Annotated in this window: 125 protein-coding genes, 4 tRNA genes and 2 pseudogenes (1 of these 131 cut by a window edge); 74 read left to right on the top strand and 57 right to left on the bottom strand. The window is 54.4% G+C overall.

The annotated features are described in order from the left end of the window. From ACOTWU_RS13730 to ACOTWU_RS13790, 13 genes are all read right to left on the bottom strand, one after another. Positions 1 to 647 (bottom strand): hypothetical protein (locus ACOTWU_RS13730; RefSeq protein ID WP_421625768.1); only part of this gene is annotated, 647 nt, incomplete at its 3' end. Then, positions 644 to 811 (bottom strand): hypothetical protein, encoded by a 168-nt coding sequence (locus tag ACOTWU_RS13735; RefSeq protein ID WP_164474822.1) that lies wholly within the window; start codon positions 809 to 811, stop codon positions 644 to 646. The genes ACOTWU_RS13735 and ACOTWU_RS13730, both read right to left, overlap by 4 nt. Next, positions 808 to 1,236: a regulator gene (locus tag ACOTWU_RS13740; RefSeq protein WP_315433142.1), complete on the bottom strand. Its 429-nt coding sequence runs from the start codon at positions 1,234 to 1,236 to the stop codon at positions 808 to 810. The genes ACOTWU_RS13735 and ACOTWU_RS13740 overlap by 4 nt, the downstream gene beginning before the upstream one ends. Then, entirely contained in the window at positions 1,233 to 1,913 is a 681-nt protein-coding gene (locus ACOTWU_RS13745) for a lambda exonuclease family protein (RefSeq protein WP_219274397.1), read from the bottom strand. The genes ACOTWU_RS13740 and ACOTWU_RS13745 overlap by 4 nt, the downstream gene beginning before the upstream one ends. Further along, on the bottom strand, positions 1,910 to 2,116 hold the full coding sequence (locus tag ACOTWU_RS13750) for a helix-turn-helix domain-containing protein (RefSeq protein WP_315433139.1): 207 nt from the start codon (positions 2,114 to 2,116) through the stop codon (positions 1,910 to 1,912). Before ACOTWU_RS13750 ends, ACOTWU_RS13745 begins: the two co-directional genes overlap by 4 nt. Beyond that, positions 2,113 to 2,958, bottom strand: a complete 846-nt coding sequence (bet, locus tag ACOTWU_RS13755) for a phage recombination protein Bet (protein WP_315433136.1) — start codon at positions 2,956 to 2,958, stop codon at positions 2,113 to 2,115. Before bet ends, ACOTWU_RS13750 begins: the two co-directional genes overlap by 4 nt. Before the next feature lie 18 nt (positions 2,959 to 2,976). Continuing rightward, positions 2,977 to 3,261, bottom strand: a complete 285-nt coding sequence (gene gamL / locus ACOTWU_RS13760; RefSeq protein WP_315433134.1) for a host nuclease inhibitor GamL — start codon at positions 3,259 to 3,261, stop codon at positions 2,977 to 2,979. Between the two features lie 78 nt (positions 3,262 to 3,339). Further along, complete coding sequence (locus ACOTWU_RS13765) at positions 3,340 to 3,546, bottom strand: cell division protein FtsZ (RefSeq protein WP_001752704.1); 207 nt, start codon at positions 3,544 to 3,546, stop codon at positions 3,340 to 3,342. Beyond that, positions 3,543 to 3,701 carry a hypothetical protein gene (locus ACOTWU_RS13770; protein ID WP_047727208.1) on the bottom strand — a complete coding sequence of 53 codons (159 nt, stop codon included), beginning with the start codon at positions 3,699 to 3,701 and terminating at the stop codon, positions 3,543 to 3,545. Before ACOTWU_RS13770 ends, ACOTWU_RS13765 begins: the two co-directional genes overlap by 4 nt. Beyond that, the gene (locus ACOTWU_RS13775; protein WP_230203951.1) at positions 3,698 to 3,973 is read right to left on the bottom strand and encodes an antitoxin; all 276 of its coding nucleotides are present in this window, start codon (positions 3,971 to 3,973) and stop codon (positions 3,698 to 3,700) included. Before ACOTWU_RS13775 ends, ACOTWU_RS13770 begins: the two co-directional genes overlap by 4 nt. A 140-nt stretch (positions 3,974 to 4,113) precedes the next feature. After that, positions 4,114 to 4,506 (bottom strand): hypothetical protein, encoded by a 393-nt coding sequence (locus ACOTWU_RS13780; protein ID WP_230203950.1) that lies wholly within the window; start codon positions 4,504 to 4,506, stop codon positions 4,114 to 4,116. Between the two features lie 877 nt (positions 4,507 to 5,383). Next, positions 5,384 to 6,073: a hypothetical protein gene (locus ACOTWU_RS13785; RefSeq protein WP_421625769.1), complete on the bottom strand. Its 690-nt coding sequence runs from the start codon at positions 6,071 to 6,073 to the stop codon at positions 5,384 to 5,386. Between the two features lie 14 nt (positions 6,074 to 6,087). Beyond that, positions 6,088 to 6,792, bottom strand: coding sequence for an XRE family transcriptional regulator (locus tag ACOTWU_RS13790; protein WP_421625770.1), 705 nt, complete (start codon positions 6,790 to 6,792; stop codon positions 6,088 to 6,090). A gap of 110 nt (positions 6,793 to 6,902) precedes the next feature. On the opposite strand from ACOTWU_RS13790, the gene ACOTWU_RS13795 reads away from it, so the two are divergent. The 50 genes from ACOTWU_RS13795 to ACOTWU_RS14040 all read left to right on the top strand — a co-directional run bounded on the left by ACOTWU_RS13795 (position 6,903) and on the right by ACOTWU_RS14040 (position 39,343). Then, positions 6,903 to 7,130: a transcriptional regulator gene (locus tag ACOTWU_RS13795; protein WP_016042179.1), complete on the top strand. Its 228-nt coding sequence runs from the start codon at positions 6,903 to 6,905 to the stop codon at positions 7,128 to 7,130. A gap of 29 nt (positions 7,131 to 7,159) precedes the next feature. Further along, positions 7,160 to 7,729, top strand: a complete 570-nt coding sequence (locus ACOTWU_RS13800) for a hypothetical protein (protein ID WP_421625771.1) — start codon at positions 7,160 to 7,162, stop codon at positions 7,727 to 7,729. An 88-nt stretch (positions 7,730 to 7,817) separates the two neighbouring features. Next, the gene (locus tag ACOTWU_RS13805) at positions 7,818 to 7,985 is read left to right on the top strand and encodes a hypothetical protein (RefSeq protein WP_312634418.1); all 168 of its coding nucleotides are present in this window, start codon (positions 7,818 to 7,820) and stop codon (positions 7,983 to 7,985) included. Then, a complete protein-coding gene (locus ACOTWU_RS13810; protein ID WP_421625772.1) occupies positions 7,972 to 9,057 on the top strand; it encodes a replication protein in 1,086 nt (361 codons plus the stop codon). The genes ACOTWU_RS13805 and ACOTWU_RS13810 overlap by 14 nt, the downstream gene beginning before the upstream one ends. After that, the gene (locus ACOTWU_RS13815; RefSeq protein ID WP_421625773.1) at positions 9,054 to 10,427 is read left to right on the top strand and encodes a replicative DNA helicase; all 1,374 of its coding nucleotides are present in this window, start codon (positions 9,054 to 9,056) and stop codon (positions 10,425 to 10,427) included. The genes ACOTWU_RS13810 and ACOTWU_RS13815 overlap by 4 nt, the downstream gene beginning before the upstream one ends. A gap of 4 nt (positions 10,428 to 10,431) precedes the next feature. After that, positions 10,432 to 10,731 (top strand): protein ren, encoded by a 300-nt coding sequence (locus tag ACOTWU_RS13820; RefSeq protein WP_421625783.1) that lies wholly within the window; start codon positions 10,432 to 10,434, stop codon positions 10,729 to 10,731. Then, positions 10,728 to 10,976, top strand: coding sequence for a hypothetical protein (locus tag ACOTWU_RS13825; protein ID WP_045344947.1), 249 nt, complete (start codon positions 10,728 to 10,730; stop codon positions 10,974 to 10,976). Before ACOTWU_RS13820 ends, ACOTWU_RS13825 begins: the two co-directional genes overlap by 4 nt. Then, positions 10,973 to 11,317 (top strand): hypothetical protein, encoded by a 345-nt coding sequence (locus ACOTWU_RS13830; RefSeq protein WP_276194735.1) that lies wholly within the window; start codon positions 10,973 to 10,975, stop codon positions 11,315 to 11,317. The genes ACOTWU_RS13825 and ACOTWU_RS13830 overlap by 4 nt, the downstream gene beginning before the upstream one ends. Then, positions 11,314 to 11,517, top strand: coding sequence for a hypothetical protein (locus tag ACOTWU_RS13835; protein WP_045344904.1), 204 nt, complete (start codon positions 11,314 to 11,316; stop codon positions 11,515 to 11,517). The genes ACOTWU_RS13830 and ACOTWU_RS13835 overlap by 4 nt, the downstream gene beginning before the upstream one ends. Then, a complete protein-coding gene (locus ACOTWU_RS13840; protein ID WP_421625774.1) occupies positions 11,514 to 12,308 on the top strand; it encodes a hypothetical protein in 795 nt (264 codons plus the stop codon). Before ACOTWU_RS13835 ends, ACOTWU_RS13840 begins: the two co-directional genes overlap by 4 nt. Beyond that, a complete protein-coding gene (locus ACOTWU_RS13845) occupies positions 12,305 to 12,487 on the top strand; it encodes a hypothetical protein (RefSeq protein ID WP_045325435.1) in 183 nt (60 codons plus the stop codon). Before ACOTWU_RS13840 ends, ACOTWU_RS13845 begins: the two co-directional genes overlap by 4 nt. 145 nt (positions 12,488 to 12,632) lie before the next feature. Further along, positions 12,633 to 12,914, top strand: a complete 282-nt coding sequence (locus tag ACOTWU_RS13850; protein WP_315433110.1) for a hypothetical protein — start codon at positions 12,633 to 12,635, stop codon at positions 12,912 to 12,914. Between the two features lie 210 nt (positions 12,915 to 13,124). Next, the gene (locus ACOTWU_RS13855; protein ID WP_047357441.1) at positions 13,125 to 13,580 is read left to right on the top strand and encodes a YbcN family protein; all 456 of its coding nucleotides are present in this window, start codon (positions 13,125 to 13,127) and stop codon (positions 13,578 to 13,580) included. Continuing rightward, entirely contained in the window at positions 13,580 to 13,750 is a 171-nt protein-coding gene (locus ACOTWU_RS13860; RefSeq protein ID WP_315433106.1) for a NinE family protein, read from the top strand. Before ACOTWU_RS13855 ends, ACOTWU_RS13860 begins: the two co-directional genes overlap by 1 nt. After that, positions 13,743 to 14,375 carry a recombination protein NinG gene (locus ACOTWU_RS13865; protein WP_110921172.1) on the top strand — a complete coding sequence of 211 codons (633 nt, stop codon included), beginning with the start codon at positions 13,743 to 13,745 and terminating at the stop codon, positions 14,373 to 14,375. Before ACOTWU_RS13860 ends, ACOTWU_RS13865 begins: the two co-directional genes overlap by 8 nt. Then, positions 14,372 to 14,755 (top strand): hypothetical protein, encoded by a 384-nt coding sequence (locus ACOTWU_RS13870; RefSeq protein ID WP_315433102.1) that lies wholly within the window; start codon positions 14,372 to 14,374, stop codon positions 14,753 to 14,755. Before ACOTWU_RS13865 ends, ACOTWU_RS13870 begins: the two co-directional genes overlap by 4 nt. Further along, entirely contained in the window at positions 14,752 to 14,868 is a 117-nt protein-coding gene (locus ACOTWU_RS13875; RefSeq protein ID WP_315433100.1) for a hypothetical protein, read from the top strand. The genes ACOTWU_RS13870 and ACOTWU_RS13875 overlap by 4 nt, the downstream gene beginning before the upstream one ends. Beyond that, positions 14,865 to 15,554 (top strand): bacteriophage antitermination protein Q, encoded by a 690-nt coding sequence (locus ACOTWU_RS13880; protein WP_126499324.1) that lies wholly within the window; start codon positions 14,865 to 14,867, stop codon positions 15,552 to 15,554. The genes ACOTWU_RS13875 and ACOTWU_RS13880 overlap by 4 nt, the downstream gene beginning before the upstream one ends. Before the next feature lie 98 nt (positions 15,555 to 15,652). Beyond that, positions 15,653 to 15,727: transfer RNA gene (locus ACOTWU_RS13885), tRNA-Asn, on the top strand. A gap of 5 nt (positions 15,728 to 15,732) precedes the next feature. Next, positions 15,733 to 15,807 (top strand) — tRNA-Gly (locus ACOTWU_RS13890). A gap of 5 nt (positions 15,808 to 15,812) precedes the next feature. Then, a tRNA-Thr gene (locus tag ACOTWU_RS13895) sits at positions 15,813 to 15,887 on the top strand. Positions 15,888 to 15,889: 2 nt separating this feature from the next. Beyond that, positions 15,890 to 15,965: transfer RNA gene (locus tag ACOTWU_RS13900), tRNA-Arg, on the top strand. A gap of 176 nt (positions 15,966 to 16,141) precedes the next feature. Next, the gene (locus ACOTWU_RS13905) at positions 16,142 to 16,462 is read left to right on the top strand and encodes a hypothetical protein (RefSeq protein ID WP_032141950.1); all 321 of its coding nucleotides are present in this window, start codon (positions 16,142 to 16,144) and stop codon (positions 16,460 to 16,462) included. 55 nt (positions 16,463 to 16,517) lie between these two features. Next, positions 16,518 to 16,970: a lysozyme gene (locus ACOTWU_RS13910; protein ID WP_223866363.1), complete on the top strand. Its 453-nt coding sequence runs from the start codon at positions 16,518 to 16,520 to the stop codon at positions 16,968 to 16,970. Continuing rightward, positions 16,967 to 17,344, top strand: coding sequence for a DUF2570 domain-containing protein (locus tag ACOTWU_RS13915; RefSeq protein ID WP_421625775.1), 378 nt, complete (start codon positions 16,967 to 16,969; stop codon positions 17,342 to 17,344). The genes ACOTWU_RS13910 and ACOTWU_RS13915 overlap by 4 nt, the downstream gene beginning before the upstream one ends. Then, positions 17,328 to 17,522: an Rz1-like lysis system protein LysC gene (gene lysC / locus ACOTWU_RS13920; RefSeq protein WP_421625784.1), complete on the top strand. Its 195-nt coding sequence runs from the start codon at positions 17,328 to 17,330 to the stop codon at positions 17,520 to 17,522. The genes ACOTWU_RS13915 and lysC overlap by 17 nt, the downstream gene beginning before the upstream one ends. Positions 17,523 to 17,734: 212 nt before the next feature. After that, entirely contained in the window at positions 17,735 to 17,944 is a 210-nt protein-coding gene (locus ACOTWU_RS13925) for a hypothetical protein (protein WP_246893563.1), read from the top strand. Beyond that, a complete protein-coding gene (locus ACOTWU_RS13930) occupies positions 17,941 to 18,147 on the top strand; it encodes a hypothetical protein (protein ID WP_246893562.1) in 207 nt (68 codons plus the stop codon). The genes ACOTWU_RS13925 and ACOTWU_RS13930 overlap by 4 nt, the downstream gene beginning before the upstream one ends. A 3-nt stretch (positions 18,148 to 18,150) precedes the next feature. Next, a complete protein-coding gene (locus ACOTWU_RS13935; RefSeq protein ID WP_045363909.1) occupies positions 18,151 to 18,801 on the top strand; it encodes a hypothetical protein in 651 nt (216 codons plus the stop codon). Further along, on the top strand, positions 18,798 to 20,360 hold the full coding sequence (locus ACOTWU_RS13940; protein ID WP_246893561.1) for a terminase: 1,563 nt from the start codon (positions 18,798 to 18,800) through the stop codon (positions 20,358 to 20,360). The genes ACOTWU_RS13935 and ACOTWU_RS13940 overlap by 4 nt, the downstream gene beginning before the upstream one ends. Positions 20,361 to 20,388: 28 nt before the next feature. Beyond that, complete coding sequence (locus ACOTWU_RS13945; protein ID WP_246893578.1) at positions 20,389 to 21,846, top strand: DUF1073 domain-containing protein; 1,458 nt, start codon at positions 20,389 to 20,391, stop codon at positions 21,844 to 21,846. Next, on the top strand, positions 21,773 to 22,780 hold the full coding sequence (locus ACOTWU_RS13950) for a phage minor head protein (protein ID WP_241515563.1): 1,008 nt from the start codon (positions 21,773 to 21,775) through the stop codon (positions 22,778 to 22,780). The genes ACOTWU_RS13945 and ACOTWU_RS13950 overlap by 74 nt, the downstream gene beginning before the upstream one ends. Then, positions 22,777 to 22,977, top strand: coding sequence for a hypothetical protein (locus ACOTWU_RS13955; RefSeq protein WP_241515562.1), 201 nt, complete (start codon positions 22,777 to 22,779; stop codon positions 22,975 to 22,977). The genes ACOTWU_RS13950 and ACOTWU_RS13955 overlap by 4 nt, the downstream gene beginning before the upstream one ends. Positions 22,978 to 22,989: 12 nt before the next feature. After that, positions 22,990 to 24,375, top strand: a complete 1,386-nt coding sequence (locus ACOTWU_RS13960) for a DUF2213 domain-containing protein (protein ID WP_193143508.1) — start codon at positions 22,990 to 22,992, stop codon at positions 24,373 to 24,375. A gap of 3 nt (positions 24,376 to 24,378) precedes the next feature. Then, positions 24,379 to 24,813, top strand: coding sequence for a hypothetical protein (locus tag ACOTWU_RS13965; RefSeq protein WP_032648633.1), 435 nt, complete (start codon positions 24,379 to 24,381; stop codon positions 24,811 to 24,813). A gap of 9 nt (positions 24,814 to 24,822) precedes the next feature. Continuing rightward, positions 24,823 to 25,920 carry a major capsid protein gene (locus tag ACOTWU_RS13970; protein WP_014884000.1) on the top strand — a complete coding sequence of 366 codons (1,098 nt, stop codon included), beginning with the start codon at positions 24,823 to 24,825 and terminating at the stop codon, positions 25,918 to 25,920. 9 nt (positions 25,921 to 25,929) lie between these two features. Further along, on the top strand, positions 25,930 to 26,295 hold the full coding sequence (locus tag ACOTWU_RS13975) for a hypothetical protein (RefSeq protein ID WP_246893559.1): 366 nt from the start codon (positions 25,930 to 25,932) through the stop codon (positions 26,293 to 26,295). Positions 26,296 to 26,297: 2 nt separating this feature from the next. Then, entirely contained in the window at positions 26,298 to 26,678 is a 381-nt protein-coding gene (locus ACOTWU_RS13980; RefSeq protein WP_006808952.1) for a DUF7370 family protein, read from the top strand. Next, a complete protein-coding gene (locus ACOTWU_RS13985) occupies positions 26,678 to 26,851 on the top strand; it encodes a hypothetical protein (RefSeq protein WP_023300380.1) in 174 nt (57 codons plus the stop codon). Before ACOTWU_RS13980 ends, ACOTWU_RS13985 begins: the two co-directional genes overlap by 1 nt. Further along, positions 26,851 to 27,207, top strand: a complete 357-nt coding sequence (locus ACOTWU_RS13990; RefSeq protein WP_016245422.1) for a hypothetical protein — start codon at positions 26,851 to 26,853, stop codon at positions 27,205 to 27,207. Before ACOTWU_RS13985 ends, ACOTWU_RS13990 begins: the two co-directional genes overlap by 1 nt. 2 nt (positions 27,208 to 27,209) lie before the next feature. Further along, entirely contained in the window at positions 27,210 to 27,578 is a 369-nt protein-coding gene (locus ACOTWU_RS13995) for an HK97 gp10 family phage protein (RefSeq protein ID WP_421625776.1), read from the top strand. Further along, positions 27,575 to 27,958 carry a phage tail termination protein gene (locus tag ACOTWU_RS14000; protein WP_047746632.1) on the top strand — a complete coding sequence of 128 codons (384 nt, stop codon included), beginning with the start codon at positions 27,575 to 27,577 and terminating at the stop codon, positions 27,956 to 27,958. Before ACOTWU_RS13995 ends, ACOTWU_RS14000 begins: the two co-directional genes overlap by 4 nt. 64 nt (positions 27,959 to 28,022) lie before the next feature. Further along, a complete protein-coding gene (locus ACOTWU_RS14005; protein ID WP_063438425.1) occupies positions 28,023 to 28,766 on the top strand; it encodes an Ig-like domain-containing protein in 744 nt (247 codons plus the stop codon). Positions 28,767 to 28,823: 57 nt separating this feature from the next. Beyond that, positions 28,824 to 29,501 (top strand): DUF6246 family protein, encoded by a 678-nt coding sequence (locus tag ACOTWU_RS14010; RefSeq protein WP_421625777.1) that lies wholly within the window; start codon positions 28,824 to 28,826, stop codon positions 29,499 to 29,501. Between the two features lie 61 nt (positions 29,502 to 29,562). After that, entirely contained in the window at positions 29,563 to 33,012 is a 3,450-nt protein-coding gene (locus ACOTWU_RS14015; RefSeq protein ID WP_421625778.1) for a tape measure protein, read from the top strand. After that, positions 33,012 to 33,509, top strand: coding sequence for a hypothetical protein (locus ACOTWU_RS14020; protein WP_032669794.1), 498 nt, complete (start codon positions 33,012 to 33,014; stop codon positions 33,507 to 33,509). Before ACOTWU_RS14015 ends, ACOTWU_RS14020 begins: the two co-directional genes overlap by 1 nt. Beyond that, the gene (locus tag ACOTWU_RS14025) at positions 33,509 to 33,979 is read left to right on the top strand and encodes a hypothetical protein (protein WP_421625779.1); all 471 of its coding nucleotides are present in this window, start codon (positions 33,509 to 33,511) and stop codon (positions 33,977 to 33,979) included. Before ACOTWU_RS14020 ends, ACOTWU_RS14025 begins: the two co-directional genes overlap by 1 nt. Continuing rightward, positions 33,942 to 34,358: an NlpC/P60 family protein gene (locus ACOTWU_RS14030; RefSeq protein ID WP_126499340.1), complete on the top strand. Its 417-nt coding sequence runs from the start codon at positions 33,942 to 33,944 to the stop codon at positions 34,356 to 34,358. The genes ACOTWU_RS14025 and ACOTWU_RS14030 overlap by 38 nt, the downstream gene beginning before the upstream one ends. Then, positions 34,345 to 36,822, top strand: coding sequence for a host specificity factor TipJ family phage tail protein (locus tag ACOTWU_RS14035; protein WP_421625780.1), 2,478 nt, complete (start codon positions 34,345 to 34,347; stop codon positions 36,820 to 36,822). The genes ACOTWU_RS14030 and ACOTWU_RS14035 overlap by 14 nt, the downstream gene beginning before the upstream one ends. A 58-nt stretch (positions 36,823 to 36,880) precedes the next feature. Then, positions 36,881 to 39,343 (top strand): hypothetical protein, encoded by a 2,463-nt coding sequence (locus ACOTWU_RS14040; protein WP_246893551.1) that lies wholly within the window; start codon positions 36,881 to 36,883, stop codon positions 39,341 to 39,343. 560 nt (positions 39,344 to 39,903) lie between these two features. On the opposite strand, the gene ACOTWU_RS14045 is transcribed toward ACOTWU_RS14040, so the two are convergent. Further along, a complete protein-coding gene (locus tag ACOTWU_RS14045; RefSeq protein WP_246893550.1) occupies positions 39,904 to 41,319 on the bottom strand; it encodes a hypothetical protein in 1,416 nt (471 codons plus the stop codon). 198 nt (positions 41,320 to 41,517) lie between these two features. Here ACOTWU_RS14045 and ACOTWU_RS14050 point away from each other — a divergent pair, with 198 nt between their 5' ends. Both ACOTWU_RS14050 and ACOTWU_RS14055 read left to right on the top strand, forming a co-directional pair. Continuing rightward, positions 41,518 to 41,757: a hypothetical protein gene (locus tag ACOTWU_RS14050; protein WP_246893549.1), complete on the top strand. Its 240-nt coding sequence runs from the start codon at positions 41,518 to 41,520 to the stop codon at positions 41,755 to 41,757. After that, positions 41,757 to 42,074, top strand: a complete 318-nt coding sequence (locus tag ACOTWU_RS14055; protein WP_126499293.1) for a hypothetical protein — start codon at positions 41,757 to 41,759, stop codon at positions 42,072 to 42,074. The genes ACOTWU_RS14050 and ACOTWU_RS14055 overlap by 1 nt, the downstream gene beginning before the upstream one ends. Before the next feature lie 139 nt (positions 42,075 to 42,213). Here ACOTWU_RS14055 and ACOTWU_RS14060 read toward each other — a convergent pair. After that, positions 42,214 to 42,408: pseudogene (locus ACOTWU_RS14060) on the bottom strand (PTS sugar transporter subunit IIBC); the annotation flags it as partial. 179 nt (positions 42,409 to 42,587) lie between these two features. Between ACOTWU_RS14060 and ACOTWU_RS14065 the strand changes: the two are divergent. Next, positions 42,588 to 43,616, top strand: coding sequence for a Mal regulon transcriptional regulator MalI (locus ACOTWU_RS14065; RefSeq protein WP_040117574.1), 1,029 nt, complete (start codon positions 42,588 to 42,590; stop codon positions 43,614 to 43,616). 101 nt (positions 43,617 to 43,717) lie between these two features. Here the strand turns inward: ACOTWU_RS14065 and ACOTWU_RS14070 are convergent, their stop codons facing one another. Together ACOTWU_RS14070 and manA are read right to left on the bottom strand one after the other, a co-directional pair. Then, positions 43,718 to 45,244 carry a YdgA family protein gene (locus ACOTWU_RS14070; protein ID WP_039270897.1) on the bottom strand — a complete coding sequence of 509 codons (1,527 nt, stop codon included), beginning with the start codon at positions 45,242 to 45,244 and terminating at the stop codon, positions 43,718 to 43,720. 99 nt (positions 45,245 to 45,343) lie between these two features. Beyond that, a complete protein-coding gene (gene manA, locus ACOTWU_RS14075; protein ID WP_003857564.1) occupies positions 45,344 to 46,519 on the bottom strand; it encodes a mannose-6-phosphate isomerase in 1,176 nt (391 codons plus the stop codon). Between the two features lie 199 nt (positions 46,520 to 46,718). Here manA and fumA point away from each other — a divergent pair, with 199 nt between their 5' ends. After that, positions 46,719 to 48,365: a class I fumarate hydratase FumA gene (fumA, locus tag ACOTWU_RS14080; RefSeq protein ID WP_015570656.1), complete on the top strand. Its 1,647-nt coding sequence runs from the start codon at positions 46,719 to 46,721 to the stop codon at positions 48,363 to 48,365. Positions 48,366 to 48,547: 182 nt separating this feature from the next. Next, positions 48,548 to 49,942, top strand: a complete 1,395-nt coding sequence (gene fumC, locus ACOTWU_RS14085) for a class II fumarate hydratase (RefSeq protein ID WP_017693543.1) — start codon at positions 48,548 to 48,550, stop codon at positions 49,940 to 49,942. Here fumC and tus read toward each other — a convergent pair whose 3' ends face one another. The 3 genes and pseudogenes from tus to ACOTWU_RS14100 form a co-directional block, all read right to left on the bottom strand. Beyond that, positions 49,943 to 50,872, bottom strand: a complete 930-nt coding sequence (gene tus / locus ACOTWU_RS14090; protein ID WP_040117576.1) for a DNA replication terminus site-binding protein — start codon at positions 50,870 to 50,872, stop codon at positions 49,943 to 49,945. A 74-nt stretch (positions 50,873 to 50,946) separates the two neighbouring features. After that, complete coding sequence (gene rstB, locus ACOTWU_RS14095; RefSeq protein WP_017693541.1) at positions 50,947 to 52,245, bottom strand: two-component system sensor histidine kinase RstB; 1,299 nt, start codon at positions 52,243 to 52,245, stop codon at positions 50,947 to 50,949. Positions 52,246 to 52,526: 281 nt separating this feature from the next. After that, a pseudogene (locus ACOTWU_RS14100) lies at positions 52,527 to 52,753 on the bottom strand (hypothetical protein). Between the two features lie 151 nt (positions 52,754 to 52,904). On the opposite strand from ACOTWU_RS14100, the gene ACOTWU_RS14105 reads away from it, so the two are divergent. Beyond that, positions 52,905 to 53,069, top strand: a complete 165-nt coding sequence (locus tag ACOTWU_RS14105; protein ID WP_213083756.1) for a YnfU family zinc-binding protein — start codon at positions 52,905 to 52,907, stop codon at positions 53,067 to 53,069. Between the two features lie 161 nt (positions 53,070 to 53,230). On the opposite strand, the gene ACOTWU_RS14110 is transcribed toward ACOTWU_RS14105, so the two are convergent. From ACOTWU_RS14110 to rstA, 3 genes are all read right to left on the bottom strand, one after another. Further along, a complete protein-coding gene (locus ACOTWU_RS14110; protein WP_017384577.1) occupies positions 53,231 to 53,449 on the bottom strand; it encodes a cold shock domain-containing protein in 219 nt (72 codons plus the stop codon). A gap of 387 nt (positions 53,450 to 53,836) precedes the next feature. Beyond that, positions 53,837 to 54,256, bottom strand: a complete 420-nt coding sequence (iraM, locus tag ACOTWU_RS14115) for an anti-adapter protein IraM (protein WP_015570651.1) — start codon at positions 54,254 to 54,256, stop codon at positions 53,837 to 53,839. 390 nt (positions 54,257 to 54,646) lie between these two features. Then, positions 54,647 to 55,363 (bottom strand): two-component system response regulator RstA, encoded by a 717-nt coding sequence (gene rstA, locus ACOTWU_RS14120; RefSeq protein WP_015570649.1) that lies wholly within the window; start codon positions 55,361 to 55,363, stop codon positions 54,647 to 54,649. Positions 55,364 to 55,490: 127 nt separating this feature from the next. Between rstA and ACOTWU_RS14125 the strand changes: the two genes are divergently transcribed. Further along, positions 55,491 to 55,826: a GlpM family protein gene (locus ACOTWU_RS14125; RefSeq protein ID WP_017384576.1), complete on the top strand. Its 336-nt coding sequence runs from the start codon at positions 55,491 to 55,493 to the stop codon at positions 55,824 to 55,826. On the opposite strand, the gene folM is transcribed toward ACOTWU_RS14125, so the two are convergent. The 3 genes from folM to ydgH all read right to left on the bottom strand — a co-directional run bounded on the left by folM (position 55,823) and on the right by ydgH (position 59,097). After that, on the bottom strand, positions 55,823 to 56,545 hold the full coding sequence (gene folM / locus ACOTWU_RS14130) for a dihydromonapterin reductase (RefSeq protein WP_003857550.1): 723 nt from the start codon (positions 56,543 to 56,545) through the stop codon (positions 55,823 to 55,825). The two genes, ACOTWU_RS14125 and folM, sit on opposite strands and share 4 nt — an antisense overlap. 39 nt (positions 56,546 to 56,584) lie before the next feature. Further along, positions 56,585 to 57,967 (bottom strand): amino acid permease, encoded by a 1,383-nt coding sequence (locus tag ACOTWU_RS14135; RefSeq protein ID WP_003857548.1) that lies wholly within the window; start codon positions 57,965 to 57,967, stop codon positions 56,585 to 56,587. A gap of 185 nt (positions 57,968 to 58,152) precedes the next feature. Continuing rightward, positions 58,153 to 59,097: a DUF1471 family protein YdgH gene (gene ydgH, locus ACOTWU_RS14140; protein WP_000769339.1), complete on the bottom strand. Its 945-nt coding sequence runs from the start codon at positions 59,095 to 59,097 to the stop codon at positions 58,153 to 58,155. A gap of 535 nt (positions 59,098 to 59,632) precedes the next feature. On the opposite strand from ydgH, the gene pntA reads away from it, so the two are divergent. From pntA to ACOTWU_RS14155, 3 genes are all read left to right on the top strand, one after another. Beyond that, positions 59,633 to 61,162 carry a Re/Si-specific NAD(P)(+) transhydrogenase subunit alpha gene (gene pntA / locus ACOTWU_RS14145; protein WP_032648158.1) on the top strand — a complete coding sequence of 510 codons (1,530 nt, stop codon included), beginning with the start codon at positions 59,633 to 59,635 and terminating at the stop codon, positions 61,160 to 61,162. 10 nt (positions 61,163 to 61,172) lie between these two features. Then, entirely contained in the window at positions 61,173 to 62,561 is a 1,389-nt protein-coding gene (pntB, locus tag ACOTWU_RS14150; RefSeq protein WP_015570645.1) for a Re/Si-specific NAD(P)(+) transhydrogenase subunit beta, read from the top strand. Positions 62,562 to 62,667: 106 nt separating this feature from the next. Beyond that, positions 62,668 to 63,777 (top strand): mechanosensitive ion channel family protein, encoded by a 1,110-nt coding sequence (locus ACOTWU_RS14155; protein ID WP_126499292.1) that lies wholly within the window; start codon positions 62,668 to 62,670, stop codon positions 63,775 to 63,777. 40 nt (positions 63,778 to 63,817) lie between these two features. Here the strand turns inward: ACOTWU_RS14155 and uspE are convergent, their stop codons facing one another. The 6 genes from uspE to ACOTWU_RS14185 form a co-directional block, all read right to left on the bottom strand. Beyond that, a complete protein-coding gene (gene uspE, locus ACOTWU_RS14160) occupies positions 63,818 to 64,768 on the bottom strand; it encodes a universal stress protein UspE (protein ID WP_006808916.1) in 951 nt (316 codons plus the stop codon). Between the two features lie 137 nt (positions 64,769 to 64,905). After that, positions 64,906 to 65,658, bottom strand: a complete 753-nt coding sequence (fnr, locus tag ACOTWU_RS14165; protein WP_000611906.1) for a fumarate/nitrate reduction transcriptional regulator Fnr — start codon at positions 65,656 to 65,658, stop codon at positions 64,906 to 64,908. A gap of 183 nt (positions 65,659 to 65,841) precedes the next feature. Then, positions 65,842 to 66,357, bottom strand: coding sequence for a methylated-DNA--[protein]-cysteine S-methyltransferase (gene ogt / locus ACOTWU_RS14170; RefSeq protein WP_015570643.1), 516 nt, complete (start codon positions 66,355 to 66,357; stop codon positions 65,842 to 65,844). A 9-nt stretch (positions 66,358 to 66,366) separates the two neighbouring features. Beyond that, on the bottom strand, positions 66,367 to 67,893 hold the full coding sequence (gene abgT / locus ACOTWU_RS14175; RefSeq protein ID WP_023296513.1) for a p-aminobenzoyl-glutamate transporter: 1,527 nt from the start codon (positions 67,891 to 67,893) through the stop codon (positions 66,367 to 66,369). A 44-nt stretch (positions 67,894 to 67,937) separates the two neighbouring features. Next, positions 67,938 to 69,383 carry an amidohydrolase gene (locus ACOTWU_RS14180; RefSeq protein ID WP_252049301.1) on the bottom strand — a complete coding sequence of 482 codons (1,446 nt, stop codon included), beginning with the start codon at positions 69,381 to 69,383 and terminating at the stop codon, positions 67,938 to 67,940. Then, positions 69,383 to 70,693: a M20 family metallo-hydrolase gene (locus ACOTWU_RS14185; protein ID WP_058700322.1), complete on the bottom strand. Its 1,311-nt coding sequence runs from the start codon at positions 70,691 to 70,693 to the stop codon at positions 69,383 to 69,385. The genes ACOTWU_RS14180 and ACOTWU_RS14185 overlap by 1 nt, the downstream gene beginning before the upstream one ends. Before the next feature lie 175 nt (positions 70,694 to 70,868). On the opposite strand from ACOTWU_RS14185, the gene ACOTWU_RS14190 reads away from it, so the two are divergent. Both ACOTWU_RS14190 and smrA read left to right on the top strand, forming a co-directional pair. After that, complete coding sequence (locus ACOTWU_RS14190) at positions 70,869 to 71,774, top strand: LysR family transcriptional regulator (protein ID WP_003857524.1); 906 nt, start codon at positions 70,869 to 70,871, stop codon at positions 71,772 to 71,774. A gap of 350 nt (positions 71,775 to 72,124) precedes the next feature. Further along, entirely contained in the window at positions 72,125 to 72,688 is a 564-nt protein-coding gene (gene smrA, locus ACOTWU_RS14195; protein WP_032653382.1) for a DNA endonuclease SmrA, read from the top strand. Between the two features lie 32 nt (positions 72,689 to 72,720). On the opposite strand, the gene tcp is transcribed toward smrA, so the two are convergent. Then, positions 72,721 to 74,382 carry a methyl-accepting chemotaxis citrate transducer gene (gene tcp / locus ACOTWU_RS14200; RefSeq protein WP_017384568.1) on the bottom strand — a complete coding sequence of 554 codons (1,662 nt, stop codon included), beginning with the start codon at positions 74,380 to 74,382 and terminating at the stop codon, positions 72,721 to 72,723. A 145-nt stretch (positions 74,383 to 74,527) separates the two neighbouring features. On the opposite strand from tcp, the gene ACOTWU_RS14205 reads away from it, so the two are divergent. Further along, a complete protein-coding gene (locus tag ACOTWU_RS14205) occupies positions 74,528 to 75,394 on the top strand; it encodes an aldo/keto reductase family oxidoreductase (RefSeq protein ID WP_032653385.1) in 867 nt (288 codons plus the stop codon). Positions 75,395 to 75,440: 46 nt separating this feature from the next. Here the strand turns inward: ACOTWU_RS14205 and ACOTWU_RS14210 are convergent, their stop codons facing one another. After that, the gene (locus ACOTWU_RS14210) at positions 75,441 to 75,641 is read right to left on the bottom strand and encodes a hypothetical protein (protein WP_003857516.1); all 201 of its coding nucleotides are present in this window, start codon (positions 75,639 to 75,641) and stop codon (positions 75,441 to 75,443) included. A 325-nt stretch (positions 75,642 to 75,966) separates the two neighbouring features. Between ACOTWU_RS14210 and ACOTWU_RS14215 the strand changes: the two genes are divergently transcribed. Both ACOTWU_RS14215 and ACOTWU_RS14220 read left to right on the top strand, forming a co-directional pair. Beyond that, positions 75,967 to 76,386, top strand: a complete 420-nt coding sequence (locus tag ACOTWU_RS14215; RefSeq protein WP_003857514.1) for a translesion error-prone DNA polymerase V autoproteolytic subunit — start codon at positions 75,967 to 75,969, stop codon at positions 76,384 to 76,386. Positions 76,387 to 76,732: 346 nt separating this feature from the next. Next, entirely contained in the window at positions 76,733 to 79,162 is a 2,430-nt protein-coding gene (locus tag ACOTWU_RS14220) for a glucose/quinate/shikimate family membrane-bound PQQ-dependent dehydrogenase (protein ID WP_032648171.1), read from the top strand. A gap of 86 nt (positions 79,163 to 79,248) precedes the next feature. On the opposite strand, the gene pqqF is transcribed toward ACOTWU_RS14220, so the two are convergent. From pqqF to ACOTWU_RS14260, 8 genes are all read right to left on the bottom strand, one after another. Continuing rightward, the gene (gene pqqF, locus ACOTWU_RS14225) at positions 79,249 to 81,525 is read right to left on the bottom strand and encodes a pyrroloquinoline quinone biosynthesis protein PqqF (protein ID WP_421625781.1); all 2,277 of its coding nucleotides are present in this window, start codon (positions 81,523 to 81,525) and stop codon (positions 79,249 to 79,251) included. Positions 81,526 to 81,530: 5 nt separating this feature from the next. Further along, positions 81,531 to 82,673 carry a pyrroloquinoline quinone biosynthesis protein PqqE gene (gene pqqE / locus ACOTWU_RS14230; RefSeq protein WP_022651046.1) on the bottom strand — a complete coding sequence of 381 codons (1,143 nt, stop codon included), beginning with the start codon at positions 82,671 to 82,673 and terminating at the stop codon, positions 81,531 to 81,533. Then, positions 82,660 to 82,938 (bottom strand): pyrroloquinoline quinone biosynthesis peptide chaperone PqqD, encoded by a 279-nt coding sequence (gene pqqD / locus ACOTWU_RS14235; protein ID WP_003857508.1) that lies wholly within the window; start codon positions 82,936 to 82,938, stop codon positions 82,660 to 82,662. Before pqqD ends, pqqE begins: the two co-directional genes overlap by 14 nt. Before the next feature lie 2 nt (positions 82,939 to 82,940). Next, positions 82,941 to 83,696, bottom strand: a complete 756-nt coding sequence (gene pqqC / locus ACOTWU_RS14240; protein ID WP_003857506.1) for a pyrroloquinoline-quinone synthase PqqC — start codon at positions 83,694 to 83,696, stop codon at positions 82,941 to 82,943. A gap of 2 nt (positions 83,697 to 83,698) precedes the next feature. Further along, positions 83,699 to 84,616 carry a pyrroloquinoline quinone biosynthesis protein PqqB gene (gene pqqB, locus ACOTWU_RS14245; protein WP_003857504.1) on the bottom strand — a complete coding sequence of 306 codons (918 nt, stop codon included), beginning with the start codon at positions 84,614 to 84,616 and terminating at the stop codon, positions 83,699 to 83,701. Between the two features lie 55 nt (positions 84,617 to 84,671). After that, the gene (gene pqqA / locus ACOTWU_RS14250) at positions 84,672 to 84,743 is read right to left on the bottom strand and encodes a pyrroloquinoline quinone precursor peptide PqqA (protein ID WP_002905689.1); all 72 of its coding nucleotides are present in this window, start codon (positions 84,741 to 84,743) and stop codon (positions 84,672 to 84,674) included. Positions 84,744 to 84,881: 138 nt separating this feature from the next. Then, complete coding sequence (locus ACOTWU_RS14255; RefSeq protein ID WP_040117583.1) at positions 84,882 to 85,901, bottom strand: dipeptidase; 1,020 nt, start codon at positions 85,899 to 85,901, stop codon at positions 84,882 to 84,884. Positions 85,902 to 86,005: 104 nt separating this feature from the next. Further along, positions 86,006 to 87,271: a Y-family DNA polymerase gene (locus tag ACOTWU_RS14260; protein WP_032609083.1), complete on the bottom strand. Its 1,266-nt coding sequence runs from the start codon at positions 87,269 to 87,271 to the stop codon at positions 86,006 to 86,008. A 317-nt stretch (positions 87,272 to 87,588) separates the two neighbouring features. Between ACOTWU_RS14260 and ACOTWU_RS14265 the strand changes: the two genes are divergently transcribed. Beyond that, positions 87,589 to 88,035 carry a hypothetical protein gene (locus ACOTWU_RS14265; protein ID WP_015570635.1) on the top strand — a complete coding sequence of 149 codons (447 nt, stop codon included), beginning with the start codon at positions 87,589 to 87,591 and terminating at the stop codon, positions 88,033 to 88,035. A 67-nt stretch (positions 88,036 to 88,102) separates the two neighbouring features. On the opposite strand, the gene yajD is transcribed toward ACOTWU_RS14265, so the two are convergent. Further along, positions 88,103 to 88,450 carry an HNH nuclease YajD gene (gene yajD, locus ACOTWU_RS14270; protein ID WP_006808895.1) on the bottom strand — a complete coding sequence of 116 codons (348 nt, stop codon included), beginning with the start codon at positions 88,448 to 88,450 and terminating at the stop codon, positions 88,103 to 88,105. A 207-nt stretch (positions 88,451 to 88,657) separates the two neighbouring features. Here yajD and ACOTWU_RS14275 point away from each other — a divergent pair, with 207 nt between their 5' ends. Both ACOTWU_RS14275 and ACOTWU_RS14280 read left to right on the top strand, forming a co-directional pair. Next, a complete protein-coding gene (locus ACOTWU_RS14275; RefSeq protein WP_017384559.1) occupies positions 88,658 to 89,692 on the top strand; it encodes an LLM class flavin-dependent oxidoreductase in 1,035 nt (344 codons plus the stop codon). Next, positions 89,685 to 90,632, top strand: a complete 948-nt coding sequence (locus ACOTWU_RS14280; RefSeq protein WP_017384558.1) for a zinc-dependent alcohol dehydrogenase family protein — start codon at positions 89,685 to 89,687, stop codon at positions 90,630 to 90,632. The genes ACOTWU_RS14275 and ACOTWU_RS14280 overlap by 8 nt, the downstream gene beginning before the upstream one ends. On the opposite strand, the gene ACOTWU_RS14285 is transcribed toward ACOTWU_RS14280, so the two are convergent. Continuing rightward, positions 90,629 to 91,669, bottom strand: a complete 1,041-nt coding sequence (locus tag ACOTWU_RS14285) for an AI-2E family transporter (RefSeq protein WP_252049299.1) — start codon at positions 91,667 to 91,669, stop codon at positions 90,629 to 90,631. The two genes, ACOTWU_RS14280 and ACOTWU_RS14285, sit on opposite strands and share 4 nt — an antisense overlap. 132 nt (positions 91,670 to 91,801) lie before the next feature. Here ACOTWU_RS14285 and ACOTWU_RS14290 point away from each other — a divergent pair, with 132 nt between their 5' ends. From ACOTWU_RS14290 to mdtI, 3 genes are all read left to right on the top strand, one after another. Further along, a complete protein-coding gene (locus ACOTWU_RS14290; RefSeq protein ID WP_006808891.1) occupies positions 91,802 to 91,972 on the top strand; it encodes a hypothetical protein in 171 nt (56 codons plus the stop codon). Between the two features lie 118 nt (positions 91,973 to 92,090). Continuing rightward, complete coding sequence (gene mdtJ, locus ACOTWU_RS14295; RefSeq protein WP_047735010.1) at positions 92,091 to 92,453, top strand: multidrug/spermidine efflux SMR transporter subunit MdtJ; 363 nt, start codon at positions 92,091 to 92,093, stop codon at positions 92,451 to 92,453. Then, positions 92,440 to 92,769: a multidrug/spermidine efflux SMR transporter subunit MdtI gene (mdtI, locus tag ACOTWU_RS14300; RefSeq protein WP_003857463.1), complete on the top strand. Its 330-nt coding sequence runs from the start codon at positions 92,440 to 92,442 to the stop codon at positions 92,767 to 92,769. The genes mdtJ and mdtI overlap by 14 nt, the downstream gene beginning before the upstream one ends. Before the next feature lie 5 nt (positions 92,770 to 92,774). Here mdtI and ACOTWU_RS14305 read toward each other — a convergent pair whose 3' ends face one another. From ACOTWU_RS14305 to ACOTWU_RS14325, 5 genes are all read right to left on the bottom strand, one after another. Continuing rightward, the gene (locus tag ACOTWU_RS14305; RefSeq protein WP_003857461.1) at positions 92,775 to 93,596 is read right to left on the bottom strand and encodes a trypsin-like serine peptidase; all 822 of its coding nucleotides are present in this window, start codon (positions 93,594 to 93,596) and stop codon (positions 92,775 to 92,777) included. Positions 93,597 to 93,698: 102 nt separating this feature from the next. Continuing rightward, entirely contained in the window at positions 93,699 to 93,782 is an 84-nt protein-coding gene (locus tag ACOTWU_RS14310) for a hypothetical protein (RefSeq protein ID WP_057979992.1), read from the bottom strand. Positions 93,783 to 93,874: 92 nt separating this feature from the next. Further along, positions 93,875 to 94,180, bottom strand: coding sequence for an acid resistance repetitive basic protein Asr (gene asr, locus ACOTWU_RS14315; protein ID WP_003857459.1), 306 nt, complete (start codon positions 94,178 to 94,180; stop codon positions 93,875 to 93,877). A gap of 149 nt (positions 94,181 to 94,329) precedes the next feature. Then, positions 94,330 to 95,814, bottom strand: a complete 1,485-nt coding sequence (locus tag ACOTWU_RS14320) for a carboxypeptidase M32 (RefSeq protein WP_015570631.1) — start codon at positions 95,812 to 95,814, stop codon at positions 94,330 to 94,332. Positions 95,815 to 95,888: 74 nt separating this feature from the next. Beyond that, positions 95,889 to 97,142: an MFS transporter gene (locus tag ACOTWU_RS14325; protein ID WP_017384556.1), complete on the bottom strand. Its 1,254-nt coding sequence runs from the start codon at positions 97,140 to 97,142 to the stop codon at positions 95,889 to 95,891. A 121-nt stretch (positions 97,143 to 97,263) separates the two neighbouring features. On the opposite strand from ACOTWU_RS14325, the gene ACOTWU_RS14330 reads away from it, so the two are divergent. The 3 genes from ACOTWU_RS14330 (at position 97,264) to bioD (ending at position 100,336) form a co-directional block, all read left to right on the top strand. After that, positions 97,264 to 98,169, top strand: a complete 906-nt coding sequence (locus ACOTWU_RS14330; protein WP_032653407.1) for a LysR family transcriptional regulator — start codon at positions 97,264 to 97,266, stop codon at positions 98,167 to 98,169. Positions 98,170 to 98,290: 121 nt separating this feature from the next. Further along, positions 98,291 to 99,511 (top strand): sugar metabolism global transcriptional regulator Mlc, encoded by a 1,221-nt coding sequence (gene mlc / locus ACOTWU_RS14335; RefSeq protein WP_003857451.1) that lies wholly within the window; start codon positions 98,291 to 98,293, stop codon positions 99,509 to 99,511. A gap of 129 nt (positions 99,512 to 99,640) precedes the next feature. Next, entirely contained in the window at positions 99,641 to 100,336 is a 696-nt protein-coding gene (gene bioD, locus ACOTWU_RS14340) for a dethiobiotin synthase (protein WP_015570628.1), read from the top strand. Here bioD and clcB read toward each other — a convergent pair. The 8 genes from clcB to ACOTWU_RS14380 form a co-directional block, all read right to left on the bottom strand. After that, positions 100,271 to 101,581, bottom strand: coding sequence for a voltage-gated ClC-type chloride channel ClcB (gene clcB / locus ACOTWU_RS14345; RefSeq protein ID WP_126499290.1), 1,311 nt, complete (start codon positions 101,579 to 101,581; stop codon positions 100,271 to 100,273). The two genes, bioD and clcB, sit on opposite strands and share 66 nt — an antisense overlap. A gap of 105 nt (positions 101,582 to 101,686) precedes the next feature. Next, positions 101,687 to 102,835, bottom strand: a complete 1,149-nt coding sequence (gene osmV, locus ACOTWU_RS14350; RefSeq protein WP_023296526.1) for an osmoprotectant ABC transporter ATP-binding protein OsmV — start codon at positions 102,833 to 102,835, stop codon at positions 101,687 to 101,689. Then, a complete protein-coding gene (gene osmW, locus ACOTWU_RS14355; RefSeq protein ID WP_006808875.1) occupies positions 102,835 to 103,482 on the bottom strand; it encodes an osmoprotectant ABC transporter permease OsmW in 648 nt (215 codons plus the stop codon). The genes osmV and osmW overlap by 1 nt, the downstream gene beginning before the upstream one ends. 8 nt (positions 103,483 to 103,490) lie before the next feature. Beyond that, positions 103,491 to 104,390 (bottom strand): osmoprotectant ABC transporter substrate-binding protein OsmX, encoded by a 900-nt coding sequence (gene osmX / locus ACOTWU_RS14360; RefSeq protein WP_045334124.1) that lies wholly within the window; start codon positions 104,388 to 104,390, stop codon positions 103,491 to 103,493. An 18-nt stretch (positions 104,391 to 104,408) separates the two neighbouring features. Next, positions 104,409 to 105,119, bottom strand: a complete 711-nt coding sequence (gene osmY, locus ACOTWU_RS14365) for an osmoprotectant ABC transporter permease OsmY (protein WP_003857442.1) — start codon at positions 105,117 to 105,119, stop codon at positions 104,409 to 104,411. Positions 105,120 to 105,369: 250 nt separating this feature from the next. After that, positions 105,370 to 106,119, bottom strand: coding sequence for a YoaK family protein (locus ACOTWU_RS14370; protein ID WP_017384553.1), 750 nt, complete (start codon positions 106,117 to 106,119; stop codon positions 105,370 to 105,372). Positions 106,120 to 106,265: 146 nt separating this feature from the next. Continuing rightward, complete coding sequence (locus tag ACOTWU_RS14375) at positions 106,266 to 107,450, bottom strand: MFS transporter (protein ID WP_023303653.1); 1,185 nt, start codon at positions 107,448 to 107,450, stop codon at positions 106,266 to 106,268. A 57-nt stretch (positions 107,451 to 107,507) separates the two neighbouring features. Beyond that, positions 107,508 to 108,079, bottom strand: partial view of an alpha/beta hydrolase gene (locus ACOTWU_RS14380; protein ID WP_126499289.1) — the 3' portion only. It continues 556 nt past the right edge of the window; 572 of the gene's 1,128 nt are visible here — the last part of the coding sequence; the start codon falls outside the window, past its right edge — the gene reads right to left on this strand; the stop codon is at positions 107,508 to 107,510.

Consider the following 108,079-nt stretch of genomic DNA (forward strand, 5'->3'; position numbering starts at 1 on the left):
CGTGTTTCTTTGCTTGCCGGCGCGTAGGCTGATTTATCCCACGCTTTGTCGATGCCGATGTTTCGCGCCACATTAGTACTGTCGGCTGACGACAGTGGGATGTGTCGGAATATATCGGCGTTCAGCATGCGCAGGCCGTGAAGCTTTGTTATCGGATACCCGTTTATGTCGACAACGTGACGGATGAGATCGCGTAACTTTGCCCGACATGAGCGCGGGCGCTTTGCGTCGTATTCACCCATGCTACCGATGCATACGCGCGGAAATTCCCGACACAGGCGGAAGAAACGTTCATCGGGCTCGTTCATGTGCCACACAGGAGCGCCGACTACTTTGCCGTGCGGCCACTCGGCGATTAACGCGTCGTTCTCTTCACTGGTCCCGCCGATCACGTCAGGGATAACTGCAAAAGCAAAGCGAGGGTGATTCATCCAACGACCTACAAACGCGTAGTAGTCATTCCAGTTAACAACGCGCTTTTTCGTCCAGAAGCTGAATGCGCCGTTATCCAGCGCGAAAGACTGGGTGACTTCGCTGGCCAGGGCTAATTGGCCGGGGTTGGCGAAGGAAATGAAAGCGTGCCTGCCTTTCCATGCCTTCAGGGCGCATATGTCCGGCGTAATCGGTCCGCCGTGAAAATGGATCATGCACCCTCCCGCTCCGGATCGTTAACATCCCAGCCATTACGCTCATTATTGGTTTGCAGCCGCTTATCTCCGACCTCTTCAATGCTGCGGCCGGTAATCTCTGCGACTTCAGCGTTTGAGTGTCGCCACAGCAGCGCCAGCTCTTCGAGAGACCACGCTTTCATAGCACTGACTCCATTTCGTCGATGTAGAGGCCCTGAGCAATGAGGCGGCGACGCCGGGAGGCACGTTCAATGCACTCCTGCCGTCGGCCTTCCCGTGACTGCTCTATGGCGCGCCGGGTGAACAGCCGCGATTTACCCTGCGGCGTAACAACCTTCGGCTTCGTAACGAGGTCGAAAGCGCGGTCGCAGATGCCGTCATCGTTGAGCCATTTCTTCGACTCAACGATCTGCGCTATCTGTCCGGAGCCGCGGGTGATGCCGTTGGCGACCCGGTTAAACTCAATCAGCGTTACGCCAAACTTCTCAGCGATTTCGCTACCGGTTACCGGGCGGCCGCGCGTCTGAATCATCCAGATAACGCGTTCGCGGAGGCCGGAGAATTGCCCGGTTCGCCCGGGCCTGCGGTAAAAGGGTGTGCGTTTCATTTCCACTGCTCCCCGAACGTGAAGCCGATTTCCGCCAGCGCTTCGTCCATCTTCTCGATGAACTCCGGCACCATTTCATTGAAATCGGTCATATATTGCGGATCCCGCTCAACGACGACGTGGTGAATACCTTCGCGTTTCATGCGCGGGTCGTAGTTGGCAAAGAACCAGGCTTCTTTCCCGGTCACCCACATGCTGTACTGCACCTGGGCCATATACGCAGACTTGATGGCTTCGAAACCGCCAAGGCGGAACTTCATGAAGTCGCGAGAGGTGAAAGGGCATTTAAGCTCAAGGCCGAACCCGTTACTGCACAGGCCGTCAGGGGAGCACGCGGTGCGCATGCTCTCGTCACGGAACAGGATCGGCGACTCCGTGACTTTCACGTCGGTGGTGAACTCGAAAAGGGTGCGTGCGTCTTCCTCGTACTGCTTGCCCCAGGCCAGCGCCTTGGCGTTAACCTCTGGCGCCACGCCGGTGCATACCTCGGCGAGTAGAGTGTGGAAGTAGGACATCTTCATGTCAGTCCATTTCTTTCCCGATCTTGGCTTGGCGATGACGTTGTGCACTTCAGAGGCGGTGATAACGCCGAGGCGCAGCCTGTGCCACGCCTCATCGCCCTGTTGGATATTGGTTACGTCGATGCCAGTCCGGGCAAGGATAATTTCTGGTGTCATAGTTTTACCCTGTATACGTTCTGCTTATTTGAACGGGTGCCATCGTGAAACCATATCGCGCACCTGGTGACTTCTATCCATTTGCGCCGCTCAAGCTCGGCGATGAACCATGACACGCGAGACTTTGAGATGCCTAAAATCTTTGCTATGTCGCGAATGCTGTGTTTTCCGCTTCGCAACAGTGAAAGGAGGGAGGGTGTCATGCTGCCGCCTTAGCTTTTTTCTGAAGGAAGTTGAACCCTTTCTGTGCCTCTTCTTCAGTGAGGTCTGACGCCTCAAGAATTGGCCGTTTGAAGATGTCGCTGCACACAGGGAGGAAGTCTTGCTCCCAGTCTTTATCCAAGGCTGTTAAGAGATCGGTGATCGCCTGAAGCGTTTCTTCGCTTGCTGCTGGTGGAAGTGCTTCAGTGGTGCTGCGGGGCGTGACGTCACGGATATCAACGTCCAGTGATTTGCCTTCCATTTCTTCGGCGGTAGGCTGCTGTCCAATCTCAGGCCATGCCTTACGCAACGCCTGGGCTTCTGCGCATTTAGCCAGCTGGCCGTATGGGCGCTTTTTCCACATCGCGTTCGGCGCCGTGGTGTCGCGTCCGCCGGTGGCGTAGTTTTCAATCCAGTATTCTTTGGCGCTGAACTCGACGATCTCTCCGCTAGGCATGCGCTTGTAGACGGTGTATTTGCACCACTGAGGGAATGTGACCTCGACACCAGAAAGCGTCTGCGTCGTGTCTGGACCGAACTCTGGTTCGCGGGCACCGGCATAATCACCTGAGCGGTCCGCCTGAATGCGGTAAAGCCCGATGCCCGGCATGACCACGTCGCGCCAGTCGCCTTTACCTGTTTTCGAGTCTTTGACGTACATCGGAACGAGGTGGACAGGTTTGAGCAACGGATCCAGCTGGCGTGCGCGGCAGTAGTCAAGCGCCATCATTACCGATTCGTCTTTGGCGCCAGGGTAGATGCTATTCTTCAGCGCGCTCCAGGTGGAGACGTCGACGCCTATCTCCTGAAGTGACGTCGCTGTGATTGTTAATTCGTTTGCCATCGTTAATCCCCTCAAAAATTAAAACGGGCAGCCGGTACGGTGTTCCCAGTCGTATTCCGCCTGGGCGTAAGCAACTGCCGAAATGAAATCGTTGTAGGCCTCGCCAGCTTTATCGCTGCGAAGTCCTTCGTATGGGCTGGAGTCAATCGGGATCGTGAAGTGGAAGAGGCCGGACGGTTCTTTTGGCATCATGTCGATGATTTTCTGCGTCCTGTCGTCGATCCACTTCTCCTTCTCGTCGGTGAGTTGCTGCTCAACCCAGTGCCGATCTTCGATTCGGTCGTAAGTGAGGTATGCGTTCATGGCTGAACTCCTGAAATTTGGATGTGCAGATCCAGCCCGCATTGAGCCAGGCCGATCGGTTGAATAGGGTGGTTGGTATCAGTGAACCATCGGCTCGCCGCGCTCATTCAGCAGCACAACGACGGAATCACTTTTGATGATGGTTTTTTCGAAGATGTTGAAGGCGTATAGGCCTTTCTCAACGTTCGCAGAGGCGCGATAAGTTTTGCCGTGGTGTTGCAGCATTGTTCCCGGTAAAACCTCGCTACGTGGCACTGATGCGGTGCCATAGTGCATTCCAATCATACCTTCACCTCAACCTGTTTCAGGAGGCCAGCGATATGCATCTGCCAGCGGTTCAGTGTCAGCTTGTCGCGCGGTGCCGATACCGACGTCAGTTGCCACTCGTTATCGTTGAGCTTTTTGGCGGTGTACTGCTTTCCGTTGTGGGTGACTGTCATGATGCCTCCAAGCCAATGGCATCAGAGATAATCTGGAGTTTCTCATCTGAAACACCTTTCCCGTTACCAACTGGCTTTTCCATCCAGTCGAGCGACACTAGTCGGCCGTCGTCGATAACACCGATATTGAAATCATCACAACCTGCTACTTCAAATCCGTGAGAAATTGCTACTTCCCGCTTATCAAATATTTCCAAATCTGAGGAATAACCAATGCCGTAACCGTGGTCGTTTGACCATGCGTGCTGCTGGATAACGATAAATTTTTGCATAATCACTCCGCCCGTAAGCTGGGCTGCTGAACGTTAAACAAGACTTCTGCGCTAATGGGCGGTGGATGGCCGCCAGTTGTCATAACTAAGCCGCCTCGGTGAAGCGACTGAGGTATGAAAAAACCCGCCGTGGCGGGTCTTCAGAAATAGTCTTTATGGTCGTGCATCGCTCGCTGGAGGATCACCTTTGCATCTTCAAAGCTGGCAGATTCAAAAGCCTCTCTTATGGCCTTAGCCAGGCAAGTCGCATCGCTTTCATAGTCATCAGCTCTGCTTTCCCAGTTTGATGCCTCTTCTTCAGCCTCATAAAGGCGATCGCCATACTCGCACTCGAGTTCCTGGCGCACTTCATCACGAAGCTTCTCCATGATGATTTCGGAGGCTTCTTCAATCGGCATTGTTTCCAGAATCGTCTCTGGCTGATGAGTGCCGTATTTCAGTGAGATGTCAGTAGCAAACATGCAACCTCCAAAAAAATGCCCGCGCGCTGGCGGGCCAAGAAGACTTTTCCAATCCAACCAGAACAGGATCATCGTCTCCTGTGCGGTTGAGATGGCAGTATTACCATCACCAAGCATCGGCGCCCGGTGCTTGAGGTTGGCTCTGTAGTTACCCGCTGATGCGGGAGAAATGCTTTGGTCGGTGTGGTGGACTGGCACTGAGTCGCCACTCTCACTTACTTCCTGAGCGCCCTGTTTCTGTATTGGCAAACAACAATCTGCCCAGCCGGTTTTCAGGTCTTATCACACTGCTAGCGTTGCACCTCGCTTGAGGACACCGCCACCACACCCCAAAACATTCCACGGTGTACCCCGGCGTAATCCGGGGCTGAATGTTGGTTTTCAGTCGTCACTGTTACCTGTTACATAACTCCTCCGATACGGTGCGCCGCGTCGAAAAGGGTGGCAGCGGCTAGCCATTTGAACGTGATGCCCAATCGGGCGTGAAAGATTCTGTGATTCAGCCCAGCCCACTCACTTCGAATGGACTGGAATAAATCTGTTTGCGCTTCGCACCTCTCATCCCGCCAGTGTTGCCCGTTCCCACGCCTTTATCGCTCTCGCGAGGGGGTAGCCTTCTCACCGACCGGTTCGCCGCCGGTGATACGCCGCATTTTGTGCGTTGGGGTCTAAACAGGATTACTGAGTGCTGTTCCGACTTTGTATGTTGTTAAAAAGCAGGCGACTTGCTGTCCGCCGCTGGCTAACTTCGCTCAGCTGTCGATGTTTCGTTTCGATGGATTAAAGATAACCTTAGTTATGAGTGATAGCAATAACCTAATTTATAATCATCATCACATAAGTTATAATGCACTGATAACTAAATGAATTTATTTTTGTAAAAAATGTGGAGGGGGGATTTCTGACAATAAAAAACCCCGCATTGCGGGGCTTTCAATCAAGGCGGGGTTTAGAAATAACCGTTGTCTTTGCAGACGGAGAACGTAGACAGGGTCTCGGCATCATCTCCGCCCATACCTATAAAGCCAGCGTGAGGTTTACCATTATTGATAAGCATGACCATGAAAGGTGTGTTTCCAGCATATCCGCCGTATGAGTTTTTGGAGTTAACCAGGCCGCAGTATGCGCCTTTCCCGTTGCTCACAAATTTAGAGTGCTTGAATCTGGCGCTTTCTGGATCTTTCAACTGGTCTTTGACCGCTGCCTCAACAGCATTTATCTCCTGCTTCGTGAGAGACCTATATTTCCAGTCAGTTGCCGGTTTGTCGTTATCTGAATTGTTCGGCGATGGACTAACATCAATGCAGTTGGCCCATTGCTCAGTAATTCGAGCAATTCGGTCAGAGATAGCGAAATCAGTTTTAGAAAGGCTTGCCGCGAACACTTTTGTCTTGTCGTCAAGAAAAAGCATTCCATTTTTTTGTTTACTGATTATTGGTGAAATGATCACACCACCATTTGGACGAGTGGCTTTAAAGGATTTTCCATCAAATTCGACAGTGCCTTTTCCGCCAGGAGTCATTGGAGCATTAGCTCCATTACTGATGTCCGACTTAGCGTAATCGCAGCTCAGGGTGCTAGAGCCGATTGCGTTCGTAGTTAAAGCCAGTAAAGATAATGCTATTAGTTCTAATTTCATCCCTTCCCTCTTGATTACCAGATAGTCGATGTCCAGAACATGCGACCAATAATCTCTACGCTCTCGATATCCGCTTCTTCATCAGGGTACTCTTCACTGTTGAAGCTGCGAATCACGATGCGGGTAGGACTCACACGATAAATGGATTTTAGCCTTTTCCATCCGTCCTGGCTTATTGCATAAACCTTGCCATCAACGATTTTTTTGTCGTTCGTGTTGATAGCGACCGTCGTCCCTTCAGGGATCATGGGCTCCATGCTATTTCCTGATGCCGGGAAGCACAGCACGCTATCTTTCTGGGCTCCCACCTTACGAAGGGTAGACTTCGCAAAACGAAGTTTGAATCCGTTATAGTCATCTTCCAAGCAGGAACCATCACCACACGCAAGTTCTATGTCTTTCAGATATGGCACTTCGACCTCGTCATCTGGCAGATCTGTTTTGCTATCCCAAGCGTCAACTTTACCCCATTCTGATTCTGGTGGGATAGCGGAGTCCTTGCGTCCTTCGTCCTGCATTGAGCCTACGCCCGAACTGAGCCATTCCGGACGCACGTTCAATGCATGAGCAAGCTCAACCATCTTACGGCTGCCTGTGGTTTTTCCTGATGTCATTTTCTGAATTGCAGGTTGAGATATGCCGACTTTCTCAGCCAGCTGCCCTTGGGATATGCCTGCGGCTCTCATAGCCGCGTTAAGTCGATCTGCGAATGTTTTCATAGCGCCAATATATAACTCAGGTTATGCAGAGTAAAATAACAAAGGTTATGGACAAAGGTCATAACTTGGGTTATCTTTTCATTAATCCAGTAATCGGATAGGTAAAATCCATGAACAAAGTTATTCAACGAGCTTTAGAAATCGTTGGCAGCCAGAAGCGACTCGCAGATATTTGCGGCGTTAGCCAGCCAGCGGTTCACAAGTGGCTTAACGGTGGTTCCGTATCTCCGGAAAAAGTAACAGCCATCGTAAACGCTACTGGTGGCGAGATTAAGGCACACGAAATTCGACCTGATCTTCCCGACCTGTTTCCACACCCAGAGAACCATGCCGCTTAACGGCGGCCCTAACCACGAAAGGGAAAGCAATGCATTCACTTGCGTATCAACAGAGTACCGGACTTGAACAACGTCCGTTGATTTCGATTTATCAAAGCGTTCCGCGCAATAACAGTAAGCTGACCAGGATCCGCGAAGCTGTTCGCGCCTGGCAGAAGGCAACGCCCGGACAGGCTCAGGTACACATTTCGCAGCTGGTAGCAAAGGAGTGGCTGGCGCGCGGCGGTCGTGGATTGCTGCTGGCCGGTTCTGAGCACAACACCAAGCAGAACTTCTTCCGGATGATTAACGACCCGGGCCCTAAGAACGATAAAGGCCTGGTGCTGCTGATCCCCGTCATTGTTGATGTGATGGCTCGGGATAACGAGCAGGTGGCCCGTCAGTTCGGTCTGGTGAAAGGCAAGACGAAAGAGGAGTTGATTGCGGAGGCCATGAAAGAGTGCACTGAAGCGCATCAGGCGAAGTTACTTGGTCAGCCGATACAACGCCTTGAGAAAGAGGTGAGAGAAGCTGCTGAAGCACTGCTGCGCTTCCTGCCAACTGAATCAATCGCTGCGGTGGTGACAAGTCTGGCCGCTATGTCGCCGGGAGTTATGTGATGGGTACTACCAAAAAAGCGAAAGCCCTTGAAGCGGTCACTTCAAAGGCCCTTATCACACTGTGTTACGCCAAGTAACGGGAGTAAGTATGTCAAAAAATCGCAAAAAGTACCAGGAAAAAGAGGAACGTCGCCATCCAGATTCACCAGATGGCCTGGTTGTCGCTGCCTCAAAAAACCGGGCGTTCGCTGAGCGCTTCGTTGGCATGGCAAGACTGGCACTGATTCAGGCAGGGGTGAAGCATGGGCGTCGTTAAGCATTTAGCAGACTACAGGCCGCCGATGGAGGTCGTGGAGCATCGTGTGGCGCAACTGGAAGATGGGTTCACTCGCGTTGCGAATGAGCTTCTTGATGCCGTTATGGCTTCAGGTTTGAGCGAAACTGAGATGTGCATTGTGCTGGCAGTCTGGCGCAAGACATACGGCTTCAATAAAAAAATGGATTGGGTCAGCAACGAGCAATTGGAGCAGATGGTTGGTAAGCACCACACGCATTGCTCTACTGCCAAAAACCTGCTGATCGGCAAGAAGGTATTCATTCAGGAAGGCCGCAAAGTGGGCATGAATACCAATGTTTCCGAGTGGAAAACGAAGGTTAACGGATTCTGCAAAACATTAGCTAAACCTGCTAAGAAAACCTTAGCGGAAGTTGCTAACAGAACTAAGCAGAAGATGCTAACCACAAAAGACAATAATCAAAATACAGAAAGACAAGATCCCCCTAAATCCCCCAAGGGGGAAAACTCACTCGCTCAGGAAGTGATGGATTACTTCAACGAGCTAACGGGTAGTCGTTGTGCTGCGCTGGCACCTTTTGAGAAAGCTCTCTCCACAGTGAAGAGCAAAGACCAGTGCTACACCGCCGAAGAGCTGAAGCTGGTTATCCGCTGGGCCCATGTGAACTGGGGTCACAGCTTCAAGCCAGAGAACCTGTGCCGTATGACCCGCTTTGATGGATACCTGTCAGACGCCCTGATATGGGCGGATGGCCAGGGAAGCAATCCGGCAGCCTGTCCGCACGAAGAGATCATCAAACTCTGGAATGAAAAATTCCCTTCGAAGGCCGTTTCGCTGCATGAGTGGAACCGCCGCCGTCCGGCCTATCGAGACCTGGAAGCTGTGTGGAACGGCAAAACCACCCAGGGCAACTGGCGAGAACTGAAGCACATGGGAATGGCCTTCGAGCTGATTAGCAAGTCTTCCCTGTTCGGCACCAGAGGCGATCAGCCATGGCTGACTCTCGACTGGATACTGAATCCGAAGAACTGGGGATCTGTCTACGAGCAGGCCATCAACGAGCACCGTGAGCGCAAGGGAGTGAAAGCATGAGCCGTTTTATTGATTTATACGTTGAGCAGGCCGTCATCGGCGGAATAATGCTTGCAGCAGGGCGCGCAGATGGCGTGGACATGGCTACCGATGCGATTGAGGGCCTGACTGAGGACCACTTCACAGCAACGCCCCATAAAGTGGCTCTGCGGTCCTATAAGCGACTCAACGAATCCGGTTCGAAGATAGACCTGCTTACGCTGACCAGCGATCTTGAGCAGCTCGGGGTGCTTGAGAGTGCGGGTGGTTTCGCTTACCTGGCTGAATGCAGCAAAAACACTCCGTCTTTCGCAAACCTGGCAGCCTACTGCGAAAAGCTTCGGGAAATGTACCTTGGTCGCCGTATGACCCTGGCGTTACAGGTAGGGATCCAAAAATTGTCCGAACCATCCAGTGATGGTATCGCTGACATCATCGGCAACATTCAGGCTGATATCTCCAGCATTGAGCACAGTGCTGACTATGGCACCGAGCACATCACTACCGGTATCGACATGTCGTTAGAGACCATCCAGTCGATTATTAGCGGCGATATCTGGAAGCACAAAACCGAGTTGGGCATGGCGACCATTGACAGCGCATTCGGCGGGTTCAACAACACCGATTTCATCGTTGTCGGCGGGCGCCCTGGCATGGGGAAAACCATGTTCAGCACCACCGTGACCGAGACAGTCGGCCTGAAAAACAAAAAGCCTGTGCTTTTCTTCAGTCTGGAAATGCCAGTTGATCAGATCTCGGAGCGTGTCGCGTTCCACCGGGCCCGGGTGAGCAAAGAGGATTTACTCAGCAAGCAAAGCGGCGTGATGGACGGGGCCTGGGGAAAGGTCGGCCATTGCATGAAGGATTTCATCGACTCTCCGATCTACATCAATGACAAGCCATCCCTAAGCGTTCACCAGGTGCGTGCGGAAGCGCGGCGTATGAGTAAGAAGCTGGGCGGACTGGGCGTGGTAATCGTCGATTATCTCCAGAAGATGCGCATGTCTGACCCTGAGAACATGAACCGCAGCGTAGGGGAGATCGCCACCGGCCTGAAGAACCTGGCGAAAGAGTTGCGTTGCCCGGTCATCGCACTGGCTCAGCTTAACCGTAAGGTCGAAGAACGTGCTAATAAGCGCCCGGTCGCAGCTGACCTCCGCGAGTCCGGTGTTATCGAGCAGGAAGCCGATGTGATTTTCATGATCTACCGGGATGAGAAATACAACCCGAACACCGAACTGAAAGGCATCACCGAAATCATCTGTGTGAAGTCCCGCCATGCGCCGGGGGCAGAAAAAACCTACCACTTCAGCAGCCGCTACTCCGGCCTGGACCCGGTAGATTTCACCTACAGCGGCCAGATGCAACAGGAGGCTGACTATGAGTGCTAAGACAATGAAAGGCAAGCAGGCAATTCTGCATTATCTCGAAACGCACCGGACCTTCACTGCGAAGGATGTGGCCACAGATTGCGGCATGACAATCAACTGCATCACGAAGAACGCTATCGACCTGGAGCGGGCCCGCAAGATTGTCCGGGTGAACAAGGTCTGGCGAACGGTGACTTATCGCCTGGCGACGCCAGAAGAACAGGATGGCACCGCGCGCAGCTGCACCAACGGAATATTTCAGGAGTGCCGGAACAGTCAGGCGATGAAGCGAGTATTGATGGTTTGGGGGAGGGTAGGGGTATGAGCGAATGGAGTGATTATCGCTTGATGGTTAGGACCATGGCGAAGGGTAACGGTGTAACGCTCATCAGCATCGCCAAGCACTGCGGCGTATCGCACAGGAAGCTCAATCAAATTCTGCAAGCCGGGCCATCCAAAGAACAGGAAGAACTCATAGCCGAAGCTCTGGGCTGCGCAGGGTGTGACCTTGCGGAAATCCACAGGCAAATGGGCGAGTTATCAGACAAGTACGGGAGAGCATCAGCATGAAACCAACATACGAAGAGCTGGAAGCAAAATGCGCGGCGCTGGCTGCGGAGAATGCGGGGCTGAAGTCAGCGATTGAAAAGCATGCTGACAGTTACATCATGTGCGGATATTGCCGAACTGAGCGCGATGGCAAGAACGACGATGTTTGTGAAGTACTTGATTCAACCCCAGCAACCGACGCTTTCCTGGCTGAAGTGCGGGCCAGTGCGGTTGATGAAGCTTGCCTGAAAATTAGCAACGCAATTGTTAATTGCTATCAGGACGAACTTGTCGGTCTTGATGAAGCGGCAACTATCTGCGGTGACTTCGCATCAGAGGTTCGCAAAGGAGTGCAGTCATGACTCGCATCCGTAACTTTGGCTGGAATCGACTCAAACTGGCAACTCTGTCTTACGAAGAGATAAGCGCTCTCGAAGAGCAGGTGAAGCAGGAGCACGCCTGTAGCGATGGCATCCACATGTACGACAAAGCAGGTCGTGACAAGCTCGATGCTCTGAGTTGGGCCGTATACAACAAGCAGAAGCGGGAGGCCGCCCAATGAGAAACATCGACAAACATGCCGTGCAAGCAGTTGCCGATTTGAAAGCTGGTTACACCCTCGGTCACGCTGATGTGGCAATCCTGAACGAGCTGGCGAGTATCGCGCTGGCATCGCTTGAAGCGGAGGCTGTTGGCGAGGTCGTCCTGGGCGAATATGACGATTGCGGATGCCACCCGGATGCAAGGGTAGCGTGCATAGCCGCTGATGGTCAGGCTGACTGGGAGAATTTCAAAGATGGCACTCGGTTATACACCGCCCCGCCAGCACCGGTATCTGTGCCCGCTGCGATGGAAATGGATGATGACTTTGACAGCGCGTTTGAACATGGAAAAGCTGTCGGCTGGAACGCCTATCGCGCCGCCATGCTTCAGGGTGCAGATGGTACCCTCACCAATGAAGGTACCATACCAGTAACGCAATTTAAGCCGGTAGCAGACCTGTACGGCTTAACCTCACCAACTGGCGGTGAAACATCTTTCACTTTCGACGCTGTTGAAGCTCGCGATTTTATTGATGGCGGGTGGTCATGTCAGGAGTACGTAGAGCTTGGACGCTTTCAAGAAGCCATGCTTCAGAATGGTAACTCTCCAGCGCAATCCGATTGCTGTCCGGAGCAAAACTACATCGCTCCGGCGCAGGACGGCAACTCTCCGGTGATTCCGGATGGTTGGGTGCTGGTGCCAGAAGAACCCACCCATGAAATGCTTGAGGCTGGTGATGAACAATTCGGAACTTACGATGTGTATCGCCGGATGATAGCAGCATCACCGCAGCATGAGGTGAAGCCGTGAACCGAAAATTCTGGCTGCTGTATCTTTTGATTGTCGCATCAGTCTGCGTCTTTGTAGCTGGCTTTGAATTTAACCTCATTGCATTTTCTGTTGTGGGGCTATTCGGAATATTCATTTCCGGGATTGTAATTGGCGACCACGGAGGAAGGTTAGGATATTTCGGGGGTGATGATGCCTAACCCATTCGACGCAGAAAGGCTGTAAGAAAAAATAGCAAACTATTTTAACTCATTGATATATACACATGTTTTACAATTTAACTGCTTCATTTCCTCTTTCTTGGTGGTACATTCATTTGGCGATGTAAAACCAACAGGAGGCGTTATGAGTATCGATCAACTTTGCATGAAACAAGAGTGTTGGGCATTGGAGATGCTTGGTAGGGTTGGCGCTTTAACACAGTGCCCTCATCATGAGGGCACTTATGTTGATGAGGGCATAGAAGAGTCCGACATCTACAAATACGCTGCTGGAGCTTATAAAAAAAGCAACGGCGGCCATCCATTCGAAAGCTTTAAAGAAATGACTGATGCTGTTAAAAGCGCATATGAAGAGCACGGTGGGAATGATGTATGCTCGCTTTGCTGTAAGTACGCGGAAGATTGAATTCGTGGACTCAAATGAGGCCATTCACTTACGTTGATTTTATGGAATCAACCGTCCATAATCATGTCATCGGAGCCTGAACAACTCCGGTGACTTCTGCGCATTTAAGGGGACTTAAATGCGACCACAATCTGAACTCCTCACCTTTTCACAGATGCAGAAATGCACCTGCGATTTTCTGCATTCTGCGGTTTCCGTTAAGGAGGCCGTATGACTCTGCCAGTAGACGGAATCAAACTCCATCGCGGCAACTTCGCGGCCATTGGCCAGCAGATTCAGCCATTGCTGGATGCAGGGCAATGTTTCCGCCTTCAGGTCAAGCCGTGGCGCGAGAAGCGCAGCCTGTCTCAAAACGCACTCTTTCATCTTTGGATGGGAGAAATCAGCGAATACCTCATCAAATCCGGGCGTACCGACGCAACGCCGGAATGGGTTAAGCGCAACCTCAAAAAGACGTACCTCGGATGCGAAGAAGTCACCTATACCGACTTCATTACCGGTGCGAAAGAAACCTCATGGGAGCCTCGACACACCTCCCTCCTCGACACTGGAGAGATGCATATCTTCATGTGCAAGGTCGAAGCCTGGTGCGCCCAGTTCGGCCTGGCGCTGACTATCCCCAGCGGCTGCGAATTCCAGCAGCTGCGCGATAAGCAGGAGGCCTGATGTCTACTCCGCTTTCCCGCGTTATCACCAACGAAATCTTCCGCGTTCCGGCGCGCCGCAAGCGTAAGCCAGCGGTTAAGCCGTCCGACATCCCGACTTTCAAGGACTACACCGCCCGTCCGGTCGATGAGAAATGGCTGCGTCTCGCGGCAAGGAGGAAACGTGCGTAAGCCTTCCCGCCGTAAGTGCAAAGTATGCGGTGAATACTTCGTGCCGAAATTCAACGACATCCGGATCCGCTGGTGCTGCCCTGAACACGGCGCAATCCTCGCTATGGAAGAGCGCGAAAAGGAGAAGGTGAAAGCCGCGGCCAAGCGCATCAAGGAGCGCAAAGAGAAAGAGCGCGCGGAACGCCGGGATCTGAAGGCGAGAAAGGTGGCGCTAAAAACGAAACCGCAGTGGAGAGCTGAAGCACAGGCGGCTTTCAACCGGTACGTCCGTCTGAGGGATGCCGGTAAGCCGTGCATCAGCTGCGGCAGGCTGCCTGAGCAGAAGTTTGGCGGAACCATGGACTGCGGCCACTACCGCACCCGCGGTGCAGCAGCGCACCTGGCTTTTAACCTACACAATACCGCAGCCCAGTGTGTCTATTGCAATCGGGATCGTGACGGCGCGCAAAAGGCATTCGAACAGGGCCTTATTGAGCGCATCGGTGCCGGAAAAGTTGAGGCGATAAACAACGATAATTCCGTCCGCCGGTTCGACATCCCATACCTGCAGCGAATCAAATCCATTTTCACTCGTAAAGCCCGCGCGCTGGAAAAACGCCGCGCCCGCCGACAGGAGGCAGCATGAGCACAGAAACTGAAATTGAACTGGGCAAGATTGTCGCGTTCCCGACGAAGAATAACGACCTACAGGACGGGCTGGTTATTCAGCGCGAAGGGCAGAAGGTTATGTGCCTGCACTCTACTGTTTGGGTGAATGAAAAAGACCGGACTTTACGCTGCCGGAAGTGCGAAACGCTAATCGATCCATTCGACTACCTGATGACACTTTGCGACCGGGAGTCTCGCTACTGGGAAAGCGTAAAGTATCTTCGCCGCGAGGAAAAGCAACGCCGCCAGAACATCGAAAAGCTCATTCAGATTGAGAAGAACGCCAAGTCCCGCATACGCCGCGCCGGGGATAAGTCACCACTTCCTCTCTGGCAGAACGAGAGGGTGGACGAATGACACGTGACCAGATTATCCGGTATCAGGCAGAAAGCGTTAAGCGCGCCAGCATGCCGCCAGTAGCAAAGCACAGCCAGACCAAAACCATCCAGCCACATAAGGAAGCCGCATGAACAGTCAGCAACTGGAATACGTACGTCAGCAGCTCATTGTGGCGACCGCAGACCTCAGCGGGGCGACGAAAGGGCAGCTGGTAGCTTTCGCCGAAAATGCGCAGTTCACCGCGACGGCGCGCAGCCGGGGCCGAAAAAAGGTATTCGACAAGGATAAGCAGCGCATGGTCAACCCTGATGGCCCGGCGATGAGCGGCAGTCAGTCCCGCGCTAAGGGCTCATCTATTGCGCTGGTCAGCCCGGTAGAGTTCGGTACCGCGTCATGGCGCCGCGCTGTCCTGTCACTGGAAGAGCATCAAAAAGCATGGCTGCTCTGGAACTATAGCGAGAACATCCGATTCGAATATCAGGTGGCGATAACCCAGTGGGCCTGGACAGAGTTCCGGGAGCAACTCGGCGCGAAGAAGGTGGCGGGCAAGACTATGGAGCGCCTGAAGAAGCTTATCTGGCTGGCGGCGCAGGACGTTAAGGCGGAACTGGCTGGGCGCGACACTTACGAATACCAGGCGCTGGCGTCGCTGGTTGGCGTAACGCCAAAGAACTGGTCAGAGACGTTTACGGACCGCTGGGTTGAGATGCGCCGCATCTTCCTGCGCCTGGATGGCGGGGCTTTATTGCAGGTTACGCGATCACGTTCACAACAAAAGGCGACAAATTTAAACTCAAGTCTTGCAAAACTGGATTGAAACGCATATATTTCATGTAAATCTGATATCGTCGCCATAGCTTCGTAGGTCGACAAAGAATTACAAGCCTCGCCATTGTGCGGGGCTTTTTCGTTTCAGGGTCAGAAGCACAGCGGTTGTGCGTTCGGCTGTTAACCGAATGGTCGAAGGTTCGAATCCTTCCTGTCCCGCCAATTCTGCATCTGTCGTAGTTTGGGAATTACGTCTGGCTTCCAACCAGAAGATGCGGGTTCGATCCCCGCCAGATGCTCCAAATTTGCCGGTCTAGTTCAGTGCCAGAACGGCAGCCTTGTAAGCTGCGCGTCAGAGGTTCGATTCCTTTGCCCGGCACCAATTCGCCTGTAGCTCAGAGGAAAGAGCAACCGCCTTCTAAGCGGTTGGTCGCTGGTTCGAATCCAGCCAGGCGAGCCAAACCCAGCCAGGGTATTTTCGGCCAGAGAGCCGACATTGCCTTACCCTCATCTTCCTGGCTTGTCGCCAGGTTTTTTATTCAGGCCGCAGACAATCAATTCCAGATGCCACGTAGCTATCGTGTCTGACGGCCTTTTCCCAACTACGACACAGCACCCCGGGCCCGGAGGTGTGGAATGCAACGTATGAACCCAACAAATGGACACGATCTGCCGTACTGGTGGTCGGCGGCCTTGGGTCTGTTCTCTTTGCTTAGCCTACAGGATTACGTGTTTATTATCGGCGCGCTGGTATCGGCGTTCTTCACGATAAAAACCTATTACGCAAAACGGAAAGAAGAGCGTGAGCGTATGGCTGAGGAAAGGAAACGAACCCAGCTGCTGGAAAACTACTTATCTGATGTAGGTAAAAAACCTCACTCCGATCGTCCGGCTGCCGCCGAGGTGGTTACGGAGGCAATGCGGAGAATTTCCGGTGGCACAGTTGAAACTGAGTAAGAAGAGCGGTGCGGCGGGCATTGTCTGCTCCGTCGGAACGATCATCGCCATTGTGATGAATGCGGGACACGTCAGAACAAACGAGCGCGGGCTGGAGTTAATCGGCAACGCTGAATCTTGCCGACGTGATCCATATGTCTGCCCGGCCGGTGTGCTGACTGACGGTATGGGGAACACGCATGGCGTGAAGCTTGGCACCGTTAAGTCTGACCAGCAGATCGCAGCCGAATGGGAGCGCAACATCCTTGATGCTGAGTCCTGCGTTAACCGTTACGGGAATGGCAGAAAGCTATCTGACGATACTTTCTCAGCAGCTGTATCGGTAACGTTTCGTGCTGGCTGTGGGAACATGCGCACCTCCACGATGTTCTCTCTTCTCAGAAGTGGAGACATCACGGCGGCATGCAACCAGTTCCCTCGCTGGGTATGGGGAGGCGGCAAGGTTCTGCCTGGTCTGGTAACTCGAGCAGGGAAAGAAAAGGCGCTCTGCCTGGAAGGTGTTAAATGAGCCGGTTAACAGCAATCATCTGTGCTTTCGTTATCTGTCTGCTGGTCTCCATGGCCTGGACGATTAACCATTACCGCGACAACGCCATCACCTACAAAGACCAGCGCGATAAGGCGACGGTCCGGGCAGACACATCAGAGGCGATCACCAGCAACGTGATCACTACGATGAACCTCATCCGTGAAATTTCACAGGCTACCCAGAATGCAAAGAACGAACTGGCTCAAAAGGGCGAGACGCGCATTGTCTACATCAGGCAGGTGCTTGAAGGAGATCCGTGCGCTAACCAGCCTGTTCCTTCTGCCGCTGCTGACAGCCTGCGGGAATACGCAGACAGTTTACGTGCCAGCCCCAGTGGTGCCGATAAGCACTGATCTGACCGCAGACACGCCGATCCCCGGAATGGTAGTTCCGTTCACGTGGCAGGCAAGTCTGGAGTTAAACGCTCAGCTCTATACAGCGCTGGGGCAGTGCAATCTGGATAAGGCAGGGATTAGAAGTATTGAAGAACGCCGTAGTGCTTTGCAATCAACAGGCAAATTAGAGAAATGATCGCATTGATACTGCCTGCGTAGGCTTTTGCGAGTTCTATAAATTGGGTTCGTGACATGTTACCTCCTATAGAAAAACGAGGCAGGCGAATCCTGCTTCTATAGTGGTCTCTAATTATTTTGCTGCGGATCCTCACCCTCATAAGTGGTCTTTAATGCAGAAATCACTTTGTCCAACGCGTTGGACTTCACAAGCGGATAAAGAGGCTCTCAATGTCCGACATCTACCAAATCACGTTAACCACCCAAACAGGCGAAACCTTCACGGGCAAGATGTCACGACGTCAGCCTGAGTTAGTTAACGGCTTTGTGCCGCTGGCGACGGAGACTGGTGAGTGGCTTTACTTCGCTCCTGCCGATGTGAAGCGAGTGGAGTTCACGCCAGTACCGGCAGAGGGCGAAATCGAGGAAAGTGCATCATGACAACGATAATAGGGCCTATCACTTTAACTATTGATATGAGAGAGCAAATTGCGCGCTCTCGCGAAGTGCTTGAAGAATTGCAGCGTCGAGTGAGTGAGCTTAGCCCTCGAATTTCAGAGGAGGACGCGCTGCGCATTCTGCTCCTCGATATGACCTTTGATTATCTGAAGTCCAAGAGCAAGGCAGAACAAACAACGGAGTAACGAATGAGCAAACCGGACTGGGAGGCCATCGAAACGGCGTACCGGGCCGGAGTGATGTCCCTCCGAGAAATAGCTTCACAGCACGGTATCAGCGAAGGCGCTATCCGTAAGCGTGCCAAGCGTGACGACTGGTCGCGTGACCTCAATGCGAAGATTCAGCAAAAGGCTGACGATCTGGTACGCAAACAGGAGGTACGCAAACAGGTACGCAACGAAAGCACTTTGACCGAGCGCGTACTGATAGAGGCGACTGCCGAGGTGATTGCCACGGTACGCATGGAGCACCGGGGAGACATCCGCCGGGCTCGTGAACTGACCAACACGCTATTCGATGAACTTGGTGCGCAGTGCGCAGATGTAAGCGCGCTCGAGCGGTTGGGCGACATCATGTTTGACCCCGACGATAAAGGGCGGGACCGGCTCAATGAAATTTATCAGAAAGTGATCAGCCTGCCTTCCCGCGTAAAATCCATGAAAGACCTGAGCGACAGCTTGAAGACGCTGATTGGCCTCGAGCGTGAGGCGTACAGCATCGAGAATAAGGCTGAAACGAAAGAGGTCACCCATAACGTCATGCTGGTGCCAACCAGTGACAACGTGGATGACTGGGAGGCGGCAGCGCAGAAACAACAGGACGGGGTGCTCGGTGGATGAATTACAAAGCTGTATGGAAGCCACTGCCTGGATCTCAGTCCCTGGCGCTGAGTTGCCCGTGTAACGAAATCCTGTTCGAGGGCACTCGCGGACCGGGGAAGACAGCTGCGCAGTTAGCCAGGTTCCGGCGCAATGTCGGCGTGGGCTATGGCTCGTTCTGGCGCGGCGTCATCTTCGACACCGAATATAAGAACCTTGCCGACATTATCACTCAGTCGAAGCGTATGTTTCGCCTGTTCAACGACGGTGCACGGTATCTGTCATCTGCGAGCGAATTGCGATGGGTATGGCCCACAGGCGAGGAGCTTCTCTTCCGCTTCGGCAAAGAGGCGGACGACTACTGGGATTTTCACGGGCAGGAATTCCCGTTCATTGGCTTTAACGAGCTGACGAAACAGCAGTCTCCAGAGTTCTACGAAATGATGTTCTCCTGCCGCCGCTCATCGTTCAGGCCGGAAAACTACCCGCTGGAGAATGGCAAGTTACTGAGGCCGATCCCGCTGGAAACGTTCAGCACTACCAACCCGTTTGGCATAGGGCATACCTGGGTAAAGAAACGCTTCATTGAGCCAGCACCGCGCGGAACCGTACAGCGCGACCGGCAAATGGTATTCAACCCTCAGACTGAGCGAGAAGAGGAAATCACGCTGACCCGCGTGGCCATCCACGGATCGTTTAAAGAGAATCCGTACCTCGACCCGCAGTACATCGCGACCCTGATGTCCATCAAAGACCCTAACCGACGTAAAGCGTGGGTAGAGGGCTCATGGGATGTGACCAGTGGCGGCCGCTTTGACCACCTGTGGAATGAATCTCTGCACGTCATTAAGCCGTTCCACATCCCGGACAGCTGGACAGTTGACCGCTCCCATGACTGGGGTGAGTCGAAGCCGTTCTCTAATCTGTGGTGGGCTCAGGCTGATGGCACTGCCGCCGAGCTGCCTGATGGTCGGCAGTTCTGCCCGCCGGCAGGGACGTTAATCCTGATCGGAGAATGGTATGGCTGCCCGCCTGATGAGCTGAACAAAGGCCTGAATATGTCATCCACCAACGTCGCGAAAGGCGTGGCGTGGATTGACAAGCGGCTGGTGGGCGAAGATGTCGACGAGCCGGAAGAGATACAGATCGACGGAGTCACGCAGGGCCAGCTAAACATTGTTCCAGGAATATGCTCGGAAGTTATTCCGGGCCCGGCTGACAGCGCCATTTTCAATACTGGTGACGATGAGTTATCGATCGGTCAGAAAATGGAAAATCAGGGTGTCGAATGGCTTGAGGCCAATAAGAAGCCTGGCTCGCGAGTAAACGGGGCCTCGGTATTCGCTGACATGCTTGAGGCTGTAGTTGAAGGTAAGAAGCTGGAATCTGGCATCCCTGAGAAGCCTGCCTTTTACGTTTTCGAGCATTGTCGTGGCTGGATTAGCCGCATACCCGTGCTGGTTCGCGACAGCAAAAACCCGGACGACGTAGATACCCAGCAGGAAGACCACGACTGGGATGCAACCCGTTACCGCGTGCTGCACTCTCCTCGCCGTTCAGGGGCGATATTCTTCACATAAGGACAACTCAGTGAGTAACGATACAGAAATGCAAGTCCTCGCTGGGCTGATTGTGAATAGCCTCAACGAGGTATCGCGATCTCGACAGCTTTATGCGGCCGACTTCAATAAATCAGGCAACACCAAGCGACATCATCTGTGGTGTGAATTTGGCTATCCTGAGCGCCTCGACTTTGACCACTTCTACAACATGTATGAGCGTAATGGAGCCGCGTTCGGCGCTGTTCATAAGCTACTGGATGCATGTTGGTCTGATAATCCTGTAATCGTGGATGGTGACGAGACGAAGAAGTCCAAAAAATCGACGCCATGGGAAAAGAAAGTCACCAAGCTCATGAAGAAATACTGGGCGAAGGTGAAGGACGCGGATAGACGTAACCTTGTCGGTCACTACTCAGCTCTCATTCTTCAGTTTGCCGATAGCCGTAATTGGGATGAGCCAGTTAATCGTGAAGTGATGCGTAACTCACGCGAACGCGGCTTAGTGAAGATGATTCCTGCATGGGAGTCGCAGGTTAAGCCGGGTGAATTAGAGCAGGATCAGAAGTCCCCTGATTACGCCATGCCGAAGTTTTATTATTTCCAGGAACAACCCGTGGGGGACAACGGCAGTATTGTTGGTCCCATGCGCTCCATCAAAATTCATCCTGAGCGCATCATCATTTTCTGCGAGGGCTCAGAAGATGAATCCTCACTGGCTGGAATCCCTTTCTTGCGTGCAGGCTATAACGACCTGCTGGATATGGCTAAAACCTCCGGCGGCAGCGCTGAGGGGTTCCTGAAAAACGCCAGCAGGCAGCTCGGCATTAACATGTCGAAAGACACCAAGATTGACAAAATCATGGAGGATGCCAAGAAAGCTGGTTATTCAGGGCTGGCTGAGGCTTTAAACGCTGCTATCCAGAAACTTAACTCTGGTACAGATTCGGCCCTGGTGACGCAGGACGGAGAGGCTAAAGTGCTTTCCGTTGCCGCTGCCGATCCGAGTCCAACGTGGACAGTGTCAGCTAACCAGTTTTCATCTTCAGTTCAGATGCCATTCACCATCTTGTTTGGTCAGCAGACGGGAAGGCTTGCTTCAGATCAGGACAAAAACGACTTTGCCAAGCGCTGTAATGGTCGCCGCAACGGGTTCCAGACTGACCGGGCAAGTGCAGTTATAGAACGGCTTTGGACTGTGGAGGTTATCGAGCCACCTAAATCTGGCGAAATCACGTTAACCTGGTCCGATCTACTCGCTCCAAGTGAGAAAGAGAAGATTGCCAACATGAAGGAAATGGCTGCGGTGGCGAAGGATACCCAGCAAGCCTACGGCACACCGGCTGTTGATGAGAACGAGGTCAGGGAAGCGGGAGAACTTGAGCCGCGTGAAGATGTTAAGCCGCCTGACCCCAAAAAAAAGGTAACGACCGATGATCCTCTTTCCGATGACACCGGAGCAAAAGACGAAAGTCGGGACACCGGTAGTTCCGCGCAGCAAGGTTGACCCGACCCGATCGGCAAGGCAGGTAACCGCGATGTTCCGGGATATCGAGGAACGATATCTCGGCATCAAGCGCGCGCTGAAGGCTCTGTTTGACCAGCGCCTGACTGGGCGAGAGCGAGAGGTAAACAGCCATAACTGGCGCTTCCTGTGCCACGACCACGGCGCTGACATGCGGCTCTACCAGGTCAACGCCGGCAAGTTCATCTACGACATGTCAGCGCAGGAACTGGCAGACCTACTTGAGGCGGTGCAGGGCATTCTCGACGATTACCTGCTGGATGGCGGAGAGCAAAATCTATGGGCGATGGATTATGTCGTCGCAGAAGCGCAGCGTGGCACGCTGGAGGCGTTCAATAACCTCTCGCAGCAGTCACAGGTGTACGCCAGTCAGACGACGCTACAGCAGCTTTTAAGCAGTCCCGGTTATCTGAACCAGATATCTGCGGCCAGGCTGACAACGTTCAGTGACTGGAAGGTCATCAGCGACACTGCCCGCGGAGACCTGACCAACATCATCACCGATGCAGTAGCGCGCGGCGTGAATCCTCGCGAGACAGCCAGCGTAATCAGTAAGCGCCTCGATGTGTCGATGTCGAAGGCCAAAACCATCGCTCAGACTGAGCAGGTCGGCGCGCTGCGGCAGGCGCAGTGGAATGAGACTGACTGGGCCGCTGACCGGCTAGGGCTTAATACCGGCCTTCTGTGGCTGTCGGCGCTCAAGCCAACTACGCGCACCTGGCACGCCAGCCGTCACGGCAAGGTCTACACCACCGAAGAGGTGCGGGATTTCTACGCTGAAAACGGCAACCGGTACAACTGCTATTGCAGCCAGATACCTGTGCTGCTCAACGACGACGGCAGCATATTCAACGAGGGGCTTGCGGATAAGCTGAAAAAAGAGCGCAAACAATGGACTACTAAGGAGGCTGCGTGAGCAACCCTATTCCGAGAGAAGCGCCGAGAGATATCAACCATGGCCGCCTGTTCACTGAATCGCAAATCAGAGCCGCTTTCGTGAAGTGGTGCGATGAATATAAGCACAACCCTGATGCTTATCAGGGTGGCGACTCCACCGACGGAGAAGCTTGTGCTGATTACCTGATTCAGGTGATGACCGAAAACTCCCACTAACGAGGACCCAGCATGAAACGCAACCGCGTTAACGTGCTGACCGTCGTCAACTCCGCTTCAAACATCACCACTGAAACCATCGACGGCAAGCCACATATCGTGGTTCGCGGCATCACGCCTGTCGTGGACGATATCGTGATGAACCGGAAGTTGTACCCGGCAGCAGAAATCGAAAAGGCCTACAACACGCTTGAACGTAACCCGATGCCGCTGGGCCACCCAAAAGTGGACGGCAAGCATGTATCGGCGCGCGATGTCAGGGCGGTGAACGAATACCACGTCGGCGCCTGGCTACAGAACGTCAGCCACAAAGACGGGAAGGTTACGGGCGACATGTACGTTAACCGCCAGTACGCCGAGTCGAGCGACAAGGGCAAGCGCCTGATCAACCGCCTGGATGAGATGCTGGCCGGCACCAACTCTGACCCGATCCACATCTCCACAGGCCTGCTCTATTCAGGTATCGCCGCCAACGGCGAATCGAAGGGCAAGAAGTACAACGAGATCGCCACAAACATGATGTTTGACCATGTTGCTGTGCTGCTCGATGAGCCTGGCGCCGGTACGCCGGAGGAGGGCGTGGGCATCTTCGTTAACTCAGAAGGTGATGAGCAGCAGATCGAAGTTGCCCGCCTGGCTGACGGAATCGACTGCACCCGCGATGGCCTGATCAACAAAACCAAATTCTTCTTTACCAATGCCTCCAACTTTTCCTTCGACGACATCCAGCGAGCAATCAGTGAAAAGCTGCGAGAGGGTCGATCTGATGACAACTGGCTTTGGCCAGAGTCGGTATGGCCTGACACCTTCGTATACCGGGATGATTCCCGTTATTTCAAACAGAAGTACATCATCGACGATGACGGCAAGGCCCAATTCGTCGGCGAACCTGTAGAAGTCGTGCGCAAACAACCTGAGTACGAGATTAAAACCAACGGAGAGAACGATCCGATGAAAGAACTGATTATCAATGCGCTGCAAGCCGCTGGTAAGCCGACCGAAGGCAAGTCCGACGCCGAGCTGATGGACGCATACAACCAGATGAAGGCCGACGAAGCCGCCGCCAAGAAAAATGGCGACGAAGAAATCGATCCGGAAACCGGCAAGCCCAAGAAAAAAGAGCAGGCCACCAATAACGAAGAGATGCCAGCCTGGGCCAAGGTGCTTACCGAGCAGGTAACAGCCCTGAACAGCCAGATCAACGCCAGCGCTGAAACAGAGAAGGGCAATATGCGCTCCGCGGTTAAAGCCAAGTTTGGCATGACCGATCTTGCGGTGAACGCGCTGGACGGCGAGCCGCTGAAAGAGCTGTTTGCTCAGTGCCAGACCTCAACCGGCCTGAATGGTGCATTCCGTCAGGCTACCAACAACCAGTCAGTCAGCGAAATGCCGGAGTAAAAAATGGCTAAAGACGGAAAGCATATCATCCACGCCGGCGGCGTGTTCCCTAATCCGCTGCTTAACCGTGAAGGCGCGGCCGCGGCATCTACTCCGCCGGGTACCATTGGCTTCTTCAGTGCAGCGGACAAGTTCACTGCCTCTGTAGATGGCAATGAGGCTGCAATTCTGTATGTGGCCAACAAAGACTATCTGCGCTGCCTGTCAGTGGACGACGCTATCCCTGCTGGCGAGCTTGTCGTAGGTATTCAGCCTCTGCCGGGCATGTTCCTCAACGTTCGTGCCGCAGCCGGCACCTACACCAAGGGACAGGCGCTCTCTATTGCAAATGGTCGAGTCAAGGTGGCTGCTGGCGATGAGTCAGTGCGCTGCTACGTCGAGGAAGACAAATCATACACAGCGGCGGCAGGCGATCTGCTTCGTGTCGTAATCAAATAAGGAGCGGATATGTTTGTATTCTCCAAGTCTATCGGTGAAAAGACCGGTAACCTCGCGGTAAATCAGGCGCAATGGCGTGCACTCGAAATTGAGCGAAACGCCAGTGCTCAGGCAGCAGCAGATTTTCTGGCGCGGACTCAGTTCCGTGGCGATGCAGAAAATGCTCCTTATCTCGATGCGGTGAATGCAGTTGACGATATTCGTCGCCTGTATCGCGCTTTCGACACGACTGTTCTTCAGCAGTTCGAGCCGAATACCGAGTTCACTCTGCTGAACGATCTGATGCCGCTTTCTCGCTCCGTTCGAATCGAACAGTCTCGTTACGACTACGCTCGTACCGGTGGCCGCGGCTGGGCTCACACTTCCATGTCCGGACAGGTCGGCGCGGCACTCGATGCTCGTAGCTATTCCTTCGATGGCACCATGGTGCCTATCCACGACTCGGGCTTTAAGTTCGAATGGCGTGATCCAATCTTCAACAGCCCGCAGGCATTGCAGTCGCAGGCTGATGCGCAGCGTGGTTCGGTTGAAGACGTTCAGCGTCGTTACGTTGACTACATCTTCAACGGCTTCCGCGACAAAGCTGGCAACTTCGCAGTGTTTGACGGTCTGACCTGGAAAGGGTTGCGTGACGATGAGCGCGTAGCGCAGATCGACCTTGGCGCTTCAGGCCTGAACATCGATTTTACCTCTGGCACAGCAACGTCTCAGGACATCCGCGCTGGCGCAATCGCACTGCGTGATCAGATGCGCCGCGTGAACAACCAGTATGCAGAGCAGACCTGGTACGTATCCGGTGAAATCATCTCCAACCTGGAACGCTATTTCTCCGACAACTTCCAGTCCGGAACGATCATGGATGAAATCCTGAAACTGACCGGTGTAGCGGCGATTAAAGAAGACAGCCAACTCACAGGTAACGAAATCGTCATCGTTCCACTGAGTGCAGGCGTCATCGCTCCAATCGTCGGCCAAGCTATCGGTACCGTCGCATCTCCGCGTCCGGAGTACAACAGCGACTACATCTGGCGCACCTGGGGTGCAATGGGGTTGATGGTCAAGCAGGACATCAACAACAAATACTCCGTAATTCACGCATCAAGCTAAGGATAAATCATGGCACTGGTAGAAATCGTGGCAAGTAACCTGCACGCCGGTGCCAACCTCCGCAAACTGGAGGTTGGTTCCGTGGTAGAGGTAGACGATGAAACGGCAAAGCGCTGGATCAGCACTGGCAAGGCGAAGGACACTGACAAGAAGAAAGGCGAAAAGTTGGTGTTTGAAGTGGCAACGCCGTCAGCACCCACAGGTGATTTGTCTGACCTGCAAAAGAAACTCTCCGACGCACTGGAGCAGAACCAAAAGCTAATCGCCGATGGTGAAGCTAAAGACAAGGCTCATGCCGACGCGCTGGCAGCAGAAACAAAACGCGCTGACGAAGCCGAAGCAGCACTGGCGGAAGCAATCAAGAAGGCGAAATAACCATGGCTGACCCAATCACAGCGGCAGACGTGCAGGCGTTCCTCGGTGAATTGGGTTACTCCATCCCGGGCGCGCTGCTGGAGCCGATTCTCTGCGTGGTCAACAAGATCATCCCGTGCCTCGATGGAGCGGGGTATGACGAGTGCACCGCGAAGTTGATCCTGATGTACGCAGCAGCGCTGATGGCTACGTCTTCCGGTGCGCGCCGCATCAAATCGCAGGGTGCACCGTCTGGTGCGTCCCGCTCGTTTGAATATGGCGACGACAGCATTACCTGGCTGCGCGACTCGCTTGCCCGGCTTGATACCAGCGGCTGCACCGGCGAGTTGCCTATCAGCGCCGGTAACAGCGTCGGCCTGTTCATGGTGGTCGGAGGCTGCTGATGACGTACAAATCAGTCAAGCACGGGCTGCCGCGTTCTTTCACCCGCGTATGGGTGATGACCGACACCGGGCGGGAGACTACCGGCTACGTGAAATCGGACGGCGAGTGGCATATCAACTGTGAGCGCATCCGGGCGACCGGCGCGAAGGTGCTGCGCTGGAAGGAGGGCTGATGTCGTCTACTGCTTCATGGTCATACAACAAGCCATGCACGATATGGCGCAAGGGAGCGGGCGGTAATGACGAGTGGGGCGATCCTGTCGACCCATACGAACCGCCTGAAACCATCATGTGCGACTACATCGGCGGCCTGTCTGCAAAGCTCGGCTCCATCGGTAAAGAGGTTGTCGTAAAAAACACCTTCTTTACTGCGTATGCGTTAGCTGATGAGGGCGATTACATCCTGATTGGCGTCAGCACAGAAACAGACCCGGTCGTGGCAGGTGCCGATGAGGTTCGCCATGTAACGCGCTGGAACGATACTCTCGACGGCCTGGAAGATGACTGGGCGATAATTACGGGAGTGTAGCCATGGGCATCAAAGTGCGCGGCTCGGCACGTGTTGAGAGAAATATAAACCGCATCATCAACGACATTCAGGGCCGGAAAATCATTCGAGCGCTCCAGTCTGCGATGATTCTTGGGGCGGCTAGATCGGCACTTTACACGCCGATCGATACCTCAGCACTTTTAAATAGCCAGTTTCGCGAAATCGTAACTGACGGAGCTGTAATAACAGGCAGGGTTGGTTACTCGACCAACTATGCCGTTTATGTTCATGACCCAGCCAACCCGCAGAGGTTCCGTCGCTCAACTGCTAAAAAGGAATTCCTCACTCTTGGGTTTGAAGAGGAGCGATCTGCCATCGATGATGTTGTGCGTAAGGAGCTTTCGCTATGACGCCTATGATGCACGAGCGGGTGCGTAACATGTTCGTCGACGCCGGGCTAACGACCGGCTTCACGGTCCAGCAGTTGATGTACGACGACCCGAAGGACTTGGCTAAAGCCATAATCGTCTTCAGACCAAACGGTGGGTCAAATATCCGTACTGACCTCGGATCTGAGTATCACGTCCTGGTTGATGTCGTAGGCGCGAAGGACAAGCGCAAAGACGCGCTCAACGCCGTGCAGCGCATCGTCGATTACGTACAGGCCAACCCCATGGCTGACGAGTGCGTCGGCTACATCCAGAACATGGGCGCAATCCCCGCGCCGGTGCTCACAGAAGAAGGGCGAATAGTCTTCCGACTCCAGTTCGCCTGCACTTACGGCGAATAGCCATCCCAACCCAATAACCCGCTCTGGCGGGTTTTCTTTTTTATACGTCAAAGAGGAGTTTCACATGGCTAATTGCCAGAACTCGAACGAGCGCCTGTTCGGCGGTGCGGTCGTGCTGGAAGTCGCCGATGGCTGCCCGGATGTTAAACCACTCGAATCTGAGTGGAAGGCGCTGGCTGCTGGTACGTCGAAAGGCTTCGACTTCAACCCGAACTCGGTAACCTCTGATGCGGATGACGGCGGCGGCTATGTCGAGACCATCATCACCAACAGTGACTTCACCCTGAGCTTTGAAGGTGAGGTGCGCAAGAAGGACAAGCTGGATCAGTACGGTGTAGGCAAGTTCATCAAGTATTTTGCTGACGAGCTGAAGGCCAAGCGCCAGCCTGGGATGTGGGTGCGCATGGACTACGGCCCGGTCGAATTCATCGGCTACATGAACATCACGGCGCTGAGCTCTGACGGCGGTACCAACGACATCGTCACGTTCTCTACCGAGTTCAAAGTCGGTGACGCGAGCACCATCGAAGTGAACGAAATCACTGCGGTTGCTGTGACTGGCGTGACGGTAACCCCGACAACCAGCACCGGCACGGCAGGTGGTACCAGCACCTTCACGGTGAATATCGCACCAACCGGCGCAACCAACAAAGACTTCACTGTAGCGACTACCGATGCGACCAAAGCAACGGCCACCGCCTCCGGCAACACCGTTACTGTGACGCGTGTCGCCACAGGCAGCGCGCAGATCATCATCAACACCGAAGACGGAAACTTTGTGGCCGTGCATACGGTTACCGTTACCTAACGGACATTCCAAAGGGCGGCGTGCTGCCCTTGATAATGACCGTTTACTGGAAGGCCTATGACCGCTTTAACCGATATTGGCGAACTCTCCATCAGCGACAGCCGCGAAGGCGGGAAAGATTACCTGCTACGGCCTTCATTCGAGGCTATGACGAGGATCGGCACTCCGGAAGCGATTGTGCAGGCGTACGCCACCATACACGGCAATGATGTCGCTCAGCTAATTGAGGTTTGCGCTGGCACGCTGGGAGGATTTCCTGAATGGCTATCTCCATCATTCAACCGCGCTACTGAGAAGCTTTTATCAACGTGCATGTTGGTGCTTCAGGCGTGCTGCGAGGAAGACCTGACGCCTATGATCGGCGAATGGAAGGGATGGCGGCATTGCGTCGTATACCGACCGGGACAGATGCCGAAGAACGACATCATCGTGCTGGCGCAGCACCTTATGCAGCATGGTGTCGTCGGCAAAGCTAAGGTCCGCCAGCTGCAGCGCCACGAAACAGGTGCGAGAACAAACGAATTTAAAGCCTTCGACTACATCAGCGCGGCGCGTACTCATTTTGGCATGATCCGCGAAGAAGCCTCTCAATTAACGATGACCGAATTTCAGATGCTTCTGTCGGCAAAATACCCAGAGCAGAAAGGCTTCACTCGCGATGAGTACGATGCGATCGCCGATGATTACATGGCGAAGAAAGCGAAGCGATTAGCCCTGGCGGAACGGGCCAAGTAAAAAAGAACACACCAAAACAACCCCTCTACGGCGGGGTTTTTTATTGCCCGGAGATTAGATTATGGCTGGTACTGTCAGCGCTGGAACGATTGTTTATGAAGTTGACATGGACACCGCCGGGATCCTTCAGGGACGCCGGGATATCGATGCCGCGTTAAATGGTCTTAACGGTAGCATGGGTCGTCTTGAGGCGGGGTTAAACCGCACTGAACGATCCCTGTCTTCGATTGAAGGCACTATGTCCAGCTTAACTGGCGTCGCGAAAGCGCTCATTGCCGCTCTTTCTGTCCAGCAGGTCGGCGCATACGCCCAGGCATGGCAGGACCTGAGTAATAAACTGGCAAACGCCGTCAGGGATTCCGTACCGCCTTTTGAGACCATGGCTGATGTCACAGAGCGTGTTTTTGACATCTCTCAAAAGACTCGTTCAGGTCTCGATGCCACGGCCACTCTCTATGCACGTCTCGAGCGATCAACACGGAGTTATGGTGTCAGTGTTGAGGACATTACCAGGTTGACAACCATTATTAACCAGGGCTTCGTGGTCTCAGGGTCAACAGCCGAGGAGGCAAGCAACGCAATCATTCAGCTTGCTCAGGGGCTGGCGTCCGGAGCTTTAAGAGGTGATGAATTTAACTCTGTGAACGAGCAGGGCAACCGGCTCATGATTGCTCTTGCTGACTCGATGAATGTCAGCATTGGGGCGCTCAGAAACATGGCTGCAGAGGGCAAGTTAACCACTGATGTGATCGTGAATGGGTTGCTTTCTCAGGGCGATAAAATTGGACAGGAGTTCGCTAAAACTACTGCCACGATCAGCCAGTCTCTTGAAATTGCCAACAACAACATCACGAAGTTCTTTGGCGAGAATGCCACTGTAAAAACTGGCGTCAAAATATTCAGTGATTCAGTCATTTCTCTCAGTGAAAACCTGGACGTTCTCAGCACTACGCTCACGATTGTTGCCGGCGTAATGGGTGCGCGGTATGTCGGTGCGCTGACCATGGCTACCTCATCGAAAATCGCTGATATCGCAGCATCCCGTCAGCAGGCTGTTGCAGAGAGTCAGGCGGCACAAGCAGCTTTGGTTGCTGCTAATTCTGCTCAGCGTAAGGCTCTGGCTGATAAAGAGGCTGCTCTTTCGTCTCTCGCGCTGGCCCAGGCTGAATATAACGTGGCAAAAGGTAGCGCTGCAGAGATGCTGGCAATGGATGCTCTTGTGGCCGCAAAAACTCGTGCTACTACCGCATCTCTTGCTCTTGCCGAGGCTGAAACTGCCCAGGCTGCAGCATCTGCCCGCGCAGCGACCGCTGCTCGTGCAGCGTCAATTGGTATCGGAATGGCCCGTGGTGCACTTGCTCTTATAGGTGGTCCAGCTGGTGCGGCTATGCTTGCAGCCGGAGCGATCTTCTATTTCTGGCAGAAAGCTCAACAGGCAAAAGAGGAGGCTATCGCCTTCGCCGATGGTCTGGATAAGCTCAACGCCGCCATGAATGCAATGTCGAACACGCAGCTGCGTGGGGCTATTGCAGATGCCAATAATTCTATTCGAGCTCAGAAAGAGGATGTAGCAGATCTGCAGAGTGAAGTTGACTCGCTGAGAGACAGATATCAGAACTTTACCCCGGCAGCGCAGGAAGTTGCTGAATCTATGGGGCAAGGTGCGGATTTCGCCCGTCAACAGGCGGAGGTGTCTGATGAACTGGCTCGCAAGACGCGAGATCTTGAGGCCGCAAAGGATAAATTATCCCGGACAGAAGAAACCGCGTCTGAGGCGACTCGCACACTCACGAACAACATGCTTACGGCGATGGGCGTTCATGATCAACTCATCGAAAAATCCTGGTCTCTTGAGCAAGTTCAGGGTGCGGTAGCGAAAGCCTTTGGGGAGACGGCTGATGAAATAAACCGAGCCAATCAGGCCGGAAAAAGCTTCGACCCCAAAGCGCTGCAGATATCTCCCGCGACCAAGGAGGGCGATAAAGTTATCGCTACTCTGGAAGAGCAGAATGAATTACTTAAAATTCAGGACGAGAGAGAGCGGGCGATAGCCAAAGCCAGGATGCAGGCTGCCAAGGTCACTGACAATCAGAATCAAATCTCTGCAGCTGGCAGGCTGGCTGCTGAAAATTATGATTTAGAGAAGTCAGAAGAAGCCAGAAAAAAATCTCAACAAGAGAGTGAGCAGCAGGGGAAAAAATCAGCGTCTTCTGCTGAGTCGGTTGCTCAGAAGCTGGCTAACCTGAAAAAACAATCGGAGCTGGCGGCTGGTTCAACAAATGAACTCAGTAGAGAACAGGCTATCCTTGCCGCCCAGCAATCTCTTGGTGCTGCAGCAACTCAAAAAGACATTGAGTTGGCTGGGAAGTATGCTGCAGCAAAATGGGATACGGCCACCGCACTGAAAGCGCAGGCCGCAGCCGAGAAACTCCTGCCAGAAGCGCGCGAAAACGCAAGCTATAAGCAGGATGTTCAGGATCTGAATACCGCTCTGGCTGCTAAGAAAATCAGTCAGGAGCAGTTCAATCAGACATCTGAGAGACTGGAGGCAACTCACCAGGCAAACCTCGCAAAAATCCGCGCGCAGCAGGCGGTGACGCCACAGCAAGAGGCAGTTGCACAGGTTGATCCAGTGCAGCAATTAGCTAATCAGCACGCACAGCAACTGGCCCTTATCCAACAGTTCGAGCAGCAGGGGTTATTAGCTCACCAGAATGCATTAGCCCTTAAAAATGCTGCCGATACGCAGTATGAGCAGCAAAGAACTGCTGCACAATGGGAGCTTCTTAGCCAGCAGAGCCTGGGGTACAGCATGCTGACAAGTGCAGTAGATGCGTTTTCAGGTAATGCATCTAATGCGTTAACCGGGCTGATCACCGGAACGATGTCAGCGCAGGATGCTATGCGTTCGCTCGGGAATACGATGCTGAACAGCGTGGTAAATGCGCTAGTCCAGGTTGGAGTAGAGGCCCTCAAAAACTTCATTATCGGGCAGACGTTGGGCGCAGCTTCTACCGCTGCTTCTGTCGGTATGGCGACCACGACGGCGGCTGCATGGGCTCCTGCCGCAGCGCTAGCCAGCCTGGCATCCTTTGGCGCTAACTCAGCACCTGCGATGGCTGGTATTGCATCTACCGTTGGGCTTGCTCAGGGGCTGGCTTTGGCTGGGGCCAGATACAATGGCGGACCTGTGTCAGCGGGAAGCATGTATCAGGTCGGTGAGCGAGGGAAGCCGGAGATTTACCAGGCCAGTACCGGTAAGCAGTACATGATACCGGGCGACAACGGCAGGGTTATCAGCAACAAGGAAATGACTGCCGGAGGCGGTGGCGGGGTAATTTTGAATATCAACAATTACTCTTCAGCGTCGGTCGATGCACAGGCTACGCAGGGCAGTGACGGCACCTGGACTATCGATGCATTCATCGCTGACATGAATAATGGTGGACCAGCAAGCCAGGCTATTACCAGCAATTTGAACGTTAAGCGCACGCCAAGGGGGCAGGGCTGATGCCAATTATCGACTATCCCGACTGGCTGCCGCTGGCGCAGAAGGCCAGCAAAAACATGACACTCGATACCGGGTTCCAGACCGATCAGCCAGCGGTCGGCCCGGCTATCTTTGAGAACCAGACCGACGACCTGAAAGTGACCTGGTCACTGACGTGGATATTCACCCTGGCTGAAGAGCGAGCTTTCCAGCAGTGGCTACGAAGCCCGAATTATCTCAACCGTGGACTGAACTGGTTCCGGATGAATATCAATCTGGGCGGAAGCGGTCTGCAACTCCAGGAGCTTCACTTCACGCAGATGCCGGTGCAAACCAGTATCGACGGCGGGGTGGTGACCTGGACGGGAACCGTTATTGCCAACCATCTGTACAACGCTGACGACGAGTTTGACGACGTAATTGTTGAGCTGCCTCCGCCGTGGCCTTCAGTGCTTGATATCGTGGTGACTGGCTATCCGGACGGTCGCGATCCGGAATCTTTACCGAGAGTGCCGTGATGCCTACCTTCAGAGCTTATAAGCAGCAGCGCCCGACGCGCGGACTGTACGACACCATCACGTTCTACCATCCATCCTTTGGCTACGTCCGCCTGGTCGATAAGCAGTTCTTCCCGAAGACGCTCGGCGGCCAGACGTACACGCCAGCGCGCTTTGAAATCGAAGAGAGCCAGCAGAGCGGCACGCCGGTAATCGACGCGACGGTGAAATTAGGGCGGCTGTCGTCTGACATCAAAACGCTGATGAAGCAGTGGAAGGGGGCGGCGCGGCTAACAGCTATTACGGCCACGCGGCAGATATTCGACAGCGGCGATGTGTCGGTGCCGATAAAGTCGTGGCGGCTCTACGTTAAGACGGTGGACATCGACGCAGACTCCGCCTCGGTAACCCTGTCTGTCACAAATCCGCTGAACAACAACATTGGAAGGCTCTATGACCCAACGGAATATACCGGCCTGCAATACCTCTGATTTTGTTAGCAAGGTGATCGGCGTGCCCTGGGCTAACCGGGCCTGCTCGCTCGAGAAAGTCGATTGCTGGGGGCTGGTGGTCCTGTATTACCGTCACGTCCTCGGCATTGAGCTGCACCAGACGCCGGACTACGAAGCCGGGGCAGACTTCTTCACCTGCTATCAGGGCGACGTTGTTTTCTGGTGCCAGGCAGATAAGCCGGTCGAGGGCGGGATATTCGTCGGGTACCGCGGCACGCAACCGGCACACGTTGGCCTGGTACTGAACCGGCAGGCGCTGCACTCGCGTGGAGAGAACGGAAGCGTGCGCATGGACTCGTTGCTGGTCATTCAGCGGGCATTCACCAAAGTGGAGTACTTTTCGTATGGCGCTGGTTGAGATATCGAACTTCCCAGGAACGCCTAAGCTGCGTTGCAGGGTGCCAAGCGGCACCCTTTTTTATGACTGGCTGGCGGCCAATGACGCTACTTTCCACCGCGACCTGCTGATCGTCCGCAATGGTGTGAAGCTGGGCGACGATGACGAACTGGCTTTTGAGCTGGGTGAGCTGGACCACATCCAGATATTCGACCAGCCGAAGGGCATTGTCGGCGACATCCTCAGTCCGATCTTCAAAGTGGTTGGTCAGGTGTTTTCTTTCCTGGCGCCGAAGCCAGCTATTGCAAACAACGGCGGTAATACCGTCGACTCACCGAACAATAGTCTGACCGGTCAGACAAACACCGCGCGCGTATATAAGGCCAAGCCGGATATCTATGGCCAGATTCGTTCGTTCCCGGATCTGATTCAAGAATCAGTATTCGAATACGTGCACCAGACGTCCACCGACGGCGGCCTGAAGTACGTTACAGAGTGGATGTGTATCGGGATCGGCAAATACGATTATGAGTCAGTGCGCTACTCAGAATCCAGCCTGGGCTCTCTGGCCGGTGCCGAATTCCAGTTCTTCCAGCCTGGCGAAGTTATCCCGCAGATCGTTGAGGGGTACGGATTCGATGACGTCGACGGTCAGGAAGTTCCCGGTCAGAACGAAGCCAGCGACTTCCCGATCGAAACAGCAACGGCAAACACGGTTGTCTGCGGAACGTATTCCGGCGGCCAGATAGCGATGAAAATCGTTAAGCAGGCTGAGTTCGACTATTTCATGGGGCTGGTTCTGCCGCACGCGGTTACCTTCACCATCAACGTGACGTACAGCACCGCCTCCGGCAACGTTACTACCGATGCTACATTCTCCGGCACGCTGATTTCCGCCGTTGAAACAAACGACGGCGCGGTTGTTAACCCGGTGCGCTGGTACACGTTCACGATGAACCAGCTGGAGGGTCCGCAGGACATCCCGGCGAATGCCACGATCAACACAACGAAATTCATCCTCAACGATAACGAGGCGCTGGTGGTTGGGCCGTTCTTTTCCCCGGTCGAGTCAACGCAGCTGTGGCTGCATACACAGTCCAGCCTCGGTGGTAAGAAGGAGACAAACTGGAAGGTTGTCATCTGGAAAATCGACGACGACTACAACCAGGTGCCGGGAACGCAGCAGACGTTTACGTACCGGCAGACGACGCCGCACCAGTCGACCAGCGAAGTGTTTTACCGAACCGACAAGATCACTCCGACCGGGGGGTTCGGGAAATACGCGGTCAGCTTCCAGCGCACGGACAACTCAGGCGACGCTTCATTGCTGAAGGTCGAAGAAATCCATAGCATCAACATCAGGACAAACGTCGTTCATCCGACCGACACGCTGGTACGTGTAAAAGTCCGGGCGACCGAGAATGCCCTAGGAAGCCGCGAGCGCAAATATAACGCGCTGGTGACGCGCCATACCATTACATACGACCTGGACACGCAGGCGGTGGATTACACGCTGCGGCCGTCGCGCTCGTTCGCTGATGCGGTGGCGCATACCTGGCTGATTATGGGCGAGCAGCCGGTCAGCAGCATCGACCTGTACGGTCTATACTCTATTGCTGAAAGCCTGCCTGACGAGCGCCTGGGATACTTCGACTACACGTTTGACGACGAGAACGACTCACTGGGCGACCGCGTGCAGGCGATCTGCAATGCTGCGTCGGTTGTGGCGTACTGGGATGACGGAGTACTGACGTTTACCCGCGATCAGAAGGTTGACTACCCGGCGGCCGTATTCAACCGGGCGAACATGAAGACTGACGAGTACAAAATGACGTACGAAGCCACTCTTCCCGGCGGTTATGACGGCGTCCAAGTGTCCTATGTTCACCCCACAACGAACAACAAGACGTACATCAACTACCGCGTGCTGAATGGCGCCATCGTCGAGCAGGAAGCGGAAAACCCGAACAAGCTGGAGATAGTCGGCTTCCGTAACGAGTATCAGTCCCGGGAGCGCGCATTACGCGAAACCAAACGCCTGATCTACTCGCGCGTGAAGATGAACGCCAAAGTGTTTGAGGACGGAATTATCCAGGTTGGCAGCGTCATTCAGATGCCTGATATCTACGACAGCAACCAGCAGCAGGGTTACATCACCGGCCGCGCCGGGAATAACTTTGATACCAGCGAGCCGATCGCGTTTACCGGTTCAATGTACGTTCTGGTGACCGACAGTCTGGGTAACCCGACGCTGCGCTATCCGGCGACGGCCCGTAGCGACACGAAGTACGGATTCACCGCGGCTATCCCTAACATTCACCTCAACATATGGAACGGTGACACTGTGCAGCTCCCGTCGCGCTATCTCATTGCGACGGTGGAGGAACTGGACAGTCAGCTATGGACGGTCAACAGCATCAAACCGAACACAGATAACACGGTATCTCTGACCGTCGCAGAATACAGCGACGCTATCTATCAATAAGAACCGTCCCCGACCAACCAGACCTGGCCACCGCGCCGGGTTTTTTTATGGAATAAATATGGCTACTACACCTACCAACCTGCCTGTACCAAGCGAATCACCGCGCGACCTGAAGTTTAACGCCGGGAAAATTGACGAGTTCGTGTCGTCTCTGGCTCTGCAATACATCGACCGATTTGGACAGGCGCATTACACCATTGAAGGCCTGCGCTGGTTGGCTCAACAGGCCATCGCTCAATATGGCTGGATTCCTGTTGGCACATTCCAGGCTGGCGCAACCCTAACGCTTCCAAACCAGATTTTGAAAGACACAACTGACGGCGAATATTACCGCTGGGATGGCTCATTGCCGAAAACGGTGCCTGCTGGCTCTACTCCGGCATCCTCAGGCGGTGTGGGGGTAGGCGCATGGATCGGTATAGGTGATGCGACCCTTAGGGCCATGCTTGCGTCAAGCTCAGGCTCATCAATGATCGGTCATAATGCCGGAACTGTAAGTCAGTATCTGAACTCAGTAACTGATTATGTAATGATAACTGAAGTTACTAATAACTTAACAGTTAACAGCAGAGATGCCGTGTACGCGCAAGTCAAAAAGGTTTATATCCCAGAAGGTGTGTCAGTGAGATGCAACTTACTACCTACTGACGACGTTAGAAAATTTGTAGGTAAAGGGAAATTACTGACCCGTGACCAGTGGGGTAATGAGCATATATTTGATGTCGCATTATCTACCGATGGAGCGAAGTTTTCCGCCTCTGAATTAATTAATCAGGGCTTAATCAACTACCCAGCAGAATTTAGCATTGGAGCAGTGGGGGATTCAATCACTGATGGGGCATGGGGAAAACAGGGTTATACATCTAACCCTAATACTGGGTCTCCTGACTTCAACCTCAATTCAACAAACTACGACCACAGTGCTGGAACTAATGGTGGGTCGCGTTCATGGTTTGCTCACATGACCTATATTCTTAATCTGATCGTGAGTCGTCGCGGTGACGTGCCGATTTTTAAAGCCTATAACGCTTCTTTAAGCGGGATGAAGTTGTCGGACGGCTGGGCTTATCGTAACTTTGACTATGGTTTCTTCCAGAATTCCGCCTATAAAAATTCCGCTCCAAAGATATGTATCATGTCTATGGGCTGGAACGACTATGATGTCACCAACTTCGATGACTATTTAGATAAAATGGACGCATTTATCAGAAAAGCAACAGGATATGGGTCTGCTGTTGTTCTTGTTACGGTTAACCGTAACGACAGAACCCGCGCCACAATCGAAAGCTCACTAAAGGACCATGTTTTCAAGAATTACAAAAACGTTTCCTATATTGATGCCAGCGATTATCTGGAGAACTACACCAATTGCGCAGCGACTAATATTAGTGACCTGTATATCAAAGCAGATAATTCTTATGATATTACCCACCCGCAACCGATGGGGCACGCGGCAATTGGCAGCGCAGTTGCATATCAGCTAGCTAAAAACCACATACCTCGCATTAAGGCTGGCGAAACACTTATTCCTTACACGAATAAATATTTCGACTGTGTTGGCGCAGCAACTGGTGCTCATTATCAGGCTACTCCAAGAGTGGCGAGTGGCAATGGCTATCTCGCAATGATGAAACAAATTGTTGGCTGGTCCCCTGCTAATGAAAATGTATCAATCACAGGGATTGTTTTTGTTGAGGATAATGACTCATATCTGACAATCCTTGAGCCCTTTACCCACGCGTTCTCTACAACTGGGCGCGCGCACACTGTTACGGTGACATCACCAGCTGGCATTTCGCTTGTTGATGCCGGTGATGAGGCAAAAAGGACGATTGCTAGCGCCTTGAAGCTGTCTTCTAACGGAACATTGCTGGGTGATGCCAAGACTTTGACAACCGGGGTTTGTAAGCTGAGATATGGCCTTAACGTCATAACACTTAGTTACGATGGTGCTCCAGCAAACGTCTATGCGCCTTATATCATGGCAACGCGATTTAGCGAAATGGGAAGTGATTACAGAGATATTCGCCTTAATTTCAGCGCTTCAACTTTCATTCAGCGTGTGTATAGAGCATCTTCGCTGGACAAAACGGCACACCCAAGGATGTCATCGCACCCAGGCGCGTTTCTGCCAAATACATTCGGCGGGGTCGCACGGCTCGCAGCGAGCGCAAAAGTTAAATCGATGGTCGATCTCTCTGGCTTGGTTGTTTTCTATGATGATGTGCTGGGATCGGGCACTATCATTCAGAGGAGAACTGGAACGTTCTTCATTGGAAATATTGTCGCCGGCGCAATCGTAGAGTCATCGATGGTAAACACATCGGTGGCGGCAACAGGAGAGCTTAACGTGGGCATGTATTATGGTGCTGACGGGAAGCCATCAATTGTGGTGGCCGATGGTGCAACTGGTTCTTACAGCACATCTGCATTCCCCGCAACTGGCGGTACAATCGGAGTTTATACGCCCAGCGCCACAGCACTTGTGGTTAGTTATCAGGCAACGTTCTTAGATATTTAATCACTTCCCTGGAGTGCGTTGCTTGTAACGGACGTACTCTGATTGTGCACAAATAACGATCATCAATACATCCATCGTAGTAGCTACAGAAAAGGCAGGATTTCTTATCAATTGAATAACGCATATTATTGCGGCAAATCTAATTAGGAATTGCACTTGAATCACCAGTAAAAAGTAAACTGTGAGTTCTGGGATGTGACGGGGGTTAAACAGCCTAGCCTGCCGTTTGCTACTGTCGAGTCAACATCCGCTACTATGTCAGTGCCATTCAAAGTTGGCCAGCATTTTGTTATAGCCACTGGCTTTTCTGCTGGAGGTACATATACTCTCACTAACGCAAGAGCGATTGGTGTATCTGGAGCTAAGCAGAATTTCAACATTGGATCTGCTGGCAATATAATACTAACCTACACAGTGTCAGGGCAGGACGTCACGCAAATAGTAATGACTTCTCCTGCCAGCAATGACATAAGAACCCTATCAATCACTTAAATGCACAGCATTTGTACGAATTAAATAAATATCGGGGTGGCAAGCCCCGATATTTATAAATTGAATTGTTAGATTATTTTCTTAACAATTAGCTGAGTTATTGTGTGAGCCTTTACAAGGTCTAGAATAGTGCTTGATGATTTAGGATTGACAGGAACTTTATTTAACCTGCTATCCAAATATTCAATCAACAAAGTGGCCGATTTGAAATCAGGAGATCTGCGTTTTATTGAAGGTTCGCTCAGCATTGTGAAAATTAATTTTCTATTGCTAAATGGGGACACCTCATCCATTGCGATATCTTGCTCTAAGGGGAACATAGACCCCCAAATTGCCATTCTTTGCTCCCAGTAGAAAAGATCGGTAATTGATATGTTGTTATCTTGAGAATATCTTTTAGCTCCAGTTAAGGTTAGCCAGTCATTAATCTTTCTTTCCAGGATTGGCCATTTTTTAGTTCCAGAAAGTATGGAGAGCGATTTAGCGCTAAATCCAAATATTGATGTGCCATAATACGACCTGAATATCTCTGCACCATTACCATTAATGTTCACCTTTTCAAAGTGAGAGTTTTTATAGTGGTAGTATATATTATCAATCTTAGGCAAATCCCTCCCACCAAGAACTGTTTTTTTGATTTCATTTTTGAACTCATTTGGTGCGGACGGAGGGGTTATAGCATTGAAATTTACACCCACTATCTTGGATAACTCTTTGGGAATGGACACATCTTCGTGGTTTGAGTTTTCCTCTCCAAATACATAATAATCGATGCTATCTTTAACAGATTCAGATGCCGCAAGAAGAATCCTGCTGTCAATGCCAGCCGTTATAGGCTGCATCAATTTATACCTTTCAGAGAGTGCTGAAATTGTATTCCTTATCATTGATGACGAGATGGCAATTGCATCACCACCAATCCTTGGGGACGGCATGCGATGCAACGAAAAATCACGTATAGACAGGTAGTGGTTTGGTATTAAATATCTGAACCTTTCATCTATAGAAGTTACTCCAAACCATGGGCTTTCTTTTCTTCTGTAGGCTTCATCACGCATCATCTCTTTTATATTTTCATTAATAACTGTGTTAAATCCAAATATGTGAGCAGCGTAATTTTCAGATGAAGTAATTAATTTTGCGCCATTATGCATCATAAATAGCGCTCTTTTGAATCCGCAAGCATCAGTCAGCATATATACATCTGAATTTATGATGAAAGCAATTACGTACCTTCCCGCCATCCCATCGGTAAATTCGAAAACACTTTCAAGGCTATCGCATGATGATACAGCGTCTACTATATCTCTAGGCGACATGCCAGGGTCGCAACTATTGACGATTTTGCCTATGATTAGACAATTGTCATTAGCGCAAACCTCTGATCCCTCCCCTAGGTGTACGCTCATTCCGTGCCATTCCATGTCGGGGGTGATGATTCCTCTTAGCGAGGCGTCTGATATAGCATATTGATTTCTGAACATTATTAACTCCATCCTGGCTCAATTTCAGAACATTTAAGCATGTTGATAACACCTATTGATGTGTACTTGTCGAATAACTTTAACATTATAAAAATCAGTGAATTCGGAAAGGTCTGAAGTTTAGCACCACTGTGAAACTTGATCGACCCTCATATTTGACGATACTGTATATACATACAGTTATTTTGTGAGGTGATTATGCCACGCACAGCAGACATTCATGCCGCGTTTGTTGCGGCCATAGAGTTAAACCCCAAGGGGTATCGTTACCTGAGCACAGACGCATTCGTAGAGAAATTGCGGGAATTCAACTGGCACTACACGCGCGAAGAAGCGAATGCCTGGATAGAGCGATACCAAAAAGACTTCGCTGACAAGACGACAGACGGTAGCGACAACAGGTACTGGATCCTGCGTAACATGGGGAGGGTGCACTGATGGGATTCCCTTCACCGGCGGCTGATTTCGTAGCACCGCGTTTATCTCCGGAAATTATCTGCGGGATCGGCATGGACAGCCGCATCCTCGAAACCTCGTCTGGCTTTGCGGTTATCGAGCCGTGCACCAGACTGGTTCAGAATCAGGTTCTGCTAATCCTCAACGGCGGACGGACTCAGTTTGCCAGGGTCATGGGCAGGGCGCTGATTTGTGATGATGGTGAAGCGATAGAGGGGGAGGCTGCGGAAGAGGTTGAGGTGATGGGGCGGGTGACGTTCTTCATCAACAGCGTGATGCAGGATGACAGGGTGGTGTGATGGGGCATGAGTGGGGCATAAAGTGACCGCGAAACGACGTTAGTTCATTGCACATGACAAATCGTATCGCGGCAACATAGCAGAAGTTACCGCACATCAATCCAACATCAAGCCACTTCGTTAAAAGACTTAATAGTCTCCAGATGAAGATCGCCTGAAGTACCGGATTTCCGAGGAAAGGGATCAGGGTAATGACGTCGTGGCTGCTTAACGAGCTGCCGATCCCCAGCATGATCCCGCAAAAAGAGAGAAGCGCCACGGGCAGCATAAAGGTTTTACCCAGTTGCTGGAAAAACTCCCACAGCGATATTTTTTGTGCTGCTTTCGTCGTCATAAAACGACTCCTTAAATGGTAGAAAGAGATTTAACGACCTCGATGGGGCGAGAAGATAAAACGTTTTATCAAACTTTAGTGCGCGCTAAATCACATTCTCAGGCTTTTACTGGTAGTATAAAGATAACGTATTGATAAAACGTTTTAGCGATCTCATTATCAAGGAGTCACGCCACCACATGGCTGTAGCGAAAAAGATCACCATCAACGATGTCGCGCTCGCGGCGGGGGTTTCCGTCAGCACCGTTTCGCTGGTATTGAGCGGGAAGGGGCGCATCTCTCCTGCAACGGGTCAGCGCGTCAACGAGGCCGTTGAGCAGCTGGGCTTTGTGCGTAATCGCCAGGCGTCGGCGCTGCGCGGTGGGCAAAGCGGGGTGATAGGGCTGATCGTTCGCGACCTCGCGTCGTCGTTTTATGCGGAACTGACCGCCGGGCTTACCGAGGCGCTTGAGGCTCAGGGGCGAATGGTTTTCCTGCTCCACGGTGGGCGCGAACCGGAGCAGCTGCTCTCCAGGCTGGATATGCTGCTGACGCAAGGGGTGGATGGGGTGATCGTGGCCGGCGCGTCCGGCGTGGGCAGTGAATTGTGTGAGCGCGCGGCGCAGAAAGGCGTACCGCTGGTGTTTGCGTCGCGCGCCAGCTATCTCGACGAAGCCGATACCCTTCGGCCAGATAACATGCAGGCCGCGCAAATGCTGACCGAGCATCTTATTCATCGCGGCCATCAGCGCATCGCCTGGCTCGGCGGTAAAAGCTCGTCCCTGACGCGTGCCGAGCGGGTGGGCGGTTACTGCTCCACGCTCATCAAATACGGCCTGCCGTTTCACAGCGAATGGGTGGTGGAGTGTGAATCCAGCCAGAAAAAAGCCGCGGAAGCCATCGGCACGCTGCTTCGCAACAGCCCGACGATCAGCGCGGTGATTTGCTATAACGACGTCATTGCGATGGGGGCGTGGTTCGGTTTGATCCGCGCCGGACGCCAGAGCGGTGAGGGCGGGGTAGAAACGTTCTTCGGCCATCAGGTGGCGCTGGGGGCATTTGCGGATGTCGGTGAAAATGCGTTAGACGATCTCCCCATCGTCTGGGCGACGACGCCGGCTCGTGAGATGGGGTACACCCTGGCAGACAGGATCATGCAGCGCATTGAAAATACGGACGTGCAGGCCGGGCATCAGATTGTGGCTGCGCGGTTAGTGACGGTGAAGTAAACGCTTTGCTTGCACGGGCCTACAACGACTCAGGATCGGAGGCCGGGTAAGCGTCAGCGCCACCCGGTAATAAAAAACCCCTCATGCGAGGGGTTTTTCGTTTACTGCTGCGGTACTGCCGGCGGCGCTGCCGGTTCAGCCGGTGCCGGCATGCCCAGCGTCGGCATACCAAACATACCGACAAACTCTTCCAGCGGCATTTTGTCGCCGTTGAGCGTCACCTGGCCATTCGCATATTGCAGGCTGGTGGAAATGGTGTTGTCTTCCACCTTCGTGATGCGGAACATCTGGCCCATCGCCGCCAGGCCTTTCACCTGTTGGTTTGCCAGTTTCCCTGCATCTTCTTCACCATACCCTTCAAGTTTCGCAATCTGCGTCATGAACTCGGTCGCCATATCCATCGGGATGGTCAGCTTGCTGTCGAGCGATTTCACGCTGCGGTCAACTTCTTGCGCCAGGGTCTGCGGTTCGCCGGTCGCAGCGGCCGGATCCTTCAGGAACAGCGACAGGTTGAAGTTGGTTTCGCCTTTGCCGTTTTTCCAGCTCAGTGGCGCAACGGTAATCACCGGCTCGCCCTTCAGCAGGATCGGCAGGTTATTAAACAGCACCGTCATCGCCTGCTGCTGGTACGCCTGCGGGTTCTGTTGCAGGGCGGCATCGGTCAGCAGAGCCTGGCTCTCTTTACTGTATTTCTGACTGAATTCATGCCACGCCTGGCCGTCAATGTTGCCGATTTTCAGAGACAGCTTACCGGTACCCAGATCCTGATTCTGTACTTTCAGGCTTTTCAGGCTGTAATCCAGCTGGGTGTTGATGCTTTTACCGTCTTTGGAGACGTCAGACTTACCGTCCAGATCCATGCCTTCCAGCACCGCCATCTCTTTGCCTTCGATCGCAATGGCGATCTTATCGAGGCTCAGTTTCTGGTCGCCGATACGCTCATCAAAATCGGTCATACGGCTATTGCCGCTGGCTTTAAGGTTGTTGAAGGTAAGCTGAACCTTCTGGTTATATTCATTGACTGAATTCACCAGGCCGCTGGCGGCATCGCCGGTCAGGGAGACATTCTTGCCGTCGCGATCGGCATCAAGCTGGAAATTACCGCCGCTGAAGGCGACTTTGTCGGTGCCTTGTTCGTAATTCAGGGCTTTCAGGTCGATGTCGGAATGCGTATCACCGGCATAGCTGATGCGGGTATTGATCTCAAACGGCGACTCATTTTTCGCCATATCGAAAATCGGCTTCGTCACCTCGTTATTCACCAGTACGGTTCTGGCGGATGCCATGGAGGGGATCAGGTTAAACTTTTTCAACTGCGCCAGCGGGAACGGACCGTGGCTGACCACTTCATCCAGCACCACGCTCTGGCCCGGTTTCAGCCAGGCGTTCTGATTACCCGCAACCGGCTTCACCACCACCTGCATATGGCTGGTAAACACGCCACGCTGGTAGTTCTGGTAGCTCAGCTCCAGACCTGCTTCAGGCGCGCTGCGCTTAATCTCGCTGTTTGCCTGCGTCATCATCTCTGCCAGACGGCTTTCCAGCTGTTTCCCGGTATACCAGGAAGCACCCGTCCAGATCACGCCTAAAGCAACAATCACTCCTACCGCTACGACCGATTTTTTCATTGCGATTATCCCTAAAATGAAACCAGGCGGTTAAAACCGCCTGGTGTTACAACGCCTGTTACTAGCTTAGCAAGAGTTGTTAAAAAATTCAGTAAGTCCCTAAAGCTTATTAAAAACACGCGCCAGGCGACCGGTGCCGCTCACCCGGACAGGCGACTCGTTGGCCGCGACAAAGGCGGATTCACCCGGTTTAAGCACCAGACGCTCGCTATCTTTATGCAACGTCGCTTCGCCTTCTACACAGAACAGGATCGCTGCGCTCTCCTGTGCAATGGCGGTTTCGTCTGCGCTGAGGTCGTGCAGCGAGAAGGCAAAATCGTCAACCGGAATCGGGAAGTCCAGCTCTGCGCCGTTTTTCACCGGCTGCGTAAGCAGCTCCGCAGCAGGTTTCGCCACGAACTTCACGTTGGCAACCAGCTCAGGGATGTCGATGTATTTTGGCGTCAGGCCCGCGCGCAGTACGTTATCGGAGTTAGCCATCACCTCCAGCGCCACGCCGTTCAGGTAGGCGTGCGGGGTTTCAGCGAACAGGAACATTGCTTCGCCCGGGTTGAGCTTCACCACGTTCAGCAGCAGCGGAGAGAAGAGACCGCTGTCGTCCGGATAAAACGCGGAAATTACGCGAATGGTGTCCCATGGCTCACCCTGCTGGCTGTTCAGCGCGGCTTTAAGCACCGCCAGCGCGTGGGATTTTTCCTCGCCCTGCATATTCAGCAGGCTGGCAAACAGCTCGCTCAAGGCTTCTGCGTTCGGGTTTTCCAGGAAATGGGCGATCGCGTTGTGAGCCCCGGCGACCGGTTGCAGCAGGGAGATGATCTCGGAAAACTCGCGGAAGGCATTCATCGCCAGGAAAGGGGTCAGGGCGAAAACCAGTTCCGGCTTGTGGTTAGGATCTTTGTAGTTACGCTCTGCGGCGTCTAACGGAATACCGGCGGCATTTTCTTTGGCAAAGCCCAGCTCAGAGGCTTTTTTGTTCGGGTGAACCTGAATGGAGAGCGGCTGGTCGGCGCACAATACCTTGAACAGAAACGGCAGCTCACCAAAACGATTCGCCACTTTATCGCCGAGCAGTGCGGCTTTGTCGGCGTCGATGACGTCACGCAGGCTGCGAACCTGGCCGCTGGCATCTTCAATTTTTGAGCTGCTCTTCGGATGCGCGCCCATCCACAGCTCTGCCATCGGCAGGTTGTCCGGGTTGGCGATACCGTAGAGATCCGTTAACGCAGTTTTACTTCCCCAGGCGTAGTTTTGCACTGAGTTGATGAGTTTTTGCATTATCAAGCCCTGATTCATATGTGGAATTAACTCCGCGTATTAAAGCAATAAACCGAATGGAAGTAACCTGCGGATGTAAAAAGTCGTACTAGTCTCAGTTTTTGTTAAAAAATTGTGTAGGATAAGCTGACTCGCTTTTAAGCCGGGCAGCGGAACATCTGCCCTGAATAAACAGACCGAAGCAGTAAGTGAGAGAACAATGTCGAATAAACCCTTCCATTATCAGGATCCTTTCCCCCTCAGTCAGGATCAGACCGAGTATTACCTGTTAACCCGCGATTACGTTTCTGTCTCTGAGTTTGAAGGGCAGGAGATCCTCAAAGTTGACCCGCAGGCGCTGACGTTGCTGGCGCAGCAAGCCTTCCATGATGCTTCCTTTATGCTCCGTCCGGCGCATCAGCAGCAGGTTGCTGATATCCTGAGCGACCCGGAAGCCAGTGAGAACGATAAGTACGTTGCTCTGCAATTCCTGCGTAACTCTGATATCGCGGCGAAAGGCATTCTGCCGACCTGCCAGGACACCGGCACGGCGATTATCACCGGTAAAAAAGGCCAGCGCGTCTGGACCGGCGGCGGTGACGAAGCGGCGCTGGCGCGCGGCGTTTACAATACCTACACCGAAGACAACCTGCGCTATTCGCAAAACGCGGCGCTGGATATGTACAAAGAGGTGAACACCGGCACCAACCTGCCTGCGCAGATTGACCTCTACAGCGTCGACGGTGACGAGTACAAATTCCTCTGCATCGCCAAAGGCGGCGGTTCAGCCAACAAAACCTATCTTTACCAGGAAACCAAAGCGCTGCTTACCCCGGGCAAGCTGAAGAATTATCTGGTCGAGAAGATGCGCACCCTCGGCACCGCGGCCTGCCCGCCGTACCATATCGCGTTTGTGATTGGCGGTACGTCTGCCGAAAGCACCCTGAAAACCGTTAAGCTGGCCTCAACCAAATACTACGATGGCCTGCCAACGGAAGGTAACGAACATGGTCAGGCGTTCCGGGACGTGCAGCTTGAGCAGGAACTGCTGGCCGAAGCGCAGAATCTGGGCCTGGGCGCGCAGTTTGGCGGCAAATACTTCGCGCATGACATTCGCGTGATCCGCCTGCCGCGCCACGGTGCTTCCTGTCCGGTGGGCATGGGCGTCTCATGCTCGGCGGATCGCAACATCAAGGCGAAGATCAACCGCGACGGCATCTGGATCGAGAAGCTGGAGAACAACCCGGGCAAATATATTCCTGAAGAACTGCGTAAAGCGGGCGAGGGGGAAGCGGTTCGCGTGGACCTGAATCGTCCGATGAAAGAGATCCTCGCGCAGCTTTCGCAATATCCGGTTTCAACGCGCCTTTCCCTGAACGGGACGATTATCGTGGGCCGCGACATCGCCCATGCGAAGCTGAAAGAGCGCCTGGACAACGGCGAAGGGCTGCCGCAGTACATTAAAGATCACCCGATCTACTACGCAGGCCCGGCAAAAACGCCTGACGGGTATGCTTCCGGCTCGTTAGGCCCAACCACAGCGGGCCGTATGGACTCCTACGTCGACCAGTTGCAGGCCAACGGCGGCAGCATGATCATGCTGGCGAAAGGCAACCGCAGCCAGCAGGTGACGGACGCGTGCCACAAGCACGGCGGCTTCTACCTCGGCAGCATAGGCGGCCCGGCAGCGGTGCTGGCGCAGGGCAGTATCAAGAGCCTGGAGTGCGTGGAGTACCCGGAACTGGGTATGGAAGCGATCTGGAAAATTGAAGTGGAAGACTTCCCGGCGTTCATCCTCGTGGATGACAAAGGTAACGACTTCTTCAAACAGATCCAGTCTTCCCAGTGTTCGGCGTGTGTGAAGTAATTCTGTAAATTGCCGGGTGGCGCTGACGCTTACCCGGCCTGCATTCTCGTAGGTCGGGTAAGGCGCAGCCGCCACCCGACATCAAAAAGAGCGCACAAAGCGCCATAACGTTTCTCAGAAGTCATCAATACTTATCTCTTAAGCATGTGAGCAATCCCATCTTTGTTATCAAGGAGTAAGTAATGACAATGCATCGCCGCGAGAAAGACTCCATGGGCGCCATCGACGTCCCGGCCGACAAGCTATGGGGCGCACAAACTCAGCGTTCCCTGGAGCATTTCCGCATTTCGACAGAGAAAATGCCCGTCTCGCTAATCCAGGCGCTGGCGTTGACCAAACGCGCTGCCGCCAAAGTCAATCAGGATCTGGGCCTGCTGGATGCCGATAAAGCCACCGCCATCATCAATGCCGCCGACGAAGTGCTGGCGGGCAAACATCCCGACGAATTCCCCCTTGCCATCTGGCAGACCGGCTCAGGCACCCAGAGCAACATGAACATGAACGAGGTGCTGGCGAACCGCGCAAGCGAGCTGCTTGGCGGCGTGCGCGGCATGGAGCGCAAGGTCCACCCGAACGATGACGTGAACAAAAGCCAGAGTTCCAACGACGTGTTCCCGACGGCCATGCACGTGGCGGCCGTCATCGCAATCCGCGAGCAGCTTATCCCGCAGCTCAACGTGCTTAAATCTACGCTTAACGAGAAAGCGCAGGCCTTCCGCGACATCGTTAAAATTGGTCGTACGCACCTTCAGGACGCCACGCCGCTGACGCTTGGTCAGGAGATCTCCGGCTGGGTGGCAATGCTGGAGCACAATCTTAAGCATATCGACAACAGCCTGCCGCATCTGGCGGAGCTGGCGCTCGGCGGGACGGCGGTGGGCACTGGCTTAAACACCCATCCCGAGTACGCGGTGCGCGTGGCCGAAGAGCTGGCGAAGATCACCGGGCAGCCGTTTGTTACCGCTCCGAATAAATTCGAAGCGCTGGCGACCTGTGATGCGCTGGTGCATACCCATGGCGCGCTGAAAGGGCTGGCGGCCTCGCTGATGAAAATCGCCAACGACGTGCGCTGGCTGGCCTCCGGCCCGCGCTGCGGCATCGGCGAAATCAGCATTCCGGAAAACGAGCCGGGCAGCTCCATTATGCCGGGTAAAGTGAACCCGACGCAGTGCGAAGCCATGACCATGCTGTGCTGTCAGGTGATGGGTAATGACGTGGCGGTCAACATGGGCGGCGCGTCGGGTAACTTCGAGCTTAACGTCTATCGCCCGATGGTGATCCACAACGTACTGCAATCGATTCGTCTGCTGGCCGATGGCATGGAGAGCTTTAACGAGCACTGCGCGGTGGGCATTGAGCCTAATCGCGAGCGAATCAGCCAGCTGCTGAATGAGTCTCTGATGCTGGTAACGGCGCTGAACACCCATATTGGTTATGACAAAGCGGCCGAAATCGCTAAAAAAGCGCACAAAGAGGGGCTTACCCTGAAAGCCTCTGCGCTGGCGCTGGGCTACCTGACGGACGCCGAGTTTGATGCCTGGGTCCGCCCGGAAGCGATGGTGGGCAGCCTCAGATAATCACTGCGCCACATACAGGTGCAGCCGCGGAATAATCAGCTGTAGCGGCTGCGCCTGGGGTTTATAGCGATGCTGAACGTTTTCAGCATCGTAATTCAGCAGTTCCCCGATATCCGGCACCACCGCACCCTGATCGGCATCGTAGAGCGCAATCAGCGGCGTCGGGCAGGCGTATTGCACCTGCTTTTGTTGTCCGGCGTACCAGACGCGGGCGATAGGCTGTACCTTCACCGGACGCTTTATTTTAAGACGGGTATCAGCTGGTAGGGAGGCAATGCTGTGGTACTCCTGCTCCAGCCGTTCAATCCACTGTTCCCGCGACCACGGGGCGACCGTTCGCGGCGATTTCAGGCTTTTCTCCAGCTGAGCCAGGATCTCATCGCGCGTGAAATTTTTAATGATGTGCTTGTTGGCCCAGCCGAAGCGCAGCGTGGCGGGGTGGCGCAGTACCGTCAGCGTGCGGTAAGCATTCAGGGTGATCAGCCCCGGAAGCTGTCGATGCACCCATTCAAAACGGGCAGCCGGCGCCAGCCCGGACTCAACGGTTACAATCTTCTCAAAGGCGGCTTTCAGCGTATTGATATGCGTAATCTGCGCCTCAATTCCTTCACGCGTTGCGGCATCCGTTTGCAGGCAGATGACGCCGGGCAGGCGAACGGCGGCCTTACTGCTGCGATTTTCAGACTGCTGCTGGATGAAAAGGCGACGAAAGTGCTGCAACGTCATTTCCAGCGCCGCCTTGCCAATATGCTGCGTCACCTCAATGGTGTTCAGCGGGTCGTGCTCGGCGCCTTTCACCACCTCGGGCAGAGAAAAGACGCGGGCGGCCAGCAGGCGGCAGTCCTGAAGTTGCCCCGTGAGGGTCAGTAACGCCTGCTCTATTTCCCGAAATGTGGTGTTAAGCCTTTCGATGAGATCGTAAGTTGCCATGGCAGCCCTTAATTAGTTACAACATACTTTTGATATAGCACAACACGCCGGGTCAGGCCAGCGTGCGGTTTAGGTCAGGCAGGTACGGGAAGGGGAATATTGTGATAGATCGGCCAGCTAAAGACGAACCGGGCCCCACCCAGCTCGCTCGCTTCGCAGCGAACCGAACCGCCCATCGCCTGGGCAATAGAACGGACAATTGCCAGCCCCAGACCACAGCCGCCGGTAGCCCGATCGCGGCTGGGATCGAGGCGCACAAACGGCTCAAAAACTTTTTCACGCTCCGCCGGCTCAATGCCGGGGCCATCGTCTTCCACACACAGAATCGCCTGGCTTCCCTGCAAATCTAAACCTATGCGCAGCGTCGTTTCGCTGTAGCGCATGGCGTTGTTCATCAGATTATCCAGCACGCGTTCCATCAGGCGCATGTCCAGTGCGCCGTACGCGCCGGGGGTAATGGCTGTCAGCAGTTTTCGCTGAGGGTTAACGCTCTGCACATCGTTAATATGCGTCTGTAGCCAGACGGGGAGATCCGGTGTACTGAGGTGCAACTCCGTCTGAGGCCGATCGAGGCGGGCATAGGTCAGCAGCTCTTCAATCAGCGCTTCAAGCTGGCCGATATCCCGATTGAGCGCCTGCGATTCCGCCCCGGTGAGGTTCTCGCTCATCTCCAGGCGATAACGCAGGCGTACCAGCGGAGTGCGCAGTTCATGCGCAATGCCGTCGATCAGCTGCTTCTTGCTGGCAATCAGGGCGTTGATGTTATCGGCCATCTGGTTGAAGGCAATACCGAGCCGGTCAAAACTGGAACCGCTGTCGAAATGTATGCGTTCAGTTAAATGACCCTCTCCAAAACGCTGTGCGGCGGATTCCAGTTTCAGCATGTCCTGCCAGTGCGGTCGCATCCAGATGAACACAGGTAAAGCGAGCGAAATGGCAATAAAGCCCAGCAGAGCGAGATCCAGCAGGCGCATCTGGTGCAGGTAATAGAGATAGGGCACTGGCCCGACGGCCAGAACATAATGGCTGCGCGGAATACGCTGAATGAAGGTATATTTCTCGTCCAGTGCGACGATGTCTCCGTCGCGCAGACGCTGCATCGCAGGCGGCGCTAAGTCAAAATCCTTCATGGGTTCGATACGCAAATCAAACGACAGATTCAGATCCAGCTCTTTTAACGTGCGCGCCCAGTCATGAGGAGGAATTTCTCGCAGCTCGCTACGCATCAGATAGAGCGAGCTTTTCATCAGATCGTCCAGGGATTGCCTGCCCGCGCGCTCTGCGGTGAATTTGTAGACCAGCCCGACCAGCATGGTCATCACCAGAAAGCAGACAAACAGCAGGAGATAAAACTGCACAAACAGCTTTTTCATTGGATAGCACCGCTAAATCAATCAATTAAGAACCCGGCTTTACTTCGTCAGCCCTGCGTGGACATCCATATCACCACAGGAACGAAGAAGGTTGATGATACACTTTCTTCGGAAACAGAGGGAGCAAAGTGAGCAGCACGATTATGCGGAATAGTTAAATTTAAAGGGCAATGTCGTAAAAAAGCCTGCATTTTGCAGGCATTAATAATGATGGATTGTAATTTTTCTCATTCTGAGTGAAATAAATGCTGTGTTGTTAACCGGACTAGTGACAGAAAATATTATAAATATTGTTTGGCAGCATCAGATATTTCCTGAGAGGTAAGTTCCCTGTCTGAAGCAACATAGATAGAATTATGATCTCCCGTCAACGACGGAAAGCTTGCAGTCATGATCTGAAGATTAATTTCTTCACCATCCGGATATGTCTGGCGTACAGACGTTATGCCCTTAAGCACGATAATGACTTTGCTGGGGTTGGCATTAAAAAAATGATCACCTTTTTCATATATCACTCTATATCTCTTTGTGATTGTGTAAGGTAAGTATGTTCCAGAAGCGTGGCTCCTTTCCATTTTTTGCTCTCTTTGGGAAATAAAAGCAAGCAATATCCTGCCTTAACGTGTATGGTGGCAATCCTTTTCATTCAGGAGCAGCCTATGTCGGGACGTAAAAACTCGCAACTTCGTCGCAATTATTTAGTCAAATGTTCATGTCCAAACTGCGCTAAAGAGTCAGAGCACAGTTTCACTCGCATACAAAAGGGGGCCCAGCTTGTCTGTCCCTACTGTAGCGCTTTGTTTAAATCCTCTCAGCGTCTCTGAAGAAATACTCATACAAGAAGTGGAAGAGACGATGTTTTTCGCGGCCGCCTGACCTCAATAACACTTTACTGATTTACAAGCAGTTAGCATCGGATTGTAGACTGCTTGTGCAGTCCACGAGCCAGAAGCAACATCATCGTCAACGCGGCTGTGTGCTGATATTATTTATCGCAAAGCGTTACATTCGCAGCAGCAGGGCCTTTATCGCCGCTTACGATGATAAATTCGACTTTCTGACCTTCAAAAAGTGTTTTGAAGTTCTCTCCCTGAAGGGCAGAGAAATGCACGAAAACATCTTTGCTGCCATCTACAGGGGAGATAAAACCAAAGCCTTTATCTTCCTTAAACCACTTAACCAGACCTAAAATTTTTGATGACATAAAGACTCCATTTGAACATTTCCGAAGTGATATAAAAGCTAATAAACATATAATGCTAAGGTGTGGACTCAAAAGGAGGGGATATCAGCGATAGCGCCTGGTTATGAGGATTGTCATGCAACTTGTCCAACTATTATTGGATCGGACTAACGAGACCATTAATGCACGGGCAGGGTTAATTAGCAATTTTTATTTTAGCCTTCCGGATGGCTTGCTTAAAATTGCACAATAAAAATTAATTTGGTACAAGAAGCCAGAGTTGCCAGGCGTGACTACAGCCCAAATGTCCCCACAGGAGCATTTGGGCTGTAGTCACGGAGATTTATCCGGACAAAGGCGGTGCAGCAGAAATATTAATTATCTTGATCTCAATATTTCCGATTTTCGCTAATGTCTGGATTTACCTGTGCTGACAATCAGTGGGTTGGTGGCAAACCCATGCGGGCATTTCCGCGCGTTGCAATGCACCGCGTAAGTGCATATCTCCTCGTGCTGGTTTCGATTGTATGGGCAGGCCATCTTGTTTTTAATTTCACTCCACAACATTTCGTTGTAAGGTGATATGTTGTATATCGATATAGGCTTGAAAACACCATTTATGAAGACGCCATTTTTTGTCGGATATATCCTGTCACCGGGGTACAAATAGACATCGCTTTCATACCAAATGATGAGTTTCAAGAACTTGAGTCCCAAGATGCTTGAATAAACGATTCCCGTGTTAGGACAAATTACCGAGCTAATGACTCTCCATGACATTGCTATACCTCTTTCATTAAATAATTGAGAGAGTATAAGGTTTAGCATGAGAATTAGATTTCTGCAAACACGTAAGCTATTGAAAAAGATCGATATTATTTATATGTTTGCCATTATCCCCTTTGTTTTCATAAGGATAAGATAATGATTAAGTCAATTGTAAAGATCATTTTTAGCCTAATGTGCATTTAAGTGACGGATTTTTGATCGATGATGGTGCCTGCTCTGCTGAATATATATTGTACTATAGCAATCAAATACATTAGCGCTACTTTTGTTTACGCGAAAAATGCACATCGAAATAGAACTGGAGAGAGGAATCAGACCAGGGGATATGTCATAACTGACGATGCATATAATCGATAACTTTCGACGAATATCGATAACAATTCCGATGCATCGTCAGTTATTTTTCGAATATTCCTGTTTGCTCCTTTTTCAGGTTTCCCAGGCGTGCGGTGCAAACAGATAGCCCTTGTTGCGTACGGTTTTGATGCGGTAAGGTTCCGTGGCGTTATCCAACAGTTTTTTACGCAGTCGTGAAATCGCCACATCAACGCTACGATCCATTCCGTCGTAACTTACGCCGCGCAGATTTTTCAGTAATGCATCCCGGTCCATAATTTGTCCGGCATGGGTTGCTAGCTCCCACAGCAGGTCAAAATCTGCGGTTGAGAGCGCAATCAGCTCCCCGGAAAGCATAACCTGCCGGTTGACCGGGTCGATAGAAAGTGTGCCGAAACGCATCGCTTTATGCGGCGTTAAGGAGGGCGCAGGCGCTTCACGCTCAGCGCTGGCACGCTGACGCAGATGGAGGCGTAAACGGGCTAGCAGAACCGCCGGCGGCGTGGTTTTCAGGATGTAGTCGTTTGCGCCCATCTCAAGCGACAGAATATGATTCATATCGCTGTCGAGAGAGGTCAGCAGCACGATCGGGCCGTCCCATTTCGCGCGCAGATCCCGGCAGAGCGTCATACCATCTTTCCCGGGCAGCATGATGTCCAGCAACACCAGATCCGGATTTTCGCGGTTGACGACGTCTTCAGCGCGATCGCCACGAGGCTCGACAACCACTTCCATATCATGTTTACCCAGATAAGCGGCGATTAATTGCCCCACCTCGGGTTCATCTTCAACATAAACAATCTTATTCATACAACGTCTGTCATCGCGAAAAACGTCAACATACACCGCGCAACCTTAACCTTCCATTAATCTTTCAAAATTAGCCGGAGTTCCGTTATCCTGCACGGGAATGTTATTTGATTGTTAAGGGAAAAGAATGGGGCTGGTGATAAAAGCCGCGCTAGGTGCGCTGGTCGTGTTGCTGATTGGGGTGCTGGCTAAAACGAAGAACTACTATATTGCCGGGCTGATCCCGCTGTTTCCCACCTTTGCGTTAATCGCGCACTATATTGTGGCCTCTGAGCGGGGTATTGAGGCACTGCGCGCCACCATTGTGTTCGGGATGTGGTCGATCATCCCATATTTTATCTACCTGCTGTCGCTGTGGTACTTCACCGGTTTTATGCGTCTGCCCCTGGCGCTGGGCGGGGCGGTGGTCTGCTGGAGCCTCAGCGCCTGGGTGCTCATCTTCTTCTGGAGCCGCTTTCACTAGCGCAGCGGGCGGCCACCGTCCACGGCAAACGTTCGGCCCGTGACGTAACAGCTGGTCAGCAGATAATCGATCAGGTCGATCACCTCTTTCTCGCCGGGCGCAATTTTCATTAACGACTTGTTGAGCGCCTGCTGACGATACTCGGCATCATCGCCTTCGTTAAATAAAATCATCGCCGGAGCAATCGCGTTGACCTTTACCTCGGGCGCCAGCTTGCGTGCGAAAGAGCGGGTCATATTATCCAGCGCGGCTTTGCTGGCCGCATAGGCGATGTGTTTGTCGCTTCCTCGCTCCACCACGTAATCGGTGAAATGGATAATGTCTCCTGCGGCATGGCCGTGTCCGCGCAGTAAATCCTGTAGGGCATGGTTGAGCAGATAAGGCGCATTAACGTGGATCTGCATCATGCAGGCGAGCGTTTCGCTGAGTGAATGTCCTGCTTTTTCGGGAAGCCAGGTACTGGCGTTGTGAATAACCGCCCGCAGTCCGTGGGTGGTCGACTTCACTTTGTCCGCGAAGGCGAGAATACCTTCATCTGTGGAGAAATCCGCCTGAATGCAGACTGCTCCGGCATTTCGTAGCCCTTCAATGGAGGGATATTCCGTGCGGTAACTGACGATAACCGGATGGCGAAGATTGAGAAAGTGATGGGCGAGGGCGAGGCCAATGCGGCGGCCTGCGCCAGTGATCAATATTGGGCGTTGCTGCGTGTGTCCCATCGTAATCTCCTTTTCAGTTCAACAATGGGACAGGCGGCGCTATCCCATTAACATCCACGTTGCCGGTACGGCAGCGACTAACAGCAAACCTATCAATGCCATTTCGCGGCGCTTAAGGGCATTATCAAGCTGATGTGTACGGCGAGCGTAGATAAACACCAGCAGGCCCGGCGCGTAGAGCACCACGGACAGCAGCAGATGCATCGGTCCGGAAGCATACAACAACCATAGACCGTAAATACAGGCACCGACGCCTACCGCATAGTGTGCCGGGCGGGTCGCAATTTTTAACAGATATGCGCCCACTAAGAAATAGGGTACCAGAATCATCTCGGAGGCGATGGTCAGCAGCGTGTTATAGTCCGATCCTGTGAGCCAGATCAGCACCAGACAGACCTGCACGCTGATGTTGGTGAGCCACAGAGAGGCCGATGGCGCACTGTTTTTGTTCTGACGGGCAAACAGGCGCGGGAACGCTTTGTGCGTGGCGGCCAGGAACGGGACTTCCGCTGCCATAATGGTCCAGCTCAGATAGGCGCCGCAAACGGAAACAATCAGACCCGCCGCGATAATCACGTCCCCCCAGGGACCCAACATTTTCACCATCAGCCCGGCCATGGACGGGTTACGCATTTCCGCCAGTTCAGGGCGAGCTACCACGCCGAGCGACAGCAGCGTCACCAGCAGATAAACGCCCAGCGCCGCCAGTACGGCCAGCAGCGTGGCGCGTCCCACATCGCGCTTGTTACGCGCGCGGGCAGAGACCACGACGGCACCTTCAACGCCGATGAACACCCACAGGGTGATCAGCATGGTATTTTTCACCTGTTCCCAAACGGGTACGCCCAGCGCAATGCCGCTGAAATCGAGCGTAAAGACATCGAGACGGAAGGCGAGGAAGGCCAGCACGACGAACAGGCCAAGCGGCACCAGCTTGGCCAGCGTCGCCACCAGGTTAATGCTGGCTGCGGTCTGGACGCCACGCAAAATCAGCCAGTGAACTATCCACAGCAGGACCGAGGCGCCGACGATGGACTGCCAGGTATTGCCGTCGCCAAACAGGCGCAGTTCGGGCGTATCGGTAAAGAAGCTGAGCGCCGAGAAGACGATAACCAGATAGGAGACGTTGGCGATCACCGCGCACAGCCAGTAACCCCAGGCGGAGCAGAAGCCGATCAGCTCGCCGAAACCTTCCCGGGCGTAAGTGAATATTCCGCCGTCCAGATCCGGTCGGATACGGGTCAGCAGCAGCATGGCGAACGCCAGCAGCAAAATCCCGACACCGGTAATGCCCCAGCCAATCAGTAATGCGGCCGGGCTGGCGACGGCCGCCATGTTCTGCGGCAAACTGAATACGCCCGCGCCCAGCATTGAGCTCAATACAAGTGCAGTTAAAGCACTCAGGCCAAGTTTCTTTTCCATTGGCTTCCTGTTATGAAAAGTCCAAATCCAGAATAATTATTTCGCTAAGGCGCATAAAAATGGTGGATCACGCTAAGGCGCGGGATTTTACGGAGTGTGAAGGATGCATGCAATGACGTGTGGCAGAAATCAGAAAAAAAGTAACAAAAAAGGCGGCACTGCGCCGCCTTTATGAAACCGTTTTGTTACTTGTACAGATCGGCGCTGATGGTCAGGTTGTTACCACGTTCCTGCCACTGGCGGGTGATGTGGTAATACTTCGCGCCTTTCTTCGCAGCACGTTTCGCCACCTGATAGGAGATTTCCGTCATGTTGCCATAGTTGCCCGTAAACTTGATGCTGTCGAACGGCACCATCTGCGCGGCAGTGGCTTTGTTCAGCTCTTCAATTTTCGTGCCGTCTGGTAACGTAACGGTATAACGACCGCCTTTGGTGGATTGGGTTTCAAAGAAACGACCCACTTCAGCGCTTGGTGCCGCCGAGGTTGCAACGCCCGGAATTTCCACTTTCTTCGCTTCTTCACCGCCTTTCGCTAACGCGGCACGTCCCGCATCTGAATCCGCTGGAATGGCATCCGGGCTTTGTACTACGCGTTTTTTCGCATCTTGCTTATAGATGAAGGCGGTGATGCGCTGGTTTCCGCCTTGGTTGGCATCAACCTGACGCACGATATAGAACGCGTAAGCGCCTTTTTCTCTCGCGGCTTTGGTGATGGCATCGTTAACTTCAGGCTGGCTGCGGTAGAAGCCCTGAACGGTCACGGTGTCATACGGTTCCAGCTGAACAGCCTGATCTTTCGGCAGTTCAACAATGCCGTTAATCACGCGGTTTTTCTGTTCATCTGCTTTTGGGGCATTCTCTTTGTACAGCGCAATCGTCACGCGCTGGTTGCCGCTGTTGCCCTGATCGGACTGGTCAACAACGTAAAACGAGGCAGCGCCGTTTTTATCGGCGGCTTTTGATGCGGCGGCGACGGCATCGCCAATTGAGTTATAGCGACCCACAATGACCGTATGGTCAAAAGGTTTTAACGCTGCCGCTTGCTCCGGCGTCAACTCTGTCGCGGCATTCGCAGACAGGGCGGTCGCGGAAAGAAGTGCGGACGCCAGGAGTGTGTTCTTAAGCTTCATAAAAATAATCCTTCGCCTTGCGCAAACCATGTACTGGTGTTGTTGTTAATTTGAGACGGTCCCGATTATGGCATTTAACACCCGTCGCTGTCTGCGGCATTTTTCACAGCCTGTGCTCACCAAAGGACCTGATTCGATAACATTTTGTGATATGTGGAAAAAACAGGCGCTTCACAAGCAAAACTGATTAAGCATATGACTTTTACAAGTTAATTTAATGTTAATGAGTTGTTCTTTTATGGCGCTATATCATGTTTTTACCGCTTCGCTTGCGCGATTTATCGGTCCTGAAGGCGAATTTAAGGTAAATATCTCTGTCAGTGACCCCGATCGCTTATTTTTCACAGATAAAGTAAGAAATAGTGTTTTCTGGCGGTAGATCACGGGCGCTATTTTCAGTAGGTTATAGAAAGTTTGTTACTGTTTTATTTTCCGGGGTTAATCATTCTCCGTTGTTATCTCGATGGTGAAAATTGATACAAACCGTGGGCAATTATCGACAAACCATCATCAAAAACCGATGGAAGGGAAAACTATGCGTATTGGGGTACCAAAAGAACGGTTAGCCAATGAAACCCGCGTAGCGGCGACACCAAAAACGGTGGAGCAACTGCTTAAACTGGGTTTTACCGTCGCGATTGAAAGCGGCGCGGGCAAACTGGCGAGTTTCGATGACGAGGCCTTTACTCAGGCTGGCGCGGAAGTAGTGGACGGTGCTGAGGTCTGGCAATCACCCATCATTCTGAAGGTCAACGCACCGGAAGAGAGTGAAATTGAACTGCTGAACGCGGGCACGACGCTTGTGAGCTTTGTCTGGCCAGCCCAAAACCCGGAGCTGATGGAGAAGCTGGCAGCACGCGGTGTCACCGTGATGGCGATGGACTCCGTGCCGCGTATATCGCGCGCGCAGTCTCTGGATGCGCTGAGCTCCATGGCGAACATTGCCGGCTATCGCGCCATTGTCGAAGCTGCGCATGAGTTTGGTCGCTTCTTTACCGGTCAGATTACGGCGGCAGGTAAAGTACCACCCGCGAAGGTGATGGTGATTGGTGCCGGTGTGGCAGGTCTTGCCGCTATCGGGGCCGCAAACAGCCTGGGCGCTATTGTTCGCGCGTTTGATACCCGGCCGGAAGTGAAGGAGCAGGTGCAGAGTATGGGCGCCGAATTCCTTGAGCTGGACTTCAAGGAAGAAGCGGGCAGCGGTGATGGTTACGCGAAGGTCATGTCTGAAGCCTTTATTAAGGCGGAAATGGCGCTCTTTGCGGCGCAGGCAAAAGAGGTGGACATCATTGTCACCACCGCGCTTATTCCGGGTAAACCGGCGCCGAAGCTGATCACCCGTGAGATGGTGGATTCCATGCAGCCGGGCAGCGTTATTGTCGATCTGGCGGCGCAAAACGGCGGTAACTGTGAGTATACCGTGCCAAACCAGGTCACGACGACCGCGAACGGCGTGAAGGTGATCGGTTATACCGACCTGCCAGGGCGTCTGCCAACCCAGTCCTCTCAGCTGTACGGCACGAACCTCGTTAACCTGCTGAAGCTGCTCTGCAAAGAGAAAGACGGCAACATTACCGTTGATTTTGATGATGTGGTGGTGCGTGGCGTTACCGTGGTGCGTGAAGGGGAAATCACCTGGCCTGCACCGCCGATTCAGGTTTCCGCTCAACCTCAGGCTGCGCCGAAAGCGGCGCCAGAGCCCGCGGAGCCAGCAAAACCTGCGTCGCCGTGGCGCAAATACGCCATCATGGCGCTGGTTATTATCCTGTTTGGTTGGCTGGCGGATGTCGCGCCAAAAGAGTTCCTTGGCCACTTCACCGTCTTCGCGCTCTCCTGCGTGGTGGGTTACTACGTCGTGTGGAACGTTTCTCATGCGCTGCATACCCCGCTGATGTCGGTCACCAATGCCATCTCCGGGATTATCGTGGTCGGGGCATTGCTGCAAATTGGTCATGGCGGCTGGATCAGCTTCCTGAGCTTCATTGCGGTGCTGATCGCCAGTATCAATATTTTCGGTGGTTTCACCGTGACTCAGCGCATGCTGAAAATGTTTCGTAAAGGCTAAGGGGTAGCATATGTCTGGAGGATTAGTTACAGCCGCATACATTGTTGCTGCAATCCTGTTTATTTTCAGTCTGGCGGGGCTTTCCAAACACGAAACGTCTCAGCAGGGAAATAACTTTGGTATCGCCGGGATGGCGATTGCGCTGATTGCCACCATCTTTGGGCCGGACACCGGCAACGTGGCGTGGATCCTGGTGGCGATGATCATCGGCGGCGCGATTGGTATTCGTCTGGCGAAACGCGTTGAAATGACCGAGATGCCGGAGCTGGTTGCCATTCTGCACAGCTTCGTGGGTCTGGCGGCGGTGCTGGTGGGCTTCAACAGCTACCTGTACCACGAACCGGGCCTGGAGCCGATTCTGGTGAACATCCACCTGACCGAAGTGTTCCTCGGCATCTTCATCGGTGCGGTGACCTTCACCGGGTCGATTGTGGCGTTCGGCAAGCTGCGCGGGAAGATCTCTTCCAAACCGCTGATGCTGCCTAACCGCCACAAGCTGAACCTGGCGGCGCTGGTCGTTTCCTTTGTGCTGCTGGTGGTCTTCGTGCGTACCGAAAGCGTAGGCTTGCAGGTGCTGGCGTTACTGGTGATGACCATCATCGCGCTGGCCTTCGGCTGGCATCTGGTGGCGTCTATCGGCGGAGCAGATATGCCGGTGGTGGTTTCCATGCTGAACTCCTACTCCGGTTGGGCGGCGGCGGCGGCAGGCTTTATGCTGAGCAACGACCTGCTGATTGTCACCGGTGCGCTGGTCGGTTCTTCCGGTGCGATCCTGTCTTACATCATGTGTAAGGCGATGAACCGTTCGTTTATCAGCGTCATCGCGGGTGGCTTCGGTTCTGACGGCTCATCAACCGGTTCTGATGAGGAAGTGGGTGAACACCGTGAAATCAGCGCGGAAGAGACCGCAGAGATGCTGAAAAACTCGCATTCCGTCATCATCACCCCAGGCTATGGCATGGCGGTGGCGCAGGCGCAGTATCCGGTGGCGGAAATCACCGAGAAACTCCGCGCGCGCGGCATCAAGGTTCGCTTTGGTATTCACCCGGTGGCGGGGCGTCTGCCAGGCCACATGAACGTGCTGCTGGCGGAAGCGAAGGTGCCTTACGACATTGTGCTGGAAATGGACGAGATCAACGATGATTTCGCCGACACCGACACCGTGCTGGTGATTGGCGCCAACGACACCGTTAACCCGGCGGCGCAGGACGACCCGCGTAGTCCGATTGCGGGTATGCCTGTTCTCGAAGTGTGGAAGGCGCAGAACGTCATTGTCTTCAAACGCTCTATGAACACCGGCTATGCTGGCGTGCAGAACCCGCTGTTCTTTAAAGATAACACCCACATGCTGTTTGGCGACGCCAAGGCCAGCGTGGATGCGATCCTGAAAGCGCTGTAATTGCGCTTCATCCTGACAAACCGCCCCCTGGGGCGGTTTTCTTATTCTGCGGCCAGCTTTTCTCCTCTGTCTATACTTTACCCTTTGTGTAATACGAGGAGGTGTAATGCGATTTTTGTCCCGCTTCGACATCATCGAGCTGATGATGACGCCATCTTTCTGGATCGGCGTCGCCACGGTGGTTTTTGTGACTCTGCTGGTGTACTGGCTGCTGACGCGTCTGATCGCCTTCGTTAAGAAAGGGATCACCACCTGGGGCGACAAGCACCCCAGCACCAACCGGATGCGCTTTATCCTGACGGATATGCTTAACCGCACCAGCCGCTTCCTGCTTTTTGTCGTGGCGCTGTTATTCAGCCTGCGTTTCGTCGACTTACCGGATCATCTCTTTGGTACCGTGAGCCACGCCTGGTTCCTGGTCTTCGCTATCCAGGTGGCGCTGTGGATGGATCAGGGGGTGGTGTCGTGGCTTCGTCACGTCATGCTGGCGCCGGGAAGCCATAAAAACCCGGTGACGCTGGTGATCACGGGGCTTATCCTCCGTGCCATAGTCTGGTCAGTGATGCTGCTGTCTATTCTTGCTAACGCGGGCGTCAACATCACTGCTCTGGTTGCCAGCCTTGGGGTAGGGGGTATTGCAATCGCCCTCGCGGTGCAAACGATCCTGAGCGACGTGTTTGCATCGCTTTCCATCGGTTTTGATAAGCCGTTCGAAATTGGCGATTTTGTGGTGTTTAACGATGTCGCCGGGACGGTAGAGCACATTGGCCTGAAAACCACCCGTATCCGCAGCCTGAGCGGGGAGCAGATTGTCTGCGGGAACGCCATTCTGCTGCAACAGACGCTGCATAACTACAAACGGATGCAAACGCGCCGGATCGTCTTTACCTTCGGGGTTGCCAGCGACACGGCGCCGGACAAACTGCGTTCAGTGGGTGATATGGTCAAACAGATCATTACCGACGTCGGGGAAACGAAGTTTGACCGCGCCCATTTCCTGGGCTTCGATCGCGATCGCCTGACCTTCGAGGTGGTCCATATCGTTAATACGGCGGACTACAACAAGTACATGGATATTCAGCAGGAGATCAATATCCGTATTCTGGAGGGGCTGAACCAGCAGGAGATCAAGCTGGCGCTGCCGAGCATGGTTCTGCACGCGCCCTGGATGAATGCCGGCGACGAGGCACCGACGCAGCGGTTGAGCGAAGCGTAATAAAAAAGCCCGCCGTTACCGGCGGGCTTTCATTTTGGGGTCAATCGTCTTCCTCATCGTCCAGTTCAACCGGCGTTTGATACTGATCCGGTTTGATGACCAGAAGGTCGCAGCGCAGGTGGTCAATCACCTGCTCGGCGGTATTTCCCAGGAACGCGGCAGAGATACCGGTCCGGCCAATGGTGCCCAGCACCACAATCCCGGCCTGCAAATGCTCCGCCAGATCCGGAATAACCTCTTCCGGTAACCCTTTTTCTACGTGCGTCATATTCTCATCGATACTGAATTTCTGGCGCAGCGCTTTCATGGCCAGCAGATGCTGACCGCGAATCGCGTCGTTATACACGCTCGGGTCAAATTCAGGCAACTCGATGGCGATATTGATTGGCGTAACCGGATAGGCACCCACCAGATGGACTTCGGTGTGGTTAACCTGGTCGGCAAGCTGGATGGTTTCCTTCACCAGCTTCTCGTTCAGCGAATTGTGATAATCCTCTTCGCTGGCCAGATTCACCGCCACGACGGCTTTCCCGCCCTCAGGCCATGGCTGATCTTTCACCATCCATACCGGGCAAGGGCATTTGCGCAGCAGGTGCCAGTCGGTTGGAGTGAAAATCACGGATTCCAGTTTGTCATGCTGGTGCGCCATTTTCAGCAGCAGGTCATGCCCACCGGCCACCACTTCCTGAATAATGGCTTCGAAAGGTCGGTTGTGCCAGACCACTTTGATATCAATCGGTACGCCCGCTTCCAGGTAATATTTCGCCTGCTCGCGGATCCACGCGGTACGCTGGCTGATCACTCCCTGACGCATAGCGGTGCGCTCGTCAGGCGACAGAAGGGTGGTCATCTCGTATGAGAAGTCATAAATCGGCAAAAAGGCTTTAATTTTGCCACCAATCCGTTGATGTAAATACACAGCACGTCGTAATGCCGGCTGATCGTCCTGGTTAGGATCGATAGCCACCAGCATGTTTTGATACTTTGCCATACAGGTCTCCTTACTACTGTCACCACAGTCTGTAAGTAAAAGAGTAACCTATATATCTTGAATGAAACAGGGGGGAAGTTTTTGCCAGATCAATAATCATGAAAATTTATCGACCTGGCATAAGATATCCGGGAGAGTTATGCCACGTTACGTGAGTGACCCGCCAGAATGGCCAGCGCTTCACCGTTTTCGATGGTGATGTACTTACCTTTAACCGCCAGCATTCCGCTCTTCTGGAAGCGACCCAGCAGACGGCTGATGGTTTCCACGGTCAGGCCCAGATAGTTGCCAATATCACCGCGCGTCATGGTCAGACGGAATTCACGCGGGGAGAAGCCACGCTCCGCGAAACGGCGGGAGAGGTTATAGATAAAGGCGGCCAGACGCTCTTCGGCATTCTTTTTGGAAAGCAGCAGGATCATATCCTGATCGCCTTTAATCTCACCGCTCATCAGACGCATCATCTGCTGACGCAGGTTCGGCATCTTACCGGACAGATCGTCCAGCGTCTCAAACGGAATTTCGCAGACCATAGAGGTTTCCAGCGCCTGAGCAAAGCTCGGGTGATGGCCACTGCCGATGGCGTCAAAGCCGACTAAATCGCCTGCCAGATGGAAGCCGGTGATCTGCTCGTCGCCCTGTTCGGTAATGGTGTAGCTTTTGATGGTGCCAGAACGGATAGCATAGAGCGATTTCAGTTCGTCTCCCGCCTTAAACAGCGTCTGCCCTTTCTGAATAGGCTTTTTGCGCTCGATGATATTGTCAAGCTGATCGAGTTCGTGCTCATTCAGAGTAAACGGGATACAGAGCTGGCTGATGCTGCAATCCTGGCAATGGATAGCACAACCGCCAGACTGAATGCGTCGTATAATTCGCTTTTCCGGGATCATAGGTTTGCTCAAGCCTTAATTGATATTGGTCAATTTTAACATCTTTTTGGTAAGGACGTAAGTCTGGCAAACCCCCAATAAAGACAAGAGACGGCAGCGTGTTGCCATCTCCTTGAAATTCCACAGAATGATTAAGGATTATGAACCTAACAGGAAGAAAATTAAGCACAAAAAGCTTGGGAATTACAGCAGAAAATACCCTTCGTGACGCAGCAGCCACTCTTTGCGCTGTACCCCCCCGGCATAGCCGGTGAGAGTGCCGTTGCGCCCGATCACGCGATGGCAAGGCACCACAATGCTGACGGGGTTAGAGCCATTTGCCGCACCGACCGCGCGCGCCGCGCCGGCACGGCCAAGCTGTTCTGCCAGCTGACCGTAGTGCATCACCTGCCCGCAGGGAATATTACGCAGCGCCTGCCACACCTCGCGCTGGAAAGGGGTACCCGCCGTGGCGGTTGGCAGGGTATTAATAATGCTGAGATCGCCCTCGAAGTAGGCCGTCAGTTTATCGCTCAGCCCGCCAGGATTACGGGCAGTAATACGCTCGTAACCCTCGGCGCGATAATGGATGTTGAGCAGCTCTACCATCCGGTCGCTGTGCTCTTCCCATTCAACCGCGCGCAGATTGAACGCTTCATCCGCGATAACCCACAGCGGCCCCAGCGGCGTCGCAATCTTATCTTCGAGTAATCTCAGCATCAGTACTCCTTAGTTCAGCCTCGGGTAAACACCCGGTCCAATCGGCAGGCCGACAAGATACCACGCCACCAGCATCACCAGCCATACCCCTAAGAAGATAAGCGGATAGGGCAGAACCAGCGAATAGTAGGTACCCAGCTTAGCCTCCGGCCTGTAGCGTTGCAGGAAGCCTAAAAACAGCGGAACGAAGGGTGACACGGGCGCCAGCGGGATCACCGAGGAATCGGCGACACGGAACAGGATCTGGGCGAACGCCGGATGGAAGCCGAGCATCATAAACATGGGGACAAAGATGGGCGCCAGAATCGACCAGATGGCCGACCCGCTGGCAATAAACATGCACAGCAGGGACGACAGCAGCGCCAGGCCGACAAACGCCGGAACACCGCTCAACCCCGCCGCCTCCAGCGCGTCCGTCAGGCTCACGGCCATAAACTTGCCCATGTTGCTCCAGTTAAACATGGCGACAAACTGCGCCAGCGGGAACACCATCACGATAAAACCCGCCATCTCCTTCATCGGCTCGATCATCAGGTGCGGCAGATCTCCCTGACGGCGGATTTTGCCGGTGGCGATGCCGAACGCGAGCGAAACGACGAAGAAGAAGAGAATTATCAGCGGCACAATGCCCTGAATAAACGGCGAGGGCAGGACGGTGTGTTTGATCGGATCGCGCAGCACGCCATTCTCCGGCACCACCATCAGCGCCACCACCGCAATGAACGCCAGCGAGACGATCCCGGCTACGCGCAGGCCGAACTGCTGCTCTTTGCTCAGCGTCTCCAGCTTTTCATCGCTCCGGCCTTCCCATTTACCCAGGCGCGGCTCAATGATCTTATCGGTAATCAGACCCCCGACAATTGTCAGGACAATCACCGAACTGGCCATAAAGTACCAGTTGTCGATCACGCTGACGTGCATAGTCGCATCGATGGTGCTGGCTGCCTCTGTGCTGATGCCGGAGAGCAGCACATCGGTGGTCACGATCAGCAGGTTAGCGGTAAACCCACAGCCGACGCCCGCAATTGCCGACAGCAGACCCGCAACAGGATGACGGCCAACGGCCAGGAAAATCAGCGCCCCCATCGGCGGCATGATCACCAGCGCCGCGTCGGACGAGATATGGCTGAAGAAGGCAATAAACAGCACCATATAGCTGGCATAACGCGCGCTGACGTGCGAGGCCATTTTCACCATCAGCGCAGGCAGCAGACCCACGCGTTCGGCCAGTCCCGCGCCTAACACCAGCGCCAGAATGGCGCCCAGCGGCGCAAAACCGCTGAAGTTTTTAATCACGTTCGGCAAAAACCAGTGCAACCCTTCAACGCTGAGCAGGTTTTTCACTGCCACCATGCTGCCGTCGGCCGGGCTGCGCACGCTCACCTCAAAGGCGGACAGCGCGGCCGTCGCGACCATCAGGATGACAATTAAATAGATAAAAAGCAGGAAAGGGTGCGGCACTTTATTGCCGATCCTTTCAACCCAGCCATAGAGCTTACCGGATGGGGAATGCGAAGGTATGGAAGACATACTCATGGGCGTTCCTCGGGACTGTTGTTGTGTTGTTGTGTTGTGTTTTTTTATTTTAAAGGTGACGGTGTCACGCCCTGCGGGATCGGACACTCGTACGGTTTTTCTGTTATGTGTTGTTCGAACTCTTCCCGGCATTTTCGCAGCAGGTCGGCATCCTGAAGCAGATGCAGCGCGGTCGCGCCCATCACTTTTCCGGCCAGCAACATGCCTTTATGGGCAATTGAGGTACGCCCCTGCGCCACTAATTGCCAGGTATGCAGTGGGGTGCCGACGGTAAAACAGGGGCTAAAGCACTGTGCAACAGGCATCTTCCAACTGACATCCCCCACATCGGTGGAGCCTGCCAGCACGTTATCGGTGATGGCGTAAGGGGCAACTTCATCCACCAGCAGCGTCTCCTGATGGCGTCGGGCAAACGCTTTTCCCTCTTCGGCCCCCGTTGCGGCAATGTTTTTCAGGCTGTTTTGCAGGTCGTTTGCCGTGAGCGTGGCGCGGATTTCACGGGCAAATTCGCGTTCCTCTTCCGTCCAGGCCGGCGTGCCATAATGCTGCAATGCGCGGTACATCGCCGCTTCGAGCGTACGGTTCGGCAGATAGCTGGAGCAGGCTTTATCAAAGCGGCACTCGACGGTGGTTTCGGTCATCATCGCCGCACCCTGGGCGATTTTCTCGATGCGCGCGTAGATCCGCTGCGCATCGGCCATCTCCGGGGCGCGGATCAGGTACAGCACCTCGGCCTGGGCCTGTACCACGTTGGGCGAAATCCCGCCGGTATCGGTGATGGCGTAATGAACGCGCGCTTTTTCAATGATGTGTTCGTTGAGGAAATTTGTACCGGTGGTCATCAGCGTCACGGCATCCAGCGCGCTGCGCCCCAGATGTGGGGAGTTTGCGGCATGAGCGGCGATCCCCTTAAACCGCCAGGCGGCCTGAATATTGGCCAGCGTGCTGACGTTAAACATCCCGGCAAAGGCCTCCGGGTGCCATGTCACGGCAGCGTCCACGTCGTCAAACAGACCTTCACGCACCATAAAGGTTTTACCGGAGCCGCCTTCCTCGCCGGGGCAGCCGTAAAATCGCACCGTTCCGCTGCCGCCGTGCTGCTCCAGCCAGCTTTTCACCGCCACCGCCCCGGCGAAGGCAGCAGTGCCTAACAGGTTATGCCCGCAGCCGTGGCCGTTCGCCCCCGGGGTGGCGGATTGCGCCGTCGCGCAGTGCGCCTGCTGGCTTAGCCCGGCCAGGGCATCGTATTCGCCCAGAAGGGCGATAACGGGCTTGCCGCTGCCGTAGCTGGCAATAAAGGCGTTGGGAATGCCTCCGGCTTCCCGCGTCAGGGTAAAGCCCTCGGCTTCCAGCGCGCTGGCGAGCCGTTCGGCGGACCAGAACTCTTCGAAGCGCGTTTCGGGATGATCCCAGATGTCGTCGGCAATATCGGTAAACGTCTGACATCGCGTGTCGATGGCATCAGCGATAAAAGCGTAGTTCTCCTGCATTACACACCTCGCGTCCACGGGAAATTAAGCGCAGTTCGCGCCAGCGTTTCGATGGCAACGTTCATCACCTGCTCATCAAAATCGAATTTTTCGTTATGATGTCCGGCGCTCAGCTCGGTGCCGAAGACCATATACGACGCCATGCCGCCGTTCTGCTGAACGCGGGCCATCATCAGCGTGGCATCTTCGGAGCCCGCAGGCGCTGTCACCTTATCAATTGCATGCTCAATTCCGGAAACCTGGCTCGCCTGTTCGCGCAGATAAGCAACCCAGGCCGGCGTCGGCGCGCTGAAGGTGGCGGCACCCATCAGGCGTATTTCGGCGCTTACGCCGTAGAGCGCCGCCGCGCCGGTAATTACCGCCTGTGCGCGCTCAAAGACATACTGATTAATAGCCTCGCTTTCGCCGCGGGTTTCAACCTTAAGCAACGCATCAGCCGGAACCACGTTGCGTCCGCTGCCCGCCTGCATGACCCCGACGTTAACCCGGGACGCGCCTTCGCTGTGTGGTGCGATGCCATGCAGCGCGATGGCGGCCTGGGCAGCCGCGAGCAGGGCGTTACGGCCCTCTTCTGGTTTACCGCCAGCGTGTGCGGCGACCCCGGTAAAGCGCACGTCAAATTTGGTGGTCGCCATGAAGTTATCGCTGCCGCAGATCACCGTCCCTTCCGGAACGCCGGTCCCGATATGAATGGCGGTAAAGTAGTCCACGCCGTCCAGCGCGCCTGCGGCGACCATAGCCCGCGCGCCGCGCGTACCCTCTTCGGCAGGCTGGAAGATCAGTTTGATGATGCCGTTGAGCTGCGCCTCATGCTGCTTAAGCACCTGCGCGAGCCCCAGACCAATGGTGGTATGCCCGTCGTGGCCACAGGCGTGCATCATGCCCGGGTTGCAGGAGGCAAAACCGTCGCGGAAGGGGCGATGACTTTCGTCAAGCGCTTCGCTTAAATCAAGTGCATCCATGTCTACCCGAAACGCCAGCGTTGGGCCCGGACGTCCGGTATTCAGGGTCGCCACAATGCCGGTAAATCCGCCCTCAAACGGCGCCAGCCATTTCTCCGGCGCACCCTGCGCCCGGGAGCGGGCAAACTCTCGTGAAAGGGTGGCGTCATCGGGCAGTCCCATACGGCTTTCGGCATCGACCACGTCGCGGCCCATCGCCAGTTCGTAGCCCAGCGAGTCGAGGATCTCCGCGACTTTCGCAGCTGTTCGAAACTCTACCCAGCCGGATTCCGCAAAATGGTGGAAATCGCGACGCCATGCGCTCAGTTGTGGAGCTAATGTCTGAATGTACTGCGCCAGTGCGTTCATATCTTTTCCTGTCATCATTAAAATATGTGAACTGCTTCACGCTGTGATAGTTTTTACTTATCACTAATCGTTTTTTCACAGTTTTAACCGTTCAGGAATTACCCTCGCACATCCGTTTCCATTAAAGTAGATGACAGTTTCTTTACTCTGATAAACAACGGTTATCGGTCTCGTTATGTCATTTCAGATTAAATTTCATCAAATCAGGGCGTTTGTCGAAGTGGCGCGTCAGGGCAGCATTCGCGGCGCCAGCCGGACGCTTAATCTTTCGCAGCCCGCGCTGACCAAATCCATTAAAGAGCTGGAGGAGGGTATGGCGGCCCAGCTATTTGTGCGCCGGAGTAAAGGCGTCGCGCTGACCGAGTGCGGGGAAGGGTTTTATCACCGCGCTAATTTGATTCTGGAAGAGCTGCGTGCAGCGCAGGATGACATCCGCCAGCGACAGGGCGAGCTTGCCGGGCAGATCAATATTGGGATGGGAGCCAGCATTTCACGCAGCCTGATGCCGGCCGTCATTACGCGTTTTCATGCGCAGCATCCTCAGGTCAACGTCCGGATTATGGAAGGCCAGCTGGTGTCGATGATTAATGAATTACGTCAGGGTGAGCTGGACTTTACCATCAATACCTATTATCAGGGGCCGTACGATCACGAATTTACGTTTGAAAAGCTGTTCGAAAAGCCTTTTGCTGTATTTTGTCGGGCAGGGCATCCGGCGACAGGGGCGACCTCAATTAATGAGCTTTTGCAATATAACTGGACGATGCCTACGCCCCGGGGAAGTTATTATAAGCAGTTGCAGGATACTTTTAACCATCGCTCTCAAATACCGCGAATTGGCGTTGTCTGTGAGACCTTTTCCTCCTGTATTAGCCTCGTCGCACAAAGCGATTTCATCAGCATTTTACCGCAGGAGCTGGGCTGCGATCCGCTTCTGGCGCACCGTCTGATAATGCTGCCGGTTGTCGAAACCCTGCCTAAAGCAGCATATTATTTAATTCAGCGTCGTGATTCTCGCCAGACACCGCTTGCCGAATCATTAATCACGCAGTTTCGAAGGGAAGCCAGGAAATTAATTTAATCAAAATAACAACAATAAAAAAATAGAGTCTGCCCGACATCAGACAGACTCCACAGTACACACAGTCGTGCGTCCTTTCGCGGATCCTACATGCATTATCCATTGGGCAGGTTTATTAAGTTATAACAGCTTTTTCTTAAAAGAGAAGGACGTTGAGTGATTGATTTCACGATTTTTTAACGTAAATTATTTAATTAATTACGGCTGAAATTTAAGTTAAGGTTAGATTAAATTTATTGCGTCTGCGATTATCTGTTCCTTAAGCCATTATTTGAACCCGTGCCTGGATGATTGAGACCCGCAACGGGCGCAGGTATAGTACATCACTCAGATGTAGCCGGAGGATTTCCATGAACCCTGACGACAAATCACTTTTTCTTGACGCCATGGAGGATGTCCAGCCGCTCAAACGCTGCGCGGATATTCACTGGCAGCAGAGCCGCAACACGCGGGCGCGTCAGGAAATAGATACTGAGCAGCTCGATAACTTTCTGACGCTGGGGTTTCTGGAACTGTTGCCCCTTGACGAGCCGCTGATGTTCCAGCGCGAAGGGGTACAGCAGGGGGTATTTGATAAGCTGCGTTCCGGCAAATATTCCCGTCAGGCCAGCTTAACGCTGTTACGCCAGCCTGCGGAGCAATGCCGCCAGCTGGTCTATTCCTTTATTCGCCAGGCCGGACGTGACGGGCTACGCAACCTGATCATCGTGCATGGTAAAGGGCGTGAACAGCAGTCGCATCCTAACGTGGTGCGCAGCTATCTTGCGCGCTGGCTGACCGAGTTCGACGAAGTACAGGCCTTTTGCGAAGCGCAGCCGTATCACGGTGGCAGCGGAGCATGCTATGTCTCGTTGCGTAAGTCAGAGGATGCGAAGCGAGATAACTGGGAGCGCCACGCCAAGCGCAGTCGCTAATCAGGAAGGCGGGCGAGATGCCCGCCTGTCACTCAGAAGGTTTCCCAGTTCGCGTCAGCTGTATTCGCGCCTGCCGCTGACGGGCGCAGCAGTACGGGCGTTTTCACGTTTTTAGGGCGAGCCGCCAGCGATGCCTGAGCGTTCAGCCGGAATGCCGCCACGGCCTGACGCAGCTGTTCAGACTGATCTTCCAGCGCTGCCGCCGCCGTTGCCGACTCCTGTACCAGCGCGGCGTTTTGCTGCGTGACGCTGTCCATCTGCGAGACCGCCAGGCTGACCTGCTCTATACCGCGGCTCTGCTCGTCAGACGCCGAGGAAATCTCAGCCATAATATCGGTTACGCGCGTCACGGCCGCGACGATCTCTTTCATGGTCGCACCCGCCTCGCTCACCTGTTCCGAGCCGGTATTCACTCGGCTGACAGAGTTCTCGATAAGCCCTTTGATCTCTTTTGCCGCCTGCGCGCTGCGGCTGGCCAGCGTCCGTACTTCACCTGCCACGACCGCAAAGCCGCGACCTTGTTCCCCGGCACGGGCGGCTTCAACCGCCGCGTTGAGCGCCAGAATGTTGGTCTGGAAGGCAATGCTATCGATAACGCCGGTGATATGCGCAATTTGCTGAGAACTGTCGGCAATGTCATTCATGGTACGCACCACGTTATCCACCACCTGACCGCCGCGAGCGGCGGTTTCAGACGCATTCTTCGCCAGCAGCGTCGCCTGACGGGCGTTATCCGAGTTCTGTTTCACCGTGGCAGTCAGCTCTTCCATACTGGCGGCGGTCTCTTCCAGCGAGGCTGCCTGCTGCTCGGTTCGCGCGGAAAGGTCGTTACTCCCGGCGGCAATTTCTCCTGCGCCCGTGTAGATAGAATCTGTGCTGCCGCGCACGGCGCTGACGGTGCTCACCAGCGACTGCTGCATCTCGTGCAGACCAGCAGCCAGCTGGCCCATCTCGTTGCGCCCGGTAATCGCGACATTTTGCGTCAGATCGCCGCTCGCGATGGTGCGAATATGGTTCATGATGGCGTTGAGCGGTTTCAGGAGCAGGTGCTGTAAACCCTGCCAGATCACCACCAGCACGGCGATCACAGTCAGGAAGATCGCCGCCAGCGTCCACTGCATCTGGGTAAAGCTGCTCTGATTCTCTTCGGCGGCGGCTTTCAGCAGCACGTTGTTTTCAGCGCGCCAGCGGGTATAGACCGCCTCCATCTCATCCTGCGCCTGCTGGGCGTCCAGGTCGCCATAGGCCTGATAGTTATCGGCGCGCAGATACTCAATGGACAAGCGCATCACCTCGTGCATTTGCTTCCAGGCTTTCTGCATCTCTTCGGTGAGCGCGGCATTCTGGCCCTTCACCTGCGAAATCGCCTGCCAGTTTTTGTAATAGTCTTCGGCTTTGGTCAGCGAACCGTTCGCGGTCCCCAACAGCGTGTTGATTGCTGCGAGAGAGGCCGGATCGCGCTGGTTTTTCAGGTAGCGGATCGCCACGCGGGTGACGGTAACGCGCGTTTTCACCAGCGTGTTCACGCTGTCGCTCAGGCTCTCCTGTTGGGCATTGAGTAACCCGGAGTTCTGAAAGTTGTGACGATCGTTGTTAACGGCAGAGTAGAACAACCCTCCCGTGACAACTTGCAGCAGACAGAATATGGTTAGGGCAAAGATAATACCGGTAATCACGTGCAGATTTTTCAGCATGGCGGTCATCCGTAAGAGAAGAGGCAGGGTTACATCAATACTATCGTCGTAGCGAATTTAAACTTTAATTTTACTATTGCTTAACTAATGGTTTCGTTGCGGAACCTGTTGTAAATCCGGATCATTTTTTATGAGGAAGGTCAGCATGAGCAGCATAGATAAAAGCGGAACGTTCACGCTCGGAACGCGTACGGTTAAACGATTTGGCTATGGCGCGATGCAGCTTGCCGGGCCTGGCGTTTTTGGTCCGCCAAAAGACAAAAATGCGGCGCTGGCGGTGCTGCGTGAAGCGGTGGCGTCGGGTGTGAATCACATTGATACCAGCGATTTTTACGGACCTCATGTGACCAACCAGCTTATCTGCGAGGCGCTTCATCCGTACCGGGACGACCTTACGATTGTGACCAAGATCGGAGCCCGACGCGGCGAGGATGCCTCCTGGCTGCCGGCGTTTTCCGCGCAGGAGTTGACGCAGGCGGTGCATGACAACCTGCGTAACCTGAAGCGGGATGTGCTGGACGTGGTTAACCTGCGGATCATGTTTAGCGCCCACGGACCGGCGGAAGGCTCGATTGCCGCGCCGCTGAGCACCCTTGCGGAGCTGCAACAGCAGGGGCTGGTTCGTCATATTGGGCTGAGCAACGTCACCGCTTCGCAGGTTGCTGAAGCGCAGAAGATGGTTTCCGTGGTGTGCGTACAGAACATGTACAACGTTGTGAATCGCGGTGACGATGCGCTGGTCGATTCACTGGCGCAGCAGGGGATTGCCTGGGTGCCGTTCTTCCCGCTGGGTGGTTTCACGCCACTGCAATCTTCCGGACTACAGGCGGTGGCGGATTCGCTGGGCGCGACGCCGATGCAGGTGGCGCTGGCATGGCTGCTGCAACGCTCGCCAAATATCCTCTTGATCCCGGGAACCTCGTCGGTGGCGCATCTGCGTGAAAACCTGGCGGCAGCCGAACTGGTATTGCCGCCTGAGGCGCTGGAGACGTTAAATTCGCTGGTGGGGTAATCCCGACGGCAGCAAAAGCCCGGAGGATTTTTCGGGCTTTTGCTGTTTATGATCCAATCTGACTTCTTTGGCGGTGAAGCGCTAATGCTTCCGCCACGATTTCTTGCTTACTTTTCCGTGTTTCATACGCAGTAATGCGGATGTACTCCATCAGCGCAGGATCGATGCGCGCGCTTAACATCCTGAGTTCGGCCTCCTTTGCGACACCGCGAGCAACACGCTTATCGGGATAATCACGGGCGGGCATAGAAAACGTCCTCCAAAAATTGTCTTGTTAATTTGTGCTGTAAAATATGCGCTAGTCTAAATGGAAAGTCAACGGATAGTGTATGTGGAGTGATTTGTGGTCACCTTGTTTTGTTTTTGTAGTCATTTAAAAGTCATAGCATAGTGATGTTTTATGACGCGTTAAGCTTGCCCATGCGTAAAAATTTACAAAACAAATAATCTTCATTGCTATAGAGGGTTATAAGCGAAGCGGTTAAGGCGTAGCCAGCCGCTTACGCTGACATGGCTTGATCGATACCTCAGTTAAAACTACTGTATATAAAAACAGTGTGGAGGTGTTTATTATGATCTTTTTCAGACCCGCAGAGTTGCGTGAAATCGTTGCTATTCCACTTTTCAGCGACTTAGTACAGTGCGGCTTCCCCAGCCCGGCAGCGGATTATGTAGAGCGGCGTATCGATTTAAACGAGTTATTAGTCGCCCATCCCAGCTCCACTTACTTTGTCAAAGCCGCCGGTGACTCGATGATAGAAGGGGGGATTAATAACGGTGATTTGCTGGTGGTAGACAGTTCCCGCAAGCCTGAGCATGGCGATATCGTGATTGCGGCGGTAGAGGGCGAATTTACCGTGAAGCGCCTCCAGTTGCGTCCCAACATTCAACTCAACCCCATGAACAGCGCCTATTCGCCGATTATTGTCGGCAGCGACGATACGCTCGATATCTTTGGTGTGGTGACGTATATCGTGAAATCCGCGAGCTGATCGTATTTGCGAAGCTTAATTAATAAGCAATGAGTTAATTTTCACCATGCAAAAATCTTACGTTATCCGGGCTGACTTGTCGGCAAACCTGATATTCATCGCATAAGCCGGAACTGACTGGTCAAATATTCTGGTATTGGCGAATTACAGAGTGATATCCCATTTTTTTATTTTGTTATGTTCCTGCACTTTAGTGAGTTTTCTTTTTTTCCGACAGAATACATTTTGTCTACATTATAATTTTAATTTATGATTCGCACACGAACAATTGATGTTGTGCGGGGTTTTAGCATCGTGGCAGTCAATAAAACCCTGCTGTTATAAAGTAATCAGGAGATTCATTTTTATGTCAGACAATAATCCCCGCCCATCCGGCTGGTTAGGCCCGTGGTGCCTGCTGGTGGGTGTGATACTTCTTGTAACGGGGCTCTTTTTTGCCATCGGCGGTTTTAAACTGGTTTCCCTGGGGGGGAGTTGGTATTTTCTCATCGCCGGGGTTATCACTCTGCTCTCTGCGATTCAGTTCTTCCGCCGCAAGTCCTCTGCCGTGGGGCTGTTTGCCCTGGTGTTTCTTGGCACCCTGATTTGGGCATTTTTCGATGCCGGGCTCGATTTCTGGCCGCTGGTTTCCCGTTTAATGGTACCCGCCGGGCTGATGGTGCTGGCAGCCGCTACCTGGCCTGCATTGCGTAAACGTGAAGGAAAACCGTCCTGCGCAAAAGGGGCCGTGGGGGTCTGCGCGGTCCTTATTATCGCCATGGGCGTCACCTTTGTTCAGATGTTTCAACCCCATCCGACCGTGCCGTTTAGCGGTGAAAAACGCCCGCTGGTGCCGGTAAAAGATGATGCGAAACAGCAGAACTGGGATCACTACGGTAATACGGCTGGCGGTAGTCGCTTTGTGGCGCTGGACCAGATAACCCGTGACAACGTGAAAAACCTGAAACCGGTCTGGACCTACCATACCGGTGACGTACCGGAAAGTCCGGACGGCAATGGCGCAGAAGATCAGCAAACGCCGCTACAGGTTGGCGATCGTGTGTTCCTCTGTACGCCGCATAACAACGTGATCGCCGTGGATGCCGATAGCGGGAAAGAGATCTGGAAAGCGGAAATCAACGCCAAGTCTGCAATCTGGATGCGCTGCCGTGGCCTGGCGTACTTCGATGCCACCAAACCGCTGGCACAGCCAACGGTAGCTGGCTCCACGCCAGTTCTGCCAGCGCAGGTCGCACCGGGCGCTGCATGCCAGCGCCGTATCCTGATGAATACCATCGACGGTAAGCTGATCGCGTTAGACGCCGATAACGGCAAGTTCTGCCCGGACTTCGGCACTAACGGCAGCGTTAACCTGCATGAAGGGATGGGCGACGCGTCAGATCCCACCTACGTGCTGACGTCGGCCCCGACGCTGGCGGGTACGACGGTTGTCGTTGGCGGCCGCGTTGCGGATAACGTCAGCACCGATATGCCGGGAGGCGTTATACGTGGTTATGACGTGATCACCGGCCAGCTGCGCTGGGCGTTCGACCCGCGTAATCCGGATCCGAACTATGTTCTGAAGCCGGGCGAACACTACAAACGTAGCTCTGCAAACTCCTGGGCCCCTATGTCCTGGGATGCGTCGATGAATACCGTGTTTATCCCGATGGGAAGTTCCTCTGTCGACCTGTGGGGCGCTGACCGTATTCCGGAAGATCATAAATACGCCACCTCAATCCTCGCGCTGGATGCGACTACCGGGAAAGAGAAGTGGGTATACCAGACTGTACATAACGACCTCTGGGATTTCGATATCCCGATGCAGCCGAGCCTGGTTGATTTCCCGACAAAAGAGGGCAACAAGCCCGCGGTGGTGGTGGGCACCAAAGCAGGGCAAATTTATGTTCTTGATCGCCTGACGGGTAAACCGCTCACTGAAGTGAAAGAGGTTCCGGTAAAACCAGCGGATATTCCACGTGAACAGTACCCGGCAACGCAGCCGCGCTCTGTGGGAATGCCGCAGATTGGCGCGGAAACCCTGAAAGAATCGGATATGTGGGGGGCGACGCCGTTTGACCAGCTGGCCTGTCGTATCAGCTTCAAATCAATGCGTTATGACGGTCTGTACACGATGCCGGGAACCGATATTTCCCTGAGCTTCCCGGGCTCGCTGGGGGGAATGAACTGGGGTAGTCTGTCCACGGATCCGAACAACCAGTACATCTTCGTCAACGACATGCGTCTGGGTCTGTGGGTCCAGCTGATTAAACAAGATCCGCAGAGCGCGGTGGCAAACACGGGCGGTGAAGCCGTGAACGCCGGGATGGGCGCTGTTCCGATGAAAGGAACGCCGTATTCGGTCAACAAAAACCGTTTCATGTCACCGCTGGGCATTCCGTGCCAGAAACCACCGTTTGGCTCTCTCTCCGCGATTGACCTGAAAACGCAGAGAATCGTCTGGCAGGTGCCGGTCGGTACCGTTCAGGATACCGGTCCGTTTGGGGTAAAAATGCGCATGCCAATGCCTGTCGGTATGCCGACGCTGGGCGGTACGCTGGCCACGCAGGGCGGTCTGGTCTTCATTGCGGGAACCCAGGATTACTACCTGCGCGCCTTTGATTCCTCTACGGGGGAAGAAGTGTGGAAAGCGCGTCTCCCGGTGGGTAGCCAGGGCGGACCTGTCAGCTATGTATCACCGAAAACCGGCAAACAGTACATTCTGATCTCTGCCGGCGGTGCACGTCAGTCGCCGGATCGTGGTGACTACGTGATTGCCTACGCGCTGGATAAATAACAGCGAAATAAGCAGCCCGGCCCCGTCATAGTACGGGGCTTTTTTTTGACTAAAAACTACGCACAGGAAGAAAGCGGCGGTTCCGGTCAGCCCGTGAAAAGCACCCGCCAGCGTCGGCGACGGCGAGTCATCTCGCGCCATAGCGCGATTATCTCGTCAGGTTGCAGGGCATCAATAGCCTGCGGTGTTAACACCGGCAAACCATAGCGCTGGCGCAGGGCGGCCACTGCCGTGGCGCTGGCATCCATCGGTGAGCGGATCTGCGTCGCCAGCTGCTGTCGCAACACGCTAAACGCTGCCTCATCGCACGGCGTCAGCTCACGCAAAAATCGTTTGCAGCAACCCAACAGGTTCACGGGAGAACGGTCAGGCGACTGTAACGCCAGCAGCAGGCCATCGCGATCGGCAATACGCTGATAACGACAGCTGACCACGTAGCCAATCTGCTGTTCCACGCGCAGGCGCTGGAAAAATTGCGGTTCGCAGCATAACGCCAGCATCCGCAGCGCGGCGAGCGACGCGCCCGGCGGCAGGGGAATAAACACCAGCAGCGCCGAATCCGCGCTGGCGTGCGGGATGTGTTCGATCCCGCCGGGACAACCGCTTAACGGCAACGGCTTAGCGTTAACCGGCGTCCGGAGCAGGCCAAGCTGCCGGGCTAACCCGTGCGCGTGTCCGGCGCTGCCGCCAACTAACGCCGCCAGCCAGCCGTCCCGTGGCGGGTCCGATGCCAGACGTTCAGGCAATTGCTGAAGCAGCTCACGGATGGCAATGCCTTCTGGCACTGGCGTAATCGCCGGAGCGGGGTGGGAGAGGCGATCGATTATCGCCCCGATGATGGGTTCCGCCGTCACCACGGCGTCAGGAAGCCGCAGCGTGAGCTGCCAGCTACCGTCAACCGTTTGCCACTCGCCGCTGCCGTCGATATGGCGCAGTTCAGCAAGAAGAGGGCGTAACTGTTTGCCCATCGCCACCCCCTGTGACCTGTCCACGCGCGAATAAAAAGGCCTGCGCAGGATCAGCGTCGGCGGTTGTGTCTGCGCCGACAAATGCAGCAGTGGAGCGGCTTCTGACGTCGGGGCTGGCGCAGCATACCTGGCAGTCTGCGGGTAGAAGGAAAACGCGATGGGGCTATCATCTGCAACCGGCTGGCGACGCCAATGGCTAAGCGGCAGGGCAAAACCCTGGCTGGCAATAATTTCAGCGGTTTCCATTTTTTTGCAGGCCAGATACGAGGTGGGCGCCGCCAGTAAGTCAGCACAGAAGGCGGAAAAACCTACGGGCGCCGCGCCGGGCGCAAAACCAAATGCCCGCTGGCGCAGCTGCTCCAGCGTCGGCAGGGCGCTGAAACGCTGCTGTGCCAGCCGATAATAATGCCGCTGCTGCTCATCCGTCGTTTGCTGTAGCGCCCGTAGCCAGTGGGTAATATGCGGGTCAATGTCCTCGGGCCGTTCGCTATCAACCGTTAGCGCCAGCCAGCCGTAATCGTCATCCTGATAAAGCCAGTTCAGGGCTACCTCTTCTGCCAGCCCGCGCGCCCGTAGCCCGGCAATCAGGCTTCCGGGGGCGTCGTCCAGTAAAAACCCCCGAAATAAAGTGACGTTGTCACTTTTTCGGATTAACGGACAACGCCACAGTGCGGGTCGCTCCGTCACCGCCAGCTGATAATCTGCTTCAGCGCTAAGACGCAACGGGGGAGCGGTTTCAGGCATGCCTCCTGACGCAAAACCTGACGCAAACGTATGGGCAAGCTCGGCCAGCGCATCCAGCGTTTGCGGCCCTTGCAGCCACAATTGCAGGTGTCCGGCCACATAATAGCGACGATGAAAGTCGCGCAACGCGGCTTGCAGCGATACCGGGTCCTGCCCGAGAGACTCCTTGCTACCCACCTGAAAACGGCGAAAAACCGCGGGTTCTTCCATCGCGTGGCGCGCCGCCGCTTCGCGCCTGGCGGAATCATGTTGCTGGATGAGCCGGTTTTCCGCATCAATGACCGCCACTTCGCGCTGTATGTCATGCGGTGAAAGCAGCGGCGCCTGCAACATATCCCGCAGCCGCGCGACGCCGTTGGACAGGTTATCGGCGGCAACGTCGAAGAAAAAAGCGCTGTGGCGAGCCAGCGTGGTGGCATTGACGCTGCCGCCCTGGCGCTGGACCCAGGCCATAAGTCGATCATCGCCCTGATAGCGCTGGCTACCGCGGAACAGCAGGTGCTCAAGCAAATGCGCCAGACCGGCGAAGCGCGGTGGCTCGTGATGGCTTCCGGCACTCACGCGCGCCAGCGCCGCCGCGCGTGTCGCCTGCGGCTGATGCACCAGCGTTGCGCGCAAACCGCCTGCCAGTTCCACGATGCGGGTGGTCATTATCGTTACAGTTCCCGGGTTTTATAGATAAGCTGAGAACGGGTACGGTTGCGGAACTGAAGCTGACCGATCTTCATATCACTACAGGCTGCTTCGCGGCGCGCCTCGAGGATTTTATGATGATGCGGCGATTTGCTGCACACCGGATCGGCGTTATCAGCATTCCCGGTGAGCATAAAGGCCTGACAGCGGCAGCCGCCGAAGTCCTTCTCCTTTTCATCGCAGGAGCGGCACGGCTCCGGCATCCAGTCAAACCCGCGATAGCGGTTGAAGCCGAAAGAGTCATACCAGATGGATTCCAGGCTCTGCTCAAGCACCGACGGGAAATCCACCGGCAGCTGGCGCGCGCTGTGGCAGGGCAGCGCCGTGCCTTCCGGGGTCACGCTGAGGAAAATCGACCCCCAGCCGCCCATACAGCCTTTTGGCCGCTCTTCGTAATAATCGGGGGTGACGAACAGCAGGTTGGTCAGATTGCCGCTGGCGGCCATTTTTTGCCGATATTCGGCAACCACGCGTTCCGCGCGGGCGATCTGTTCCCGCGTCGGCAGAAGCCCCTGACGATTAAGGAACGCCCAACCGTAGAACTGGCAGGTGGCAAGTTCGACATCGTCGGCGTCCAGTTCGATGCACAGCTCGATGATTTTATCGATCTGATCGATATTATGTCGGTGCAGGACGAAATTCAGCACCATCGGGTAATCACGGGCTTTGACCGCTTTGGCCATCGCCAGCTTCTGCTGGAAGGCTTTTTTATTCCCCGCCAGCGCAGCGTTGAGCACTTCATCGCTGGCCTGGAAGCTAATCTGGATATGGTCCAGACCGGCCTCGCTGAACGCGTCGAGTTTGCTTTCCGTCAGGCCAATTCCCGAGGTGATCAGGTTGGTATAAAAACCGAGATCGCGGGCGGCGCGGATCAGCTCCGGCAGATCTTTACGCGTCAACGGTTCGCCGCCGGAAAAACCTATCTGCACGCTGCCCATCGCCCGCGCCTGGCGGAAAACCTCAATCCACTGTTCGGTGGTCAGCTCCTGATCCTGCCGGGCAAAGTCCAGCGGGTTAGAGCAGTAAGGACACTGTAGCGGACAGCGATAGGTCAGCTCCGCCAGCAGCCACAGCGGTGGATTGACGGCGGGTTTATTCTGGCTCACGGAAAATAATCCACTTCTGTTGATAAGCGATTTGCAGGAATTCTACGACGTCGTCATCCACGCCGCCGGCTTCCGGGAACCGTTCGTTGAGTATGGCAATGATGGCCGCCGCGTCGCGTTGGCCATCGACCAGTTCGAGGATCGCGGCCGCGGTCTCATTGAGTTTAGCCATGCCTTCCGGATAGAGGATGACATGGCTGTCCTGAGCGGCTTCCCATTGCAGGCGATAGCCGCGACGAAAGGCGACGATGGAGTTTTTTTGCATGCTTATACCAGTCGGGTTGTGTGCCAGGCCGCTTTGTCGGTGACCGTGTGATAAGGCGGACGCTGTAGCGCGTAGGCCATGGTCATCGCGTCGAGCATCGACCACAGGATATCGAGTTTGAACTGAAGGATCTCCAGCATTCGATTCTGCTTTTCCGCGCTATCGCAGTAACGCTTCGCCAGCTCCAGACCGTGTTCAACGTCGCGGCTGGCCTGGCTGAGGCGGCTGCGGAAATAAAAATAGCCTTCCTCTTTGATCCACGGGTAGTGCTGTGGCCAGCTGTCGAGACGCGACTGATGGATTTGCGGGGCGAACAGTTCGGTGAGCGAGCTGCATGCCGCCTCCTGCCAGTTGGCGCGGCGGGCGAAGTTAACGTAAGCGTCGACGGCGAAACGGACGCCGGGCAGCACGTGGCGTTCGCTGATTAAGTCCTCGCGGCTGAGCCCCACGGCTTCGCCCAGCTGTAGCCAGGCTTCGATACCGCCGTCATGACCGTTGCTACCGTCGTGATCGAGGATCCGCTGCACCCATTTGCGACGCGTGTGCGGATCCGGGCAGTTCGCCATAATTGCCGCGTCTTTCAGCGGGATCGTCGTCTGGTAGTAAAACCGGTTCGCCACCCAGCCCTGGATCTGCTCGCGGCTGGCCTCGCCGTTATGCATCGCGATATGGTACGGATGGTGAATATGATAGTAGGCGCCTTTCGCCCGAAGGGCGTGCTCAAACTCTTGCGGCGAGAGCGTTTCGCGAATGTGCATAGTTAGTCCTGAAGCGTGATGTTCATCCCGTCCCAGCTCACTTCTATTCCCTGCTGCGCAAGGGCGTGACGCTGCGGCGACTGCTCGTTAAGGATCGGGTTGGTGTTATTAATGTGGATCAGAATCTTGCGCTTTGCCGGCAGCGAGGCCAGCAGCGCCATCATGCCGTGTTCATCGCCGAGCGCCAGATGCCCCATGTCGCGGCCGGTATTGCGCCCGACGCCGGTGGCCTGGAGTTCATCGTCCTGCCAGACGGTGCCGTCAATCAGCAGACAGTCCGCTTTTTTAAGCCACGGCAGGATGGCGTCATCGGGTTCACCGAGACCCGGTGCGTAGAACAGCGTCTGACCGTTGCGGCGGTTTTCGATAAACAGCGCCACGTTATGCCCCGGCAGCGGGCGGTCGCGCCACGGCGAATAGGGCGGCGCGTTACTGGCGATGGGGACAGCGGTAAACTGCAAATCAGGGCAGGCTTCCACGCTAAAGGCGGTGAGCGGCGCGATCGGGTGGTGAATCAGGCCACCGTTCCAGTGCCGGAGCATGGTAAAAATCGGGAATCCGCTGGAAAGATCTTCATGCACCTCCGGCGTACACCATACCTGATGCGGGCACCCCTCGCGCAGGCTGAGCAGCCCGGTGGTGTGGTCAATCTGGCTATCGGTGAGAATAATGCCGCCAATATGCGTGCCGCGCAGAACCTCTTTCTTATTCAGTTCTGGCGTATGGGCAATCTGCTGGCTGATATCGGGGGAGGCGTTACACAGCACCCACTCTTTGCCGTTATCGCTGACGATGATCGACGACTGGGTGCGAGGGGTCGCCTGAAGGGTACCGTCGCGCAAACCCTGACAGTTGGCGCAGTTACAGTTCCACTGGGGGAAACCACCGCCAGCGGCGGAACCGAGGACTTTTATAAACATGAAGATGGGCCAGGTAGTCAAACAAAAATGCCCGCACGGATGGCGGGCAGAGCGATTAGCGGTTGGAAATGTACAGGGTCACTTCCAGGCCAAGACGTAAATCAATAAAAGCAGGTTTCTTCCACATCGTTTTTTCCTCTTTAAAAATGCAGCACTAACGCCATTGTTTGTGCCAGTTTTGTGATGGTCATCAAATAATGCGTCACAGGAGGGCAAAGCTCAACCCGAAAGATGTAAGGAATTAACTTAATGTTTACAACGTAACCTATTGTTGCCAAACATTTTGCAATACCTTTTGCCAGTTGCCCCACAGCAGCTTATTCAGCACAAATTGATCATAGCCGCTGTCACGCAACGCGCTGATTAGCCGCGGTAAACCACTCACATCGTGTAAGTCATCAGGCAACGTAATGCCGTCAAAATCGGAGCCCAGCGCGACATGATCGTCACCCATGATGTTAATAAGATAGTCGATATGACGAACGATTGTGCTCAGCGGGGTATCGCTATCGCGTTTACCGTCGGCGCGCAAAAACGCGTTGCCGAAATTGACGCCTGCCACGCCGCCGCTGTCGCGGATAGCCAGCAGCTGCCGATCGGTCAGATTGCGCGGTTGCGGGCATAGCGTATGGGCGTTGGAATGGGTGGCGACCAGCGGTGAAAAGGAATGACGAGCGGTATCCCAGAACGCTTTTTCATTCATATGCGAAACGTCAATCAGCATGTTCAGGGCGTTAGCGTGCTTAATGAGGGCGATACCCTCAGCGGTAAGCCCTGGGCCGCTGTCCGGGCTGCCGGGAAACGCCCCGTTAACGCCGGTGCCAAAACGGTTAGCAATGTTCCAGAAAGGCCCAATGCTGCGCACCCCGGCGGTATAGAAAGCCTGTAGATCGTCTCCCTCGCCGTCAAAACCGCCCGCGCCCTCAATATGCGCCACCATCGCCAGCACTTTATCCTGACGGCAGCGTTCGATATCCGCCGCGCTCAGGCACAATCGCGCCCGGCCATCGGAGTGGGCGACAAGCTGCTTAAGGATCGTCAGCTGCTGCCAGAGAATGTCGACCGGCTGCCACGGCTCGCTGGCGTATTGTGGCGCCATGCGGGCGATATACTCCTGCGGCGGCACGAATAGCGCGAACAGCCCGCCGGAAAATCCGCCTTGCTGCATGCGTGGATAATCGAGGTGTCCCGTCTCAATGCCGGAGAAGAAGGCCGTTACCGGATCCTGGCGATGGTGAAGCCATAAATTAAGCAACAGGTCATTGTGACCATCAAAAATCGCCATAGCGCATCCCACTGTCTTTTATTGCTGCGAAAGTTGCCTGGCACGATAACCGATTTGTCCGGTCCGGCAAGGGGAAAATTACAACTTAGCAGCAATTGTTAATATCACTTAACAGTGAGGAGATCCGCAAAGCGGGTGGTGTAGCGGGGTGAAAGCATTTCCCGTTTCATCTGCCACGGCTGCTGTATACCCTGTCCCGCGAAGTAAAGCGTGCCACGGCCATTTTCAGCATTCAGATGGTCTAATACATCCATTAACTTTTGGCTGTTTTTCCTGGGTGCGTTGTCGTCAAACAGATTAAGTTGCGCGACGCCCTGGCTATAAAAATCTCCCAGCATCACTCCGGCTTTCTGGTACCGATGGCCGTTCTTCCAGACCGCATCCAGACAACGAACTGATGCGCCGATAATATCCCGGCTATCCTGGGTTGGGGTGAGCAGTTTTACCGACGCGCTATTGCCATAATATGGCTCGTTAAGCGCGAAGGGCGAGGTTTTAACAAATACGGAGATAAAGCGGCAATGCTGATGCTCATTGCGAAGTTTTTCTGCTGCCCGGGCGGCATAACTACAGATGGCCTGGCGTACATCGTCATATTCCGTGATGCGTTCGCCAAACGAGCGCGAACAGACGATTTCTTGCTTTACCGGGGCAAACTCTTCCAGTTCAAGACACGATTCGCCCCGTAATTCACGCACCGTTCTCTCCAGCACGACATTGAAATGTTTTCTTATGAACCGGATATCGGTGTCTGCCAGTTGCAGGACGGTCTTAATCCCCATCATCTCAAGCTTCTTCGCTATGCGACGTCCTACCCCCCAAACGTCTTCGACGGGTAGCGCCGCCATCAGCTTTCTCTGACGATCCACATTGGATAAATCAACAACGCCTCCCGTCTGGCGCTGCCAGCGTTTCGCCGCGTGATTTGCCAGTTTCGCCAGCGTCTTTGTGGGTGCGATGCCCACCCCGACGGTCAGATGGGTGCGTTGCAGTACGGTCGCTCTCATTTCATGCCCAAAATCGGAAAGATCGCGACAATTACGCACGCCGGTAAGATCGCAAAAGATCTCATCAATTGAGTATATTTCGCTACGAGGCGACATCTCTTCAAGCGTGTTCATTACCCGGTTGGACATATCCGCGTAAAGTTCATAATTACTGCTGAAACAAACCACGCCATGATGCCTGAAGAGATCTTTCTGTTTGAAGTACGGTTCACCCATTTTCACAAAGGGTTTGGCTTCAGCGGAGCGAGAGATGACGCACCCATCGTTATTGGACAACACGACCACCGGTCGTCCCTTCAGGTCCGGGCGAAAAACCGTTTCACAGGAAGCATAGAAAGCGTTCACATCACACAGTGCAAACATGGTCAGCTCGCAGATGTCACGATACAGGTCACTACGCCGCGAGCCTTCGTGGGCGCGCTTATACGTTCATTCAGAACGTAAGAAACAGGGTCATTGAATAGGGGAAGGGCCACGCTCCGGCGTCGCTCTGATGGCGTGAAAAACTGCATGATGATCACCGTCAATTAATACTGTATTTATATACAGTATTGTATATCGATAGCAAAGATCAAGGGTAACAAGGCATCATGGCGTACGGGCGTAGAAGGGTAATTATCACGACCAGACTATTTGGGTATACTTCTTCACTTATAACTATGCATGTCAGGTAACTAAATATGCGGGAGAGCATTAACGTTCTTTTTGTGGTGCTGTCTTTTGTGGCACTGATTATGCTGATACGCTTTTTCGTCAGGCGTATTCGGCATCCAACGCGCATCGTTGCCGACAACCGGGGAATGAAAAAAATCTCAACCCATCCTGTCTGGTTTGGCGGCTCGTCAGGTAAAACCTACTTTTATGATGAGCAGTATTTATACGAGGTTATAAAGAGCAGCACCCGTAAAATTGAGCTGGCGACTATCATAAAAATTAAACCAGGCTCGATAGTGATAAATAACAGGCGGATCTGGTCTGTGACTTATCTTGAGGGAACCCGTGAAAAACAGGTGCAATTTTATAATAATCTGACGGTGTTTAATCAAAACTTCGCTGCGTTTTTAGAGGCAGTAAAACGCGTGAACCCTGAGGCAGATATTAAAGCCGTGTCATTGTTCAACCTGTGACTGGAATACAACATATGTGGCTTTCTGACTGCCCATACGACAGGTATGGGCAGTGAAGCCGTCGATATTACTTCTTCTTGTTCATCATCGCCTTGAGATCGGCAAAGGGGTTAAACGTGGCGACACCCACGTCTTTTTGCGCATCCTCACCCGCGACAACGGTGGTGCCATACTGATCCGCTTCGGTGTACTTTGAGTGTTCGTGATCGTGACAAAACAGGCACAACAGCTCCCAGTTACTGCCATCTTCCGGGTTATTGGTGTGATCGTGGTCGATATGGTGAACCGTGAGTTCACGAAGATTTGAATAAACAAACTCACGCGAGCAGCGTCCACAAACCCAGGGGTAGATTTTTAGCGCTTTTTCACGGTAGCCGCTTTCCAGCCGTGCGTAGTTTTTGGGGATCAGAGCCATTGCTGATGTTACCTGTTAAAAAGAGAATAGTTCACACTATATCCCATTATGAGATGTCAGGAGAATGCCTCCTCTGCGGGAAGGCAGCGTGCGATTTGCGTATTTCTGTCAGTTTATTTGAAGCATTCCGTTAAATAATCACCATTTATTCTCATTCGTTAATGCGTAGAGTAGGGATAACGCAATGCTTTATCAGGATACTCCACTATGAAAAAGATCGGATTTTTGTCGTTTGGTCACTGGACGCCGTCACCCCAGTCCGGCACGCGAACCGCGGCTGACACGCTGCTACAGTCCATCGATCTGGCGGTCGCCGCCGAAGAGCTGGGCGCGGACGGGGCTTATTTCCGTGTGCATCACTTTGCCCGCCAGCTCAGTTCGCCATTCCCCTTGCTGGCGGCAATAGGCGCGAAAACCAAACGCATTGAAATCGGGACGGGCGTGATCGACATGCGGTATGAAAATCCGCTGTATATGGCGGAAGATGCTGGCGCGGCAGATCTCATCTCCGGCGGGCGATTACAGCTTGGTATCAGCCGGGGTTCCCCGGAGCAGGTGATTGATGGCTGGCGTTATTTTGGTTACGTGCCGCAGGAAGGGGAAAACGAATCTGATATGGCGCGCCGCCACACTGAGGTACTGCTTGATGTATTACGCGGTGAAGGGTTTGCAAAGCCTAACCCACAGCCGATGTTCCCAAACCCGCCGGGATTGTTGCGTCTGGAGCCGCATTCAGAAGGCTTACGCGATCGTATCTGGTGGGGGGCTGGCTCTAATGCAACGGCAGTATGGGCGGCAACACTGGGGATGAACCTGCAAAGCTCAACGCTGAAAGATGATGAAACCGGCGAGCCGTTCCATATTCAGCAGGCAAAACAGATCCGTGCCTACCGACAGGCCTGGGCTGAGGCAGGGCATACCCGTCAGCCACGCGTTTCGGTCAGCCGCAGTATTTTTGCCCTGATGGACGATCGCGACCGGATGTATTTCGGCTCAAGCCGCAATGAGAGCGACAGCGTGGGCTATCTGGATGAGAAAACGCGGGCCATTTTCGGACGCAGCTATGCCGCAGAGCCAGACAAGCTGATTGAACAGTTGAAAAAGGATGAAGCGATCGCGGAAGCGGATACGCTGTTACTTACCGTGCCGAATCAGCTGGGCGTGGAATACAACGCACATGTGATCGAGTCCATCCTGAAACATGTCGCACCGGAAATGGGATGGCGCGATCGCAATGCTTAATCTGGCCCTCTGGTATCGCCGGTTTGGTGAGCCTGAATCGGTACTGCAAGCGGAAACTACACCATTGTCGCCGCGACAGCCGGGAGAGATACGTGTGCGCATGCTTTTTTCCCCGGTGAACGCCTCCGATCTCATCCCCATCACCGGAGCATATCGCCATCGCACGCCGCTGCCTGCGATAGCCGGTTATGAAGGGGTCGGAATAGTGACCGAAACGCCCGCCGCTTATCCGGCGCTGCTGGGCAAGCGGGTCCTGCCGTTACGGGGGCAGGGAACCTGGCAGCGCTATGTCGACTGCCCGGCGGCGTATGCGGTTCCCGTCCCGGACGACGTCGACTCGCTACTTGCCGCGCGGGCGTATATCAACCCGCTTGCCGCACAGATGATGCTGGACCGCTATCCTCCGGTCGGGAAAACGGTGCTGCTCACCGCTGCCGGTTCTGACTGCGCCGTTCTGCTCGGGCAATGGGCACGCCAGGCGGGTGCGGAGGCGGTTTACGGGATCCATCGTTCGCCCGTGCACGCTCAACGTCTGGCTGAAATGGGGATCGTCCCGATTGCGCAACATGATACGACCGCCGTCAACGCTGCCGCCGCGCAAGCGGAGGTGGTGTACGACGCCACGGGCGGCAGTCTGGCGGAGACGATCCTGAGCGTGATGCCCGAAACCGGCACCTTTGTCTGCTACGGGCTACTCTCCGGGCAGACCTTCCGGCAGCAGCGGCCGTTGCCGCGCGTGGCGTGGTTTCACATTCGTAACTATCTGGACGCGCTGAGCGCTGAGGCGTGGCAGGCGGAGTTTCGGCGCATCTGGCCTAAACTGCGCGCCAGCCAGTGCAGCGATGTCACCCTCTACCCGCTGTCGGAATGGCAGCGGGCAGTGGGCAACTATCGCGAAGCGGGAAGAACGGGTAAGCCCATGCTCTCGATGGACAATTAATCGGCCTTATGGCTCATGTCGCTCAGCAGTACAGCGATACTTTGTCCACCGGCGGTCTGCTCCAGGCCAATTTTGACAATAATTGTCAGCGGAACGGAGAGCAGCATGCCGACAGGCCCGAGCAGCCAGCCCCAGAAAATCAGGGACAGGAACACAACAAGGGTTGAAAGCCCCAGCCCGCGTCCCATTATCCGTGGTTCGAGAATGTTCCCGAAGACAAGGTTAATCACCAGATAGCCTGCCAGCAGAATCAGGGCATCATACAAACCGCTGAAAACCAGCACCTGAAGGATAGGGGGGATCGCCGCCAGCACGGAGCCGATGTTAGGAATATAGTTGAGCGCAAAGGCCAGCAGCCCCCAGACAAAGGCAAAACGCACATCCAGCGCGGCGAGCATCCCCCAGACCACTAATCCCGTCACCAGGCTGATGGCCGTTTTCAGCACCAGATAGCGTGAAACGCTGTCGAGCGCGCGCTGAATGGCGCCCATTCCCTCTACCGGACGCACCATGATGTGCTGGAGCTTTGCAGGCAGCTGTGGAACTTCCAGCAGCATAAACACAATTGTCAGGAACAGCAGGAAAATCGAGGTCATGGCGTTGGAGAGTTGTGCCAGCAGGCTGGTGACAATCGTCATGGCGGCATTCGGATCGATGTATTTAAGCAGTTCCTCAACCGAGACTTCGATACCCGCGCGTTGCAGCCAGGGTTCAATTTGCAGCAGCGGGGTCGCCAGGGAAGAGCGGTATGTCGGTAGCGTCCGCGCCAGCTCGTTCAGGGAGGTTCCCAGATAGGCGACTAACAGCACCATCGCAACGATAATAATACTGATAAGCAGGCTTATCGCCAGCACACGCGGGATGCGTAGCCGCACCATTCGCTGCACCAGCGGATTGAGGATCACCGCGATAAAAAGCGCCAGGATAAAAGGCACGATGATATCGGCCGCAAAACGAACGCCGGTCAGAATGATCATCAGCATGCCCAGCATGATGACGATCTTAAGCCCGTTGAGGGTGATAATAGGTTTGGCCATGGACGTTCCTGAACAGTTTTTTATTTATAATAGAGGGGAAAGCGGATTAAAAAAACTAACCAAAATCAAACAGACTGGGTAAAGAAATGAAAAGGCTTTGAGTAAATTCCTGGCTTATGATACAAATCAGGCGTGTTCAACTACCGAGGACAATTTTCATCCGCAAAGACGAGAAGCAACACCGCGGATAATTGTAATTTTATGGACAATTTGTTCAGGACGTATTTTTCAAACAACTCTGCTCTGTTTTCAACCTCCCTCTGCCTGCTTTCTGGTGAGCAACACTGGCGTTCCGCGCTATAGTCACGTCTTCTGCCTGAGCTGGCGCTATGCGCTTAGCTAACTGATTTAATTCCCAATTTTTTGGTTTGCTGTCCGCAGCGAGCCTCGATGGATTATATTCTCAAGCAGGAGAAAAAACATGTTTTACTGGATTTTATTAGCTCTGGCGATCGTCGCTGAAATTACCGGCACCTTGTCGATGAAATGGGCAAGCGTGAGTGATGGCAGCACCGGTTTTATTTTGATGCTGGTCATGATTACGCTTTCCTATATTTTCCTCTCTTTTGCGATTAAAAAAATCGCGCTGGGCGTGGCATACGCATTGTGGGAAGGTATTGGTATTTTATTGATTACGCTGTTTAGCGTCATGTTATTTGATGAAACCCTGACGACAATGAAAATTGCCGGGCTGACGACCCTGGTCGCAGGTATCGTGCTGATTAAATCGGGTACACGCAAACCGGCAAAACAGCAGAAGGAGCAGACCCATGCAGCAGTTTGAATGGATCCACGCGGCCTGGCTGGCTTTCGCCATCGTTCTGGAAATTATTGCCAACGTCTTTCTGAAGTTCTCCGACGGTTTTCGTCGCAAAGCCTACGGCCTGTTATCGATTGCCGCGGTTCTGGGGGCGTTTAGCGCCCTGTCACAGGCGGTGAAAGGCATCGATCTGTCCGTAGCCTATGCGCTGTGGGGGGGCTTCGGTATTGCCGCCACCCTGGCGGCAGGCTGGATTATGTTCGGGCAGCGTTTAAACAATAAAGGCTGGATAGGGCTGGTATTACTGCTCGCCGGCATGATCATGATTAAACTGGCCTGAGTGACCTACTGCTGCGCCAGGGCTTCCAGCCGGTCGCGAAAACCGGTCACCGACAACGCCCGGTTATCGGCGCGCCAGCGGTCTTTCGCCGCTGGCGCAGAACTCTGAACGCCAATCAGCTGCCAGCCGTTATCGGTTTTTAACATCAGGGGCGATCCGCTATCACCCGGTAGCGTATCGCACTGATGCGACAGTACGCTGTTTTGCGCCCAGCCCGTCACCACGCAGTCCGTATGGGTGTACAGCGAATCGAGGTGATCAACAGGATAACCTGATTGCGTCACTTTTCGATCGGCGGCTTTCAGGGCGGCGGTGAGCGCGGCCTTATCGCCATCAAAGAGCGGCAGCGGGGTGATCCCGGACGGCGGATAACGTAAAACGATCAGCCCGAAATCCCAGGAGGCCGCCCCGGGCGGCACAATCCAGCCATCGCCATCCGGTTTCAGGCGTTTGCCAAGCGACGGATCCACACGCCCCTCAATACCGTGAATTTCGTAGCGCCATATTCCTTTTTGCGACACAAAGCGCAGGGCGATTGCTTTATCCGGTTTGCCTTCAGGCGGCATTAACAGGCAATGACCCGCCGTCAGCGCAAGGCGTGGCGTAATGAGGGTTGCGGTACATAAATTGCCGCTGGCGGTTTCCAGTTGCCCGATGGCATCCCAGGGCGATTCGGTAGGATCGGTGACACGCGTACGATCGTCATGACCAAAAAACAGCGTCTTTACCTCTTTGGCGCTAATGGCGTCATCGTCGCCATCATCCGCATGTGAAAAGCCAGCAAAAAGGCTAAACGTTCCCAGTAACAACACAACAGATTTACGCATATCACACTCTGGTGGGGGTAATTATGATTATTAAAAGTGAACCCTATGAAAATACTATAGACGCGACGGCGAGAAAGTGGGAGTAAAATCAGCGTGCTACATTCAGGAAAGATAAAAGTGGCTGGCGATGAGCGCGCATAAAATTAGCAGGATAAGAATGAACTCAAACCGATAGCGCCGCAGCATACGCCCTCCGGATAAAAAAACGGCGCTGACCGCAAACCCGTTCAGCGCCGGTTTACCAACGTGCCCCGAAGGGCACGGTTAAGCTTGTACTCTTACGCTGCTGGCTGTGCAGCAGGTTTAGCCGCTTCGTGTTTTGCTGCTTTTTTGTGATGCTTTTTAGCCGCCTGGGCTTTCTGCTCTACCGCAGGTTTTGCCGCTTTTTTGTGGTGCTTTTTCGCGGCCTGCGCTTTCTGTTCTGCCGCTGGTTTAGCCGCTTTGTGATGTTTTTTATGGTGAACCGTTTTGGCCGGAGCAGCGGTGGATGCCGCAGGCGCTGCGGTGGCGGTAGTTTCAGCCGCGAATGCAGCGGAAGACAGACCCATAGCAGCGGCAACAACCAGAGCTAATACTTTTTTCATTTTCATACCCTCGAATTTGGTTTCTCATTTAACCCCACTGCGGGGCCGTTGAAATAACTATATCCCTGTAAATTCGGGGTTTCCGTGAGTGATTGGTATCGGCGTGTAACCATATGTACAACGCCAGGGTGGACCCCCGGCGCGTTCGGTTACAGGTAGCGGGACGTCAGGTGTTCGCGGAAGTAGCGGATATTCAGATCTTCACCCGTGGCCTGGGTGATGAGCTGCGACGTGCTGAAACGGCTGCCGTGCTGCCAGATATTCTGACGCAGCCAGTCAAACAGCGCCGAGAAATCGCCCCCGGCAATGGATGCCTGCAACCCGGGCAGCGCAGTTTTGGCGGCATGGAACAGCTGTGCCGCATACATTGCCCCCAGCGTGTAAGACGGGAAGTAGCCAAAACCGCCGTCGGTCCAGTGGATATCCTGCATACAGCCGTTGCGGTAGTTATCTTTGGTGGATAACCCAAGCCAGGCCTGCATTTTCTCATCCCATAACGCGGGAATATCATCGACTTCAATTTCGCCATTGATTAGCGCGCGCTCGATCTCATAGCGCAGCACCACATGCGCCGGATAGCTCACTTCATCCGCATCAACGCGGATATAGCCCGGCTTCACGCGCTGGTTCCAGGCAATAAAATTCTCTTCGCTGAATGCCGCCTGGCTGCCGAAACGGGCATGAACCGCCGGAAGCAGATGCTTCAGGAAAGCGTCGCTGCGGCCCAGCTGCATTTCAAAGAACAAGCTCTGGGATTCATGGATCGCCGTAGAGCGCGCCAGCGCAACGGGCTGGCCGGCCCACGCTCGCGGAAGGTTTTGCTCGTAGCGGGCATGTCCGGTTTCGTGGATCACGCCGAAAAGCGCGCTGAGCAGTTCATCTTCATCGTAACGCGTGGTGATACGCACATCTTCCGGCACGCCGCCGCAGAATGGGTGGGCGCTAACGTCCAGACGACCGCCGTTAAAATCGAAGCCAAGCATTTTCATCGCTTCCAGGCCCAGCTCGCGCTGCGTGGCGGTCGGGAAGGGACCCTGTGGCGGAACGAACGATCGTTGAGCCTGTTTTTCCACAACCTTTGCCAGCAGCTCCGGCAGCCAGGACTTCAGATCGCCGAACAGCACATCCAGGCGAGCGCTGGTCATGTCGGGTTCAAAGATATCCAGCAGCGCGTCGTAAGGCGTGCAGCCTTTAGCCTCAGCGCGCAGGCGGGCCTCTTCACGACTGAGTTTCACCACCTCTTTCAGGTTGGCTGAAAAGCCCTGCCAGTCGTTGGCCGGACGCTGAGTGCGCCACGCGTGTTCACACCTGCTGCCCGCCAGCGATTTGGCCTCCACCAGCGATTCCGGCAGTAAAGTGGCCTGCTGGTAGTGGCGTGTCATTTCGCGCAGGTTGGCTTGCTCAACGTCATTCAGATCTTCGTCTGCCGCCGCCGCCAGCCATTCACCCACTTTTTTATCGGTCAGGATCTGATGTTGCAGGACGCTCATCTCCGCCAGCGCTTCACCGCGCGCGGCGCTGCCGCCTGGCGGCATCATGGTGAACATGTCCCAGCTGGCGATGGAGGAGAGGTGCGAGAAGCGGGAGAGGCGCTGGAAGGTGCGGGTGAGTTGTTGATAGTTATTGTTTTTCATGAAGTCCTCGTGTCTGAATCAGCCGATGACAAAAATTAGCATCGGCTCGATTTAAACACGAAGAGGGCTGAATGTTAATGCAGTCGTTTATGCAGGCTCGCGCCCACCAGCAATGCCGCGCACAACATCAGCGCGATAAATCCGCCCACGCCGTTCCAGCCGTAGTTATGCCAGAACACCCCGCCGAGCGTACCGGCTATGCTGGAACCAAGATAGTAACTGAACAGATACAGTGACGAAGCCTGACCTTTAGCGCGGCGCGCGCGTGGGCCAATCCAGCTGCTGGCAACGGAATGCGCGGCAAAGAATCCCGCAGAGAAGAGCAGCATTCCGGCAAAAATCAGCCACAGGGAAGAGAAAAGCGTCATTAGCAGTCCGAACAGCATCACGGCGGTGGAAACCAGCATCACCGGACCACGACCGAAGCGCGCGGTCATGGCGCCCGCTTTTGGCGAACTCCATGTCCCGGTGAGATATGCCACAGAGAGCAAACCCACCAATGCCTGACTAAGATGCCACGGTGAAAGCATCAGACGATAGCCGATGTAATTAAACAGCGTCACGAACGAGCCCATCAGCAGGAAACCGGTCAGGAACAAACGGGGCAGCCCTTGATCGCGCCAGTGCAGACGAAAGTTGATAAATAACGTTTTCGGACGCAGGGAGGTCGGGCGGAAATGGCGCGATTCCGGCAGGATTTTCCAGAACATCAGCGCCGAAGCGAGGGCGAAGCAGCCGATAACGGCCAGCGCAATGCGCCAGTTAAAGAAATCAGTAAACACACCGCTGAGCAGGCGTCCGCTCATCCCGCCGATAGAGTTCCCGCTAATGTACAGCCCCATGGAGAAGGCCACGAAGCTCGGGTGGATCTCCTCGCTGAGATAGGTCATCCCGACCGCCGCCACGCCGCTGAGGGATAACCCAATCAGCGCGCGCATGACCAGAATGCCGTGCCAGCTGGTCATCATGGTGGACAGCAAGGTACACACGGAGGCCAGCATTAACGCCGTTACCATGACCTGCTTACGTCCGATGGCATCCGAAAGTGGCCCGGTGAACAGCAGACCGATCGCCAGCATCCCGGTTGAAATGGAGAGCGAAATACTGCTGCTGGCTGGCGACACGCCAAATTCATGCGACAGGACCGGCAGGATCGGCTGAACGCAGTAGAGCAGGGCAAAAGTGGCGAGACCCGCTGAGAAGAGCGCCAGCGTGACGCGCATAAACTGGGGGGTACCACGTTTAATAAACTGAACCGGCTGCGGTGCTGCGGGTAAATCATCGATGTCGCTGGCCGGCGCGATATCAACGGTCGTTGTACGGCTCACACATAATCCTTGCTTAAACATCCCCGTGGTTTCTGGTGACGGGTATGACCACAAGATTAGGGTAGGAAAATGTAAATATTCTGTCTAATATATTAATAATCTCAAATGATACTTTAAAAATATGAATATCGAGCTGCGCCATCTGCGCTATTTTGTCGCCGTCGCCGAAGAGCTGCATTTTGGTCGTGCGGCGGCAAGGCTGAATATCTCTCAGCCACCGCTAAGCCAGCAGATCCAGATCCTGGAGCAGCAGGTCGGGGCGCGTCTGCTGGCGCGAACCAACCGCAGCGTGAGCCTGACGGCGGCGGGAAAACAGTTTCTCGCCGATAGCCGGCAGATCCTGAGTATGGTGGAGGACGCCGCCGCCAGAGCGGAACGGCTTTATCTTGGGGAGACGGGGGAGCTGCGCATCGGGTTTACCTCATCGGCCCCCTTTATCAGCGCTGTTTCACAAACGCTATCCTCGTTTCGCCGTAACTTTCCGGATGTGCATATTCAGACGCGCGAAATAAATACCCGGGAGCAGATATCGCCGCTTAACGAAGGATCGCTCGACCTGGGGCTGATGCGTAACACGCAGTTGCCTGATACCCTGGCGTGGCAGGTGATCCTCCGCGAACCGCTGATGGCGATGATCCCCCGGGATCATCCGCTCGCCGCGCAGCACAGCGTCTCGCTGGCTGAACTGGCGAAAGAGCCGTTTGTCTTTTTTGACCCACAGGTGGGTACCGGGTTGTATGACGATATTCTTGGTCTGATGCGGCGATATGGCCTTGTCCCGACTATCGCGCAGGAGGTGGGGGAAGCCATGACGATCATTGGTCTCGTTGCCGCAGGGCTTGGCGTATCGATTCTCCCGGCCTCATTTAAACGGGTACAACTGGCGGAAATGCGCTGGGTGAAGATAGCCGAGCAGGATGCAGTCTCAGAGATGTGGCTGGTGTGGTCTAAACATCATGAACAGAGCCATGCGGCACAGCGTTTCAAAGAACAATTAATTACCGCTTCTCGCGGGCGTTATTTATAGGGAAAAGTAGGCGAAAATGTGCAGTAAATCACATGGCTAAGTAAAAATTTGACGTCAGCCATTGAAGTGCTTCACCATAGCCCTCAGTTTATTTCGAAGCTCGAAAATAAGGGAGTACGAGGTGGTTGCTGATAGTCAGCCAGGGCATATCGATCAGATCAAGCAGACCAACGCGGGTGCCGTTTATCGCCTGATTGATCAGCTTGGTCCGGTTTCGCGTATCGATCTTTCGCGCCTGGCACAACTGGCACCCGCCAGTATTACCAAGATTGTCCGCGAAATGCTGGAAGCCCATCTGGTTCAGGAAACAGAAATTCAGGAGCCGGGCAGCCGTGGCCGTCCGGCGGTAGGGCTGGTGGTGGAAACGGAAGCCTGGCACTACCTGTCGCTGCGGATTAGCCGCGGGGAAATCTTCCTCGCGCTGCGCGACCTCAGCAGCAAGCTGGTGGTGGAGGACCGGCTGGAACTCCCGCTTAATGCAGAGCAACCACTTCTCGATGCCATTCTGACCCACATCGACCAGTTCTTTATTCGTCACCAGCAGCGTCTTGAACGTTTAACGGCGATTGCGATCACCCTGCCGGGAATTATTGATACCGAAAATGGCATTGTTCACCGCATGCCGTTTTATGAAAACGTCAAAGAGATGCCGCTGGGCGACGTGCTGGAAAACCACACCGGTGTGCCGGTCTACATTCAGCATGATATCAGCGCCTGGACGATGGCGGAGGCATTGTTTGGTGCCTCCCGGGGCGCGCGCGACGTAATTCAGGTGGTGATTGATCATAACGTTGGCGCAGGTGTGATCACCGACGGGCGTCTGTTGCATGCTGGCAGCAGTAGCCTGGTGGAGATCGGCCATACGCAGGTCGATCCGTACGGAAAACGCTGCTACTGCGGTAACCATGGCTGTCTGGAGACGATTGCCAGCGTCGAAAGCGTGCTGGAGCTGGCGCAGGTGCGGCTCAGCCAGTCGATGAGCTCCACGCTGCACGGTCAACCGTTAAGCGTCGAGGCACTGTGCGCTGCGGCAAGGCAGGGCGATCTGCTGGCGAAGGACATTATTACCGGCGTGGGCAATAATGTCGGGCGCATTCTGGCCATTATGGTGAACCTGTTTAACCCGCAAAAAATACTGATCGGCTCCCCGCTCAGTCAGGCGGCGGATATCCTCTTTCCGGCGATTTCCGCCTGCATCAATCAGCAGGCGCTTCCCGCGTACAGTAAAAACATCGTGGTCGAGAGTACGCAATTTTCCAACCAGGGTACGATGGCCGGCGCCGCGCTGGTAAAAGATGCGATGTACAACGGCTCGTTACTGATTCGTTTGCTACAGGGCTAACTCTTTTCCAGAGATGTACGAAAAATTGCGCTATCTCAAGCCCGGTAGCGCACGCATCCCGTAGACTTTCCCCACTGAATTATTTACCTGGTTTATATTTTGAAGCATACCCAAGAGGTGGAATGAGTCATGCTTAAGCGTTTCTTTATTACTGGTACGGATACGTCTGTCGGGAAGACAGTCGTATCCCGCGCGTTACTTCAGGCCCTGGCGGCAAGCGGTAAACGCGTTGCAGGATACAAGCCGGTTGCAAAAGGCAGTAAAGAGACGCCAGAAGGGCTGCGCAATAAGGATGCCCTGGTTCTGCAAAGCGTCTCGTCTCTGGAACTGCCTTATGATGCCGTTAATCCTATCGCCTTAAGCGAAGAGGAAAGCAGCGTCGCTCACAGTGGGCTTATCAACTACAGCCTGCTTTCTGATGGCCTGGCAAATCTGAGTGAAAAGGTTGACCACGTTGTCGTTGAAGGGACCGGCGGCTGGCGCAGCCTGATGAACGATTTACGTCCCCTTTCCGAATGGGTGGTGCAGGAGCAGTTGCCGGTGATTATGGTCGTGGGCATTCAGGAAGGGTGCATCAACCATGCCTTGCTGACGGCGCAGGCTATCGCTAATGACGGCCTGCCGCTGATTGGTTGGGTGGCGAACCGTATTAACCCGGGCCTTGCGCACTACGCTGAAATCATCGATGTGCTGAGCAAAAAGCTGCCTGGCCCGCTGGTGGGCGAACTGCCTTATCTGCCCCGCGCCGAGCAGCGCGAATTAGCGCACTACATCGATCTCTCGGCTTTCGGCGGTATGCTGGCCGTAGATCGAGTCGTGGCGTAGCGTTCTCGACAATACCGACGCCACAACACAGGCAACCAGCAAACCGGGAAGTAAAAAATACTGCCCGGTCATCTCACATACCATCAAGGCCGACATGATTGGCGCATGCGTTGTGGCGGCGAGCAGCGTCGCCATACCCGCCAGCCCGAGCAGGATCGCCGTCTCAGAGCCAGGAAACCACAGCGCAAAGATCTGCGCAAACAGCATTCCCGTTGCCATACCGACGAACAAGGTTGGCGTGAACACGCCTCCCGGCGCGCCGGACCCGCTGCTTGCCAGCACCGCCAGCAGCTTGCAAATAAAGACGCCAGCAATCACCGACAGCAGCGGCGGTGACTGCAAAAACGCCTGAACCACGCTATAGCCATTCCCCCATACCTTCGGCGTTAGCAGCGACAGCAGCCCGACGATCAGACCACCCAGCGCCAGCTGCCACGGCGGTGAAAGTTTGAGACGCAGAAACAGCCTGTGGCTGGCCGCCATCAGCGACATCAGCAGCGGGCCGCAAACGCCAGCCAGCAGACCCACGCCAACGATCAGGAAATAATCCACCGCCGTAAGCATCTCGCTGAGATGGACATCATATAGCGTATTCGCGCCGGGACTTAACAGGCGCGTGGTCAGCAGGGCCACTACAGCAGCAATCACCACCGGGCCGAGGGAGGCCAGCATCAGCGTGCCAAACAGGATCTCTGCGATAAACAGGCTGCCCGCCAGCGGCGCATGATAGGCGCTGGCCATCCCGGCGGCGGCACCGCAGGCGATCCACAGTTTCCATTCGGATTTCGGCGTACAACGTTGTGCAAAAAAGGAGGCGGCGAGGGCGGCGAGCAGGATCATGGCGCCTTCACGGCCGATGGCGCTGCCGCTGGCGACCACCAGCAACGACGCGAGGGATTTCACCAGGCTGGCGCCGTAATCAAACTGGCCGTCACCCGTCTCAAGCGCTTCCATATAATCGGTGGGGGCGTGGGGACGTTGTGCCGTCATGCGCTGCCATCCCCACAGTAGCATTCCCGCGGCCAGACCACCCAGCGCAGGCGTCAGCGCCCGCCGCCAGGGCGATAACGCGGCTGCGGCGTTCACCAGACTTCCGCTTTCGTTGCTGAGAAATAGCCACTCCAGCAGATACATGCTGTGGCGGAACACCGCAACGGCCAGCGCCGCCAGCACGCCGGTGACGGTAGCAATCAGGAGACGACGAAACATCGCGCGGATGTCGGGGTAAGCGTGAAGACGTTGCATGAAGTCGTGATTTAACGGGGACGATACAATATTGTGGCGGTAAATCGGGAGGTTAGCAAAAGGTATGCGTGCGGAAAAAGGCCGGGCAGTACCCGGCCTGAATGCTTAACTCTCGCTATGAATATTCAACGCCCGGCGCGTACGCCCTGAGCTCAAATACTCCGCAATATAATCCTGGGATATCTCGCCGTTATAGCGTCCGTCCTCGTCCACAATCGGCATCCAGCTGGTGTTGCTCTCATACAGGCGAGAAAGCACCACGCGCAGGTTATCCTCGGCCTTACCGGTCATGCGGAACGGATGCAGAATATCCCCGCAGCTGCCGTTGGCGTTACGCGCTTCGCGGCGCTTCACAAAGCCGAGCGGTTTGCCGTGCTCATCAACCACGGTAATGGCGCGAATATCGTTGTCATCCATGGTGGCGAAGGCCTCCGGCAGCGGCGTCGATTCGCGTACCGTAATGGTAGGCTGCTGGTCGGTGACGTCGCCCGCCGATACCAGCAGCAGGCGTTTCAACGTCCGGTCCTGGCCAACAAACGAGCCAACAAACTCATTCGCGGGTTTCGCCAGCAGCTCGTCCGGGCTGGCGCACTGCACGATACGTCCCTGACGGAAGACGGCAATACGGTCGCCCAGCTTCAGCGCTTCGTCAATATCGTGGCTCACCAGCATCACGGTCTTTTTCAGCTTGCGCTGCATCTCCAGGAACTGGTTCTGGATCACCTCACGGTTAATCGGGTCGACCGCGCCGAACGGTTCATCCATCAGCAGGACCGGAGGATCCGCTGCCAGCGCGCGGATGACGCCGATACGCTGCTGCTGACCGCCGGACATTTCGCGCGGATAGCGGTGAAGGAATTTATGCGGATCCATTGCCACCATATCCATCAGCTCCTCGGCACGGGATTTACAGCGCGCTTTGTCCCAGCCCAGCATGCGCGGCACGACGGTAATGTTCTCTTCGATGGTCATGTTCGGGAACAGGCCAATTTGCTGGATCACGTAGCCAATGTTGCGACGCAGGGTCACAGTGTCCATTCCGCTGGTGTCTTCGCCGTTAATCAGGATCGTCCCGCTGCTTGGCGTAATGAGACGGTTGATCATCTTCAGGGTAGTGGTTTTCCCGCAGCCGGACGGGCCGAGCAGCACGCACATTTCCCCTTCAGGCACGTTCAGGTTGACGTTGTCGACGGCCTTAAACGTCTGGCCGTGTTTCTGTGAAAATTGTTTGGTGAGGTTTTCCAGTTTTATCATTATCGAATCCCCTTCGGAGTCAGTACCACCTGCAAACGGTGCAGCAACCAGTCGAGCACAATCGCTAAAAGACAAATCATCAGCGCGCCCGCAATCAACATACGAATATCACTCCCGCCAATACCGTTAAGCAGCAGCAGGCCCAGCCCGCCCGCACCGATCACGGCGGCAATCGCCATGACGCCGATGTTCATCACCACGGCGGTGCGGATGCCGCCAAAAATCACCGGCAACGCCATCGGGATTTCCACCCAGCGCAGACGCTGCCAGAAGGTCATGCCGATGCCGCGTCCCGCTTCACGCAGGCCCGGCGGCAGGCTGTCGAGTGCCGTGTGGGTGTTACGCACAATCGGCAGCAGCGAATAGAGGAACACCGCCGTAATCGCGGGCAGGGCACCAATGCCCTGACCGATCAGCGAAAAGAGCGGGATCATCAGGCCGAAAAGCGCAATTGACGGGATGGTGAGCACAATGGTGGCAATCCCCAGCACCGGCGTTGCCAGCCATTTATGGCGGACAATTAAAATGCCCAGCGGCACGCCAATAATAATCGCCAGGCCCACGGCGAGCGCCACCAGCCACAGGTGTTGCAGCGTCAGGGTTAAGAGATAGTCCCAGTTGTCGAGAATATAGTGAATCGTCTCCATAGCGCCTCCTACAGCAACTGTTTGCTACGCAGGAAATCACGGGCGACCTGCTGCGGTGACTGATGGTCGATATCCACCTTCTTATTCAGTTCGGTGATAACGTCGTTATTGAGCTGGGCTGAAAGGGTGTTCAGCGCCTCCTCAAGCCCCGGATTAGCCTCCAGCGTGTCTTTCCGAACAACTGGCGTCACGGCGTAACTCGGGAAGAAGCCTTTATCGTCTTCCAGCACTTTAAGATCGAAGCCCTTTACGCGCCCGTCGGTGGTGTAGATCAGCCCCGCATCGACAAACCCGTCGCGCACCGCGTTATAGACCAGGCCCGGATCCATCTGGCGGATCTGCGGGCGGTCCAGCTCCATGTTGTAGGCCGCCTGCAACGGTTTCATCCCGTCGCTGCGCCCGGCAAATTCCAGGTCAAGGCCCAGCAGCCAGTTGTTATCCGGATCGGTTTTACGAACTTGTTCAATCTTTGCCACCATCTCAGACATGGTATTGATATGTTCAGCCTCGGCGCGCTTGCGCTGCATGGCAAAGGCATAGGTATTGTTCATATCGGCAGGTTTAAGCCACACCAGACCGTGCTTCGCATCGAGGCGTTTCACCGTCTCGTACGATTCCTGCGGCGACATGCGTTTGTTGATGTGGTTGAAGATGATCAGCGAGGTGCCGGTATACTCCCAGGTCATATCAATCTGCTTGTTGATCATCGCGTTACGGGAAATCACCGTTGCAATATTGGTCTGAGGCTGTACCTGAAACCCTTTCTTTTGCAGATACTGCACGGTCATGGCCGAGAGAATGTGCTGCTCGGTAAAGCTCTTGGTTGCCAGGATCAGCGGCGCGGCGAGCGCCTGGCTGGTGAAGAGCGCGGCGGCGCATAGCGCCGTCAGCCCGGAAAACAGTCTCATAGAAGCTCCTTGTTATAATTATCGCGCGAGATGCGGGCTCAGTAATCGGCCCAGTGCCGCCAGCAGCGTATCCAGAATCAGGGCGAACAGAGCGGTGGCCGCCGCGCCCAGGATCAGCGTCGGGAAATCATTCAGATAGATCCCCGGGAAAATCAGCTCGCCGTAGCTGCTGGCGCCAATCAGGAATGCCAGCGGTGCGGTACCGACGTTAATCGCAGTGGCAATGCGAATACCGGAAAGCATCACCGGCCACGCGTTAGGGATCTCAACCTGACGCAGGCGCTGCCATTTGGTCATGCCGATACCGTTTGCCGCTTCCAGCAACGACGCGGGAACAGAGCACAGCCCGGCATAGGTGTTACGCACAATCGGCAGCAGAGAGGCCAGAAAGAGGGCGATAATGGCCGGTTTATCACCGATGCCAATCACCACCATCGCCAGCGCCAGAACGGCCAGTGGCGGCAGGGTGTTGCCCACGTTAAAGATTTGCATCACATATTCGGCGATACCACGCGCGGCCGGACGGCTCAGCAGAATACCGCTTGGAATGCCCACCAGCAGGGCAAAGAACATGGATGAAAAGACCAGAATCAGGTGCTGTTGCCCGAGGTAAATCAGGTCAACCTGGCGCGCCTTAATCGTTTCCAATCCTATTCCCCAGGTGAGGAGAGCGAGAACCACGATAATCGCGCCGACAAAAAGCAGCGAACGTTTAAGTAATGGGTGCATTGCGGTGTGTCTCCCTGTGCGCATGCGTTATAGCAACCACCGGTTGCCTGTTGTTATGCCATGTTTCGGCAGGGGTACTTCACCTATAGCAAGCGAAACGGAAGGGTTCCAGCGAAGGGGGTAAATCAGTAACCCTATGAAATTAGTGACAACCTGAGTGAAGCCTTATGGCATAAGGGCTGTCAGTGGGCAGGCAGAATAGTCTTAAAGAAGTACGCCTTACGTGACAACGTCACATAAAGCGTGCTGATTATACTTGTCGACTGAGCGCGGCGCGCACCTTGCGTACGCGCCACGAGATGCGGACGATAGAGAAGGCGGCGACGATTACCAGCAACAGGCCCAGCGCCAGCATCGCGTGGAATCCAAACTCTCTGAACAGGATCAGCCCCGCGATCCCGCCGCTGATAAAGGAGAAAAGGGTAGTTAAATGGGTTTTGAGCTGACTCTTTTGCGCGGCCGTATCTTTGGAGTAATCCCGGCGCAGCATGGCGACCATAACGGAGGCCAGCGAAATGCCCGCATCGGTCAGCGTGCCGGTGATGTGCGTGGATCTCACCCGACCGCCGGATAGTTGAGTGGAGGTGGAATTATGAATTCCCATCAACCCGCACAGGAAAATAATAATCTCCTGATTCGTGGCGAAGGAGTGAAAATACATTTCGTACAGGGATACCCCGGCCAGTAATAGCCCTTCAACAAACAGAACCTGGCTGAATACCAGCCTGACGTTATGGATAATCCCCCAGATAACAATAATCCGCGCAGCGATGGCGCCTGAGACAAACGAAAGAATAATAGCGCCAAAGAAAAGAATATCGCTGAGATCGGTGGAGGAAACTTCGCTGGATAGCTGCGAGGTATTGCCCGTCATATGCGAGGGAAAAAAACCGAACGCGCCCAGCGCAATGGCATTCAGCAGTCCCGCGGAGGTCGCCAGCCAGAGGGCAAGACGACGATCCTCCTGATGCGTTCGTTCTTTCTTTAATTTAATCAGCAAAGAATACCTCCGGTTTGAGCTTTGCCTGAACGCTCAAGCTAACAAAGCGATGTCGCTGGCTGACCAGGATATTGCTTAATTATTATTTCAATGGGAGGTGAGCGAGGTTTTGTAATTAAATAAAACAACCCTGTTAATATAATGCCTTATTTCCGATGGCGCGACGTCGTAAAAGTCAACACCCCTGCACTCAGGAGTAATATGCTGCTTAAAGCGAAGGTGCTCTGCCAGCCAAAGGTATCAAACACCACGCCACCCGCCGTTGAGCCAAGCGCAATAGAGAGTTGGATCACCGCGACCATTAGCCCGCCGCCAGCCTCGGCATCTTCCGGTAACGTACGGGCTATCCACGTCCACCAGCCGGTGGGGGCCGCAGTTGCCAGCATTCCCCAGAAACCTAACAGCAGGGCCACGATCCACAGGCTGTCACCGGTGAGCATTAATACCCCTGCAATCAGCGTCATAAGCAGCGGTATGGCCATTAAGGTGAGGTAAAACGCGGCATTCAGGGCCAGCGCGACGATCAGCGTGCCGATGAAACCTGCGATACCGATAGTGAGCAGGATCAGCGATAAGGCGGAAGGACTGACGTGGGTGACGGTTTCGAGGAAGGGGCGCACATAGGTAAATAACGCAAACTGTCCCATGAAGAACAGGCCGCACGCCATCAGACCCATCGAAACCGCAGGCTGGTGGAGCAGGCGAAATAGGCTTTTACGTGGCGACGGACCCTGGTTCCCGCCCATGTTGGGCAGGCTAAAATATTGCCAGATGAACGCCACAATCGCCACGGGAACCAGGCACAGAAACGCGCCGCGCCAGCCAATGGTCGAGCCGAGATAACTGCCCAGCGGGGCGGCGACCACCGTCGCCAGCGCGTTGCCGCCGTTGAAAATTGCCAGCGCACGAGAGACCTGATGCTGAGGCACCAGCCGAATGGCGGTGGCAGCAGACATCGACCAGAAACCGCCAATGGCGATGCCGATCAACGCCCGGCCTGCCATATACATCAGAGCATTCGGGGCGAAGGCGATAATGATCCCTGACAGCGCCATCAGGACGGTCATGCCTGAAAGAAGATGTTTGCGATTCATATTCCCGGCAAGCCGGGAAAGAAAAAGGCTGGTCAGGACAGCCAGCGCACCAGAGAGGGCGATCCCCTGGCCAGCCGTCCCCTCTGTCACCCCTAAATCTCTGGCGAGGGGCGTGAGCAGACTGACGGGCATAAATTCCGAGGCAATGAGGACAAAAACGCACAGGGTCATGGCAAAAATACCGCCCCAGTGTGCACGCTCAGCATCACGGGATGAGGTTTGATTCAGTGTGGACATAGGTGTAATTCACGGCGAAGAGAAGATAAGCCCCCTGATTGCCGGGGGCTCAGAGAATTAATCCAGACTGGTTTTGAAAAACTGCCCGAACTGCGCGAACGGGATTTTCCCTGCGACGTTATCGTAGAGATCAACGTGATTCGCACCGGGAACAATCACCAGTTCTTTCTGTTTGCTGCCGACAGCTTTAAACGCATCTTCCGCAAAATAACGTGAGTGCGCGTTTTCACCGGTCACAATCAGCGTTGGGATGGTGATCTCCCCGGCATAGCTCAGCAGCGGCATATTCATAAAGGACAACGGCATGGTCGCGGTCCATGCGCCGGTGGAGTTTACGGAACGGGCATGGAAGCCGCGCGGCATACGGTAGTAATCATAGAACTCTTTCAGTACCGGATGCGGATCGGCGGGCAATGCTTCCGGCAGAATACGCCCGGCCGCCGTTACCTTACCGTTTTCATCGACATAAATATCGTGGCCGCCATGGGCGAAGGTGCCGCTTTCAGCATCTTTCCAGCGTTGCGCGTTCAGATACTGCAACACGGCCCGGCGATCGGCCGCTGAATAACGATCTTTCCCGTCGCCCACGCCGTGACCCATCGCACGGCTCATATCGTACATTACGCTGG

It is taken from the genome of Enterobacter cloacae complex sp. GYL001 (genome assembly GCF_049237125.1).
Classification (GTDB): Bacteria; Pseudomonadota; Gammaproteobacteria; order Enterobacterales; family Enterobacteriaceae; genus Enterobacter; species Enterobacter hormaechei_C.

What these genes read in the sequence shown, in the direction of transcription:
- ACOTWU_RS14285 (WP_252049299.1), bottom strand. Translation starts at nt 91,669, where the DNA reads ATGGCCAAACCTATTATCACCCTCAACGGGCTTAAGATCGTCATCATG.
- ACOTWU_RS14275 (WP_017384559.1), top strand. Translation starts at nt 88,658, where the DNA reads ATGAAAAAGATCGGATTTTTGTCGTTTGGTCACTGGACGCCGTCACCC.
- ACOTWU_RS14265 (WP_015570635.1), top strand. Translation starts at nt 87,589, where the DNA reads ATGCGGGAGAGCATTAACGTTCTTTTTGTGGTGCTGTCTTTTGTGGCA.
- mdtJ (WP_047735010.1), top strand. Translation starts at nt 92,091, where the DNA reads ATGTTTTACTGGATTTTATTAGCTCTGGCGATCGTCGCTGAAATTACC.
- ACOTWU_RS13990 (WP_016245422.1), top strand. Translation starts at nt 26,851, where the DNA reads ATGTCGTCTACTGCTTCATGGTCATACAACAAGCCATGCACGATATGG.
- ACOTWU_RS13805 (WP_312634418.1), top strand. Translation starts at nt 7,818, where the DNA reads ATGTCAAAAAATCGCAAAAAGTACCAGGAAAAAGAGGAACGTCGCCAT.
- ACOTWU_RS13815 (WP_421625773.1), top strand. Translation starts at nt 9,054, where the DNA reads ATGAGCCGTTTTATTGATTTATACGTTGAGCAGGCCGTCATCGGCGGA.
- ACOTWU_RS14015 (WP_421625778.1), top strand. Translation starts at nt 29,563, where the DNA reads ATGGCTGGTACTGTCAGCGCTGGAACGATTGTTTATGAAGTTGACATG.
- ACOTWU_RS14125 (WP_017384576.1), top strand. Translation starts at nt 55,491, where the DNA reads ATGGGGCTGGTGATAAAAGCCGCGCTAGGTGCGCTGGTCGTGTTGCTG.
- ACOTWU_RS14110 (WP_017384577.1), bottom strand. Translation starts at nt 53,449, where the DNA reads ATGTCATCAAAAATTTTAGGTCTGGTTAAGTGGTTTAAGGAAGATAAA.
- fumA (WP_015570656.1), top strand. Translation starts at nt 46,719, where the DNA reads ATGTCGAATAAACCCTTCCATTATCAGGATCCTTTCCCCCTCAGTCAG.
- ACOTWU_RS13935 (WP_045363909.1), top strand. Translation starts at nt 18,151, where the DNA reads ATGAGCAAACCGGACTGGGAGGCCATCGAAACGGCGTACCGGGCCGGA.
- pqqC (WP_003857506.1), bottom strand. Translation starts at nt 83,696, where the DNA reads ATGCACATTCGCGAAACGCTCTCGCCGCAAGAGTTTGAGCACGCCCTT.
- ACOTWU_RS14035 (WP_421625780.1), top strand. Translation starts at nt 34,345, where the DNA reads ATGGCGCTGGTTGAGATATCGAACTTCCCAGGAACGCCTAAGCTGCGT.
- gamL (WP_315433134.1), bottom strand. Translation starts at nt 3,261, where the DNA reads ATGAACGCATACCTCACTTACGACCGAATCGAAGATCGGCACTGGGTT.
- ACOTWU_RS13855 (WP_047357441.1), top strand. Translation starts at nt 13,125, where the DNA reads ATGACTCTGCCAGTAGACGGAATCAAACTCCATCGCGGCAACTTCGCG.
- pqqB (WP_003857504.1), bottom strand. Translation starts at nt 84,616, where the DNA reads ATGTTTATAAAAGTCCTCGGTTCCGCCGCTGGCGGTGGTTTCCCCCAG.
- asr (WP_003857459.1), bottom strand. Translation starts at nt 94,180, where the DNA reads ATGAAAAAAGTATTAGCTCTGGTTGTTGCCGCTGCTATGGGTCTGTCT.
- ACOTWU_RS14065 (WP_040117574.1), top strand. Translation starts at nt 42,588, where the DNA reads ATGGCTGTAGCGAAAAAGATCACCATCAACGATGTCGCGCTCGCGGCG.
- ACOTWU_RS13985 (WP_023300380.1), top strand. Translation starts at nt 26,678, where the DNA reads ATGACGTACAAATCAGTCAAGCACGGGCTGCCGCGTTCTTTCACCCGC.
- ACOTWU_RS13775 (WP_230203951.1), bottom strand. Translation starts at nt 3,973, where the DNA reads ATGCAAAAATTTATCGTTATCCAGCAGCACGCATGGTCAAACGACCAC.
- ACOTWU_RS14155 (WP_126499292.1), top strand. Translation starts at nt 62,668, where the DNA reads ATGCGATTTTTGTCCCGCTTCGACATCATCGAGCTGATGATGACGCCA.
- ACOTWU_RS13850 (WP_315433110.1), top strand. Translation starts at nt 12,633, where the DNA reads ATGAGTATCGATCAACTTTGCATGAAACAAGAGTGTTGGGCATTGGAG.
- ACOTWU_RS13940 (WP_246893561.1), top strand. Translation starts at nt 18,798, where the DNA reads ATGAATTACAAAGCTGTATGGAAGCCACTGCCTGGATCTCAGTCCCTG.
- bet (WP_315433136.1), bottom strand. Translation starts at nt 2,958, where the DNA reads ATGGCAAACGAATTAACAATCACAGCGACGTCACTTCAGGAGATAGGC.
- abgT (WP_023296513.1), bottom strand. Translation starts at nt 67,893, where the DNA reads ATGAGTATGTCTTCCATACCTTCGCATTCCCCATCCGGTAAGCTCTAT.
- ACOTWU_RS13830 (WP_276194735.1), top strand. Translation starts at nt 10,973, where the DNA reads ATGAAACCAACATACGAAGAGCTGGAAGCAAAATGCGCGGCGCTGGCT.
- uspE (WP_006808916.1), bottom strand. Translation starts at nt 64,768, where the DNA reads ATGGCAAAGTATCAAAACATGCTGGTGGCTATCGATCCTAACCAGGAC.
- ACOTWU_RS14205 (WP_032653385.1), top strand. Translation starts at nt 74,528, where the DNA reads ATGAGCAGCATAGATAAAAGCGGAACGTTCACGCTCGGAACGCGTACG.
- ACOTWU_RS13880 (WP_126499324.1), top strand. Translation starts at nt 14,865, where the DNA reads ATGAACAGTCAGCAACTGGAATACGTACGTCAGCAGCTCATTGTGGCG.
- ACOTWU_RS13820 (WP_421625783.1), top strand. Translation starts at nt 10,432, where the DNA reads ATGAAAGGCAAGCAGGCAATTCTGCATTATCTCGAAACGCACCGGACC.
- smrA (WP_032653382.1), top strand. Translation starts at nt 72,125, where the DNA reads ATGAACCCTGACGACAAATCACTTTTTCTTGACGCCATGGAGGATGTC.
- bioD (WP_015570628.1), top strand. Translation starts at nt 99,641, where the DNA reads ATGCTTAAGCGTTTCTTTATTACTGGTACGGATACGTCTGTCGGGAAG.
- tus (WP_040117576.1), bottom strand. Translation starts at nt 50,872, where the DNA reads ATGGCAACTTACGATCTCATCGAAAGGCTTAACACCACATTTCGGGAA.
- tcp (WP_017384568.1), bottom strand. Translation starts at nt 74,382, where the DNA reads ATGCTGAAAAATCTGCACGTGATTACCGGTATTATCTTTGCCCTAACC.
- ACOTWU_RS13835 (WP_045344904.1), top strand. Translation starts at nt 11,314, where the DNA reads ATGACTCGCATCCGTAACTTTGGCTGGAATCGACTCAAACTGGCAACT.
- ACOTWU_RS13810 (WP_421625772.1), top strand. Translation starts at nt 7,972, where the DNA reads ATGGGCGTCGTTAAGCATTTAGCAGACTACAGGCCGCCGATGGAGGTC.
- ACOTWU_RS14025 (WP_421625779.1), top strand. Translation starts at nt 33,509, where the DNA reads ATGCCTACCTTCAGAGCTTATAAGCAGCAGCGCCCGACGCGCGGACTG.
- ACOTWU_RS14050 (WP_246893549.1), top strand. Translation starts at nt 41,518, where the DNA reads ATGCCACGCACAGCAGACATTCATGCCGCGTTTGTTGCGGCCATAGAG.
- rstB (WP_017693541.1), bottom strand. Translation starts at nt 52,245, where the DNA reads ATGAAAAAGCTGTTTGTGCAGTTTTATCTCCTGCTGTTTGTCTGCTTT.
- ACOTWU_RS13915 (WP_421625775.1), top strand. Translation starts at nt 16,967, where the DNA reads ATGAGCCGGTTAACAGCAATCATCTGTGCTTTCGTTATCTGTCTGCTG.
- mdtI (WP_003857463.1), top strand. Translation starts at nt 92,440, where the DNA reads ATGCAGCAGTTTGAATGGATCCACGCGGCCTGGCTGGCTTTCGCCATC.
- ACOTWU_RS13950 (WP_241515563.1), top strand. Translation starts at nt 21,773, where the DNA reads ATGATCCTCTTTCCGATGACACCGGAGCAAAAGACGAAAGTCGGGACA.
- ACOTWU_RS13930 (WP_246893562.1), top strand. Translation starts at nt 17,941, where the DNA reads ATGACAACGATAATAGGGCCTATCACTTTAACTATTGATATGAGAGAG.
- ACOTWU_RS14215 (WP_003857514.1), top strand. Translation starts at nt 75,967, where the DNA reads ATGATCTTTTTCAGACCCGCAGAGTTGCGTGAAATCGTTGCTATTCCA.
- ACOTWU_RS14305 (WP_003857461.1), bottom strand. Translation starts at nt 93,596, where the DNA reads ATGCGTAAATCTGTTGTGTTGTTACTGGGAACGTTTAGCCTTTTTGCT.
- ACOTWU_RS14055 (WP_126499293.1), top strand. Translation starts at nt 41,757, where the DNA reads ATGGGATTCCCTTCACCGGCGGCTGATTTCGTAGCACCGCGTTTATCT.
- ACOTWU_RS13790 (WP_421625770.1), bottom strand. Translation starts at nt 6,792, where the DNA reads ATGAAAACATTCGCAGATCGACTTAACGCGGCTATGAGAGCCGCAGGC.
- ACOTWU_RS13905 (WP_032141950.1), top strand. Translation starts at nt 16,142, where the DNA reads ATGCAACGTATGAACCCAACAAATGGACACGATCTGCCGTACTGGTGG.
- ACOTWU_RS14005 (WP_063438425.1), top strand. Translation starts at nt 28,023, where the DNA reads ATGGCTAATTGCCAGAACTCGAACGAGCGCCTGTTCGGCGGTGCGGTC.
- ACOTWU_RS14045 (WP_246893550.1), bottom strand. Translation starts at nt 41,319, where the DNA reads ATGTTCAGAAATCAATATGCTATATCAGACGCCTCGCTAAGAGGAATC.
- fumC (WP_017693543.1), top strand. Translation starts at nt 48,548, where the DNA reads ATGACAATGCATCGCCGCGAGAAAGACTCCATGGGCGCCATCGACGTC.
- clcB (WP_126499290.1), bottom strand. Translation starts at nt 101,581, where the DNA reads ATGCAACGTCTTCACGCTTACCCCGACATCCGCGCGATGTTTCGTCGT.
- ACOTWU_RS14260 (WP_032609083.1), bottom strand. Translation starts at nt 87,271, where the DNA reads ATGTTTGCACTGTGTGATGTGAACGCTTTCTATGCTTCCTGTGAAACG.
- ACOTWU_RS13870 (WP_315433102.1), top strand. Translation starts at nt 14,372, where the DNA reads ATGAGCACAGAAACTGAAATTGAACTGGGCAAGATTGTCGCGTTCCCG.
- ACOTWU_RS13740 (WP_315433142.1), bottom strand. Translation starts at nt 1,236, where the DNA reads ATGAAACGCACACCCTTTTACCGCAGGCCCGGGCGAACCGGGCAATTC.
- ACOTWU_RS13765 (WP_001752704.1), bottom strand. Translation starts at nt 3,546, where the DNA reads ATGATTGGAATGCACTATGGCACCGCATCAGTGCCACGTAGCGAGGTT.
- ACOTWU_RS13825 (WP_045344947.1), top strand. Translation starts at nt 10,728, where the DNA reads ATGAGCGAATGGAGTGATTATCGCTTGATGGTTAGGACCATGGCGAAG.
- ACOTWU_RS14280 (WP_017384558.1), top strand. Translation starts at nt 89,685, where the DNA reads ATGCTTAATCTGGCCCTCTGGTATCGCCGGTTTGGTGAGCCTGAATCG.
- ACOTWU_RS14185 (WP_058700322.1), bottom strand. Translation starts at nt 70,693, where the DNA reads ATGAACGCACTGGCGCAGTACATTCAGACATTAGCTCCACAACTGAGC.
- ACOTWU_RS14180 (WP_252049301.1), bottom strand. Translation starts at nt 69,383, where the DNA reads ATGCAGGAGAACTACGCTTTTATCGCTGATGCCATCGACACGCGATGT.
- ogt (WP_015570643.1), bottom strand. Translation starts at nt 66,357, where the DNA reads ATGCTGAGATTACTCGAAGATAAGATTGCGACGCCGCTGGGGCCGCTG.
- ACOTWU_RS14255 (WP_040117583.1), bottom strand. Translation starts at nt 85,901, where the DNA reads ATGGCGATTTTTGATGGTCACAATGACCTGTTGCTTAATTTATGGCTT.
- pqqF (WP_421625781.1), bottom strand. Translation starts at nt 81,525, where the DNA reads ATGACCACCCGCATCGTGGAACTGGCAGGCGGTTTGCGCGCAACGCTG.
- yajD (WP_006808895.1), bottom strand. Translation starts at nt 88,450, where the DNA reads ATGGCTCTGATCCCCAAAAACTACGCACGGCTGGAAAGCGGCTACCGT.
- ACOTWU_RS14190 (WP_003857524.1), top strand. Translation starts at nt 70,869, where the DNA reads ATGTCATTTCAGATTAAATTTCATCAAATCAGGGCGTTTGTCGAAGTG.
- ACOTWU_RS14105 (WP_213083756.1), top strand. Translation starts at nt 52,905, where the DNA reads ATGTCGGGACGTAAAAACTCGCAACTTCGTCGCAATTATTTAGTCAAA.
- ACOTWU_RS14375 (WP_023303653.1), bottom strand. Translation starts at nt 107,450, where the DNA reads ATGTCCACACTGAATCAAACCTCATCCCGTGATGCTGAGCGTGCACAC.
- ACOTWU_RS13965 (WP_032648633.1), top strand. Translation starts at nt 24,379, where the DNA reads ATGGCTAAAGACGGAAAGCATATCATCCACGCCGGCGGCGTGTTCCCT.
- osmY (WP_003857442.1), bottom strand. Translation starts at nt 105,119, where the DNA reads ATGCACCCATTACTTAAACGTTCGCTGCTTTTTGTCGGCGCGATTATC.
- ACOTWU_RS13910 (WP_223866363.1), top strand. Translation starts at nt 16,518, where the DNA reads ATGAATGCGGGACACGTCAGAACAAACGAGCGCGGGCTGGAGTTAATC.
- ACOTWU_RS13840 (WP_421625774.1), top strand. Translation starts at nt 11,514, where the DNA reads ATGAGAAACATCGACAAACATGCCGTGCAAGCAGTTGCCGATTTGAAA.
- folM (WP_003857550.1), bottom strand. Translation starts at nt 56,545, where the DNA reads ATGGGACACACGCAGCAACGCCCAATATTGATCACTGGCGCAGGCCGC.
- fnr (WP_000611906.1), bottom strand. Translation starts at nt 65,658, where the DNA reads ATGATCCCGGAAAAGCGAATTATACGACGCATTCAGTCTGGCGGTTGT.
- iraM (WP_015570651.1), bottom strand. Translation starts at nt 54,256, where the DNA reads ATGCTAAACCTTATACTCTCTCAATTATTTAATGAAAGAGGTATAGCA.
- ACOTWU_RS14330 (WP_032653407.1), top strand. Translation starts at nt 97,264, where the DNA reads ATGAATATCGAGCTGCGCCATCTGCGCTATTTTGTCGCCGTCGCCGAA.
- ACOTWU_RS14040 (WP_246893551.1), top strand. Translation starts at nt 36,881, where the DNA reads ATGGCTACTACACCTACCAACCTGCCTGTACCAAGCGAATCACCGCGC.
- ACOTWU_RS13960 (WP_193143508.1), top strand. Translation starts at nt 22,990, where the DNA reads ATGAAACGCAACCGCGTTAACGTGCTGACCGTCGTCAACTCCGCTTCA.
- ACOTWU_RS14000 (WP_047746632.1), top strand. Translation starts at nt 27,575, where the DNA reads ATGACGCCTATGATGCACGAGCGGGTGCGTAACATGTTCGTCGACGCC.
- ACOTWU_RS14320 (WP_015570631.1), bottom strand. Translation starts at nt 95,814, where the DNA reads ATGAAAAACAATAACTATCAACAACTCACCCGCACCTTCCAGCGCCTC.
- ACOTWU_RS14070 (WP_039270897.1), bottom strand. Translation starts at nt 45,244, where the DNA reads ATGAAAAAATCGGTCGTAGCGGTAGGAGTGATTGTTGCTTTAGGCGTG.
- ACOTWU_RS13975 (WP_246893559.1), top strand. Translation starts at nt 25,930, where the DNA reads ATGGCACTGGTAGAAATCGTGGCAAGTAACCTGCACGCCGGTGCCAAC.
- osmV (WP_023296526.1), bottom strand. Translation starts at nt 102,835, where the DNA reads ATGATAAAACTGGAAAACCTCACCAAACAATTTTCACAGAAACACGGC.
- ydgH (WP_000769339.1), bottom strand. Translation starts at nt 59,097, where the DNA reads ATGAAGCTTAAGAACACACTCCTGGCGTCCGCACTTCTTTCCGCGACC.
- ACOTWU_RS13995 (WP_421625776.1), top strand. Translation starts at nt 27,210, where the DNA reads ATGGGCATCAAAGTGCGCGGCTCGGCACGTGTTGAGAGAAATATAAAC.
- ACOTWU_RS13770 (WP_047727208.1), bottom strand. Translation starts at nt 3,701, where the DNA reads ATGACAGTCACCCACAACGGAAAGCAGTACACCGCCAAAAAGCTCAAC.
- ACOTWU_RS13800 (WP_421625771.1), top strand. Translation starts at nt 7,160, where the DNA reads ATGCATTCACTTGCGTATCAACAGAGTACCGGACTTGAACAACGTCCG.
- ACOTWU_RS14020 (WP_032669794.1), top strand. Translation starts at nt 33,012, where the DNA reads ATGCCAATTATCGACTATCCCGACTGGCTGCCGCTGGCGCAGAAGGCC.
- ACOTWU_RS13860 (WP_315433106.1), top strand. Translation starts at nt 13,580, where the DNA reads ATGTCTACTCCGCTTTCCCGCGTTATCACCAACGAAATCTTCCGCGTT.
- ACOTWU_RS14135 (WP_003857548.1), bottom strand. Translation starts at nt 57,967, where the DNA reads ATGGAAAAGAAACTTGGCCTGAGTGCTTTAACTGCACTTGTATTGAGC.
- ACOTWU_RS14030 (WP_126499340.1), top strand. Translation starts at nt 33,942, where the DNA reads ATGACCCAACGGAATATACCGGCCTGCAATACCTCTGATTTTGTTAGC.
- ACOTWU_RS14310 (WP_057979992.1), bottom strand. Translation starts at nt 93,782, where the DNA reads ATGCTGCGGCGCTATCGGTTTGAGTTCATTCTTATCCTGCTAATTTTA.
- osmX (WP_045334124.1), bottom strand. Translation starts at nt 104,390, where the DNA reads ATGAGACTGTTTTCCGGGCTGACGGCGCTATGCGCCGCCGCGCTCTTC.
- ACOTWU_RS13970 (WP_014884000.1), top strand. Translation starts at nt 24,823, where the DNA reads ATGTTTGTATTCTCCAAGTCTATCGGTGAAAAGACCGGTAACCTCGCG.
- ACOTWU_RS13780 (WP_230203950.1), bottom strand. Translation starts at nt 4,506, where the DNA reads ATGATCCTGTTCTGGTTGGATTGGAAAAGTCTTCTTGGCCCGCCAGCG.
- ACOTWU_RS14210 (WP_003857516.1), bottom strand. Translation starts at nt 75,641, where the DNA reads ATGCCCGCCCGTGATTATCCCGATAAGCGTGTTGCTCGCGGTGTCGCA.
- ACOTWU_RS13745 (WP_219274397.1), bottom strand. Translation starts at nt 1,913, where the DNA reads ATGACACCAGAAATTATCCTTGCCCGGACTGGCATCGACGTAACCAAT.
- ACOTWU_RS13945 (WP_246893578.1), top strand. Translation starts at nt 20,389, where the DNA reads ATGCAAGTCCTCGCTGGGCTGATTGTGAATAGCCTCAACGAGGTATCG.
- ACOTWU_RS14220 (WP_032648171.1), top strand. Translation starts at nt 76,733, where the DNA reads ATGTCAGACAATAATCCCCGCCCATCCGGCTGGTTAGGCCCGTGGTGC.
- ACOTWU_RS13785 (WP_421625769.1), bottom strand. Translation starts at nt 6,073, where the DNA reads ATGAAATTAGAACTAATAGCATTATCTTTACTGGCTTTAACTACGAAC.
- ACOTWU_RS13875 (WP_315433100.1), top strand. Translation starts at nt 14,752, where the DNA reads ATGACACGTGACCAGATTATCCGGTATCAGGCAGAAAGCGTTAAGCGC.
- ACOTWU_RS13750 (WP_315433139.1), bottom strand. Translation starts at nt 2,116, where the DNA reads ATGACACCCTCCCTCCTTTCACTGTTGCGAAGCGGAAAACACAGCATT.
- pqqD (WP_003857508.1), bottom strand. Translation starts at nt 82,938, where the DNA reads ATGCAAAAAAACTCCATCGTCGCCTTTCGTCGCGGCTATCGCCTGCAA.
- manA (WP_003857564.1), bottom strand. Translation starts at nt 46,519, where the DNA reads ATGCAAAAACTCATCAACTCAGTGCAAAACTACGCCTGGGGAAGTAAA.
- rstA (WP_015570649.1), bottom strand. Translation starts at nt 55,363, where the DNA reads ATGAATAAGATTGTTTATGTTGAAGATGAACCCGAGGTGGGGCAATTA.
- pntB (WP_015570645.1), top strand. Translation starts at nt 61,173, where the DNA reads ATGTCTGGAGGATTAGTTACAGCCGCATACATTGTTGCTGCAATCCTG.
- ACOTWU_RS13735 (WP_164474822.1), bottom strand. Translation starts at nt 811, where the DNA reads ATGAAAGCGTGGTCTCTCGAAGAGCTGGCGCTGCTGTGGCGACACTCA.
- ACOTWU_RS13925 (WP_246893563.1), top strand. Translation starts at nt 17,735, where the DNA reads ATGTCCGACATCTACCAAATCACGTTAACCACCCAAACAGGCGAAACC.
- ACOTWU_RS13980 (WP_006808952.1), top strand. Translation starts at nt 26,298, where the DNA reads ATGGCTGACCCAATCACAGCGGCAGACGTGCAGGCGTTCCTCGGTGAA.
- ACOTWU_RS13795 (WP_016042179.1), top strand. Translation starts at nt 6,903, where the DNA reads ATGAACAAAGTTATTCAACGAGCTTTAGAAATCGTTGGCAGCCAGAAG.
- ACOTWU_RS14010 (WP_421625777.1), top strand. Translation starts at nt 28,824, where the DNA reads ATGACCGCTTTAACCGATATTGGCGAACTCTCCATCAGCGACAGCCGC.
- osmW (WP_006808875.1), bottom strand. Translation starts at nt 103,482, where the DNA reads ATGGAGACGATTCACTATATTCTCGACAACTGGGACTATCTCTTAACC.
- pntA (WP_032648158.1), top strand. Translation starts at nt 59,633, where the DNA reads ATGCGTATTGGGGTACCAAAAGAACGGTTAGCCAATGAAACCCGCGTA.